The sequence below is a fragment of the Arthrobacter sp. TJ-58 genome (assembly GCF_058269295.1).
The window spans coordinates 1-112,504 of the sequence record NZ_JBZCNM010000004.1 but is presented as its reverse complement, the minus strand read 5'-3'; the positions used below and the strand labels follow the sequence as shown (position 1 = coordinate 112,504).

Sequence of the window (112,504 nt, the reverse complement as noted above, 5' to 3'; positions counted from 1 at the left end):
GCCGAGGTCAGCGAGAAGATGTCGGTGTCCTTGTTGAAGATGGCACCGCCGATCCAGCTACCCAGCAGGGCGCCGACGACGCCGAGAACCAGAGTGGCAACCCAGCCGCCGCCCTGGCGACCCGGAAGGATTGCCTTTGCGATTGCACCTGCGATAAGACCCAGAATAAGGAAAGCAATGAAACCCATGATGAATACTCCTTGCTGTGTAACGAGTGATTATTCTGAACGGCCTGTGGGCCGCGCTTTCCTCCAGTGTACTTCATAAGCATGCTTAGGTAGTAGTCGCCCGTGATTTTTCTTCCGGACTTTCAAATGTTAGGGAGCTTTGTTTTCCCCGTCGTCATGGGGTTGGGGCACTACATAACGTCGGAGGAAAAGCGCCAAGTCCCGCAGCTCGTCCACACCGATTCTGTGTCCCATGCCCGGATAAGTACGGGCGGTCAGAGCCGTATTTTCGGCCAGCCAATTCTCGGTGTAAACAATCGCGTCTTCGTTTATCACCCAGTCATTCCGATCCCGCCCCCAGAAAAAGGGGACCGGCTCCGGCAGAGGTTCCGCCATGGCCAGGAGCTCGTTCTCGGCGACAAACCCGGAGAGTCCGACTACCGCTGTGAACGCCTTTGGCCGCAGCCGGACCAGGGTCACTGCCATCGCCATTCCCTGGGAAAATCCCAGCAATGACACACCTGTGAAGGATCCCTCGGCCAGAGTCCGGTCCAACCAGGTAAAGATTCCCGTTGCAGCTTCCAGCACCTCAGTGGTGCCGGACTGCAGATACGGGTCCAGCAGGAACCATCCGCGGGAGTCCCCCACCGGGAAGGTTCCCCGAAGCGCCGCACCGGTGATTCCTTCCGGCAGTGACGGAAACAGGCCGGCCATGCTCTGTTCATCCGACCCATAGCCATGAAACATCACCAGGAGGTGGGTACCTGGACGGTCATCGGGCAACGCGGACCACAGGACGTTATGCATTCACCCACCCTAGTTCGCGTGATCCGTTTGGCCTTCCGGAGGGCGCTGGAAACGCCGCCCATTGCAATCACCCTGCAACCTAAATACCGTTGGTTCAGCGCACCGGACGTGGCATCTGCCACATTTTGAGGTGCCGCGGATTGCGGGTATTGATGCGGAGAATTCAGCGCCCCGTAAAGGGACGCCGGCGTCGCTGTTGTTCGGAACCGTGTCCGGCCCAGGCCTTCCCCGTTTTTCCCGCCCCGTCGCCGGCGGGCGCACCGGCAACCTTATGCAGACTGCATGCAGCCCCTTCAGGAGTCCGAACATGGTGGTTCAATGATTGTCACCCTCACCGTCAACCCCAGTCTGGACCGAACCATTGAGCTGCCCGGGGTGCTCGTCCGCGGAGCTGTGCAGCGTGCAGCAGCCATCAGCGAGGAGCCCGGGGGCAAGGGCGTCAACGTCTGCCGCGCATTGACCGCATCCGGCGTGGAGTCGGTTGCCGTCCTGCCCGGACGCGACGAGGATCCCGTGATGGCGGGGCTGCGCGCTGCCGGCATCCGCTACGTGAATCTGCCCCTTGAATCGGCAGTCCGGAGCAACATCACGCTTACCGAGCCGGACGGCACCACAACCAAGATCAATATGCCCGGCCCGCCCCTCAGTGCTGCAGAACAGGAAGACCTGATTGCCCTGCTGGTCAGCGCCTGCGCCTCGGACGAGGACGGCATGCCGGCTTCGTGGCTGGTTCTGGCCGGTTCCCTCCCGCCCGGAGCTGCTCCGGATCTCTACGCCCTGGTGGCCCATGCCGTCCGCCAGCGCTTCGGCGGCTCCGCTCCGCACATTGCGATCGATTCCTCAGGGGCTCCGCTGCTGGGAGCCCTTCTGCACAACGCCGCCCCCGATCTGCTCAAACCGAACGCGGAGGAGCTTGCCGAGGTAACCGGGGTGGGCAGCGAAGACGCACTTGAAGCGGATCCGCTGCTGGCAGTCGAGGCGGCACGGACCCTCATCGCCAAGGGCGTCGGGGCAGTCCTGGCCACCCTCGGCCCCAAGGGCGCGCTGCTGGTGACAGCAGAAGGCGCCTGGCAGGCAACCCGTCCCCCGGTGGAAGCCCGCTCAACCGTTGGCGCCGGTGATTCGTCGCTGGCGGGATACCTGCTGGCGGACGTCGCCGGCGCTCCGCCCGGTGACTGCCTGCGCCAGGCAGTGGCGCACGGCGCAGCCGCTGCGTCCCTGCCGGGAAGCACCGTTCCAACGTTGGCGCAAACGGACCCCGGAGCCGTAACGGTGACGGAGATCGCAGGGTACGCAGCCGTTTCAGACAGGGCACCCGCTCAGACCGCATCCACAAAGGAGGACGACTGATGTCTGATCTCATTACCCCGGAACTGGTCACACTGGACCAAAACCTGGGCAGCGAACGGTCCGAGGTGATCCGTCACCTGGTCCAGAACGTGGTCTCACTTGGCCGCGCAACCAGCTTCGACTCGTTGTACGCGGACGCCATGGCCCGGGAATCCAAGACAGCCACGGGCGTTCCCGGCGGCATTGCCATTCCCCACTGCCGGTCCTCAGCCGTAACCCAGGCCACCCTGGCCATGGCCCGCATTACTCCTCCGGTGGACTGGGGCGCCAAGGACGGACCGGCGGACATCGTCTTCTTCATAGCCGCACCGGAAGGCGCGGATCAGGAACACCTGCAGCTGCTGTCCAAACTCGCCCGCTCGCTGATTAAGAAGAACTTCACGGGCGCCCTGCGAACGGCGCAGTCCCCGCAGGAGATTGTTGAACTGGTGGACGGCGCGCTGGGACTGGGTCCGGTGCCGGAGTCCCAAACAGGCGGAACGGTGCCGGGTGCCGCCACTGCAGCTCCGGCGACGGGAGCCAGCGCCGCGGGTACCGGTACAACGGCGGGCGCCGGTGCAGCTGCGGCGGGAAGCACCGGCGACGGAAGCACGGAGACCGGTTCCGGCAGTTCCGGCGGTGCCCACACCGCCGGTGCGCGGGCATCCGGGGTAACGGCCGACGTCGGGAGCGGGACAAACACCGGCGACGGCGGGAAGGTTCAGCACCTGGTTGCTGTCACCGCCTGCCCCACCGGCATTGCCCACACCTATATGGCGGCAGATTCGCTGGCTGCGGTGGCCGCGGAGCGGGGCATTGACCTTCAGGTGGAAACTCAGGGGTCTGCCGGCTCCACCCCTCTGGATCCCTCGGTCATCCGCAACGCGGACGCCGTCATCTTCGCCACTGATGTGGACGTTCGGGACAAGGGCCGGTTCGCCGGGCTCCCCGTCGTCGCCGGTCCGGTGAAGCGGGGCATTGATGAACCCGGAGTCATGATTGACGAGGCCCTTGCTGCGGCCAAGGATCCCAATGCCCGGCGTGTGGCCGGAGGCGGCGGCGGCGGCGAGGAGCGCGATCCGCAAAGCAGCGGCGGCGGTGAAGGATTCGGCGGGCAGCTCAAGCGGGCGCTGCTCACGGGCGTCAGCTACATGATTCCGTTTGTGGCGGGCGGCGGTTTGCTCATCGCCCTCGGATTCCTGCTGGGAGGATATGAGCTCTCACTGTCCGACGATGACGGCAACCTTACCGGCGACATTATTTTGGACGGCGGAACACTTTTTAACCCGGGCGACCAGGGCCTGCTCACGTATCTGGGCGCCGTTTTCTGGAAGATCGGCAACCTGTCCCTGGGCTTCCTGGTTCCGGCGCTCGCCGGGTACATTGCCTATGCCCTGGCTGACCGCCCGGGCATAGCTCCCGGCTTTACCGCCGGCGCAGTGGCCCTGTTCATGGATGCGGGCTTCATCGGCGGACTGATCGGCGGCCTGCTCGCCGGTTACGTGGCCCGGTGGGTGGGCAGCTGGACCGTTCCGTCCTGGCTGCGCGGACTGATGCCGGTGGTGATCATTCCACTTATCACGTCGCTGATAGCCTCCGGACTGATGATCCTCGTACTTGGCGGGCCGATTGCCGCCCTGACCCTGGGACTGAACAACTGGCTGTCCGGCCTGACCGGAGCGGCCGCCATCGTCCTGGGCATTGTGCTGGGTCTGATGATGGGATCGGACCTGGGCGGGCCCATTAACAAGGTCGCCTACGCGTTTGCCGTGGCCGGCCTCAGCGAAGGCAGCGTCCAAAACCAGGCACCCTGGGAGATCATGGCCGCGGTCATGGCCGCCGGCATGGTTCCGCCGCTGGGCATGGCCCTGGCAACCGTGGTGGACAAGCAGCAGTTCACCATGGCGCTGCGCGAGAACGGCAAGGCCGCCTGGCTGCTGGGCGCCGCCTTCATCTCCGAAGGGGCCATTCCCTTCGCCGCGGCGGATCCCCTGCGCGTCATTCCGTCGTGCATGATCGGAGGGGCGCTTACCGGCGCCATCTGCATGGGCACCGGTGTTACTTCGCAGGCTCCGCACGGCGGGATCTTCGTGTTCTTCGCAATCGGCAACCTGTTGATGTTCATTGTGGCTATCCTCGCGGGAATGGTGGCCTCAGGATTGATCTATGTTGCGCTCAAGCGGTGGACGGCTCCCAAACGCGCAGAGGAACCGGTCATTGCCTAGCCAAACCCCTACCGACAGAGAGGCACACTGATGCGGACCATCAAGGGAATCGGAGTCAGCGCCGGGCGGGTCCTGGGCCCCTCACTGCGGATGCCGCCGCCGGTGCCCGAGCCCGCCGCTGACGCCGCCTTTGGCGCGGAAAGCACGGTGGACGGCGAGAAGGCCCGACTGAAGGACGCAGCGGAGGAAGTCCGTGCAGATCTGCGCCACCGTGCCGAGACCGCGAGCGGGGATGCCAAGGCAGTACTGGATGCAACGGCCATGATGGCCACCGACCCCATGCTGCTCAAGGCGGCCGGAAAGCACATCAATGCCGGCATGGCCGCGGACCGGGCGGTCTGGGAGGCCGGCCTGGAGGTTGCCGCCATGCTGCAGAGCCTTGGCGGTTATATGGCTGAACGGACCCAGGATGTCCTCGATGTCCGGGCTCGCATCGTAGCCCAGCTCGACGGATTGCCCGCGCCGGGAATCCCGGCTTCCGACGTGCCGTTCATCCTGGCTGCCGAGGAACTGGCGCCCGCGGACACAGCCACCCTGGACCCGGGCAAAGTGATCGGCCTGGTCACTTCCGGCGGCGGGCCGCAGTCCCACACGGCCATTCTGGCCCGATCCCTCGGCCTGCCCGCCGTCGTTGGCGCCGTGGGCTCTGAATCCATTAGCGACGGCGCTGAAGTTTATCTTGACGGTGCTGCCGGCACGGTCGTGGTGGACCCCGGATCCACGGAACGGGAAGCGGCACAGAAGTACGCCTCCCGCGGTTCGCTGCCGGCTTTCGGAGGCACGGGTACGACGTCGGACGGTTACCGGGTTCCACTGCTCGCCAATGTTGGCTCCGGCAAGGACGCCCGTGCGGCCGCGGAGGCCGGAGCCGAAGGCATCGGCCTGCTGCGCACCGAATTCTGTTTCCTCGGACGCGATTCCGAACCCACCATGGAGGAACAGGTTGCCGCTTACGGGGCCGTGTTTGAGGCGTTCCCCGGGCGGAAAGTGGTGGTTCGCACCCTGGATGCCGGGGCGGACAAGCCGCTGCCCTTCCTGACGGATACAACCGAACCCAATCCCGCCCTCGGCGTTCGCGGATACCGCACCGATCGTTCCTCCCCGGGCGTGCTCGGCCGCCAGCTGGAGGCGATTGCGGCCGCCGCCGGCGCCCATGAGGCCGATGTGTGGGTCATGGCCCCCATGATTTCAACCGCTGAGGAAGCCGCCGATTTTGCCGTCAAGTGCACGGGCGCCGGGCTGGCAATCCCCGGGGTGATGATTGAGGTCCCCGCAGCTGCGGTCCTGGCGCAGGCAATCCTGTCAAAGGTTCGCTTCGCTTCCCTGGGAACCAATGACCTCACGCAGTACACCATGGCCGCCGACCGTCAGCTGGGCTCTCTGGCTTCACTGAACGACCCCTGGCAGCCGGCAGTCCTGCAATTGATCAAGCGGACCGTTGACGGTGCCCGGGCCGCCGAAGCCGCAGCGGAGCCGGGTGCATCGGCATCCGCACCCAAGAACGTGGGCGTGTGCGGCGAGTCGGCCGCAGACCCTGCCCTCGCCGTCGTGCTGGCCGGGATGGGAGTGAACACCCTGTCCATGACGCCCCGCGCGCTCGCGACGGTGGGTGCAGTTCTGGCCTCCGTGAGCCTTGCCGAAGCGCAGGACCTGGCAGCGCTCGCCCTGGAAGCCGCCACCGCAGCGGAGGCACGGACAGCGGTCCGCAGCCGTCTCACCATCCTCGAGGAGCTGGGCCTGTGACCCGGCTCCCCCACACCTCAGCATCCTGAGTACAACCGGAAGGAATCACCATGCCAGAACGCAAAGCGACAATTGCCAGCCGAGTAGGCCTGCACGCACGCCCCGCCTCGATCTTTGCGGAGGCTGCAGCCGAACAACCGGTGGACGTCACGATTGCCATGGAGGGGGAACCCGCTGATGAGGCCATGGATGCCTCCAGCATGCTCTCTCTGATGAGCCTCGGCGCCTCCAACGGCGACGTGGTGGTGCTTCGCGCTGACGGCGACGGCGCCGACGAAGCCCTCGATGCCCTGGTTAAGATCCTTGAAACGGACCTCGACGCGCAATAGCCGCGGCGTCCTGCGGATGGAGGCGGACACAGCGAAGCCAGCGGAGGTAATCCGCTGGCTTCGGTCGTAACGTCACGCTGACCCCCCACAGGCAGCGGATGTTACATAATCATTATTCTGACACAGGATGATGAAATTGTGAACGAGCGATGCCAATTCTTTATCTGACGCCGTAGACCTGGGCCAGTGAACCGGATTGCGGCACTCTTTTAGCGACCCGTTTGGAGTTCCAGATAAGCGCCAGTCCGATTGAAAAGGCGATGACTGCGGAATAAGGAAGCATCCGGTCCCAAAGCACGAACCGCATATCCCAAAGAGAAGCCGTCAGCACTGTGTGGACCACGATCGCAATGCAGCCCAAAGACATCAGGCCGGCACTGATGCGGATATCCGCCCTGCGCTGCCGGTCCGCGGAACACAGAACCAGGGCCGGGGCCAGGCAGGCGGCCACGTAGGCCTGGTAGACCCGCGAGGTGTCACCGTAGGCACCCACCGTGGCCTGATCCCAGTAGGCCCGCAGAGCCGGAGATGACTCCGGCAGGTCGCTCGCCGCAAAGAGCACCGCCACCGCTGCTGACACCAGGCCCAGGACGGCCAGGCCGCAAGGGCCGGCAATCAGCCGCTGGGCCCGCGGTGCATTGAAGGCACCGGCAAGTTTGGACCCCGTGATCAGAAGAACGGCAAAAACGCTGTATCTAATGACCAAATTCGCAACATTGGCGCCGCCAAGAACAGAATCCACCGCAAGGTAAATGGGGCCAATACTCAGCGCCATGGCTAAGGCAAGAAGAACCAGGGCGCAAAACATTCCCCGGTTCTCACCCCTGACGGCGGCTGGAAACCGCAACAGTGCAAAAAAGATGCTTAGCCCAAAGGCGACCAACTGCAATGTCATCCCAATAGCTCCAATAGCGCCGAGTTGTCCTTTTCATCAGATTCAAGCTTCTTAAGCACTTTCCCCAGGGTGTCCAGCCGGTCCCGGGCCAGAAGCACCAGGTCCGCATCCGACAGGTCCGCAAGGGCCCGCTCGCGGCCCCCCAGCGGCCATCCGCATTCGTCAGGAGTCAGCAGCCCCGTGGCAACCAGTCCGCCGGTCAGCGAAACGCCCGCCAGCCGGGCCGCTTCAACAGCTAATTCAGGGGCGAGCCGTCCGGCCGTGAGCTGCGCGGACAGGTTTTGCGGCGCCACGCCGCTCTTGGCACTGAGCCGATGCCGCAGATCCCCTTGATCCACGGCGTCGAACCAGGCACGGACGGAGTTGCGGTGCGGGAAGGTGCACAAGCCCGGGGCGTCGGTCTTCCCGGAGTCGGCATCCAGGCTTCGCATCACCAGGAGCTGGAGGATGCAGACATAGGAGACCTGACTGATCAGTTCCCGGGCGGAGGGCGGGCGGGAGCCTGCCTGGAGATCGCGGTATTCATCGAAGTAGGAGAGCGCGGCCACCGGATCCTGGTCACATGCCCTCGCCACGCTGACAACGGTGCTCTCAGGCACCTTTCCACGCACCAGCTGCTGCGCCAGGGTTGACCGTTTGATGCCGGCCAAGCGGCATAGATCAGCAGTTGACTCGCGCGGGGCCGCCAGGGAGCGCCACCTTTGAAAAGCTTTGGCGGACACAGCCAACGGCGGCTCCCCCCAATTGGTTTTATCCGGACGGTTGCCACTATACTATTTCCACTGGCTCCCCCTTCTGCGTTCCCCCCATATGCAGAGCGGGGAGCCAGCTCCAATTTAAGGGTCAGCTCCAATTCAGCAACCGGCCGGAATATTGCCGGGGCGTTTAGCGCGTCTCCTGCGGCCAGGATACGTGGTGGCTCAGTTCCCGGTGCTTGCCGAGGTAAAACGCCGCGTAGGAACAGTACGGCTTGATCCGCCGTCCGGACGCAATAATGTCTTCCGCCGCAAACTTCACCAGCATCGATGAATATCCCTGGTGCCGGAACTGTTCCAAGACCACCGTGTGGGTCAGGGCCACCGAGTCCGTTCCTTCCTCGTACTCCGCCGTGCCGGCCAACTCACCGCCCACGCGGAGCTCGTATCGGTTGTGGTCACGATTGTGGGAGACCTCAATGTCATCCCTGCTGTTCCCGGTCATGCCCCGAGCCTGACATTGAAGCCGCGTTTCGTCCAGACCGAAGCAATTACGCGGCCCGGCCTCCGCCCGCCGAGTTTTCCGCGTCCTCCCAGGCCTCTTCCAGTCCGGCGACGGCGGATTCGTAGTCCGCCATCTCCTTCTCGTTCAGGTCTGCGGACTCCTCCCCGTGAGGGCGCAAGGCCGCAGCGGTTTTCATGGCACGCATCAGGGCTTTGCTTTCCACCCGGTCCACGTTCCCTATCCCCGGCTTCTCCAGGGCCTTCCAGGCGTCCAGCTCATAGGAACTCCAGCTCACCAGCACTGAGTCGTGCCTGCGCGTGGCGGCAGCAATCCGGCGCCGCCGATCCTCCCGCTTCCGGGCGGTCACACGCCGCCGCTGGCGGACCCGGATCCACCAAAGGGCTCCTGCTGCACCAACCATGGAGGCCAGCCCAACCCACGGCCCGCTTTGGGGACTTCCGGCAACCGCCCAGACGATGGCCAGCAGGGCCGTGAGGAGGCCTGTCAGTCCAACCCAGAAGAGTTTTTCACCGTCTCCGCGCTCCAGTGCCGCGTCCACCCTGGCAGCAGTGACAATCAGGGCTGCAGCCAGCAATATCAGAGCAGGAACCAGCGCGGTTGTTCCTGCTTCCACCAGCGGCATGGGTTTCCCTCTTTCCGCGTTGCCTTCTCGCCTTCCCTCCATCTCACGCCGGATAGACGAAAAGGTCAATGTCTTCGGGCCGACGCCGCCGGCATCCCCGGCCCCCCAATTGAGGTCCGGGCAGAGGTACCAAGTATGCTGATGTCCTTGATTCATCGTCCCGCCGCCGGCTTCCGCCCGGCCCCCTCCACCGGAGTACAAAGGATAAGAATGAGAATCCCCGCACCGCGCGGACCTGTCAGTGCCGCCCTCTTTGAGCTGCTCACCGCTCCTGTTGCTCCGGACGCATCCGCGCTTGCCGCAGCCACCGAGGCCGCGTGCCTTGCCGCCGCCGAGACTGCGGATATCCTGCGCGACGAAGACCTCCAGCTGGCCCTCTTCTGCCTGTACGAACTGCACTACAGCGGATTGGAGTCGGTGCCCGACGCGCTGGAATGGCATCCGGGACTCGTGGGCCTTCGGCTGAACCTGGAGGAGGCTTTTGAGGCTGCCCTGCGGCGGGTTGTTCCCGTGCCTGCGCTTCCGCAGCCCACGTCCGAGGCAGTTGCCGCTGCGCTGTTCCGGATGGCCGCCGACGACGACGGACCCAGCGTTTCGCGCTACGTCGCCTCCAAGGCAACCCGCGAACAGCTGCAGGAGTTCCTGATCCTGCGCTCCGTTTATCAGCTGAAGGAGGCCGATCCCCACAGCTGGGCCATTCCCCGGCTGCCGGTGGGCCGGGCCAAGGCTGCCCTGATTGAGATCCAGGCCGACGAGTACGGCGGAGGCCGGCCCGAGCGCATGCACTCCCATCTTTTTGGGGTGACCATGAAGGGCCTGGACCTGGAAACCGAGTACGGCTGGTACCTGGACTTTGTGCCCGCGCTGACGCTGGCTTCCTCCAACGCCATGTCCCTGTTCGGTTTGAACCGGCGGCTGCGCGGCGCCATTGCCGGACATCTGGCTGCCTTTGAGATGACCTCCTCCATCCCCAATTCCTTCTATGCCCGTGGATTCCGCCGGCTGGGCTTTGACGACATCGTCACCTATTACTTTGACGAGCATGTGGAGGCCGACGCCGTGCATGAACAGATAGCCGCGCGCGACCTCGCCGGCGGACTCGTGGAGTCGGAGCCGGACCTTTTGGGCGATGTGATGTTCGGTGCGGCCACAGTACTGACGCTGGACGCGATGATGGGCGGCGACCAGTTGACGGCCTGGCAGGATGACCGCAGCGCCCTCCGGCAGGCGGTTTCTGCGGGTACTGCAGCAACGGCTCTGGAGGGTGCTGCCCTGGCTGCGGGGGTTACTCCGTGACCGGCGGCGCTGAGCCGCCGCAGTGCCGGGGATGCCCGGCAGCGGATGACGCAGAGCCGGTATCAACGGCATCGGAAGAACGCCCCGCAGCGTCAGTTGTCGCCTACCCCAACGGCCCGCTGCTGGTGCGCGGGGACTTCGAAATAGTCACTCCGGACGGTGAGCTCATTCCCCGCGACCGGGAAACGGTGGCCCTGTGCCGGTGCGGCGGTTCCGCCATCAAGCCCTATTGCGACGGCACCCACAAACTGATGAAATTCGACACCACCCGGCGCAGGCCGGTGCCTCCCGCCGTCGTCGACGGAACAGGTTCCTGAAACCCACAGCGAGACAAAAACCAGACCAAAAAGAGAAGCACCCCGGTCCGAAGACCGGGGTGCTTCTTTGAAGGTGGGCCCTGTGGGGCTCGAACCCACGACCCACGGATTAAAAGTCCGATGCTCTACCAACTGAGCTAAAGGCCCCCCGCCGTTCCGGGACGGCCGTTTTTGCCGGAGATTTCCCCTGCAGAAGAGCCGTCGACGAATCGACTTCTTCACTTTATCGCACGGGGGACGCATCTCACGAAACAAGGGTGCCGGTCTTTGCTGTTTCTTTGCGGCAATACCCGTAATGACCCGCCGGGCAGCAGCCGCCGCTGTCCTCGACGCCCGTTCCTGCAGCGGAGTATTCTCAGATTATGAGTGAGTCCAATGAAATGCCCCCGCGGCATCACAAGCCCAAGCTGTACGCTCCGCTGGACTTCGCCAACTTCCCCGGAGGCGCGGATCCGGCCCGAGTATCCGAAGCGGCCCACCTGGCCGCCCAAGCGCTGGTCCATCACGGCCGGGAAAGTTCGGATCCCGAGATCACCCGCCGGCTGGTGAAGCTCGCGGACCGGCAGGGCCTGGAATCCATCGCTGAAATGTGGGCGGAAAGCCCGGCCCGCTCCCTTCCGGGAGCCCTCTGGCGCCTTTATGCCCTCCGTTCCGCCGCTCAGCAGGATCCGGAGCGCGTGGCGGCCTACTACGCCGCCGGCAAGGACGTGGCCCAGGTGTCCAAGGTGGTCGCCGGAGTTGCCGAGCCGCTTGGCGCCGAGGAAGTCAAAGCCATGGCAGACACCATCCTCTCCGGAGCCTTCGAAGGAGAGTTTGATGTGGCACTGGAGCGCTTCGCCGCATTCTGCCGGGTGGTGGCCCTGGGCCAGACCCACCACGCCGACGCTGTGGAGGCCAGCAGCGCCGAGTCAGCCACGCATCTGACCCGCAGCGCACGCCGGCTGGTCAGGACGGCCGAGGACCTGGAACATTCAGCGGCAGCGTGGCGCCGGGGGGAACTGGATTAGCAGCCCGCCGGAGCTCATGTTGACATCCTCGGCGAAGAGTAGAAAACTGAAATTGGTGTCGGACTGCGGAACCCCCGGGCTTCAACTTAGAGCCGCTTCGAGCGGCCTTCCGCCGAGAGGCGCTCCCGGTCCGGCACCGCTTTTGTGTCCTCCTGCACAGCCGATAATCTTAGGCTCGTGACCTATTCAGTGCAGGGCCCCAACAGTTCCGCCCCGCAATTCCGGTGGATGCGCCCGTGAGGCTGCGGCTCTTTCCCCAGGAAAATGCCGGGCTTGAACTCCTTTCCCGGATGGCAAGCGTAGTGGTGCGCGGCTCGGGCACCCTCTCCGAGGTGTTAGGCGCTGAACCGGGCGACTATGAGCGTCTTGCAGAGCGCATGCATCAGCTGGATGCCGAATCGACAGACCTGCATTTTGCACTCATGACGCAGATGCGGTCCAGTTTCATCAATCCCCTCCCCCGCGAGGACCTCTACGGACTCTCCCTCACGCTGATGTCGGCGATGGAGAACCTGGACGCAGCGGCTGAAGTCACCTTCCTGTACCGCCTGACCGGCATTTCCGGACGGGCCGCCGAGCAGCTGGAAGTCATTGGCAGGCAGGCAGAGCTGACGGTGGGCGCCATGCGCCGCCTCGCTTCGCTGGAGGACCTGGATGAGTACTGGATTGAAATGCTCAGGCTGGCCAAGCGTTCCGAGCGCACGCACCGGATTTGGATGTCCGAGCTGCTGCGCGACCACAAGCCCCTCACCTACGCACGGCACCGCGACCTTGCCGATCAGCTGGCCGGCACCACTGCTGCCCTGCGCAGCTGCGCGACCGCGGTGGGCGGCATCCTGGTCCGGGAATCCTAGGTGGAGCCGGTACTGCTGGCCGCCGTCGTCCTCTTCGCCGGGGCATATGCCTTCATCAACGGCTTCCACGACGTCTCCAACTCAGTGGCCACGTCCGTGCGCACCCGGGCACTGACGCCGACCGTCGCCGTCGTTCTCGCATCCATTTTCAACCTGACCGGAGCCCTGCTGAGCACGGCCCTGGCCCTGGTGCTCGCTGACCGGTTCATCCAGCTGCCCGAAGGAACTTCGGGCCTCGGGATCCTGATTGCGGGCCTGCTCGCTGCGTGCGGCTGGGGACTGTGGACCTGGTGGCGGCGCATGCCCTCCTCCTCCACCCACGCCCTCGTGGGCGGCATCGTCGGCTCCGGTGCAGCATCTACATTGGTGGGCGGGCCAAACATCGCCGAGTCCTACCAGTTGCTTCTGGGTCAGATCGTCCTGCCGCTGCTGCTCTCCCCCGCCATTGCCTTCGCGCTGGCCTACCTGCTGGTCTTTCCCACCACCTGGCTGATGCGCTACAGCGCGCCTCGGCGCGGAGACGCCGGAAACCGGATTGCCCAGTCAGTGTTCACCTCGGCATTTTCCCTGGGCCACGGAATGCAGGACGGCCAGCGGACCATGGCAGTCATCGTCCTGGGCCTGGCGGCCGCCGGCTACTCCGCTCAGGACGGCGGCATACCCCTCTGGGTTCAGGTCTTCTCCGGCGCCGCGCTGGCCGTGGGCAGCCTGTACGGGGGCTGGCGCATCAGCCACACCCTGGGCAGCCGGTTGGTGCGGATTGATCCGCTGCGCGGCATGAGCGCGACGGCGGCCAGTTCCTCCCTGCTGTTCATGGGCGCCCTGTGGCTGCAGATCCCACTGTCCAGCACGCAGACCATGACCTCGGCCATTGTGGGCGCCGGCGTCAACCAGCGCTTCTCCACCCTGCGGTTCATTCCGCTGCGGGAAATCCTGGTCACCTGGCTTACCACGGCTCCGGTCACCGCGCTGCTGGGCGGCATCCTCTTCCTGGCGCTGAGCCCGCTGCTCTGACTGCCCGGCGCTCCCGGCGGTCCGGGCGTTCGGGAGTTCCCGGGTTCCCGGGTTCCCGGAGCGCGGTTATCCGAAGCGCCCGGAAACGTAATCCTCAGTGGCCTTCTGGGACGGGTTGCTGAAGATGACCGGAGTATCCGCATACTCGATCAGCTTTCCGGGCTTTCCGGTACCGGCAATGTTGAAGAACGCCGTCTTGTCCGAAACCCGTGCCGCCTGCTGCATGTTGTGGGTCACGATCACCACGGTGTAGTCGCTCTTGAGTTCCTCAATCAGATCCTCGATCGCGAGGGTGGAGATGGGGTCAAGCGCGGAACAGGGTTCGTCCATGAGGATCACCTCGGGTGACACCGCAATGGCACGGGCAATGCACAGCCGCTGCTGCTGGCCGCCCGAAAGGCCCGAGCCGGGCTTGTCCAGGCGGTCCCGGACTTCCTTCCACAGGTTGGCGCCGGTGAGGGACTTCTCCACCAGGGCGTCGGCGTCGGACTTGGAAATGCGCTTGTTGTTCAGCTTCACCCCGGCCAGCACGTTGTCCCGGATGGACATGGTGGGGAACGGGTTGGGGCGCTGGAAGACCATGCCGATGTGGCTGCGCACGGTGACGGGATCCACGCCGGGTCCGTAGAGGTTCTCGCCGTCCAGCAGGACTTCGCCCTCCACCCGGGCTCCGGGCAGGACTTCGTGCATCCGGTTCAGCGTCCGCAGGAAGGTGGACTTTCCGCAGCCGGAGGGACCGATGAAGGCCGTAACGGAGCGGGCCTCAATGTTGATGTTGACGTTTTCTACGGCCAGGAAGTCGCCGTAGTAGACGTTGAGGTCCTTGACGTCGATTCGCTTGGACATGTGGTTCCTTTGGTTGGGGAGTTTCGGGGCTGCAGGCGGCGTTGTCCTGCGGCGGAGGGGTGGGCCGGTCAGCGTCCGGTCTTCGGGGCGAACAGGCGGGCAATCAGGCGGGCGCCCAGGTTCAGCAGCATCACCATGATGATCAGCAGCAGCGCCGCGGCCCAGGCCCGCTGGGTGCTCGGGTCGGTGTTGGTGGGCGAGGTGGGGCTCATCAGCTGCCGGTAAATGTACGTGGGCAGCGTGGTCATCCAGCCGGCAAACACATTCGTGTTGATGGTGTTCACGAAGCCTGCGGTAACCAGCAGCGGCGCCGTCTCGCCGATCACGCGGGCAATGGCCAGGGTGACGCCGGAGGCAATGCCGGAGATCGCCGTCGGCACCACCACCTTGAGGATGGTGCGCCACTTTCGCACGCCCAGCGCGTAGGCGGCTTCACGGAGTTCGTTCGGCACGATTTTAAGCATTTCCTCGGTGGAGCGCACCACCACGGGGATCATCAGGACCGAGAGGGCGACGGCGGCCACAAAGCCGGTGCGCACCCCCGGTCCAAAGACGAGGCCGAAGAAGGCGGCGGCAAAGAGGCCGGCAACGATGGACGGAATACCGGTCATGACGTCCACGAAGAACGTGATGGCCCGCGACAGCGGTCCGCCGTGGCTGTATTCGACCAGGTAGACGGCGGTGAGCAGGCCGATTGGCACTGAAATAAGGGTGGCCCACAGTGTGATCAGCAGGGTGCCCACAATGCCGTGGTACGCCCCGCCCAGCACCGGGCCGCCGGTTTGCGCGCTGTTGTTGTCCACGGCGCCCGTCATGCCGCCCATGGAAGTGAACAGGAAATCCGGGCTTAGGCCGGGAAGTCCCTTGGCCAGGACCGTGTAGATCACCGAGACCAGGGGAACCAGCGCGAGGAGGAAGGCACCGTAGACCAGGTACATGGCCAGGCGGTCCACTGCCCGCCGCCGGCCTTCCACGACGCCGGTGAGGACGGTGGCCGCAAGCACGAAAACCAGCGCGGTGAAAATGGTGAAGCTGGCGATGCCGAAGCCGGTCAGGGCGGAGAGGGCCGCACCCAGGATCAGTGCCGCACCCAGGACCACCCACACCGCGTAGCGCGGGAGGCGGTTCTTCGTCAGTGTGGCCGGTTGGCGGCTGAGGGTTTGTGTCTGCATCAGTTGGCTCCGGAGAATTCTTTATGGCGGCTGATGATCCAGCGCGCAATCACGTTCACGGCCAGGGTGATCAGGAACAGCACCAGACCCGCTGCAATCAGCTCCGACAGGCGCAAGCCGTAAGCTTCGGGGAAGTTCAGGGCGATTTCCGCGGCGATGGTCTGGTTCCCCGGCCGGATCAGGCTGGCAATCAGCCCGCCGGAGGAAAGAACCAGGGCCACGGCCATCGTCTCGCCCAGGGCCCGGCCCAGGCCCAGCATGATGGCGCTGATGACACCCGGACGGGCGAAGGGGAAGACTGCCATCCGGATCATTTCCCAGCGGGTGGCACCCATCGCCAGGGCGGCTTCCTCATGCAGCTTTGGCGTCTGCAGGAAGATCTCCCGGGTCAGGGACGTGATGATCGGCAGCACCATAACGGACAGGACAATTCCCGCCGTCAGCATGGTCTTGCCGGTCTGGCTGGCGGGGCCGGAAAAAATCGGAATCCAGCCGGCGTACTCGGCGAGCCAGGTGTACGGACCCACCAGGGCCGGCGCGAGCACCATCATGCCCCAGGCGCCGTAGACCACCGACGGAATGGCGGCCAGCAGGTCAACAAGGTAGCCCAGGCCCTGGGCCATTCGCCGGGGCGCGTAATGCGAAATGAATAGTGCGACGCCGATTCCCACCGGGGTGGCGATCAGCAGGGCTATGGCTGCGGCGATGACGGTGCCGATGACCAGCGGCCAGATGTAGGTGAAGAAACCCTCGCCTCCGCTGATCTCCGCGGAGCCTGCAGTGAACGTGGGCAGGGCCTGCCAGAGCAGGAACACCGCCACGGAAAACAGGACAAGCAGGATGAGGCAGCCGGCCAGGAGCGTAATTCCGGAGAAAACTTTGTCCCCTGCACGGCCCGCGCCGCCGGTGCCTTCTATGGACTTGCTGGACACTGCACAACCCTTCGGTTCTTCACTGGCAACTACATAAACACTTTACTGACCTGTAATACCGGACCCTGCGGGGTGCGCCGGTCCGCGTGCGGTTCCCGTTTCACTGTCCCATGACCGCCGGGAACTGCGAACCCACGCACCCCCGCAACTACTTTGCGACGGTGATACCGGCCAGTGCGTCCTTTGCCTTTGTGCGCAGGGTCTCAGAGAGGGGTGCGTTTCCGGCCGCCTCCGCCGCGGCTGCCTGGCCTTCTTCGCTGACCACGTAGCTGCCGAAGGCCCGCACCAGATCAACGGTTTCCTGGTCTTCATAGGTGGTGCAGTAAATGTGGTAGCTCACCAGCACCACCGGGTAGACACCGGCTTCCTCGGTGTCACGGTTCAGCTTCATGGCCATATCCCCGGCCGGGCGGCCTGCACCGGTGACCGGTGAGGAGGTTTCCACGGCCTTGGAAGCGGCTTCTGCGCTGATAGGTACATACGTGTCCCCCACCAGGACGCTGGCCTCGCCGAGATCTCCCGCTGCGGAGGCGTCGGCATACGTGATGGCTCCTTCCGTGGAGGAGACCAGCGAGATGACACCGCCGGTGCCGGAGGCATTCTCGCCGTTGCCGATCGCCGCCGGCCAGTCACCCGACGCTTTGTCCGTCCAGACCTCCGGCGCTGCGGCAGCGAGGTACTCGGTGAAGTTCTTGGTGGTTCCGGACTCGTCGCCGCGGTGCACGGCAGTGATCGGGGTTGAGGGCAGGTCCACGCCGGTGTTTGCGGCAGCGATGGCCGGGTCATTCCAGGTGGTGATCTCGCCGCGGAAGATTTTCGCGATGGTGGCCGCGTCCAGGTTCAGCTCGGAAATTCCCGCCAGGTTGAACGCCACGGCAATCGGAGACACATACACGGGCAGGTGCAGGGCTCCGTCCGGGCCGCACTTTTCGACGGCTGCTGCCGCTTCTTCGTCGTCGAGATAGGCGTCAGAGCCCGCGAACTGGACACCCCCGGCCAGCAGGGCCTTGCGTCCGGCTCCGGATCCATCCGGGGAATACTGCACCGACGCCTTGGGGTTGGCGGCCGCGAAATCTGCAATCCAGGCCTGCATGGCCGAGTCCTGGGAGGAAGCCCCCGAACCGGAGAGCGTTCCCGTCAGCGTGCTCTCCGACGCCGAGGGCGCACTGCCTTCGGCCGGAGCGGTTGCGCTGTCGCTGCCGCAGGCCGATAAGGCGAGCGCGGCAACCGACAACAGAGCGGCTGAACGGATAATACGAGTTACCGACACGTCTTGCCCCTTTCAAGGGCTCGATTTGCATGGAGCAGGCGCACCGGCACACGCTTCCGGTTCACCGGGACGTCTTGGCGTCCTTCATTGATCGTGGACCGGGAAGGTTAACGAAAGGTGAACGGTGCCAAGCGGCGGAGAAAACTTATCCGCAACCGCCACGGGGCGAGGGCAAACGGGCTTGCGCAGCGTCACACTGGCCCTTCGGATGGAGGGGCGGGGCGGGCGGCCCTAGACTAATGGCATGCCCGCACGCGACCGCCTTGCCCAAAGCCGGGGATTTGTGCGGAACCGTGTCCTCGTGGGGCTCCGGCGCAGCCGGGATTCCATCTACCCCGCCCTGCAGATGACGGTCTGCGCCGTGGGCGCCTACGGCTTTGCCGAATACATCCTCGGGCATCAGGGCCCGCTTTTCGCCGCCACTGCCGCCCTGATCTCACTGGGGTTTTCGCGGGAACCGCGGACCCGCCGGGTCTTGGAGGTGGGCATCGGCTGCACCCTGGGCATCACCATTGGTGAACTGCTGCTGCATGTGCTGGGCACCGGCCTGTGGCAGGCCGCCGTCGTGCTCTTCATCTCCGTGATGCTGGCCCGGTTCCTGGACCGCGGCGTCATCTTCACCACCCAGCTCGGTCTGCAGTCGCTGCTGGTGGTCCTGCTTCCGGCACCCGAGGGCGGGGCCTTCACCCGCAGCCTCGACGCGATTGTGGGCGGGACGTTTGCCCTTCTGATCACCATGCTGGCTCCGCGGGACCCCCGGAGGGAGCCCAAATCCAACGTCCGGGACCTCTTGCACGAGCTCTCCGCCGTCCTGCGCCAATGCGCCGATGCCTTGGCCAAAAGTGATTCCACCCTGGCCTGGCACGCGCTGGTCCGTGCCCGCAATACCCAGCCGCAGCTTGATTCGCTGACCCGCAGTGTGCGGGACGCGCGCGAGGTTGCCCGCATCTCCCCGGCCTACCGCCGCCATCTGGCCGAGCTGGGTGACCTGCGCGGATCCATCGGTTATCTGGACCTCGCCGTGCGCAACAGCCGGGTTTTTGCCCGCCGCACAACATCGGTGATTAACCACGCGGCACTGGATGACACTGCCATTGAGCGAGTGTCTGAGGCAGTGAACGACACCGCCGACGCCGTGGACATCCTTGCCCGCGCCCTGGCCGGCGCGGAGTCCGCAGGTACCCGGGAAAAGCACCTGCGCCAGGCCCGCAACGAGCTGGCCCTGGTGGGCGCCCAGCTTAATCCCGAACAACTGGGCATCACGGACATTCAGGGGGACGCCCTGGTGATGCTGTTCCGGCCCCTGGTGGTTGACCTGCTCGAGTCCACCGGCCTCAGCCACGAGGAAGCGGTGAGCTACCTCTCCCAGGTCTGACCCCCCGGTCTACAGCGGGCCGGGAGTGTCAGTGCGGCGGGATAGCCTGTTTTTATGGCCACCAAGACTACCCGTGCAAAAACCGCCAACTACCGCTGCGCCGAGTGCGGCTGGACCACGGCCAAATGGGTGGGCCGCTGCGGCGAGTGCCAGGCCTGGGGGACAGTGGAGGAAGCGGGCGAGGTGCTGGCCCGCACCACGGCCGCTGCCACGGTGGCGCGTCCTGCCCAGCGCATCGCCGACGTCGATGCCACCACGGCGGCTTACCAGCCCACCGGCGTCAATGAGCTGGACCGCGTCCTGGGCGGCGGCCTGGTTCCGGGGGCCGTCATCCTGCTCGCCGGCGAACCCGGCGTCGGCAAGTCCACCCTGCTGCTGGACGTGGCCGCCAAGGTCGCAAACCTCGGGCGGAACGTCCTGTATGTCACCGGCGAGGAATCCACTGCGCAGGTGAAACTGCGCGCAGAGCGCATCGGAGCGGTGTCCGACTTCCTGTACCTCGGCGCGGAAACCGACCTTGGCCAGGCCCTGGGCCAGGTGGAGCAGGTTGAACCCGGCCTGCTGATTGTCGACTCGGTGCAAACGCTGAGCAGCACGGCTGTGGACGGAAGCGCCGGCGGGGTCAGCCAGGTGCGGGAGGTAGCCGCGTCCCTCATCAACGCCGCCAAAACCCGGAACATGACCACGCTGCTGGTGGGACATGTCACCAAGGACGGGTCCATCGCCGGCCCGCGGCTGCTGGAACACCTCGTGGATGTGGTGTGCCAGTTTGACGGCGACCGCCATTCCCGGCTGCGGCTGCTGCGGGCGGTGAAGAACCGTTACGGCCCCACGGACGAGGTGGGTTGCTTTGACCTGACCGAAGACGGGATCGAGGGCCTCGCGGACCCGTCCGGGCTGTTCGTTTCGCGGACCAAGGAACCGGTCTCCGGCACCTGCATCACCGTGACGCTGGAAGGGAAAAGGCCACTGGTCGCCGAGGTCCAGGCACTGCTGGCCGAAACCAGCAACTCGCAGGCCCGCCGCGCCACCAGCGGGCTGGATTCATCCCGTGTTGCCATGCTCCTGGCGGTGCTGCAGCAGCGCGCGTCCATGAACCTGGCCAAGGATGACAGCTATGTGGCCACGGTGGGCGGGGTCAAGCTCAGCGAACCTGCAACGGATTTGGCCGTGGCGCTGGCCGTGGCCTCCGCCAAAATGAACAAGCCCCTGCCCGCCCAGCTCATAGCCTTTGGCGAGGTTGGCCTGGCCGGAGAGGTTCGACCGATTCCCGGCATTGCCCGGCGGATCCAAGAAGCTGAACGCCTCGGTTTCACCCATGCGGTGGTGCCGGCCTCCCCCAACGGTCCGGTGGCGGTTCCTGCCGGGTTCAAGGTCCGGGAAGTGTCCACCCTCACGGAGGCCCTGGAACTGTTGTTCTAGATCCTTGCGTGCGGCGCCACGCGGCCGGGCCCGGAGGGCACAAAAGTGGCCATTGTCCCCTGCAGGACCACTACTATAGGGAAGTGTCTGTGCATTGTCCGCCCAGAACGTTCGTGGGCCCGACGGCCGGAAGGAAGTGACCATGGCGCGCACACCCGAAGATGCACTGAAGGCCACTTTGGCGCGGGTAGCACCCGGAACAGATCTGCGCGATGGCTTGGAACGCATCCTGCGCGGCCGCACCGGCGCCCTGATCGTTTTGGGGTTTGACCGCACCGTTGATTCCATCTGCTCCGGCGGCTTCGATATCGGCATTGACTTTTCCCCAACGCGGCTTCGTGAACTGGCCAAAATGGACGGCGCGATTGTTTGCGACAAGGATGCCAAGTCCATTCTCCGGGCGGCGGTCCAGCTGGTTCCCGACCACAAAATCGAGACGCATGAATCCGGCACCCGGCACCGTACCGCGGAGCGCGTGGCCATTGAAACCGGTTTTCCGGTCATCTCGGTCAGCCAGTCCATGCAGATCATCCAGCTGTACGTAGGCGGACTGCGCCACGTCCTGGAAGGGTCCGAGCCCGTGCTGGCGCGGGCCAATCAGGCACTGGCCACCCTGGAGCGCTACCGCGCCCGGCTGGACCAGGTCACCAACTCCCTCTCCGCCCTGGAAATCGAAGCGATGGTCACTGTCCGTGATGTGGCTGTCACCCTGCAGCGCCAGGAAATGGTCCGCCGGATTTCCGAGGAAATCTCCCAGTACGTCCTGGAACTCGGCGTGGACGGCCGCCTGCTCTCACTGCAGCTCGAAGAACTCACCGCCGGACTGGGCCCGGGCAGCGAGATGATCGTCCGGGACTACGCAGATTTGCAGGACGGCAGCCAGCGGCCCGAGGAACAGGTGGCCACGCTGCAGAACCTCAGCTCCTCCGACATGGTCGACCTGAGCAAGATCGCCGCCGTCGTGGGCTTCCAGCCCGGCCAGGACTCCCTCGAAGCTGTGGTCCAGCCGCGCGGCTACCGCTTGCTCAGCAACATCAAGTCCGTGCCGCCGGCCGTCTCCAACCGTCTCGTGGACCACTTTGGCGGGCTGCAGAACCTGATGGCCGCCAACATTGAAGACCTGATGACGGTGGACGGCATTGGTGAACAGCGGGCGCGGACGGTGCGCGAAGGCCTTTCCCGCATTGCGGAGACCAGCCTTCTTGACCGGTTTATGTAACTGAAGGCTTTGTCTAACTGCCCGGGTTGTCTATCTGCCCGGGTTATCCAGCTGACGGGCGGGTAGCCCGAGGCTCTATCCGGCTGTCGGCAGCGCACTGCCCCATACTGCCGCAGTCAGCCACCGGCAGCGCAGAGCGGCTCCCGGGAAGCGGCTATTCCAGCTCGAAGGTGGTTCGTTCGCTGCTGATCTCGCCCAGGCGTGCCGTAAACGCGTAGGTTCCCGGACCGGGCTTGCTGGACACATCCGTGCAGCCCTCGGTTGACCGCTGGCGGTCCCAGGTGAACTTGGCCGTTTCCACGCTGTTGGGCTTTACCGTCTTCAGCAGGTCCTCGCCGCGCTGCTGGCAATCTGCCGAGGAGAAAATCCGGTCAGGACCGCTGGTGACAATGAATTCCATCTGGCTGGTTCCCAGGTTGACCTGGCACGGCTCGGTTCCGGTGTTGGTAACAGTCAGGGTCAGCACGGGGCTGACCTGCGACGAGTAGCTCAGCGCGTCCGTGGTGGCGCTGACGCCCACGGATGCAGCCGGGCACAGTGCTGCCGCGGAGGCCGTTTCCGTCGGTTTCGCCGACTTTGAAGGCGTTGCTGCAGGAGCCGGGGTCGCCGCCGGCGTTTTTTCGGCACCGGGATCAGTGCTGGCAGGTACGGGGGCAGCAGACTCTGTGCCGGTGGTGTCCGAGGCAACGGCGTCGTCCCCCCGCAGCGCATTCACCACGGTGACGATGCCCGTGACAATGCCAATGACAACCAGCAGCGCAAGTACTCCGGCGACGATTCTGCGGCGCCGGTAAACAGCCGGACTAGGGCGTCCGGGTGCCTGATGTGATGATCCATTCCCAACCATGCCTTAAGGCTAGGTAACCGGCTCCGGATTACCTGCCGCACCACGCCGGTTAGTAGAGTATTGGTGGTCATAACCGAGGGAGATTGCATGGAACCGGGCCTGCAGACGGCACCGCAGCTGCATACGGAGATCATTAGCTGGTTCACCGCCAATGCACGCGATCTTCCCTGGCGGCGCCGGGAGTGCACTCCCTGGGGTGTTTTCGTCAGTGAAATCATGTTGCAGCAGACGCCGGTGGTCCGGGTTCTCCCGGTATGGGAACAGTGGATGCAGCGCTGGCCCACCCCTGCCGCGCTGGCTGCAGAGGCCAGCGGAGAGGCGGTCCGTGCTTGGGGTCGACTGGGGTATCCCCGCCGGGCCCTGCGGCTTCACGCCGCAGCTTCGGCCATGACAGAACGCTTTGCCGGCGCGGTTCCGGATACCCATGCTGAACTCCTGACCCTGCCCGGCGTCGGCAATTACACCGCAGCCGCCGTCGCCGCCTTTGCTTTCGGCCGCCGGGAAGCGGTGGTGGACACCAATATTCGCCGGGTCCATGCCCGCGCGCTCGCCGGCAAGGCCCTCCCCTCGCCGGCGCTCACCGCTGCAGAGATGCGGCTGGCCGTTGAGCTGCTGCCCGCCGATGAGACCGCATCAGTTGCCTGGAACGCCTCCGTCATGGAACTCGGCGCCCTGGTCTGCACGGCAAGGTCTCCCAAGTGCGAAGTCTGCCCCGTGCGCCGGCACTGCGCCTGGGTGGCCGCCGGACAGCCCGCTCCGGAACACGTGCCCAAGGGGCAGGCGTGGGCCGGCACGGACCGCCAGGTGCGCGGCGCCGTCATGGCCGTGTTGCGCTCAGCCCGCAGCCCGGTGCTTCGGAGCCTGCTGCTGGGTCCGGTGGATCTGGCGGCGGCCGAAGCGGACGCGGACCCCGATCTGGCGGCACTGGCGAAGCTCCACGCACTGCAGGCTCCCGCAGCGCAGCTGGAACGCGCAGTTGCCGGTCTCCTGGCGGACAAGCTCGCCGAAGAGATCGACGGCGGCCTCCAGCTTCCCGCCTGACCCGGCAGGACCTGCGCGAGCGGCTAAATCTCCCCGAAACCGTTGCGCACTTCCAGGGCCATGATGTCCACCGCGCGGGCGGCGTCGGGACCGCGTGCGGTCAGGGTCAGGGTTTGACCCTGGCCCAGGCCCAGCGTCATCAGCATCATCACGGACTTAGCGTCCACGCCGTTGATGCGGACTTCGGCGTCCAGATCGGACATTGCCTGCGCGACGGCGGCGGCCGGGCGCGCGTGCAGGCCCGCCGGGTTGATGAGCTCCCAGGAGCCGGTGTGGACCCCCGCATCGGCGGGATCCAGGTCATCCTCCATCGCATCGGCTTCGTCGGATGCATCCGTCGTCTGCACGCCGGGTGCGTTTGCGGTGCTGTTCGCGGCTCCCGCGGACGGTGGAAGGTGTCCGGCAGCCTCAGCTTCCTGAAGGACGGCCATGAGGGCCCTGCCGCTCTGTGCAGCCACGGCGGCTGCCACTGTCCCCTCCACCAGAGGTGCATCCGCGAGCCGGACGCGGGCGCGCTGGTCGTCGTCGAGGAATTCCACTGCCGTTTCAGCGGTCATCACGGCGGACCCAAGGTCGGCCAGCAACAGGACGCCTTCGCCTGTGTCCGCGGCGGCAATTGCAGTCTGAATCTTCTCCAGGCTGGTGCCAATACCGCCGTCATCGGTGCCGCCGGCCGGTTCAAGCCTCACATCCCGCGCCATCTGTGCCGCCAGCTCACGGACACCCTCCGCCAGCTTGGCGCTGTGGGAAACAATCACCAGTCCAACACTCATGCGTCCTCTTCCGCCGTTTCCGCCGCTGCCTGCAGGATCAGCACAGTGGATGCGGCGCCCGGATCCAGGTGCCCGGCACTGCGTTCTCCGAGGTAGCTGGCCCGTCCTTTGCGGGCAATGAGCGGTTCCGTCCCGGTTAGTCCTGCATCAGCAGCATTGGCGGCGGCTGCCAGCACTTCCTTAGGTCCGGCGTGGGCATCCGCGGCTGTCCCGGCCGCCTCAACTGCAGGGGTCCAGGCGTCCACCATGGTCTTGTCTCCGGGCTCCGCTTTACCCCGGGCCACAATGCCGTCCCGTGCTGCCGTCAGGACGGCGACGACGGCGGCGGGGTCAAGTTCAGTGGCCGATCCCGCGGCGGTGGAGGCCCGCAGGAAGGCTGTCCCGTACAGCGGACCGGCCGCCCCGCCCACTTTTGACATCAGGGTCATTGCGGCCAGTTTCAGGACTTGGCCCGGAGTTTCCGGAATTCCGTCCGCCTCCAGCTTCTCCACCACCGCAGAGAAGCCCCGGTCCATGTTTTCTCCGTGGTCCGCATCGCCTATGTCCCGGTCAAGATTGATCAGGCGCTGCCGGTTTTCCGCCATCGCAGCGGCGCTGGCCCGCATCCAATCTGCTGCCCACTGCGCATCAAGTGCCATGGTCAAACCCCCCACCGCATGGCCGGAGTATTCACCGGCGAGTCCCAAAGTTCCATCATTTCCTCATCCAGCCGCAGCACCGTCACGGAAGCTCCCTGCATGTCCAGGGCCGTGATGTAGTTGCCCACCAGCGATCGTTCAACGCGGATGCCGCGCTCGGCCAGCACTTCCGCTGCGCGGCGGTACACGATGTAAAGCTCGCTGAGCGGAGTGCCGCCCATGCCGTTGACGAAGAGGAGCACCGGTTCGCCCTCCAGTGCGCCCAGATCCTGCAGGACGGGTTCCAGCAGCTGGTCCGTGATGGTGTCCGCTTCTGCCATGGGCATCCGCCGCCGTCCGGGTTCGCCGTGGATTCCGACCCCCAGCTCGATTTCATTGTCCTCGAGGGTAAAGCTGGGCTCACCGGCGTGGGGAACCGTGCACGGTGCCAGCGCCACTCCCATGGACCGGACGTTCGCATTGACGCGTTCGGCCACTGCGGTCACCTGCTCCAGGGAATCGCCCCGCTCAGCTGCGCCGCCGGCGATCCGTTCCACCAGCACGGTTCCCGCCACCCCGCGGCGGCCTGCCGTGTACAGCGAGTCTTCCACCGCGACGTCGTCGTTCACCACCACAGTGGCTACCGTGACGCCCTCCGCCTGCGCGAGTTCCGCAGCGGTTTCAAAGTTCAGGATGTCCCCGGTGTAATTCTTCACGATCAGCAGGACCCCGGCTCCGGTATCCGTTTCCGTGATGGCCGGGAGAATTTGGTCCGGCGTGGGTGAGGTGAACACCGCGCCGGGCACCGCGGCGTCCAGCATGCCCCGGCCCACGTAACCGCTGTGCAGGGGTTCATGGCCGCTGCCCCCGCCGGAGACCAGGGACACCTTGCCCTGAGACGGTTCCCGGCGCAGAACGAGGTCCGGATCCTGATGCACCCGGACCAGATGGGGATGAGCCAGTCCGAATCCGGCGAGGGATTCGGAGACGACTCTGCGCGGATCATTGATCAGCTTCTTCATTCGTGAGCAGCTCCTTCGGCGCAGCGCCCGTGCGGTGCAGCGCACCGGCCCGGGTCAGACATGGATCAGGGCATGTTTTGCGAGTGCTTCCGACCCTACCCCCGACCGGAGTTGCTGGACAGGCTGCCCGCAAGCTCGGGTTAAACAGGTGTGGGAGAGGCATTACGCCTCTCCCACACCTGTTCAGGACGCTGTTGTCCTGCGGGTCCTACTTACCCTTGAAAGCATCCTTGATGTTTTCGCCGGCCTGCTTGGCACTGCCCTTGGCCTGGTCGCCGTGTCCTTCGGCTTCCATGCTCTCGTTGCCGGTGGCCTTTCCAAGACCTTCCTTGACCTTGCCGCCAAGCTTCTCGGCTGAATTCTGCACCTTGTCATCTGCGCCCATAATAGGATCCCGCTTTCTGATCGTGGTCCCTCCGCCGGAAAAACTGCCGGAATCAGAACCTTGTGTGATGCTCAGTACCCTGAGCTTATCCGCGCCAAAGCGCAAAAGACCAGCCGGAGTCCATCGGTTTCCCTTATTGCGAACACGCACTTTAGGCCTGCCGGCCGAAAAACAGTTATAGGCTGCGGATCATTCGGGTGTTGCCGAGCGTATTTGGCTTAACCCGGGCGAGGTCCAGGAATTCCGCAACTCCCTCGTCATGGGAGCGCAGCAGTTCCGAATAAACCTCCGGATCGACTGCAGACTGATTGGCCATCACCTCAAAGCCGTGGCGGCGGAAAAAATCCACTTCAAAAGTCAGGCAGAACACCCGGTCCACACCAATTTCAGAAGCTTCGGCCAGCAGGGCTTCAAGCAGGACGTGGCCGACCCCGCGGCCCCGCCACCGGGCGTCCGTCGCCAGGGTCCGGACCTCTGCAAGGTCTTCCCACATCACATGCAGCGCACCGCAGCCAATCACTGCACCGTCGGGCCCAACAGCCACCCGAAACTCCTGCAGCCCCTCGTAATAGGCCACTGCTTCCTTTGCGACCAGGATCCGGTCAGCGGCCAGCGGCGCCACGAGGGAGCGGATCAGGGGAACATCTGAGGTACGGGCACGCCGAACTGTGATGGTAGTCGCGGAAGTCACCGGCCCAGTCTAGGACTGTGCGGGACACAGACGAAAAAATGCTTCGCTGGCGACGCAACAGAAGGGGCCGGCAGATGCGGAAGGACCCGGCGGGCTGAGTGCCCGCCGGGTCCTTCCGGATTAGTTCAAGCGCTGCGCGGCTTAGTCGCCGACGCCGGCCTCAATCGCCGAGGGTGCTTCCTCGATGGCCTTAGGCGCACCGTGTCCCACGAACGTGAAGGTGGCGTCGTCTCCTTCGCCCTCCACGTCCACGGATACCAGTTCGCCGGGCTTGAGATCCCCGAACAGGATCTTCTCGGAGAGCTGGTCCTCGATCTCGCGCTGGATGGTCCGGCGCAGCGGCCGGGCACCCATGGCGGGATCGTAGCCGCGCGTGGCCAGCAGTTCCTTGGCCGCGGGGGTCAGCTCGATGGTCATTCCCTTGTCCGCCAGGCGCTTGCCGAGGCGTTCCAGGAACAGGTCCACGATCTGAACGATCTCGTCCTGCGTGAGCTGCGGGAACACCACCGTGTCATCGACACGGTTGAGGAATTCGGGGCGGAAGTGCTGACGAAGCTCTTCCGTGACCCGGGCCCGCATCCGGTCGTAACCGGTCTTGGTGTCCGTGCCGGACTGGAAACCGGTGGAGACGCTCTTGGAGATGTCCCGGGTTCCCAGGTTGGTGGTCATGATGATGATGGTGTTCTTGAAGTCCACCACCCGGCCCTGGCTGTCAGTCAGGCGGCCGTCTTCGAGGATCTGCAGCAGCGAGTTGAACAGGTCAGCGTGGGCCTTCTCAACTTCGTCGAACAGCACCACGGAGAACGGACGGCGGCGGACCTTTTCGGTCAGCTGCCCGCCTTCTTCGTAGCCGACGTAGCCCGGAGGGGCACCGAAGAGCCGGGAAACTGTGTGCTTCTCGGAGTATTCGGACATGTCCAGGGTGATCAGCGCGTCTTCGTCCCCGAAGAGGAATTCCGCCAGCGCCTTGGCAAGCTCCGTCTTACCCACACCGGTGGGACCGGCGAAGATGAAGGAACCGCCCGGACGCTTGGGGTCCTTAAGTCCGGCCCGCGTACGGCGCATGGCCTGCGAGATGGACTTGATGGCCTGGTCCTGACCGATGACGCGCTTGTGCAGCTCGTCTTCCATCTTGAGCAGGCGCGTGGATTCTTCTTCGTTGAGCTTGACCACGGGGATGCCGGTGGAATTGGCGAGCACCTCGGCGATGAGTTCTTCATCCACCTCGGCAATGTCATCCAGTCCCCCGGACTTCCACTGGCGCTCCTTTTCCGCCCGCTGGTCATGGAGCTTCTGCTCCTTGTCCCGCAGGGAGGCGGCGCCTTCGAAGTCCTGGGAATCGATGGCCGATTCCTTCTCCAGCTTCAGCGCGGAAATACGCTCGTCGATCTCCTTGAGCTCCGGCGGAGCGGTCATGCGGCGGATGCGCAGCCGGGCACCGGCTTCGTCAATCAGGTCGATGGCCTTGTCCGGAAGGAAGCGGTCGCTGATGTACCGCTCTGCCAGGGTGGCCGCCGATGTCAGCGCAGCATCCGTGATGGACACGCGGTGGTGCGCTTCGTAGCGGTCCCGCAGGCCCTTCAGGATCTCGATGGAGTGGGCAACGGAAGGCTCGTTGACCTGGATCGGCTGGAAACGCCGTTCGAGGGCTGCGTCCTTCTCAATGTGCTTGCGGTACTCATCAAGCGTGGTTGCACCAATGGTCTGCAGCTCGCCTCGGGCCAGCATCGGCTTCAGGATGGATGCTGCGTCGATGGCGCCTTCGGCGGCACCGGCACCCACAAGGGTGTGGATCTCATCGATGAAGAGGATGATGTCGCCGCGGGTGCGGATTTCCTTGAGGACCTTCTTCAGGCGTTCCTCAAAGTCACCGCGGTAGCGGGAACCGGCAACGAGTGAACCCAGGTCAAGGGTGTACAGCTGCTTGTCACGGATGGTCTCCGGAACATCGCCGCGCACGATCGCCTGGGCCAGGCCCTCGACAACCGCGGTCTTGCCGACGCCGGGCTCACCAATCAGAACAGGGTTGTTCTTGGTACGGCGGGACAGGACCTGCATGACACGTTCCATCTCATGCTCGCGCCCGATGACGGGATCAAGCTTGGATTCGCGTGCAGCCTGTGTCAGGTTGCGGCCGAACTGGTCCAGCACCACCGAACCGGCGGGCTGGCCTTCCTGCTGCTGGCCGCCCGAGCTGACAGGCTCCTTGCCCTGGTAACCGGAGAGCAGCTGGATAACCTGCTGGCGCACCCGGTTCAGGTCCGCTCCCAGCTTGACGAGGACCTGTGCGGCCACGCCTTCGCCTTCGCGGATCAGGCCGAGCAGGATGTGCTCGGTTCCAATGTAGTTGTGGCCAAGCTGCAGGGCTTCCCGGAGGGAAAGCTCCAGCACCTTCTTGGCACGGGGGGTGAAGGGGATGTGGCCGGACGGGGCCTGCTGGCCCTGACCGATGATCTCCTGCACCTGCTCACGCACGGCACCCAGTGAAATACCCAGGGATTCAAGGGCCTTAGCTGCGACACCTTCGCCCTCATGAATGAGCCCGAGCAGGATGTGCTCGGTGCCGATGTAGTTGTGGTTGAGCATGCGAGCCTCTTCTTGGGCAAGCACGACAACGCGACGGGCACGGTCGGTAAATCTTTCAAACATGAGGCACACTCCTAGCTAACGCGTAATTCGATGCTACGTGTCCTGCGCGTGCTTAAGGAGCGTGTTCGCCCAAGGCGTGACCAAGGTGCTCCAACTGGGGGCCCCCAGACCCCCAGCCCGGGGTGTTAGCCCTGGGCTGCGCGGTAAGCCTCGATGATTTCGCTGTTCACGCGGCCGCGTTCGGACACGGTGTACCCGTTGTTGCGGGCCCACTCGCGGATCTGGGCTGCTTCATTACTCCGCGCAGCACCTGCAGCACGGGGACGGCCCGTGCGGCCGCCCACCTTGCGGCCGGCATCAACGTAGGGCTTCAGGGCTGCACGAAGATTCTTTGCATTGTCTTTTGACAGGTCGATCTCGTACTGGGATCCGTCAAGACCAAACCGTACGGTCTCATCCGCACTTCCAGCATCGAGGTCATCGACCAGAATGATATTTACCTTTTGCGCCACGACAGGCTCCTAAGCAGTTTAAACCGGGAAAACGAGAATGAGACCACTTAGAGTATGGCGCAAATTCGAATGCCTCGTCAAAGCGTAGGAGCCAAATTTAATTACTTTTCTTTTTCCGGGGCGCCACTACTTGTATCGCGGTCAGCGGCAAGGTCGGCCTCCCGTTCCGCTTCAGCCAGCGCCTTTCGCTCTGACCGGTCCACATTGAGCAGCGCCTTCATCACAAAATAGAAAAGTGCTGCAACACACACTGAAGGCAGTAGGACTTCCACGTATTCCATAGTCTCTAACCCATTTCCGGCTTCAGGAGAGGGAACAGAATTGTTTCCCGGATTCCTGTATTCGTGAAAAGCATCACTAAACGGTCAATTCCCAGACCGATGCCGCCCATGGGCGGTGCTCCGTATTCAAGGGCCCGCAGGAAGTCTTCATCCAGCGCCATGGCTTCTTCATCGCCGCCGGCGGCCCGGAGGGACTGCTCGGTGAGCCGCTCACGCTGGATTACCGGGTCAATGAGCTCCGAGAATGCCGTGCCGCGTTCCATGCCGCCGATGATGAGGTCCCAGGCCTCGATCAGGCGGGGATCGTCGCGGTTGGGCCGCGCCAGGGGCTGGGCGGAGGGCGGGTAGTCATAGACGAACGTCGGCTGGATCAGCGTGGGCTCAACGATTTCACCGAAGAGTTCAACCACGAGCTTCTCGGCATCCCACTTGGGATCCACCTTGACGGAGTGCTTTTCCGCAATGCCGCGCAGCGTCTCAACATCGGTTTCAGGGGTGACTTCCACACCCACGGCCTCGGAAAGGCCCGGATAGACGGACAGCCACTTCCATTCACCGTCCAGGTCAATGGTGCCGGCCTCGGTTTCAATTTGCCGGCTGCCCACCAGATCGGCGCAGTGCAGGATGATTTCCTTGATGCGGTCCGCCATCACATACTGGTCCGCATACGCTTCATAGCATTCCAGCGTGGTGAATTCGGGGCTGTGGGTGGAATCCACTCCCTCATTGCGGAAAATGCGGCCGAGCTCGAAAACCCGCTCAATGCCGCCGACCACCGCACGCTTGAGGTACAGCTCAGTGGCGATCCGCAGGGTCATCTTCTGATCAAAGGCATTCAAATGCGTTTCGAACGGACGCGCTGCGGCACCGCCGTGAACCAGCTGCAGCATGGGGGTTTCCACTTCCACGTAACCGTGGCCGTGGAGAGTGTCCCGGACACCGCGGATAATGGCTGCCCGCTTGTAAACCATATCCCGGGCTTCCTCGCGGACCATGAGATCCACATATCGCTGACGGACGCGGGTTTCTTCGTTCAAGCCGGCGTGCAGCACGGGCAGGGGACGCAGCGCCTTGGAGGCCATGGACCAGGAGTCGGCCATGATGGAGAGCTCGCCGCGGCGGGAGGAAATCACTTCACCCCGGACAAAGACATGGTCACCGAGGTCAACCAGCGCCTTCCAGTCAGCAAGTGCCTCTTCTCCAATAACGGCCAGGCTCAGCATGGCCTGGACGCGGGTTCCGTTGCCCTCCTGAAGGGTCGCGAAGCATAGCTTGCCGGTGTTGCGGACAAAGACGACGCGGCCGGTAACGCCTACGGTTTCACCGCTCGTTTCATCGGCGGCCAGGTGTCCGAACTTCTCCCGTATTTCTTTAAGGGAATGCGTGCGTTCCACGCCCACCGGATAGGCTTCATCGCCCCGGGCGATGAGACGAGCCCGTTTTTCGGCGCGGATGCGCATCTGCTCGGAGGTGTCGGCTGCTTCGGGAACGGGATTAGGTGTGGTCACACCCTTAAGTTTACAGAGCTGCGCGAAGGGGGTTTACGGCCGGCGCCCAGCTTGCTCCCGGCTGGCGCACAGACCGCTGGGTCAGCTGGTTTCCGTGCCGGGCTGCAGCGGCAGGTTGTCGATCAGGCGCACCGGCCCCACGCGTGCGGCCAGGAGTGCCAGTGCCGGTTGTTCCAGCGGGCGGTTTCCGTCCGCCAGCGGCTGCAGCGTTTGCGGGTCCACGATGTCGAAGTAGTCCAGTTCCACCAGCGGTTCTGCCGCCACCAGGGCGACGGCGGCGGCCAGGTCTGCGGGCCGGCCGGCGGAAACCCGCTGCTGCAGGGAGAACAGGGCGCGGGAGAGCACCGTTGCTGCCCTGCGCTGTGCCGGGTCCAGGAAGACATTGCGGCTGGATTCAGCCAAACCGTCAGCGGCGCGGACCACGGGAACACCAATAATTTCAGCATCGAAGTTCAGGTCCGCGGCCATCCGGCGGATCAAGGCCAGCTGCTGGGCGTCCTTCTGCCCGAAGTAGGCCCGGAACCGGACGTTCGGGGCAGCGGGAGATGCGGTGGGGGATGCGGTGGGGGATGCATAGTGGAGCAGCTTGGCCACCACGGTCAGTACGCCGTCAAAATGCCCCGGCCTCGAGGCTCCCTCGTAACGGGCACCCAGCTCTCCCGAGCTGATCCGCACCAGCGGTTCTCCGTCCGGATAGACCTCCGCCTCAGCGGGGGCAAACACCAGGTCCACGCCGGCCGCACCCAGCAGTTCAAGGTCGGCCGCGAGGTTACGGGGGTAACGGCGCAGGTCTTCCGGATCGTTGAACTGCAGGGGGTTAACGAACACGGAAGCAACAACTACGTCGTTCTCCGCCCGGGCGGCGTCCATCAGGGAGCGGTGCCCCGAATGGAGGGCGCCCATGGTGGGGACCAGGCCAAGGCTTTGCACCGCCTTCCCGCCGGACTCCTTGCCGGCGCCAAGGGATTCATCGATGGCGCTTTTCAGTTCAGCTGCGGTGCGCAGCACGCGGGGAGCATTCACCGCGGTCCTTCCGCGTCGAGGGTCAGGGCATCAATGACGGCCTGACCGCGCGCCTCGCTGAGCAGTCCCCGGTCAATGGCGCGCCGAGCAGTGGCCAGTGACAGGGCGCGGTAGGTGTCCTGCAGATCGGCGCTGTCCTGGCGGCTCAGCTCCTGCAGGTGCGCCGCCACGGTGCCGGCGTCGCCGCGGGCCACCGGACCGGTCAGTGCGTGTTCGCCGGAGGCCAGGGCGTTTTCCAGCGAGGCCCGCATCAGGGGCCCCAGCAGCCGGTCGGGGTTTTCCACTCCGATGTCCTTGAGCAATTGGACTGACTGGGCGGTGATGGTGACGAGGTGGTTGGATGCGTGGGCCAGTGCCAGGTGGTAATTGACCCGGTCCGCCTCGTCGATGACCACCGGCTCGGCGCCCATTTCCACCACCAGCGCCTGGGCAATGGGCAGCACGGCGGTGGGGGCGGTTACCCCGAACGAGCAGTCGGCCAGCCGGGTCAGGTCAAGGCTCATCCCGGTGAAGGTCATGGCCGGATGAAGTGCCAGCGGGATGGCGCCGGCGCGGCGGGCGGGTTCGAGGATGTCCGTGCCGAACCGTCCCGAGGTGTGGGCCACCAGCTGGCCTGCCTGCCAGGCGTTGGTTTTCGCCAGCCCCGCCACCAGCGGCCCCAGGGCGTCGTCGGGCACGGCCAGCAGCACCAGCTCCGAGCGCTCCACAATTTCCGGAATGTCCAGGACCGGTACGCCGGGCAGCAGGTTCGCTGCGCGCTCACGGCTTTCCTCGCTGACTGCAGAGACGCCGACGACGGCGTGTTCAGCGGCCCGCAGGGCCGCACCCAGTACGGCGCCCACCCGGCCGGCACCAATGACGCCAATTCCCAGCCGGCCGCGCCTTCGCTTGTCGGCCGTGCTCGTCTCAGCGCTGTTCATGGGGAATCTCCTTGGAAAACGGATCGGTGGAGGTGGTTGGAGCGGGCGAGTTCCAGGAGCCGGTACGGTCCCGGCGCCGGGCCTCGCGCGCACGGGTCGCCTGTTCCCGGAAGAGCCGGCGGGCGGCGTCGTCGTCCATTTTGCGGATCTGCGGCCGGACCGGGCCGGGCGTTGAGTGCAGGACCAGGTCGCTGGTGGCAAAACGCCGGCGCAGCGGGCCCTGCTCCAGGGCCATCGACTGGGTGCGTTCATGCGGCACCACGGACAGCACCCGCCAGAGCGCGCCGCTGCGGATCAGCAGGGCTGTGTCGGTGAGGACGAATCCGTTCCGGCGCCAGGCCAGCGGTGCGATCCAGCGGGCCCGGCGGGGGGTGGTCGTGAAGCCGGCCGCGTTGTCCCGCCCGGTAATGCCGGCCGTGAACACGTCAATCGGACGGTCGGTGCCCGGTTCCGGCAGGACCAGGGCGAGGATATCAAAGACTTCGGAAAGGGTTCCGGCCGGCAGGAGCTTGGTGCGGGCCTGCCCTGCGTTGTTGCTGCCGGTTCCGTAACCGGCCACGTTCACGGAGATCCGGTACCAGCCCGTGAGCCGCCACAGGGGCGGCTGCGTCACGGACACTGCCTGGATCCGGCCCGGGGGGACCGTCTGCGTGCGGGTGTCCAACAGTCCGTACCGGACCCGGATTCCGTCCCGGGACACCGAGGCGCGGAAGTTGAAGGAGGTGGAGAACTCCGTCCAGAAGCCGCCCGCCGCACCGAACAGGAGGGGCAGCAGGATGGCCAGGCTGAGGGGCGCGCCGGTGAGGGCGGTGAGGATAATAACGGCGGCAATTCCGGCAATCAGGAACAAGCTGGTTCCGGAAAGCAGCGTAGCGGCAATGACTCTTCCGGGGGTCAGCGCCAGGATGGGCTGCTCGGGGGCTTCGGCGACGCCCGGAGCTGTTCCGGCTTCAACGACGGCGCTGTCGTCGCCGGTAACAACTGTTCCGGCAGCCGCTGTCCCGGGATCTGCCGTCGCCGTCTCCGCTGTGGGATTCGCCGCGGGGGCGAGGGCGCCGGAAGCACGGCCCAGGATAAGGGCCCGCAGGGTCCTGGCGTCGTCGACTTTTAGATACGCCAAATGGACGGCGGATTCGCCGGCGTCGGCAACTTCGAACCGCAACTCAGCCAGCCCGAAGAGCCGCGCCAGCAGCGGCTGGACAATGTCAATGGCCTGGACCCGGTCCAGACGGGCCTGGCGCTGCTGGCGGAAGACCACTCCGGAGTGGACCCGGACGTGATCATCGGTGACCTGATAGCGGGTGAACCACCAGGACAGGAAGAACAGCCCGGCAAGGATCAGCAGGATTCCGGCGAGGACGGCCGCGGCGATCAGCAAGGTGGTGCCGTCCGGCGGGCGGGCGGGGGCGCCGCCGTCGTCGTGGCCGGCAAAATCCTCCACCCAGTTCCGGCCGAGGATGAAGGCGAACGCGGCGAGGGCAATCCAGCCGCGTACCAGGGGTGAAACGGGGTGGACGCGGGTCCATTCCCCGCTGTGCGGGGTGCTCACAACCCTGCCAGCTGCGCTTCGCCGCGTTCGGAGAGGTGCTCCCTCAGCCGGGCGCCCTCTGATGCGGGCAGGCCGGGCAGTGATGCGTTGGTGCCGGGGGCGGCGGTGTGGAGTTTGAGGGAGCACAGGCCAAAGGCCCGCTCCAGGGGCCCAACGGTGACATCCACGTACTGCATCCGGCCGTAGGGCACCACCAGGGTGCGCTGGAAAAAGATGCCGCGGCGCAGCAGGAAGTCCTCGTTGCGTTCGGCATAGCAGACGGCGCGCACCTGGCGCGGCAGCAGCACTCCCCGCCACAGATAAGCGGCCGCTACGACGGCGGGCAGTCCCCAGGCCAGCCATGAGGGGATCCAGGCCCAGTCCGCGGCCGCGAGCATGATCAGGGGGAGGCAGCAGAGGGCCACCATCAGCACGGCTTCCACCGCCCAGCCGATAAGGCGGACCGTGAGGTATTTGGGCGAGACGTGCTCCCAGGACAGACCGTCCGGGTCGATCGCTTGACTAGGCATATTCTCCGTCTCCCGGTTCTTCCCTGGCGTCCGGACGGGCTGCCGTTCCGCCGTGTCCGTTGGAGTCGTCCGGCGGCAGGCGGCAAAAACGTTCCACCAGGAGGCCGACGGAGATCATGAGGACTCCTCCGGCGATCATAGCCACTGATCCCCAGGTGGCGGCATGCCCGGGACGCAGCGACCACAGCGGCAGCAGGTCGATGAAAATCCCGGCGTGCCAGCCGAGCAGCAGGGAGCCGGCATAAGCGGCGGCCTGGGCCAGGACCAGGGTGCGTGCCGCGGCGATCGGGTCCAGCTCGCGGGTTCGGTTGCCCTGCTGCCAGCGCCGCACGCGCAGGCCGAGGATCAGGGTGGCCCCGGATATCAGCAGCACAGTCAGCAGGCCAACGATGCTCAGGACGGGAGTAGGCAGGGAATTGCGGGCGGCCCAGTTGTTGACCAGCCAGCCGGCCACACCGGATCCGACGGCGATGAGGGCCAGCCAGCGGTAGCGGATGTTCCCCATGGCGGGTTAGTCCCCCTCGAAGATTTCCAGGCCGGGAAGGTCCTCTGCCCGGGCGGCGAGCTCGGCAACGGGAGTTCCCGAAAGTACGGCGTCCGGGTCCATCCATGCCCAGGGCTGCAGCACAAAGGCCCGGGTGTGCGCCCGCGGATGCGGCAGGGTGAGGGTTTCGTCCGCCATCTCGGTGTCCCCGTAGGTGATGATGTCGACGTCGAGCGTCCGCGGCCCCCAGCGCACCTCACGCGTGCGGTGGTGGAGGGTTTCCACCGCCTGGCAGTGCGCCAGCAGCTCATGCGGAGCAAGGTCCGTCTCCACCGAAATCACCAGGTTCAGGTAGTCGGGCTGCTCCGGACCGCCCACCGGCCGGGTCCGCACCACGGGGGAAACCGCCTGCAGCCGCACGCCGGGATGGTCCGCCAGCTCAGCCACGGCACGCGAAAGGGTGTCGCGGCTTTCCCCGAGGTTGCTGCCCAGGGCCAGGACAGCGGTCACCGCGCCCGGCGCGGTCATGAGCGGTCCCGGCGGATGGTGACTGACACGTCGCCGAACGGCACCGTGATGGGCGCCTGCGGCTTGTGCACGGTGACCTCCACCGCATCAACGCCGGCATAGCCAGCGAGGACGGCACCGGCAATGCGTTCTGCCAGGGCCTCGATCAGGTTCAGCGGTTCCCCCGCAATGATCGCAGCCACCTGCTCGGCAAGTTCACCGTAGTGGGCGGTCTGCGTCAGGTCGTCACTGATTCCGGCGGGACGCAGGTCAGCATGCAGCACAACGTCCACCACGAACGGCTGGCCGTTGCGCCGCTCATCTTCAAATACGCCGTGAAATCCCTGCGCGGTGATGCCGGTAAGGGTAATGGTGTCGCGCAGGGGGCTGCGGGCGGGAGCCTCAGTGTTCAGGGTGTTCGCCCTTCCGGATGTGGTCATGGGTTAGCCCTTCCAGGCAGCAGTGGTTTTGACGGCAGCCGCGCTGGGGCTGACGTTGTGTACGCGAACGCACCAGGCATTGGAGAACGCGGCCAGGGCCGTGACCGCCGTGGTGGCGTCATCACGTTCCCGGGGCGGAACCGGGCGGCCTCCCGTGGCCAGCAGGGTGCCAAGGAAACGCTTCCGGGAGGCGCCGATCAATACCCGGTGGCCCAGGCCGTTGAGTTGATCCAGGGACCGCAGCAGCTCCCAGTTGGATTCCCCGTCCTTGGAAAACCCCAGACCGGGATCAATGATGATCTGCTCGGGCGAGACTCCGGCGGCGTAGAACCGCTCCCGGATCTGGCTCAGTTCGGCGATGACCTCGTCCACCACCGATGTGTAGGACGCGTTCGGGTCCTTGCTGCGGACTGCGCCGCGGCTGTGCATGAGCACGTAGCGGACCCCCGTGCGGGCTATCAGCTCCGGCATCTGGGGATCCACGTCCATGCCGGACACATCGTTGATCAGGACGGCCCCGGCGTCAATGGCTTTTTCCGCCGTGGAGGCATTCATGGTGTCCACGCTGACCAGGATGCCGGCCTTCACCAGCGCCCGGACTACGGGCAGTATTCGGTCCTGTTCCTCTGCGGGGCTCACCCGGACGGAGTCGGGCCGGGTGGATTCGCCGCCCACATCAATGATGTCGGCGCCTTCGTAATGCATCTTCAGCCCGGCGTCGACGGCGGCTCCGGATTCCTCGAAGCTGCCGCCGTCACTGAAGGAATCGGGTGTCACGTTGAGGATTCCCATCACGAGCGTGCGGCCGTCCGGGAGTTCCTCGAACCGGCGGGGCGCCCGGACGGACCGCACCAGCCGAAGCGGCGAGGTGGCGGGGCCGGTTCCGGGAGCGGCGGCGAGTGAATCCATGGTGGTCAGGCTTCCTAACGTCCGAGTATCAGGCTCATTGCTTCCGCGCGGGTGGCCGTCTCACGGAGCTGTCCGCGGACCGCCGAGGTAACGGTTTTGGCTCCGGGCTTGCGCACGCCGCGCATGGACATGCACAGGTGTTCGCACTCAAGAACAACTATGGCACCGCGCGGATCCAGGTTCTCCATGAGCGCTTCAACAATCTGGGTTGTCAGCCGCTCCTGAACCTGGGGGCGCCGGGCGTAGACCTCCACCAGCCGGGCCAGCTTGCTCAGGCCGGTGACCTTGCCGTCCTTGGAGGGAATGTAGCCAATGTGGGCGGTGCCGTGGAACGGAACCAGGTGGTGTTCACAGGTGGAGAAGAACGCAATGTCCTTCACCAGCACCATTTCTTCATGCTCAATGGCAAAGGTGGTGGCCAGCAGGTCCGCCGGGTCCTGATGGAGGCCGGCAAAGATCTCGGCATAGGACTTCGCCACCCGTTTGGGCGTGTCCTGCAGCCCTTCCCTCTCCGGGTCCTCCCCGATGGCCAGGAGGATCTCGCGGACCGCCTTTTCGATTCGGGGCTGGTCCACGGGAGCCAGGGATGCGGAGAGATCCTCCGCGGTCAATTCATCGTCGAAATCCGTCACTGGTTGATCCTACCGTGGCTGGCCCCAACGACGGCGGCCCGGCACTTTCGTGCCGGGCCGCCGTTTGCGGTTACAGGTTGTTTTGTTCCGGGTTCTCCGTGCCGCCGGCCCGGTTGGCGGTTCCGCCGGAACCGGGGTGCGACGGCCCGCTGCCTTCTGCCTGCGGGAGCCCGTTGCTGGACACATCGAAGTCCTGCGGCAGGTCAGCGTCCGCAATCTGGTCCTGCGGGGACACAGTGTCCGGATCAGGCTGGCCGCTGGCCACTGCTTCCCGGCGTTCCTTGGCGGAAACCACGGGCGGCAGGCTGTGCACCGGGCGGGTGGGCTTGGAGAGCCACACTTCGCGGACATCGCGCTTGCGGACGTCAGCAAACACCTCGGCGATTTCGGCCTGGTTAAGCGTCTCGCGTTCGAGCAGCTCCAGGGCCAGCCGGTCCAGGACGTCCCGGTTTTCGGTCAGGATCTGGTAGGCCTCGTCATGGGCGTTGTCCAGCAGGCGCCGGACTTCCTCATCCACCACGTAGGCAACCTGGTCGGAGTAGTTCCGTTCCTGGCTCATGTCCCGGCCGAGGAACGGCTCGCCGCCGCCGGAGCCGAGCTTCACGGAACCAATCCGCTCGCTCATGCCGTACTGGGTGACCATCTTCCGGGCCGTGGAGGTGGCCTTTTCGATGTCATTGGAGGCGCCGGTTGAGGGATCGTGGAACACGATTTCCTCAGCCACGCGTCCGCCCATGGCGTAGGCCAACTGGTCCAGCAGCTCATTGCGCGTGATGGAGTACTTGTCATCCTGCGGCAGCACCATGGTGTAACCCAGGGCACGGCCGCGCGGCAGGATGGTCACCTTGGTCACCGGATCGGTATTGCGCAGTGCAGCCGCCACCAGGGCGTGGCCGCCCTCGTGGTACGCGGTGATCTTGCGCTCGAGCTCCTTCATGACGCGGCTGCGCTTCTGCGGACCGGCGATGACGCGGTCGATGGCTTCGTCCAGGGCCCGGTCGTCAATGAGCTGGGCGTTGGAGCGCGCGGTCAGCAGAGCTGCCTCGTTCAGGACGTTGGCCAGATCCGCACCGGTGAAGCCGGGGGTCTTGCGGGCCACGGTTTCGAGGTCGACGCCTTCGGCCATTGGCTTGCCCTTGGCATGAACCTTCAGGATCTGCAGGCGTCCCTGCATGTCCGGAGCCTCAACGCCGATCTGGCGGTCGAAGCGGCCCGGGCGCAGCAGCGCGGGGTCCAGTACGTCGGGGCGGTTGGTGGCGGCGATCAGGATGACATTGGTGTTGCCGTCAAAGCCGTCCATCTCCACCAGCAGCTGGTTCAGCGTCTGCTCGCGTTCGTCGTTTCCGCCGCCGACACCGGCACCGCGGTGGCGTCCGACGGCGTCGATCTCGTCCACGAAGATGATGGCCGGGGAATTGGCCTTCGCCTGCTCGAACAGGTCACGGACGCGGGAGGCACCCACGCCAACGAACATTTCCACGAAGTCGGAACCGGAGATGGAGTAGAACGGCACTCCGGCCTCGCCCGCAACGGCACGGGCCAGCAGGGTCTTACCGGTGCCGGGAGGGCCGTAGAGCAGCACGCCCTTGGGGATCTTGGCCCCAACGGCCTGGAACTTGGCCGGGTCCTGCAGGAACTCCTTGATTTCGTGGAGTTCCTCCACCGCTTCGTCAGCTCCGGCTACGTCGGCGAAGGTTACCTGCGGCATGTCCTTGTTGGTCAGCTTGGCCTTGGACTTGCCGAACTTCATGACCTGGGATCCGCCGCCCTGCATGCGGGAGAGCAGGAACCAGAAGATCACGCCAAGAATGATGAAGGGCAGGAACAGTCCGAGGAAGCTGGTAAACCAGTTGGTCTGCACCGGCTGATCGGTGAATCCGTTTGCGCCTGAATCATTAACGGCGTCAACAATGTCCTCGCCGCGGGCAGCGCCGAAGTAGAACTCGACATTCTTGGCCGGCTGCGGGTCGTCGCCGCGCAGCGTCAGGTCAACACGCTGTTCACCGTCGTAAATCTTGGCCTGTTCCACCTGGCCGGATTTGAGCAGGTTCAGGCCTTCGCTCGTGTCCACCTTTGTTGCCCCGCTGGGGGAAAGGGTGGGAAGAATGAGCACAAGAAGGGCCAGTGCCAGGATTATCCAAATGCCCGGGCCCTTGAAGAAGTTCTTAGATTTCATTCGTCGTCAGGGCTGACGCCCCGTCCCTCCTGATCAACAACGCTGATAATGCGCGGAAATATACTCGAACAAGCTATACACCGTCCTCCGAAGGAACACGTCCGGAATACCGGGAAAGTTCCCTCAGGGCGTAGCAGCCGGCGTGATGCTGATCGCAGATGCGGCACCGGACGGCAGCCCGCTGGCCGCCGTCCGGTGCCGCATGGTGCAGTGGTGCCTACTCGTAGACGTGCGGCGCCAGGGTTCCGATGAAGTCCAGGTTGCGGTACTTCTCCGCGAAGTCCAGGCCGTAGCCGACGACAAACTCATTGGGGATCTCGTAGCCGACGTACTTGACGTCGATTTCAACCTTCGCCGCGGTGGGCTTGCGCAGCAGGGTGCAGATCTCGACGCTTGCCGGTCCGCGGGACTGCAGGTTGGTGCGCAGCCAGGACAGGGTCAGGCCCGAGTCGATGATGTCTTCGACGATCAGCACGTGCTTGCCCAGGAGATCGGTTTCGAGGTCCTTCAGGATGCGCACCACGCCGGAGGACTGCGTGCCGGAGCCGTAGGAGGAAACAGCCATCCAGTCCATGGTGACGTGGCTGTGCAGGGCGCGGGAAAGATCGGCCATGACCATCACAGCACCCTTGAGTACACCTACCAGCAGGACATCACGCCCTGCGTAGTCGCGGTCAATCTCGGCTGCGAGTTCGGCAACCCGTGTTTGGATCTGCTCTTTGGTATAGAGAACGTGCTTGAGGTCTGACTGGACGTCGTGTGAATCCACGAATGGCTCCCGGGTGCGAGATGTTGCAGCTGGATTTTAGGTGCTGCTCTTTTTCCTAAACACAAGATTGCCATAGCCGGAGGGGCCTTGGGGAACGGGATGACCGCGCACCTGCCGGTACACGCTGACTTTTCCGACCAGTTCCACCGGCCCGGCCGAGCCGGTGCGGCGCAGCAGGGCTTCCACTGAACGAAGCCGTTCATAGCTGGGCTGGGCTCCGCCGAGTTCTACGGCGGCGAGTGCCAGAACGCGCTGGCGCACGGCGGGAGCCAGCTCACGCAGCGGCGCTTCCGGCAGCAAAATTGTGTCCGCTTCCGCAGCGGATGCGTTCTCTGCGGATGCCGGAGCGGTGCGCAGCCGGGCAAAGGTCTCCGCGCTGACGGTGTCCAGATAATCGGCGTCGTTGGCGAGGATACGTGAGGAACGGAACAACGCCTCGGCAATGCCCGGGCCCAGTTTTTCCTCCAGGAAAGGCAGGACCTCGGCTCGGACCCGTGAACGGGCAAAGGCCGGATCCGTGTTGCTGGGGTCGTGCCACGGGTCCAGGCCAAGGCTCTCGCAGATTTCCTCGGTCTCGCTCCGGCGCAGTCCCAGCAGTGGACGCAGGTACGCTCCGCGAACCGGACGCATGCCGGCCAGGGACCGGGTTCCGGATCCGCGGGCGAGCCCGAGGAGCACCTGTTCAGCCTGGTCGTCGAGGGTGTGGCCCAGCAGGACGGCGTCGGCTCCGGTCTCCGCCACGGCAGCGTCCAGCGCCGCATAACGCACGGTCCGTGCTGCTGCCTCGGGCCCCATTCCGGAGGCCGGCACCGACACGGCGCGGACCTGGACCGGTTCCAGTCCCATGCGGATGAGTTTGGCCGCCGCTTCGGCGGCAACTTCGGCAGAGCCGGCCTGCAGGCCATGGTCCACGACGACGGCGCCCACCCGGTAGTCTCCGCGGCGGGCGAAGAAGGACGCCGCTTCGGCCAGCGCCAGGGAATCGGGTCCGCCGCTGCAGGCCACCAGCAGCAGGGGCGGCGGTGAAGACGCAGTGCCGCGGGGTTCCAGGCCGGCATCCCGGAGGGCGTCGCGCAGCATGTTGCGGGCCTTGCCCAGAGTCGGGTTCAGGCGTTTACGCAGCCGACCTGCCGGAGCGGGCTCGGGGTGTGGAACAGACATATTCGAATCAGTTTGCTGAGGCACGTGCGGTTAGAGTCCCATCCGGGTCATCCACAGGGATGGATTATGAATTTCAGCTTCAGTGGGCAGGTTGTCCGGACCCTCCCAGACCCGGTTGAACCCTTCCATTCCGGCCCGGTCAACTACGGAACGGACAAATTTCGAACCGTCCTTGTACTGGCGCATCTTTGCGTCCAGGCCCAGGATCTGCCGGAAGAAGCGGTCCAGCCAGCCGTGGCTCTTGCCGCGGGCATTGAACCGCTGGCGGATGGTCTTGACGCTGGGAACAATACTGGCGTCCACGGCATCCATCACCACGTTGGCGTGTCCTTCCAGCAGCGACATCACCGCTGTCAGGTGGGACATCCGGGCCTTGTCTTCGGGGTCCTGCAGCAGGGACATGAGGTCCAGCGGGCGCCGCGGCACGCCGTCGTCGTTATTCCCACCGGTCAGGGCCTCGCGCCCCTGAGGGGAAGCAAGGGTTTTGGCGGCCGAGCTCAGGCGCTCTGACAGCGTTTGGGCCTTGTCCATCAGACCGTTCGTCAGCTGGCCCATCTGCTCCACCATGTGTCCGCGCAGCCAGGGGGCGGCAGCGAACTGCACACGGTGGGTCTGCTCGTGCAGGCATACCCAGAGCCGGAAATCAGCCGGATCCACATTCAGCTCACGTTCCAGGGTGATGATGTTCGGTGCCACCAGCAGCAGGCGGCCGCCGGAGGGACCGCCGGGGGTTTGGGCAGCGAAGGGATCATACTGTCCCAGCACCTTGGAGGAGAGGAAGGCCAGGACCGCACCGAGCTGGGCACCGGTCAGGGTGCCGCTGATGGCGGCGTTGGCGCCTTTCAGCTCGTCCGGATGCGTGCGGGCAAGGGTTTCCAGGGCCGGGTTCATCAGCGCGGCGAAGCTGCGCGAATTGGCTTTGGCCCACGACGCACGGTCCACCACGAGCACCTCGGAGTCACGCAGGTCCCGGGCTGCTTCCAGTCCGGTGATCCGATGCACGTGGGTGACGGCTTCGTCAGCGCGGGCCCGCAGGTCAGCCACTGCTGCGCGGATTTCACGGGCCGGCATCTTGGGTCCCGGCGACACCAGGGTTGCAGCCGTCCCGGCGGCCAGATCCCAATTCACCAAGTCGGCGGCGGCCGGGGGACGGTGCTGCTGATAGCTCTCCATTGGTCCATCAGACCACACAGGTCCCCCATTTTCAGGAGGGTTCGCTGTACGCCGAACGCGTTTAGCTGCACCCGCATCCGGCCAGGGCCGCCGCAGCTGCATCCACTGCGGCACGTGCTTCACCGGTGTTGGCCTCCAGCCCGTTGGCCACAAAGGCGAAGGCCAGGAGCCTGCCGTCCGCGTCGGTCATGAAGCCGCTCAGGGAAGTGGCGGCAAACAGGGTTCCGGTTTTCGCGCGGATCAGTCCCGCGGGCGGTGCCTGGCCTGCGGTTTCGGTTCCGGCCGCGGACCCGGCGCCGGTGAACCGGGACGCGAGGGTTCCGCTGAGCCCGGCGACAGGCAGCGAATAGGGCAGGTCCCGGAGGCTTTGGTCAGAAGAGGTCAGTGCAGCCTGGACGGTTCCGGCCAGCTGCCGGGCGCTGATGGCTGTTCCGACGCCCAGCCCGGACACATCGGCCAGGTCCAGGCCCGCGCTGTCCACTCCCAGTTCGGAGACGGAAGAAACGACGGCGTCTGCCGCACCGTCAAAGGAGGCCTCGCCGCCGCGGGCGAGGGCGGTCATCCGGCCCAGTGCTTCAGCCAGATAGTTGTCCGAGGTCAGAAGCATCTGCTGCACCTGTTCCGACACTGCGGCTGAGGACGCGGACGCCAGGAGGGCGGCGTCGTCGTCGGCCGTTCCGCGCCGCACCCCGGGATCCACGTCAAAGCCGTATTTCACCGAGGCGGCTGCCAGATGCCGGGCGAACGCTTCCCCGGCGGCAAGCGCCGCGTCACCAACCCGGGGACCGGACTGCTGCCCCTCAACGGCCCACGCCGAATTAAGGGCCAGCGGATACAGGGGTGCGGCTTCTCCTGCTGCCACATCCTCGGAATTCCAGGACGGGGAGAGGGAAGGGCCGGTGAACAGCGTGTCATCGACGCGGACACTGACCGTGGTGCCGCGGCTGTTTGGAGCCAGGGCTGCGGCGGTTTCTTCGGCCAGCGTCTGCAGCCCCGCACGCCCCACCGTGGAATCCGGATCCGACGCCCCCGAGCCCAGGAGGACATCTCCGCCGCCGGCCAGCACAACGGTGCCCGGTTCGGCGCCTTCATACACGGCGGTTTGGAACCGGGTGTCCGAGCCGAGGACGGAGAGCGCGGCCGCGGCAGTGAGAATTTTCAGGCTGGACGCGGGGGTCACGGGGGCACCGCCGTCGAGGTCATAGAGGACGTCGCCGGTCAGCCCGTCCAGAACGACGCCGGAGAACGTTCCGCTGCCGGAAAGCACCAGTTTGGCGTCCAGCAGCTCTGCCAGCTTGGCCGGATCCGGCGGAACCGTGCCCGGGCCGGCCGGGACGGGAAACTCAGTGCCGTCCGAGGTGAGGCGGGCCGGGGCCTGCTGATGCGCGGGAACCACCACCTGCCGGCGGGGCTGCTCGTTCCCCAGAGCTGCCAGCACCGGAGGTCCCGCATAAAAGCACAGGGGGACCACCAGAACCGCCAGTACCAGGGTCAGCAGGAGGCCGAAGAATGTCCGACCCATGGCCTCACCAATGCTTTCCACTAACCGCTTTTCACTGCGGCAAAACAGTGATTACGGACCAAGACATATATGTTTAAGACTAGACCGGCGCCGCTGCCCGCACTGACGCGGACAAAGATGCGGCTGTTGGCGCTTTATCAGCCTAGGTTTGCGGCACCGTTTTTGAAGACACCGCCGCGGCCTGTTCCGTTTTGTGGTGCCCTGCACCACACCCCAGAGGAGTATCCATGAAGCTCGACGTCACCATCGAGATCCCCAAGGGATCCCGGGTCAAGTACGAAATTGACCACGAAACCCATCGCCTGCGCCTGGACCGCATTCTTTTCACGTCCATGGCCTACCCCACCCACTACGGTTACTTCGAGAACACCCTGGGTGAAGACGGCGATCCCCTGGACGCCCTGGTGATGCTGCAGGACTTCGACCTGATGCCGGGCGTGCTGGTTGAGTCCCGCCCCATCGGCGTCTTCAACATGGTTGACGACGGCGGCGGAGACGCCAAGGTCCTCTGCGTGCCGGTCGATCCGCGCTTTGACCACATTCAGGACATCTCGGACGTTTCCGACTTCCTGCTGGATGAAATCAAGCACTTCTTCACCAAGTACAAGGACCTGGAGCCGGGCAAGTGGGTTGAAGCTGCAGACTGGGCCGGCCGTGAAGCAGCCGAGACCGAGGTTGAAGCCTCCCTGGAGCGCTTCAAGGCACACGGCGAAGGCCACGAGGACGACGAGCCCCAGGGCCGCGACGTGGACGCCGACCCCAAGAACAACTAGCAGCACCGCGGACTCCCTGCGGGTCCTGCTTGTGCAGCGCGCGACGGCGGCTGTCCCCTGGGAGGGGACAGCCGCCGTCGTCGTTTGCTCAGCGCGCCGCAACCGGAATTGGTTGTTTTGGTGCGCCGGTCTGGCATGCTGATGCCATGCATTTTGTGCTGACCATCAACCAGCGGGATTCCCGCGAATCGGGGGACCTGGTTCCGGAGCTCATCCGTTCGCTCCGCCATCTGCCCGCCGCCGTTCCCTTTCAGCGCTCGGTGGGTGATGAAGCGCAGGGCGTGCTGGCCGACGCGTCCGCCGCAGTGGACGCCGCGCTGGCCGCCGTCCGGCAGCGGCGCTGGAATGTGGGGATCGGCGTCGGCGAACTGCGCCTGCCGCTGCGGCAGGGCGTCTTGGACAATGACGGTTACGGACTGGTGTATGCCCGCCGCGCCGTGGAGCGGGCACGGAAAGCCGGTGAACGCATTCCGCTGGCCGTGGACGGCCCGGACCCGGGCATTGCTGCGGAAGCGCAGGCCGTACTGCGGCTGCTGGGACAAATTGTGGCCAGCCGCACCGACGCCGAATGGAAGGTCCTGGACCTGATGACGCCGGGCGCCCGCGGGCAGCAGAAGTATGTTGCGGAGATTCTGGGCATCACGTCCCAGGCCGTCAGCAAGGCGGTGGTGCGATCCCATTGGCAGGAGGAATGGGCCACCCGGCCGGCCGCGGCACGCCTGCTGTCCCTGTGTGCCGGCCCCGCGGCACTTGCGCCCGCTGTCCCGGTGCGCGCATCTGTTCAGGCCGCCGAACCGGCCCTGCAGGATGCCTGAGGGCTATCCGGCGGCGAGGCTGCGCAGCACCGTGGCGGCACCGTCTTCGTAGACGGTTCCCGTCACTTCGGTGGCGGCTTCCAGCACTTCCTGCGGAGCCTGCCCCATGGCTACCCCGCGGGCGGCCCAGCCGAGCATTTCAATGTCATTGCGGCCGTCACCCATGGCAACCGTGTACTTGCGGTCAATGCCGAGGCTGCTGCGCACCTTTTCCAGGGCGCTGGCCTTGGTGACGCCCTCGGCGGCGATGTCCAGCCAGGCCGTCCATCCTACGGAGTAGGTCACGCCGTGCAGGCCGATGGCCCGGACGGCCTCGCCGAATTCTTCGGCCGTGGAGTCGACGCTGAAGACCACCACGCGCACCGCTTCGGCGCTGCGCAGCCGTTCAAAGTCCACTGCCTGAGCCTCCACACCGAAGCTGGCGTCCTGGAAGCGCTCGGTGGAAAGGAAGTTGCCGGAGGAATCTTCGAGCGCGAACTTGGCGGTGGGCAGCGTGATCCGCAGTGCGTCCAGTGCCGGTTTGGGATCAAAAACCACGCGGTCGATCACTTCGTAACCGTCCGGCAGGGAGGTGTCCACACGCAGGGTGACGCCGCCGTTGGAGGCGACGCAGTACCCCTTGGTGATGCCCAGGCGCTCCAGGACGGGAAGTGCCGCGCCGTAGGACCGGCCGGTGGCAATCACCAGCTGGTGGCCGGCGGCAATTGCCGCCTCTGCGGATTCGCGGACACCCGGGGACATATGTCCGTCGTGGTCCACTAGGGTGCCGTCCACATCCAGTGCCACGAGGTGAACAAAACGGTCAGGATTCTGCCGGTCTTCGGTGCCGGTGCTCGTCAAAATAGTCATCGCCTCATTTAAACAGATGACCGCAGATCCGGAAAGGACGCGGCTCACATATGTGTGCAGGTGAGGTCAAAGCAGGCCCTGTTCCGGCTTTGGCGAAACAGGGCCTGCTCAGCACCGGCGGCCTACAGGACGGGAAGTACTTCCAGACCGCCGAGGTAGGGCCGCAGCGCAGCCGGAACGTTGACGGAGCCGTCCGGGTTCTGGTGGTGCTCAAGGATGGCCACGATCCACCGGGTGGTGGCCAGGGTGCCGTTGAGGGTGGCGACGGCACGGGTGCCCTTGCCCTCCCCCTCCTGGCGTTCACGGATGTTCAGGCGCCGGGCCTGGAACGTGGTGCAGTTGGAGGTGGAAGTGAGCTCGCGGTAGGCGTTCTGGGTGGGAACCCAGGCTTCGCAGTCAAACTTGCGGGCGGCGGACATTCCAAGATCTCCGGCAGCGGTGTCAATCACCCGGTAGGGCAGCTCCACCTTGGCCAGCATCTCCTCTTCCCAGGCCAGCAGGCGCTGGTGCTCGGCAGCGGCGTCTTCGGGCTTGGTGTAGATGAACATTTCCACTTTGTTGAACTGGTGGACGCGGATGATTCCGCGGGTGTCCTTACCGTGTGATCCGGCTTCACGGCGGTAGCAGGATGACCAGCCGGCGTAGCGGACCGGACCGCCGTTCAGGTCCAGGATTTCATCGGCATGGTAGCCGGCCAGCGGCACCTCGGAGGTGCCCACCAAGTACAGGTCGTCTTCGGCGAGACGGTAGATCTCGGCGTCGTGCGCCACGTCAAAGCCGGTGCCCTGCATGGTTTCGGGGCGGACCAGGGTGGGAGTAATCATGGGCACAAAACCGGCCTGGACGGCCTGATCCATCGCCATGTTCAGCAGGGCCAGCTCCAGGCGGGCACCCACGCCGCGCAGGAAGTAGAACCGTGAGCCGGAAACCTTGGCGCCGCGTTCCATGTCGATGGCACCGAGGAGCTCACCGATTTCCAGGTGGTCGCGGGGCGTGAAGCCTTCGGCCTCGAAGTTCCGCGGCGTGCCGACTGTCTTGACGACCTCGAAGTCATCCTCCCCGCCGGCGGGAACACCGTCGGAAATCAGGTTGGGGATCCGGCGCAGCAGCGCATCGGATTCGGCCTGGGCGGCATCGGCCTCAGCACCGGCTGCCTTCACGGCACCGGCAAGTTCCTTGACCTCGGCCAGGAGTGCCTGCTTTTCCTCACCCTTGGCTTTGGCGACGCGCTTGCCGAAGGCGTTCTGCTCGGCGCGCAGGTTTTCAAACCTGGTGCGTGCATCACGGCGCGCGGCGTCGGCAGCGATGATCGCATCCACCAGGGACTCGTCCGCCTGGCGGGCGCGCTGGGAGGCTCGGAATTTATTCGGGTTTTCGCGGAGCTCATTTACATCGATCACGATTCAAGAGTACCCAAAAGCCGGACAGGGGCAGGCACCGGCCGGGGTTAGGCTGGGAACCACTATGTCTACGCCCCTGATCGTCCTTCTGGCACTGCTGGCCGCTGCCCTGGTTGCCCTGTCAGTTTGGGCCGGGCTGCAGCGGCGCCGGCGTCTTGCCGCCGGGCGGGTCATCGTCAAGACACTTGCCCCCGGCCACCAGCGGGTGGCCATGGTGCTCAACCCCGTCAAGGTGCAGGCGCCGGCGGCGCGCGCGCTGCTCGCCCAGGCGTGTGAGCTGGCGGGGTGGGACCCGCCCCTGATCCTGGAGACCACCCGCCAGTCCCCCGGGTACGAACAGGCGCGGCTGGCAGTGGAGCAGGGAGCCGACGTCGTAGTTGCCGGCGGCGGCGACGGAACCGTCCGCGAGGTGGCACGCGCCCTGGCCAACACTGAGGCGGCGCTCGGACTGCTGCCGCTGGGAACGGGAAACCTCCTGGCGCGCAATCTGGGGCTGCCGGTGGCTGATCTTCCGGCGTCAATCCGCACGGCGCTGCACGGAGATCAGCGGCGCATCGACATGGGCACCATCAGCTTTGAAAACTCGGACAACGGCGACCACAGCAGCAGCGCGTTCCTGGTGATGGGCGGAATCGGCCTTGATGCCGAGGTTATTGCGGCCACCCGGGATGATTTGAAGAAGCGGGTGGGCTGGCTGGCCTACAGCGAAGCGGGCGTGCGGCTGTTGCCCGGGCGCCGGACCCGCATGAGTATTTCGGTGGACGGCGAACCGCCGGTGGCCCGCAAGGTCCGCAGCGTCCTCTTCGCGAATCTTGGCCGGCTGCCCGCCGGGATCGATTTCATTCCGGAAGCCAGGATGGACGACGGACTGCTGGACGTTGTGGTCATGTCACCGCGCAGCCTGGCCGGATGGCTCTGGGTTGCGGGCAAGGTGGTCACAAAGAATCCCCGGAAGATCCCGGTGATCGATTACCGCCGGGCGAAGACGGTGGAGATCCGCGTGGCGCAGCCTACGCAGACCCAGCTGGACGGAGACCTGACCGGAGCCGCCACCACTGTTCGGGTCCAGGTGGATCCCCTGGCGCTGCTGGTCCGGGCACCTTCACCGGACCAGCAGCCGCTCCGGCCGCAGTTGGCGCACAGCGGTGCGCGTTCCCCGGGCCGGGCAGGCGGACGAAACTAGTCCTGGGTGCCCTCGGCGTCCGTGTAGCCGCCCTCGCTCTGGGCGGGCTTGGCGCCGTCGGCGTCGTCGCGGTCCGTGTACTCACCTTCAGGCTGGGAGGACTTCGCGAGGTCGGCGTCATCACGGTCCGTGTACTCGCCCTCAGGCTGGGAAGCCTGAGCACTTTCGGCGTCGTCACGGTCCGTGTACTCGCCGTCATTGTTGTGCTCCAGCGAGGCGGGGGAAGCCTGTTCGCGGATCAAAGCCTCTTCTTCGGCAAACCGGATGTCGTTGCCCTGGTCGCCGGCATCACCGCGCAGGTTGTCATCGCCGGTGGACTGGCCGCTGGGCTTCGGGTCGGTCAGCTGTTCTTCCTCATTAGGGTATTCAGACATTCGCTTAGCCTTCCTGAACGTTGAGACAGGACCAGCTTTCAGTCCTGCACCTTGTGTACGGAGAATCGCCGCACCTCTTCCATCAGCATACTGATGAACGCGGGAACGGGAAAAGCGTCGCCGGGCGGAGAAAAAGCCGGGACAGGGCGCAGCTCATTCCGTGAGCATGAGCCGGACAGCGGTCTCCGAGGCTGAAAACCCCGCCACATCAATGACTTCCCCGTCAAAAAACCGATCCACCACCCGGGGGTCGACATAGGACTTGCGGGCAATGGCCGGCGTGTTTCCCAGATGGTCGGCGACCTTGCGGGCGGTTGCCGACGCGGCTTTCACCTTCTCCCGCTTCGTGGACGCCAGGGGAAAGGCCCGGGCCAGATGCATGGCTGCCACCACTGTGGCCTGCCACGTCCGGAAATCCTTGGCTGAAAACTCCCCGCCGGTAAGCTCCCGGAGAAAGGCGTTCAGGGGGGACGCGGAAATACTGTGCCACTTTCCGTCCGTTCCCTCATATGCCAGCGCAGTGTCGGGGTTGGAGCGGGCAAGCATGGGCGCCAGCGCCGCCACCAGGTCGGGGTCCCTAATCAGGGTGTGCCATTCCTGCCCGCTCTTGCCGGGGAAATCGAACCGCACTTCGTCGCCCTGCACCGTGACGTGCTCAACGCGCAGGGTGGTGGTGCCGTAGGATCCGTTGGCTTCCGCATAGCGCTCTCCCCCGATCCTCAGCGCACCGGCGTCCACAATGCGCAGGGCGGCCGCGTAGGCGCGCTGCGGGCCGGAGCCGTCCGAGCGCAGGTGCTTTGTGATCAGCCGCCTGGCCGCCGGCAGGGACTGGGCGAAGGCGAGGGAACGGTCAAACTTCTCCCGGTCCTTCAACTCCCGCCAGTGCGGATGGTAGATGTACTGCCGCCTGCCGGCCCCGTCCGTTCCCGTGGCCTGGATGTGGCCGTTGGCGTAGGGGCTGATCCACACATTGGTCCACGCCGGAGGAATGGCCAGCGAACGGATCCGGTCCAGCGTCTGCCGGTCTGTCAGGATGTCCCCGTGCAGCCCGCGGTAACTGAATCCGCGGCCCCATCTGCGCCGGGAGTACCCGGGGTGCTCACAGTTAGTCCGCCGCAGCCGCACCGTGAACCTCTCTTTCCGGGGATGCCCCTTTGGGTGATTCTTCCTGCGGAGAGATTAGTCCTTGAGGAGCCCCGCCAGCCAGCGGTCCGCGGACCGGAACGCTTCATCGGTGTTGTGTTTGGGGATTTCCGGTTCCCGGCGGTCAGCCCGGGGGTAGGAGCCAAGGAACCGCAGCTTGGGACTGATCCGGTGCAGGCCCTTGAGCGCGTCCGCGATCCGGGCATCGGCGATATGCCCCTCGGCGTCGATGCTGAAGAAGTAATCCCCGAGAAACAATCCGGTAGGCCGGGATTCAATCCGGCTGAGGTTTACCCCCCGCGCGGAAAACTGGTCCAGGATCTCCATCAGGGCACCCGGGTGGTCCTCCGGCAGGGGAACCACCAGCGTGGTCTTGTCCGCACCGGTGGGTGCCGGCAGCGAAGTCGGCAGGCTCACGAGCACAAAGCGGGTTACGGCGTCGGCAATATCGCCGATATCCGTGGCCACGACGTTCAGGCCCAGCCGCTGCGCCACCAGGGGTGAGCAAATGGCAGCATCAAAGGCCTGATCCACGGCTTTCAGGCCCACGGCCGCGGCGGCAGTGGAGGGTGCGGGGATATATTCAGCCTGCGGAATATTCTTATTCGCCCACTCCCGGCACTGCGCCCAGGCGTGCGAATGGGTGGAGACCGTACCGATATCAGCCAGCCCGCTGCCCGGCCGGGCCGCCAGGACAAAGGTGATCGGAACCAGGATTTCCCGCAGGATCCGCAGCGGCTCACCGGCGGAGACGGCATCCAGGGTGGCGCTGACGCCACCCTCCACCGAGTTCTCAATGGGCACGACGGCGGCATCCGCGCGTCCGGTGCGCACCATCTCCAGCGCGGCGGTCACACTCGTAGCCGGAATCCGTACGGACGCCTCAGCACCGGGGACCTGCAGAAGCGCGGCCTCCGTGAAGGTGCCTTCCGGCCCCAGATAGGTGTAGGTCATCTCTGAGGCTGTTGGATCCGCCGGTGAGCGCAGCGATGAACTCATACGACGGTGGGGTCCTGGCCGTTGTCGGAGACCATGGGCTTCCCGGCTTCCAGCCAGGCTCCCATGCCGCCGTTCACATTGACGGCGGTGTAGCCGTGGGATTCCAGCCAGGCAGTTGCCTTCGCGCTGCGTCCTCCGCTGCGGCAGATAACAGCCAGGTCCTGATCGGGATCCAGGTCATCCAGGCGGTCGGGAAGGGTGCCCAGCGGAATGTGGAGGGCGCCGTCAATATGGCCGGCTTCCCATTCGTAGTCTTCACGCACATCCAGGATCTTGGCATCCTTGCTGATGGCGTCTACCGATACGCTTTCCATTTTCCGGTTCCTGTCCTTTCGTCCGGGGCATCCGAGAGAACGCCCCGTGGTGAACTTTCTCCCAGCCTATAGTGGGAGCCCTGCCCGGAAAATAAACGCCCGTCCCGGAGGTCACATGTCCGCCCAGCCCCATCCCGCGCCACCTCTGGACCTGCAGGAAAACACGGCACTGCAGCTGCGGAACCGGCTCGCCTTCGGAGAGATCAGCGCACGGGAAGTCACCGGGCATTTCCTCCGGCGCATCGAGGAGCTGAATCCTGCCCTGGGTGCGTTCCTGCTTGTCACACCGGAAACTGCTCTGGCCGAAGCCGCAGCGGCCGATGAGCGCTTTGCCCGCGGCGAACCGCTGGGACTGCTCCACGGAATGCCGCTGGCGCACAAGGACCTGACCGACGTCGCCGGCATACCAACCACTTTGGGAACCGCCGCGCTGCCGCCGTATACGCCGGAGGCGGACAGTCCCCTTCCCTCCGTCCTGCGCCGGGCTGGCGCCATCAGCCTGGGCAAGACCCAGGTCCCGGAGTTCGGGCTCAGCAGCTACAGCGAAAATCTGGTGGGACCGCCCGCCCGGAATCCGCTGAACCGAGATCTCAGTCCGGGCGGCTCAAGCGGGGGCAGTGCCGCCGCGGTGGCGGCAGGAATGCTGCCCTTCGCACCGGGTACCGACGGCGGCGGTTCAGTACGCATTCCGGCGGCAGCCACCGGCCTTGTCGGTCTCAAGCCCAACCGGGGCCGGGTGCCTTCCGGATCAGGGCAGACCGATCTGGGCCAGTTTGTGGTGGCCGGCCCCCTGGCCCGCACAGCTGCGGACGCGGCCCTGCTGCTGGACGCCATGGTGGCCGAGCCCAACTGGCACGCAACCTCCGCAGCGCCGGCGGACACAACCTTCCTGTCCGCCGCAGAACGCGCCGACGGCCGCTTCCGGATTGGCGTCAGCACACTCTCGCCGTTTTCGTCCCGGCTCGAAATCACCCTGGCACCCGAGGCCGTCCAGGCGCTGGATGCCGGAGTGGAAGCCCTCCTCGGCGCCGGCCACGACGTCGTGCCGGCCCGCCTGAGTTACGACGAGCGTTATCCCGAAGCCTTTCAGGCCGTCTGGACGGCCGGCCTGTCCACCCTGGAACTGCCGGACGGCGGCGAACAGCGCCTTCTGCCCCTTACGGCCGCTGTCCGCAGGCGTGCGCAGCAGCGCACCGCAGCCGACCTGGTCACGGCAATGGAGATTCTCCGCCGATTCGAGGAAGACACCATCCGCGCCTACAGCGCCTATGACATGATCCTGACGCCGGCGCTGGGCATGACGCCTCGCCCCATCGGGTGGTACTGGGATGAGAGCCTGGATGAAGATGCCCGCGGGATCGAAGATTATGAACGGCAGTGCCGGTACTCGCCCTTCACTTCCATGGTGAATGTGTGCGGGCTTCCCGCCATCACCTTTCCCACTGCCCGCACCGAAGGCGGACTGTCCATGGGAATCCAGCTGATCGGGCGCCCCGGGGCGGAAGCAGAACTGCTCGCCGTCGCCGCCCAGCTGGGAAAGTAAACAGGACACTATAGCGCACCTTTTCCCGATGTTTCCCGCCCAGGTCCGTAACAGAGCGGCAAGGCGCGCAACGAGAGTGACATTTCACACGGTTCCTCCAGTGCGTTCCGCCAAATTGCGCGAAAACTAACCTGCTCCCACTTCAACCCACACATATTCCGGTGGGAACATGCAATTGTGAGTTCTAATCCCAGCACCTCAGCCGCCACGCCGGCCCGCAAGTCCTTCTTTGGCCATCCGCGCATGCTCGCGAACCTCTTCAGCGTCGAGCTGTGGGAACGGTTCTCCTTCTACGGCATGCAGGGCATCCTGCTGTACTACATGTACTACTCGGTCACCGACGGCGGCCTCGGCATCGATATTGCCGTTGCTACGTCGCTGGTTGGTGCGTACGGCGGTGGCGTGTACCTGTCCACAATCATTGGTGCATGGCTCGCGGACCGCGTCCTCGGATCCGAGCGGGTGCTCTTCTACTCGGCAGCCCTCGTTATGCTCGGCCACATTTCCCTGGCCGTCCTCCCGGGCGCCGCGGGACTGGCCGCCGGCCTCATCCTGATTGCCCTCGGCTCCGGCGGCGTCAAGGCCAATGCCACCTCCCTGGTGGGAACCCTGTATGACCAGAAGGACGAACGCCGCGACGCCGGCTTCTCCATCTTCTACATGGGCATCAACCTGGGCGCCCTGGTGGGCCCGCTGCTTACCGGCCTGGCCCAGGTGAAGCTCGGCTTCCACTACGGCTTCGGCCTGGCTGCCCTGGGCATGGCCATCGGCCTGGTCCAGTACGGCCTGACCCGCAAGTACCTGCCCGAGTCTGCGCACCAGGTGACCAACCCGCTGCCGCGCAGCAAGTTCGGCACCATGGCCGGCATTGCCGTTGGCGCAATCGTCATCATTGCCCTGGCCGTGGTCTTTGGCCTGCTCAAGGCGGAGAACCTTGCAGTGGTTATGGCAGTTGTAGCCATCCTTGCTTCCATCGCTTACTTCGTGATCATCCTGCGCAGCCCGAAGGTGGACCGCGTCGAGCGCCGCCGCGTGTACTCCTTCATGCCGCTGTTCATCGCCAGTGCCGCTTTCTGGGCCCTCTTCCAGCAGCAGTTCACGGTGGTTGCCCTTTACGCTGACACGTCCCTGGACCGCCGCATCTTCGGCTGGGAAATGCCGCCGAGCTGGGTACAGTCGATCAACCCGATCTTCATCATCATCTTCGCGGCTGTATTCGCCACCGTCTGGACCAAGCTGGGCGACCGCCAGCCTTCCTCCCCGCTGAAGTTCGCCATGGGACTGGCCGTAATGGGCCTGGCATTCCTGGCCTTCATTCCGTTCTCCGGCGGCGGACCCAGCAGCACCCCGCTGCTGGCCCTGGTTGTCATCCTGCTGCTGTTCACCTTTGCCGAACTGTTCATCTCCCCGATCGGCCTGTCCGTGGCGACCAAACTGGCTCCGGAGATCTTCCGGACCCAGATGGTGGCACTGTTCTTCCTGTCGGTCTCGCTGGGCACCACCCTGGCCGGCTGGCTGGCACAGTTCTACGACCCCGAAACCGAGGTCAGCTACTTCCTGTTCAGCGGCATCACCGCGATTGTCATCGGCGTTGCGCTGGCCGCGGGCACCCCGGCCATCAAGAAGCTCATGGGCGGCGTGCGCTAAGCACCCTCACCCCTCACGGGGATACGACGACGACGGCGGGTTTTCCGCCGTCGTCGTCGTTTAAGGCCGCTGCGGCACCTGAATTCGGGGCCTTCCGCCGCCCCTTCTGCCGCCGAACGCATTTATTTGGCATGCTTAGGGGTATGTCTAACCGTGCCGGCACAGTTGCCGAACCCTCCGACCTTGTTGATCTGACCGCCCTCCTGGATGCCTATTACGACATCTCGCCGGACATGAACAACCCTGCCCAGCGCGTGGTTTTCGGCACATCGGGGCACCGCGGCTCCTCGCTCAACGGCGCCTTCAACGAGCCCCACATCGCCGCAATCACCCAGGCGATCGTGGAATACCGGAACGGCCAGGGCATCACCGGACCGCTGTTCATGGGCAAGGACACCCACGCACTGTCCGAGCCCGCACAGAACACCGCTCTTGAAGTGCTCGCCGGCAACGGGGTCAACGTGCTCATCGACGCACGCAACGGCTTTACCCCCACCCCGGCCCTGAGCCACGCCATCCTGAAGTACAACTCCGGCCGCACCGAGGAGGCCGACGGCATCATCATCACGCCCTCGCACAATCCCCCGGCCGACGGCGGCTTCAAGTACAACCCGCCCACCGGCGGACCCGCCGGTTCCGAGGCGACGAACTGGATTGCCAACCGTGCCAATGAACTGCTGGAAAACGGCCTGCGGGGCGTAAAGCGCATTCCGCTCGGCGAGGCCCGGCTGGCCGACTCCGTGGGAACCTACGACTTCCTGCAGAAATATGTGGAGGACCTTCCCTCGGTCCTGAACCTGGATGCCATCCGCGAATCCGGGCTGCACATCGGCGCCGACCCGCTGGGCGGAGCCTCGGTGGATTACTGGGGCGCCATCGCCGAGCGGCACCAGCTGAACCTGACCGTGGTCAACCCCAACGTTGATCCGCAGTGGGCCTTCATGACGCTGGACTGGGATGAGAAGATCCGCATGGACTGCTCCTCCCCGTACGCCATGGCCTCGCTGATCGCGCGCGCCAACGAATATGACATTGCCACCGGCAACGATGCCGACGCCGACCGTCACGGGATTGTCACGCCCGACGCCGGCCTGATGAACCCGAACCACTACCTCGCCGTCGCCATCGACTACCTGTACCGGAACCGGTCGGGCTGGCCGAAGGATGCCATGGTGGGCAAGACCCTGGTCTCCTCTTCCATGATCGACCGGGTCACCGGGGAACTGGGCCGCACCCTGATGGAGGTCCCGGTGGGCTTCAAGTGGTTTGTTCCGGGACTGCTCTCCGGCGACGCGGCTTTTGGCGGAGAAGAATCCGCCGGTGCGTCCTTCCTGCGCCTGGACGGCAAGCCCTGGACCACGGACAAGGACGGCATCCTGCTGGCCCTGCTGGCAACGGAGATCACCGCCGTGACGGGCAAGACTCCGTCGCAGCGCTACCGCGAACTGACCTCCCAGTTCGGCGATCCGGAATACGCCCGCGTGGACGCCCCCGCCAGCCGGGAGCAGAAGGCGGCGCTGGCCAAGCTCTCGCCGTCGGACGTCACTGCCACCACCCTGGCCGGCGAGGACATCACGGCCCGGCTGACTGAAGCTCCGGGCAACGGTGCACCCATCGGCGGGCTGAAGGTGACCACGGAGAACGCCTGGTTTGCCGCCCGGCCTTCCGGCACCGAGGACGTGTACAAGATCTACGCGGAGTCCTTCAAGGGCCTGGAGCACCTGAAGCAGGTACAGGCCGAGGCCAAGGCCATTGTGGACGGCGTCATTTCCTAGCCTCCGCGCCCCCGCGAAATAGCAGAAGCGGCAGTTCCCAGGGCCGGGAAGTGCCGCTTCTGCTATTTCGTTCAGTCAGTCGGCGACGGGGTCAGAGCAGGCGGCGCAGCAGCCGGCGCTTGAGACCGTTGTACGGCGGGTAGGCCACCTTCAGGGTGTCCAGGGCAGTGCTCTTGGTGAACACCGGCCGCAGCTGGCTGAACGTGTCGAACGTGTATTTGCCGTGATAGGCGCCGGTCCCGCTGGCTCCGGCCCCGCCGAACGGAAGGCCCGGAACGGCCAGCTGCACGGTGCTCACATTGTGGTTTACGCTGCCGGCCCGGACGCTGCGTTCAAAGGTCTTCCGGGCAGCAGCGGACTGAGTGTAGAGGTAGGACGCCAGCGGCACCGGCCGGACGTTAATGAAGGAAATGGCCTCGTCCAGGTCCTTCACGGTCAGCACCGGCAGGATCGGACCGAAGATTTCCTCCTGCATCACGGGTGAATCCGGAGATACATCGGTCAGGATGGTCGGCTCCAGATAGAGCGAGTTCCGGTCCCCGCGGCCGCCGGCCAGCACGGTTCCGCTGTCCAGCAGGCCGTGCAGGCGGTCCCAGTGCTGTGCATTGATGATCCGGCCCAGGTCCGCGCTCTTCGCGGGGTCCTTGCCGAACAACTCAGCCACGGCCCGCACCAGGTGCTTGCGCAGCTTCGGTGCCGCCTCCTCGGTGACCAGGACGTAGTCCGGCGCCACGCAGGTTTGGCCGGCATTGAGCAGCTTGCCGTACACCAGGCGGCGGGCAACGGCCCGGAAATTGCCGTCCAGGACAACGGCCGGCGATTTCCCGCCCAGTTCCAGCGTGACCGGCGTCAGGTGCTTTGCGGCCGCCTCCAGGACAATCCGGCCCACCCGCTCTCCGCCGGTAAAGAAAATGGAGTCGAAGCGCTCGGCCAGCAGCGCCGTGCTGGCCTCCTGCCCGCCTTCCACGACGACGACGGCGTCCGGGTCCAGATACTGCGGCAGCAGCTCGGCCATGGCCCGGGACGTGGCCGGAGCCAGCTCTGAAGGCTTGAGCACCGCTGCGTTGCCTGCGGCGAGCGCCCCGATGAGCGGAGCCAGCAGCAGCTGCACCGGATAGTTCCACGGCGCAATGATCAGCACCACGCCCAGCGGCTGCGGCTCGGTCTTGGCGGACGCAGGCATCAGCCCCAGCGGCACCGGAACACGGGCGCTGCGGGTCCACTGTGCCAGGTGCTTGAGCGCATACTCCGCCTCTGCCCGGGTGATCGACAGCTCGGTCAGGTAACCCTCCAGCGGGTTCTTGCCCAAGTCCTGTGCCAGGGCGGCGTTGAGCTCGGCCTCTCGTTCGGTCAGCAGGCGGATCAGGCCGCGCAGTTGGTTCCGGCGCCACTCCAGGGGGCGGGTCCGGGCGGAGTCGTACGTCCGCCGCACCGCTGCCACCACTGCGGCAACGGAGGAGCCGGGGAAGTGTCCCGGGGTCTGCTCCACGGCTGCGGCGCTCATCGGGTGCCTTCCCGGACCGACGCACCAGTTTCGGGGGTGTCCGCGGCGGGACGGCCGGTGAAGTGGTCCATGGACTGGTAGACCTTGAACACGCGTCCGGCCACCACGTCCCACAGCGGCTGCGGCAGGAGTCCGCGCAGTGCACTGCCCAGAGGCACGGTCCAGGGCAGCTGGATCCGCGCTTTGCCGTCCATCAGGGCGGACCAGGCACGGTCCACCACGTACTGCGGTTCCATCAGCGGCGTCATCAGGGGACCGCGGGCCCCGGCAAACATGCCGGTCTTGATGTAGCTCGGAATCAGGGTGGTCACCTGCACGTGTCCGTTGCCGGCTTCATTCAGCTCCAGGCGCAGCGAGTCGCTCCACCCGATGACCGCCCATTTGGAGGCGGTGTACACGCTCATCTTGGGCACGGAAAGGGTGCCGGAGGCGGACGCGACGTTCAGGATCCGCGCCGGCGTCCGGCGGGCGATCATGTCCGGCAGGAAGGCACGGGTGATCTGCATCGGCGCCAGCGTGTTCACGTCCATGACGGCGTCGATATCCGCAGGTGTGTGCTCCCAAAAGTACTTTCCGCGCACAATTCCGGCATTGTTGATCAGCACGTCGGGGATTCCTGCTTCCGCCCGGACACGCTCGGCCGCCGCTGTCACCTCCGCCAGGGAGCTGACGTCCAGGGCATGGGGATGGACTGCGCCGCTGCCCAGGGTCCGCAGGTCCGCAGCCGTTGCCTCCAGGGCTTCAGCGTTGCGGTCCCACAGGATTACGTGGGCGGCGCCTTCCCGCACGGCACGTTCGGCGTAGAGCCGGCCCATGCCCATGGCAGCGCCGGTGACAAGGACCGTGCGCCCTGCTGCTGATATGCCCATGCTGTTCCGTCCGTTCGCGGTGGAACCGGGGAACGGCTGTGTCCGCCCGATTTGTCTACGGTAAAATTTCTGCGGTGCATCATAACGTCCGGCACGCTTTTGCCCGGTACTATTCTGCACGAACCATCCCCGGGTCCTCGAAAGGCACACCCATGAGCAAATTTGGTACCGCCTGGACGATTCACGGCGACGGCAAGACCATCAAACCCGGAGAATATGTCGCCCCGGATGAGCGGCTGAGCTGGCCGCGAACCATTGGGATTGGCTCCCAGCACGTGGTGGCCATGTTCGGCGCAACCTTTCTGGTTCCCCTGCTGACCGGCTTCCCGCCGGCCACCACCCTGCTGTTCTCCGGCCTCGGAACGATTCTGTTCCTGATTATCACCGCAGGCCGCGTTCCGAGCTACCTCGGATCCAGCTTCGCGTTCATTGCCCCCATTATGGCCGCCACCAGCCAGCACGGCCCCGGCGGCGCGCTTGGCGGCATCATCATGGCGGGCGCCGCCCTGTTCCTGATCGGGCTGGCTGCCCAGCTCGCCGGCACCAGGTGGATTCAAATCCTGATGCCGCCCGTAGTCACCGGCACCATCGTGGCACTCATCGGACTGAACCTGGCCGGCTCCGCCCGGGACAACTTTGAGAAAGGCCCGCTCACCGCCACCGTCACCGTGGTGGTCATCCTGCTGGCCACAGTCCTCTTCAAGGGCTTCCTGGGCCGCCTGTCCATCCTGATCGGCGTGGTTGCGGGCTACATTGCCGCAGTTCTCCAGAACGAGGTGGACTTCCAGGCCATCCGGGACGCCGCCTGGTTCGGGCTGCCCGAATTCCACTCCCCGACCTTCCACTTCTCCGTCATCGGACTCTTTGTGCCCGTGGTCCTGGTGCTCGTAGCCGAGAACGTCGGGCATGTGAAGTCCGTGGCCGCCATGACCGGACGGGATCTGGACCCCTACGCGGGCCGCGCCCTGATGGCCGACGGCCTGGCAACGATCCTGGCCGGTTCCGGCGGCGGTTCCGCCACCACAACGTACGCCGAGAACATCGGGGTCATGGCGGCATCGCGCGTCTACTCCACCGCCGCATACTGGGTGGCCGGCATCGTGGCGGTGCTGCTGAGCCTGTTCCCCAAGTTCGGTGCCATGATCGCCACCGTTCCCGGCGGCGTGCTGGGCGGAGCCGGGGTCATCCTGTACGGCATGATCGGCATTCTGGGCGTCCGGATCTGGGTGGACAACCGGGTGAACTTCTCCAATCCGATCAACCTTTCCACTGCTGGCCTGGGACTGATCATCGCCATCGCCAACTTCACCTGGGTTGTTGCCGGGCTGGAGTTCGGCGGCATTGCCCTGGGTACCGGCGTCACGCTCATTGCCTTCCACGGCATGAGTGCAATCGCCCGGTGGCGCGGTACCGACCCCGACGGCACGGCGACGGAAGCGAATCCGGTTTCCGCCCCCGGCTCCAACCCCTAGGCCGGGCTAGGCTCCTTCAAGCGCCTGAACGGTGGCCCGGGTCAGCCAACGCCCGGCCCGGGCCATCGCGTCCGCCGGATCCTGCACCAGGTCCAGAATGCTGACAGCCGATACGATTCCGTACTCGGCCAGGATGTGCGGCGGCAGGGTAATGCGGCCGGCAAGGGCCACCACCGGAATGCCGGCGCTGCGGGCACGTTCCGCCACTGCCAGCGGCGCCTTGCCGTAGCGGGACTGTTCATCGAGGGAACCTTCGCCGGTCAGGACCAGGTCCGCCGCGGCCAGGGCCTCGTCCAGTCCGGTGAGCCGGGAGATCACTTCAAAGCCACCCTCCAGTGAAGCGTCGGTGAAGGCCAGGAACGCGGACGGAAAGCCGCCGGCCGCACCGGCGCCTGCGATATCGACGTCGACGCCGGTGGTTTCGCGCAGCAGCGCCGCCCACCGCACCAGTGCCTCGTCCAGCAGCAGCCGCGCAGTTGAATCCGCGCCCTTCTGCTCGCCGAACACATGCGCTGCTCCCTCCCGCCCGGTGAGCGGGTTGGTGACGTCCGCGGCAATACGGACACGCACGCCGGCGAGCCGGGGGTCCAGGCCGGATACGTCAATGGCAGCGGCGAGCGACAAACCGGCTCCTCCCGGGGGCACCGGGGTCCCCGCGGCGTCGAGGATCCGCAGCCCCAGCGCCGCCAGGGCGCCGGAGCCGCCGTCGGTCATTGCGGAGCCGCCGATGCCGAGCACAATTTCCGTGGCTCCCGCGTCCAGAGCTTCCCGGATCAGCTCTCCGCTGCCGTAGCTGGTTGCCGCCAGGGAGGACTGTACCGAGGGTTCCACCAGCATCAGCCCGGAGGCGCGGGCGGTTTCGATCACGGCCGTGCTGCCGTTCAGGGCCCACAGTGCGGTGACGTTTCCGCCCAGCGGTCCGCGCACACTGGCGGTACGCTCCTGCGCACCGGCGGCCAGCGCCGCTTCCAGGGTGCCCTCGCCGCCGTCGGCCACGGGAACAAGCGTCACGTCAGCCTCCGGATAGACGGCGAGCACGCCTTCTGCCATGGCGGCGGCGGCTTCCCCTGCGGAAAGTGAGCCTTTGAACTTGTCCGGAGCTATGAGAACGCGCATGTCCCCCATACTGCCATCCCTCCGGACGCGGGGTTGGGGACTCCCTGGCAGGCGGGGATTGCCCTCCGGTCCGGTTCGGGACCACTCAGCCCTCCGTTGCCTGCGGGTCCTGCTGCGGCCACACACCCCGCGGCTCCAGGATCCCGGCGAGCAGGTCGGCCCGGTCCGAGACCAGCCCGTCCACGCCCATGTCCAGCAGCCGCACCATGTCAGCGGGCTCATTCACGGTCCAGACATGCACCTGCAGTCCGGCACGGTGGCAGCGGCGCAGGAACGACGGCGTGACCACCGCCAGCGGCCCCTGCCGTTCGGGGACCTGCAGGCACTGGTAGCGTCCCAGCCGTGCCAGCACTCCGGCCAGGCCCAACGGCGCCAGCAGTACCGTCAGGGCGGTGAAAACGGCGCCGGCTGAACTGGCGACGGGCCGGGAGAGCCGCCGCAGGGCAGCGAGCCTCCTCCGGTCGGAAAAGGAGGTCACCAGCACGCGGTCATGCGCCTGATGCTTCTCCAGCAGCCGGGCGAGTTCCGCGGATCCGGCCGCGTCCTTGACGTCCACGTTCAGGCGCGCCCCGGGAAGCTGTGTCAGCAGTTCCTCGAAGGTGGGAACCGGTTCGCTGCCGCCAACCCGGGCTTCACGGATCTGCCGGCTGCTGCGGCTGCCCACCGGGCCCCCGGAACCGGCAACCCGGTCCAGCGACGCGTCATGAAGAGCCAGGAGCACGCCGTCGCGGGTGGTGCGCACGTCCGTTTCCAGATATCCGAATCCCAGCGCTGCGGCGGCACGGAAAGCTTTCATGGTGTTCTCGAAACCGTCGAGGGAAAAGCCGCGGTGGGCAAATCCCAGCGGGCCCGGCGTCTCAAAGTAGGGATATCGCATCTGCGTACTTTATCCACACCGGTGTCATGCCCGGCCCGGTGCATCCTCTTCGTGCGTACCGCGCCCTAGACTGGCACCACCCAGGCTGCGCAAAATTGCCGCGGCGGGACAGCCGAAGTGGTGCGGAGGTAACCGGGTTTGGCGACTTTGTCCACGACATCGAAACGGTCCAGATTGGGCAGAAGCCTGCGCTGGCCGGCCGAATGGCTGCGCGGCAGTGTGCAGCGGGCGCCGGTGACCGTGGCTTTTACTGCAGTCTTTTGGCTTGCAGGAGCGCTTACCGGCAGTTTGGGTACCGGCCCCGCAGGGCCGCTGGCCAACTGGGTGGTATTGTCAGCCAATTCCCTTCCCGCTTATTGGCCGGCGCTTGTCCTCTCCGGTGTCTGGGCCTCCGGTCTGCCCGGTTATCTTTCCGGAACCCTCCTGATCCTGCTGGTTGGCCTGCCCTGCGAACGGCTGATCGGCTCCGGGCGGTTCACTGCAGCAGCCCTGTTCTCCCAGGTTCTCGGCGCTCTGCTGGCCATCGGGTTTGCCCACGCCGCCAACGCCGTGACCGGTGACTGGTCGCGGGCGCTGGAATCGGAATCTTTTGTCGGGCCGGTGGCCCTGGTGTGCGGTGCTGCCGCTGCCACGAGTGCCCGGTTGTCCACCCTCTGGCGGCGCCGGGTTCGGGTGGGAATGTTCACCCTGCTGGTCCTGCTGGCGCTGTACGGGGGTTCCTTCCACAGCGTGACTGCCCTGGCCGCGGCAACCGTGGGCGTCTTCACCGGTCCCTTCCTTTTTGGGCGGCGGCCGGCATGGCCCGGGCGGCTCGTCACCAGCCGCCGCGAAGCCCGCGTCCTGGTGGGCCTGGTGGTAGCAGCCTCCGCACTGGGCCCGGTTCTTTCCGCGTTGAGTTCGCAGGCGGTGGGCCCCCTGGCCGTGCTGCGCTTCCTGAGCACCTCGGTTCAGGCCACCGATCCCCAGTCCCTTGCGGAGATGTGTGCCGATCCGGCGCGGGCCGTCGAGTGCGGGGCCGCCCGGTTGGAGCTGCGGGCCGGACCTGCCGGATTCTTCCTGGCCACCCTGCCGCAGGTGCTGCTGGTGGTCTTTGCAGACGGATTACGGCGGGGCCGCCGCTTCGCCTGGGCCGGCGCCCTGTTGCTGCAGGCCGTGATGACGGTCCTGGCTGCCGTCCGGGCGCTGCGGTACCTCTCGGATACCAGCCCGGATGCCCGCTATGACCTCGGTGCGGCCCAGGATGCCCTGTCGGTGACCCTGCCCATCCTGGTCCCTCTGGCCGTGCTGGTAATGCTGGCCGCCACCCGCGGCCTGTTCACGGTCGCGGCTCCCCCGGGAACTTACCGGCAGGCGGCAGTCTGGGTGGCGGGAGCCGGCGTCCTGCTCAGCGCTTTGTATGTGGTCGGCGGGATGCTGGATCCGGGCGGATTCACTCCGCGGGCTTCCACCGGCTCTCTTTTGGCCGACCTGCCCGAACGTTTCCTCCCGGTGCTGGAGATTGGCGCCTCGACGCCCCGGCTGCTCCCGGTGACAATGACTGCGAGCGTGCTGTACGAGGGCGTGGGGGTTCTCTTCTGGGTTTTTACCTGCCTGGTACTGCTGCGTTCCTTTGTACAGCCGCCGCACAGCCGTTCCGTCACAGACGAGGACCGGGCACGGGAGCTGCTCAAGGCGCATGGCGGGGGGACCATGGCGTGGATGACACTCTGGCCCGGAAACACCTACTGGTTTGCGCCCAGCGGCAACTCTTTCGTAGCTTTCCGCCCGGATTTCGGTGTGGCGCTGACCGTGGGCCAGCCGGTAGGGCCGCAGGAAGAACTGGCGCAAACCGTTGAAGGATTTTACGCGTTCTGCACTGCCAGCGGCCTCACGCCCTGCTTCTACTCGGTGAACAGCGAGGTGGAAACCCTAACGACCCAGATGGGCTTCGCCCGGCTCCAGGTCGCTGAGGAGACAGTTCTTCCGCTGGGGTCACTGGAGTTCAAGGGCAAAAAGTTCCAGGACATCCGCACCGCACTGAACCACGCACGCAAAGCCGGCATCGAAGCGCACTGGATCGACTATGCGTCAGCTCCGCTGGCGTTGCTGGACCAGCTGCATGCCATCTCCGAAGAATGGGTTGCGGATAAGAACATGCCGGAGATGGGGTTTACCCTCGGAAGCCTGGAGGAGGTCAATGACCCGGAGGTGCGCTGCCTGGTGGCCGTTGACCACGACGGCACGGTCCATGCTGTGACGTCCTGGCTGCCAATCTACCGGGACGGCCGGGTGGTTGGCTGGACACTGGACTTCATGCGCCGGCGCGGTGCGGGATTCCGTCCCGGAATGGATTTCCTCATTGCCTCAGCCGCTGTCCTGCTGCAGGACGAGGGCTACGAAATCCTGAGTCTGTCCGGCGCCCCCCTGGCCCGCGCCTCCCGGCTCGGCAGCGCGCACGGCACCGGGAACGGCACGGGAAACGGAAACAGCGGAACGGGGACACCAGCGGAGTCTGCATCCGGAGATTCCAGGCTCCTCGATTCCGTTCTAGACGTGCTGGGAGCCACCTTGGAACCGGTGTACGGCTTTCGTTCACTGCTGGCGTTCAAGGCGAAGTTTCAGCCCAGCTATGTTCCCCTGTACATGGCGTATCCGGATCCGGCCGCCCTTCCGGCCATCGGCAACGCAGTTGCCCGGGCCTACCTGCCGCACATGTCCCTCACCCAGGGGCTGGCGCTGGTGCGGCGTATTGTGGACGGCGCCCGTTGAACGAGGTTTCCCTGACGGACGGAGCCCTGCCGGCAGTGCTTTTGGGGCTGGGTGCGCTGTCCCTGATCTGGCTCATCTGGGGCCGCAAGCGCCATCTGCGGGTCGTGGCCCCGGCGGCAGCCGCCGCAGCCGGTGTCCTGACACTGCTGCTCTTTGTCCTGGCCGAGGTTGTTCTGGACTGGTGGGACGCCTCTTTTCCGCGCTACCTGTATGTATATGCCTGGCTGGGCATATGGGCGCTAATCCTTGCTGTGCCGCGCATGCTGCGGGCATCCTCCACGTGGGGACGGCTCCTGACCGTGGCGGCCACGGCGCTGGCGGTCATTGCCGTGGCAGGTTCCGTGAATGCCGCTTACAGCCAATATCCGACCCTGCAGTCCCTGCTTGATCCTCCCGAACCGCAGTCCGGCGTCCTGCCAACGCGCAGCCCGGAGACAGTTGCCGGCAGGCCTGCCTCCACTTCTGCCAACTGGACCGCCCCGCCGGGCATGCCCTCCGGCGGCAGCGTCTATCCGGTGCAGATACCGGGCACCGTCTCGGGATACGCCTCCAATCCGGCGCTGGTGTACCTGCCGCCGGCCTATCTGGCGACTCCGGCAGCGGTGAATCTCCCGGTTTTGGTACTGATACACGGTCAGCCCGGCACCCCCGAGGACTGGCTGGTGGGCGGGGAGCTCGTCCAGATGATGGACTCCTTTGCCGCACAGCACGGGGGACTGGCGCCCGTGGTTGTCATGCCCGACGCATCCAACGCAAACAACGAGAACTGGCCGCTGTGCCTGGATTCGCAGGTGAGTGATTCGGCGACCTATCTGGCGGTGGATGTACCGGCGTGGGTGCGGCAGAATCTGGCCTCGGGCCTGAACGGCGGAACCCAGTGGGCCGTAGCAGGGTATTCCTACGGGGGAACCTGCTCGCTGCAGCTGGCCGTGAACTATCCGGAAACGTATCCCACGTTCATCGATATTTCGGGCGAAAGCGAGCCCAGCATCCCCGACGGGCGTGACGCCCTGATCCAGACCTATTTCAACGGGAACGCCTCCGCATTCACGGACCAGAACGCCGTGGATGTACTGGCCGGGAAGTCCTTCCCGGATTCGGCCGGAATAATGGTGGTGGGGGCGGACGATTCCGTATACGCCCCGCAGGGACAAACAGTGTTCGAAGCGGTAAAGAAGGCGGGAATGGACGTCACCTTCCAGAGGTTGCCCGGAGGCCATTCCTGGGAAGTCTGGAAAGCCGGGCTGGAAAACAATTTGGAATGGCTCTGCCGGCGGTTGGGAATACTGGCTCCATGACCCGGAACAACTCAGCTCCCCCACCGCCCGGCAACACCTCCCCTGCGCACCTCCCCGGATGGCTGGCCGGGGCCTTCCGCCGGCTGGCCCGCTGGACCTCCCCTTACGCCGCAGTGCTGATGACTCTCGTGCTTGGCTTGGTCCCGGCCATCCTCCTCACCCTGGGATCAGCAGAGGTGTACGAGTCAGTCGCCGAATCCGACGGCGTCGCGAATCTGGACCAGCCGCTGCTGGACGTGGCACTCGCCCTGCGCTCCCCGGGCCTGGACGGCGCGGTCACGGCGTTCACCCATCTGGCGGGAACCGTGGGCATGCCCCTCCTGGCCGCAGCGGCCCTCATGATCATGGTGCTGCGCTGGCGTTCCTGGACGCCGGTGCTGATGATGGTCCCGGCAGCCGCCGGATCGCTGCTGATGACTGTGGCCGGCAAGGACCTGGTCGGAAGGCTCCGGCCTGATCTGGCAGATGCGGTGCCGCCGTACGAGCACTCACCCTCCTTTCCGAGCGGCCACTCCCTCAACGCCGTGGTGATTGCAGGGGTGGTCGCCTACCTGGTCGTTCTGCACCTGCACAGCAGGGGCAAAAAGATCCTCACCGTGGCCATCGCGGGCGCGTTCGCTTTCGCGGTGGGCCTGAGCCGGGTTTATCTGGGCCACCACTGGTTCACCGACGTCCTGGTGGCCTGGACGCTGGGGCTGGCTTGGCTGGCCGTGGTTATTACCGCTCACCGGCTGCTGCAGTCACGTCACCGGCAGATGGAACCCTGAGCCGGTCACTGCCCGCGCAGGAGCGCTTCCAGGACCTGCGCAACGCCGTCGTCCGCAAACGCCGGAGCCACCCTGTCCGCTGCGGCCCGCGCCTCGGGGTGGCCGGAGGCCATCGCGTAGCCGCAGCCGGCCCACTGCAGCATCTGCACGTCATTGGGCATGTCGCCGAAGGCCACCACATCTGCGGAATCAATGTCCCGGGACGCAGCGTAGTCTGCCAGCGTGACCGCCTTGTTCAGGCCGTGCAGGGACATTTCCAGCAGTGCGACGGCGGGGGCGGAGTGTGTGGTGGACACCAGGTGTGCCACCGCGGGCCGGACCCGCTGCAGGAAATCATCCGGTGAAGTGCCGTCCACCCGGGCCAGGAATTTCACCACGGTGTCCGCTTCGGTGAGGCTGGATTCCAGCGGAGCGGGGATGGCAGCTCCCGGCAGTTCTTCGGAACCGGCTTCCACGAAGCCCGGGCCAAGATGGAAGCCGTCCACGGTCTCGGCGGCGAACCGGACCGCCGGATACAGTTCCCGGATGATGTCAGCCGCGGAAAAGAGGTCCGGCAGGGACATGGCCTGAGCTTTGATCAGCCGCTCGGCGCCCAGGTCATAGGTAATGGCTCCGTTGGAGCAGATGACGGTGCCCGCGTGGCCCAGGGCCTCCGAGAGCGGTTTCAACCAGCGCGGCGGCCGTCCAGTGACAAAAACGATGTCGATTCCCGCGTCCGCGCAGTCCCGGAAGGCACGCACGGTCCGGTCACTGATCCTGTTGTCCGGACCCACGATGGTCCCGTCCAGGTCACTTGCCACCAGACGCACCCGGCACCTCGTTCATTCGCTGTGGTTTCGCGCAGTTGCGCAGGCTTCCAGCCTATCCGCACCGGAAGACCGGTTGCGGCGTCGGCTCAGGCCGCGGCCACCTCGGCCAGGCCCACAATGCGGGCCCGCGCCAGGGTGTGGGTGAACAGGTTGAAGCCCAGGTAGGCGGGGGCGGCGTCGGCGGGGACGTCGAGGGTCTCCACGTCGACGGCGTGCACCACCACAATGTAACGGTGCGGGCCGTGGCCGGGGGGCGGTGCCGCGCCCACAAAACCGGCAAACCCGGCGTCGTTCCGCAGCTGCACGGTGCCCCGGGGCAGTTCATCCGCGTTGGCGGCATTGCCGGGCAGCGACGTGGTGGAAGCCGGAATGTTGAAGGCGGCCCAGTGCCAGAAACCGCTGGCCGTGGGCGCGTCCGGATCAAACATGGTCACGGCGAAGCTCTTGGTCCCCTCCGGAGCGCCGGACCAGCTCAGCTGAGGAGAGGCGTCTTGTCCACCGGGAATGCCCATTTTGCCGCTGTACTGCGCCGCGGCAAACGGTTCCATGTTGCCAAAGTCCTCACTGGTTACTGTGAAGGCCGGCACGGAAGGAAGTGCTTCGTACGGATCGTAATCCTGCATGATGATCTCCTTTGAAGTGGAAAGGCGCCCGGAATCAGGAAAGTTCGGCGCGTGAGGGAGGGTTGGCCCCGGCCCGGGAAACCGTGACGGCGGAGGCCCGGACAGCGAAATTCAGCACGGCGTCCAGATCTGCGGCACCAATCCGGGCCAGCTCGGGACGGCGGGCACCGCCGTCGAGTTCCAGATCCATCAGCGAAACGAGCATGGCGGACATAAACGAATCCCCGGCTCCCACGGTATCCACGACGGTAACCGGCGGAACGGACGCGGAGGATTCTCCGGCGGCGGTCACAGCCCAGGCTCCCTTGGAGCCGCTGGTGACGGCAACAATTGCCGGGCCCATGGTCAGCCAGCGCCGCGCGGCGTCCTGCGGGCTGTCCTGGGGATACAGCCAGGCGAGGTCCTCGTCGGAGGCTTTGACGACGTCCGCCAGGGCAACAAATTTCTCCGCCTGTTCCCTGGCATAGGCCACATCGGTGATGATCGAGGGCCGGCAGTTGGGGTCGTAGGTAATGGTGGCCGTGGGCCGCGCCCGTTCCACCGCGTGCAGCACGGCGTCCGCGCCGGGGCTGAGCATGGCGGCAATGGAGCCGGTGTGCAGCAGAGTGGTGCCGTCCAGCAGCTGCGGGAGCGCTTCGGCCAGGGAGGGCAGCTGCCACTGAAGGTCAAAGGTGTAGCGGGCACCCCCGGCAGGATCCAGGACGGCGGTGGCCACGCTGGTGGGCAGGTCATCCTGCGGCAGCGGGGTCAGCACGGAGTTGGCGCGCAGGTGTTCCTGGATCAGCAGTCCGTACTCGTCGGTGCCGTAGCGGCCCACAAACTGGACCGGACGGCCCAGCCGGGCAACGCCTACTGCCACGTTGAGCGGGCTGCCGCCGGGATGGGATCGTTTGGGGGTGGTATCGCTGAGAACCTCGTCCACGAGGGCTTCGCCAATTACTGTGAGCACAGGCTCAACCTAACAGAGCAGCCGCCGGGTTTCCTTAAAACAGGGGCACTTCAGCCGCCTCAGTCACCGCTTCGACGACGGCGGCCCAGGCCGGGGTGCCCGGCGTGATCAGGGCAAAGTGGTCGCCGGAAACCATCCGCAGCTCGGCCGGCGAACCGCTGTCCTTCGCGGCCTGCACGAACCCGGCGGATTGGCTCAGCGGAACGTGGGCGTCGGCGTCGCCGTGCAGGGCGATGACGGGCACCGGCAGCGGAAGCCGGCACATCGGATCCGCGCTGCGGTACCGGTGCGGGTCTTCGTCCGGGGAGGACCCGAGGAAGTTCCGCACCGCGCCGTCGCTGAGGAACAGATCCCGTGCTTCGGCCAGGTTCAGCACGCCGGCCTGGCTGACGACGGCGGTGACGGGGACCGCGGCGCCGCTGCGGCCCGCGGCCCAGACGGCCAGGTGCCCGCCGGCGGAATGCCCGAGCACGGTGACGCGGGAAAGGTCCAGCCCGTGCTCCCGGGCTGCGGGTTCCAGCGCATCGATACCGGCGCTGATGTCCTCGAAGGTCTCCGGCCATCCGCCGCCGTTGCCGGCCCGCCGGTATTCCAGGTTCCAGCAGGCGAAGCCGCGGGCTGCGAGGTCCTCTGCTTCGGGCCGGCCCAGCTCCGCGGTGTACCGAGCGCGCCAGTAGCCGCCGTGGATGATGACCACCACGCCGTCGTGCCCGGGCTCCTGCGGCAGCGTGAGTTCGGCGTACTGTTCCGGGTCCGGGCCGTACGGAATGCGAAGCGTATTACACGGCATCGGTTGCTCTCCTTGATCTGGCCTAATGTGGTAGTGAGCCTAGCGTCCGGCGCACCGGACGCGGGCGCGGCACATCCAAACGTTGGGGAATGGGGTTTTTTGTATGGGCGCGTGGGACAGCCTTGATGACCGGCTGCGTCCGGTGGTCCAGGCGAGCACGGATGAATTTGCACGGGTCCGCCCTGCCTTGGAACAGCTCACCCGGGAGATGGAGGAGAGCCTGCGGCACATCTTCACGGACAGTCCCGTGCGTCCGCTGTTTGTGGCCTCGCGGACTAAAACCGTGGACTCCTTCCGGGACAAGGCCTCCCGCACCCTGCCCTCCGAAAACCCCGAGGATCTGCCCACGCTGCTGTTCCCCGATCCGCTGCGCAACCTGATCGATTTGGTGGGCCTGCGCGTGATCGTGACGCTGCCGCATGAGGTCGATGAAGCTGCCAACCTGATCAAGCGCCAGCGGGCCGAGTTTGACTGCCGCGGAGACCGGGAGAAGGATATCGGCTCCATTGAATCCGGGACTTACGGTTACTCGAGCCGGCATCTGGTCCTGCGCACCATCCAGAATGAGACCGTTCGGGAGTACCACAAGCTGCTGGACCCGGATCAGCGTCCCAACGGAAGCTACCAGTTTGAAGTGCAGATCCGCACGGTCCTCGCTCATGCCTGGTCGGAAATTGAGCATGACATCCGCTTCAAGGCCGGAGATCCGCGGGCCTGGAGCCCGTACTTTGACCGCCAGTTCACTGCCACGGCGGCCATGCTGGAAACCGTGGAGACCGCGTTTGCCGAACTGCATGAGCGCTATGAAACCGTCACCGGGTTCTGGGACGAGGACGGGGAGGGCAGCGCGCCGCTGACACCGAACCGGATCCGGGACGTGTGGATGACCCTGCTGCCCCATGTGAACCGGAAGACCGGGGATGACTGGGGCTGGGCCAGCGAGCTCCTGGCCGCGCACGGCATGAAGACCACCATGGACCTGGCCGGACTGCTGCAGGCCGACGCCGTCACCAAGGTCCGCAAGGCCCTGGACCACCGGTACTCCCCCGGACCCGACCGGCTGCTCGATGACCTGCTGCTGTGGCGCTTCGGCAAGAAACACATCGATCTGACGGCGGAGCCCGAGGACGCCCCGGTCAAACCCCGGCGGGAATCCCTGGGCCGGCGCTACCGGCAGATGCAGCTTTTCCGGGCACGGGAAGAGAACGCCTAAAGCTGGTTTGGGGAATCCCGGTCGTTTCGGGAAACCCCGGACGGGGCGGACCGGCCGGAATTTCCCAAAGCGGCCGGAAATCCCATGGCGAAGGGTTTCCCGCAATCCTTGCCGTGGCGCGCGGTCCCGCTTACGGTGACGGAATGGTTCTCCAACTCAGCGCCGAGGAAGCACGGCGGATGCGGTGGCACTCCCAGCTGCTGGGCGGCTCCGATCTGCCGCCCGCCGACGTCGTGGACCGCACCGTCGCCCTGCAGGGGCAGGATCTGCCGGCGGTCCTGCGTGCCGTCGCGATTCGATCGGCTCCGGGAACCACGGTTCAGGACGTCCGTGCTGCGTTCGACGACGGCGCCCTGGTACGGGGGTGGCCCATGCGGGGCACCCTGTTTGCCACGACGCCGGAGCATCTGGCCTCGCTTCTGTACTTCACCGCGGCGCGCATCCACCGGGCGACGGCCCGGCGCCGGGAAGGACTCGGGCTGGATGACCGCACGATCGCCCGTGCCCGGGACGTGCTGCTGGCCGCCCTGGAGGAACGTCCGCTGCGCAGGTCCGAGGCTCTTGCCCTGTGGGACGCCGCCGGCATCCCCACCGCGGGCGGGCCGGGGTACCACCTGCTCATGCATTTCTCGGTGGCCGGAGACGCCCACTGGGGTTCGTTCGCACCGGAGGGCACCGAACAGCTCCTCACCCTCTCCCCGCTGCTGCCGCCCGCGGATCCCGAGGCTGCCCTGACGGAGATCGTGCGGAGCTTTGTCAGAACCCGGGGGCCGGTGACCGAGGCGGACCTGGCTTGGTGGACCAAGCTCCCCCTGGCAGTGCTGCGGCCTGCAGCCTCCGCGGTGGAGGACCTCATGGATGTGGAGGTGGAGGGCCGGCCCGCCTGGATTATCGGCGAACCGCCGGAAGCGCAGGACGGGCAAGGAACCGGTGTGGTGCTCGTTCCGGGCTTCGACGAGTGGATCCTCGGCTATGCGGACCGGTCCCTGGTGGCCAGTGACGCGATGCTCGATGCGCTGGTGCCCGGCCGGAACGGCGTCTTCCGCCCCGCGGTGCTGGTGGACGGCGTGGTGGTGGGAAGCTGGCGGCTTTCCCGGACTTCCGGCACCCGCACGGAACCGGTGCTCGAGCTGGTGGAACGGGTGCCGGCAGCAACCCGGCGTGCCATCGAGCAGGCGGTTGCGGCCTGGCCCCACGCATAGGTGTGGGGATACCTGTTGGAGTGAGAAGACGATAAGCAGCCGGGAAAACCCCTCCGGTAGGCTGATCTCGCAACCCGCGGCCGCAGCAGTGGCCGCCCCCGCAACGAAAGGACCGGTCCATGGCCAACCAGCCAATCACCGCCCAGAACACCGTCCAGCAGTGGCTCGACCACCCCGAAGGCGGCCCCGCCCTCCGCGGCATGCTGGCGCAGGCCGGCAGTGACGAGTCCACATTGGGCCCGGCGCTGACCCTGAAGCTGCAGCAGCTCGTGGACCTGAGCCAGGGCCAGTTCCCGCAGGCCGCAGTGGACGAACTCGTGAAGGCCGCCAACGGCGGGGTAATGCCGGAAACCGAAGCCGCCGTGCTCCCCACCGTTCCGGGCCGCTTTGAAGGCCGCACCGTGATCGTCACGGGCGCGGGTTCGGGCATTGGCCGTGCCACCGCCGGCCGGATCGTCCGCGAAGGCGGACGGGTCATCGCCGTCGACATCGCCGAGGACCGGATCACCAACCTGGCCGAAGAACTTGGCGAGTCAGTGGTTCCCGTGGCAGCCGACCTCACCGATCTCTCCGCCGTGGACCGCATTGTGGCCGCCGCGGGCGAGAGCGTCCACGGCCTGGCCAACGTGGCCGGCATCAACGATGACTTCTCCCCGCTGCATGAGGTCACCGACGCCATGTGGCAGAAGATCTTCGCGGTCAACGTGGACGGCCTGGTGCGCCTGACCCGCGCCGTGCTGCCGGGCATGCTGGCCGCCGGCAAGGGCTCCATTGTGAACGTCACTTCCGAGGCGGGCCTGCGCGGCTCAGCGTCCGGCGTTGCCTACACCGCCTCCAAGCACGCCGTTGTGGGCATTACCCGCAGCACCGCGTTCATGTATGCCCGTGAAGGCATACGAGTAAACGCTGTGGCTCCGGGCGGTGTGGCCACCGGCATTCCGATGGGCGGCAAGACCAGCGAGTACGGCGAGGCCCGCCTGGCCCCGGCGCGCGTGAACATTCCGGGCCTGGCCTCGGCGGAGGACCTCGCAGCCTCCATCACGTTCCTGCTCAGCGACGACGGCGTGAACATCAACGGCGCCATCCTGCCCTCCGACGGCGGCTGGTCCGCGGTCTAAGCAGCTCGCAGGACAGAACGACGGCGGCCGGTTCCCTTCTCCGTGAAGGGAACCGGCCGCCGTCGTTATGCGGTGAAACGAGCTAGGCTCCGGAAACTCCGGCAGCCAGCATGTTCAGGGACTGCTCCAGCTCGTCCTTGGACACCATCGGGAAGGACACCTGCTTGAGGGTCTCCTTGTCGGTGACGTGGGACCAGTCGTAGGTCAGCGTGACCTCGGTGGAATCCGCGCCCTGCGGCTCGAGTTCCCAGACCCACTGCCAGCCCTTGGGCTCGGTGCCGGCCGGAGCCGTCTGCCAGGCAAGGAGCTTGTTGTGGTCATACCCGGTGACGTGGTTTTCCGTCTGGTAGTCGCCCATTTTTTCATTGTTCATGTTCATGGTGAAAACCTGGCCGGAGGCGGTGATGCGGTCGGTCTTCTCGTCCGAAACCACCATGCCCGAGCCGTCCAGCTCGTGGTGGCGCTGGGGGTTGGACAGCAGGTTGAAGATGTCTGCGGCTGAAGCGTCGATGATTCGCGAGACAACAATGCTCGTCTGATCAGTGGTCAATGAACTCTCCTTCGATAGATGGATCGTACGTACCCGCAGGCTCAGTCCGCGGTGTGTTCGGAAGCTTCCTGCAGTTCCCAGCCCGTAATATACGGCGGATCCTGCCCTTCGTCCCGCGTGTATTGCCGGCAGCGGGCCCGTTCGTCCTGGAGCCACTGCCGGAAACCGGCCTGCGTTGATCCCAGTGACGCTACCCGGTCCAGCACGTCCATGGCCAACTGGAAACGGTCGATCTGGTTGAGCATCGCCATGTCGAACGGCGTGGTGGTGGTGCCCTCTTCCTTGTATCCGCGCACGTGCAGGTTGGCGTGGTTGTTCCGCCGGTAGGTGAGCCGGTGAATCAGCCACGGATAGCCGTGATAGGCGAAAATCACGGGGCGGTCTTTGGTGAACAGGGTGTCAAAATCCCTGTCAGAGAGCCCGTGCGGGTGCTCTCCGGGGTCCTGGAGCCGCATCAGGTCCACCACGTTCACCACCCGGATTTTCAGGTCCGGCAGCTGCTTCTTCAGCAGTCCGGCCGCGGCCACGGTTTCCAGAGTGGGCACGTCGCCGGCGCAGGCCAGCACGACGTCGGGATCGGACTTTTCGCCCGGTCCCCCGGTTTCGCTGCCGGCGAAGTCCCAGATGCCGACACCCCGCTCCACATGCAGCCGGGCGTCCTGCGGATTCAACCAGGCCGGGGTGGGCTGTTTGCCGGACACCACCACGTTCACCCGGTCCCGGGTGCCCAGAATGTGTTCGGTGACGGCCAGCATGGTGTTGACGTCCGGCGGCAGGTACACGCGGATGACTTCGGCCTTCTTGTTCACCACGTGGTCAATGAAACCGGGATCCTGGTGCGAGAAGCCGTTGTGGTCCTGCTGCCAGACGTGGCTGGAGAGCAGGTAGTTCAGCGAGGCGACGGGCTGCCGCCAGGACAGGCTGCGGCTGACCTTGAGCCATTTGGCGTGCTGGTTGAACATGGAATCGACAATGTGGACAAAGGCTTCGTAGCAGTTGAAGACGCCGTGCCGGCCGGTGAGCAGGTAGCCCTCCAGCCAGCCTTCGCACAGGTGCTCGGAGAGGACTTCGGCCACCCGGCCGCTGCGGGCCAGATGCTCGTCAATCTCGTCGATGCGCTGCTGCCAGGCTTTGTCCGTGACCTCGTAGACGGCCTGCAGCCGGTTGGATGCTGTCTCATCCGGGCCGAAAATGCGGAAGTTGGACGGGTTCAGTGAAATGACGTCGCGCAGGTATTCACCGGCGGTGATCATGGGTGAGATCCGCTTGGTACCGGGGTTCTCCACGTCCACGGCGTGCTCCGCGTAGGCCGGAAGTTTGAGGTCCTGCAGCAGCCGGCCGCCGTTGGCGTACGGAGTGGCACTCATCCGGGCGTTGCCTTCCGGGGCCAGTGCGGCAAGTTCGGGCCGCAGCCGGCCGGCGTCGTCGAACAGTTCTTCGGGGCGGTAGGACCGCATCCACTCTTCCAGCTGCGCCAGGTGCTCGGGGTTTTCATGGATGCCGGACAGCGGCACCTGGTGGGCGCGCCAGGTGCCCTCCACCTGCAATCCGTCCACCACGGCCGGTCCGGTCCACCCCTTGGGCGAGCGCAAGATGATCATGGGCCAGCGTGGCGCGTGTTCATTCCGCGTTTCACGGGAAGCGGCGGCATCCGGGGCGTCGGCAGGCACGGCCACCCGCTCACCGTTTCGGTACGGGGCCTGGATCTCGTCGATTTCGGCCAGGCAGGCGGCCAGCGCTTCGGCAAAATCGGCGTGTGCCTGCGCCGTCGACGCCGGATCCTCCACGGTCACCAGGTGGGGGTGGTAGCCGTAGCCTTCCATCAGCTTCACCAGCTGCTCCTCGGGCATGCGCGAGAGGATGGTGGGGTTGGCGATTTTGTAGCCGTTCAGGTGCAGGATCGGCAGCACCGCACCGTCCACGGCCGGATCCAGGAAACTGTTGGAATGCCAGCTGGCGGCCAGCGGCCCGGTTTCGGCCTCGCCGTCGCCGATCACCGTGGCCGCAATCAGGTTCGGGTTGTCGAACACGGCGCCGTAGGCGTGGGCCAGCGAATACCCCAGCTCGCCGCCCTCGTGGATGGAACCGGGAGTCTCGGGTGCCGCATGGCTGGGAATGCCGCCGGGGTAGGAGAACTGCTTGAACAGGGCCGCCAGGCCGTCGCCGTCCTGGCCAACGTGGCTGTAAATCTCCGAATAGGTTCCTTCCAGCCAGGCGTTGGCAACGTTGGCGGGACCGCCGTGGCCGGGTCCGGTAATGAAGATGACCTCGCGCTGTTGTTCCTTGATGAACCGGTTCAGGTGCGCGTAGATGAAGTTCAATCCGGGGGTTGTGCCCCAGTGGCCCAGCAGCCGCGCCTTGACGTCCTTATTCTCCAGCGGGCGGCGCAGCAGCGGATTGTCCCGCAGGTAGATCTGCCCGGCGGAAAGATAATTGGCGGCTCGCCACCAGGTGTCCACGTCCCGCAGGGTGTCGCTGAGCGGTTGGTCCGGTGCAACGGGTACAGCAGTCATGCGGTGCCTCCTGGGCTTGGAACGGCTGAGGGTGGTCGGGGTTGAGGGGTGCGGGTCAGGGGGTTTCGACGACGACGTCGGAGGGCTTCTTGTCCGGGCGCAGTCCGCGCCAGGCCGGGTGGCGCAGCTTGCCGGTGGCTGTCCGCTCCGAGTAGGTCACTTCGCCCACCAGAACGGGCCGAACCCACTGCGCATCGGAGGCGTCGGCCGCCGGAACCCCCTCCAGCGGAGGGGTCTTGCGGGCCAGTTTCTTGAGTCTTCCACCCACCAGGGCCAGGTCTTTTTCGCTCAGCCCGGAGCCCACCCGGCCAATGTAGGACAGGTCATGCCCATCCGGAACAGCCACCAGCAGGGAGCCGATTTTGGAAGCCCGGTTTCCTTTGCCGGGGCGCCAGCCCACAATGACCACTTCCTGGGTGAAGGAGTTCTTGAGCTTAATCCAGCTCCGCGAGCGCCGTCCGGGGGAATAGGTTCCGGTTCGGCGTTTGGCCATCACTCCCTCCAGGCCGAGTTCCTTGCTCGCTTCCACTGCCTGGTCCATGGACATCTCCAGCGCCGGCGGCACCTGGACGTGGCCGTCGTCCCCGCCGGGCTCGACTGCGGATTCCAGGATTTCCCGCCGCTGCGTGTAGGGCAGGTCCATCAGTGAGTTTCCGTCCAGCCAGAGCAGATCAAAAATCATCAGGTGCACCGGTGTGCGGGCCGCGGCGGCTTCAATGTCCCGCCTCTTCGTCAGGTGCATGCGCGGCTGGAGCAGCCCAAAGTCCGGCCGGCCGGCCTTGTTGATCGCCACGATTTCCCCGTCCAGGACGGCACGTTCGCCGTTGAGGTGCCGCCCCAGTTCCTGAAGTTCGGGATAGGCAGCTGTCATGTCGTTGCCGTTGCGGCTGATCAGCCGGGTTCCCTCCGGCGTCACGTCCGCTATCGCGCGGACGCCGTCCCATTTCATCTCGAAGGCCCATTCATCGTCGTCGTTCACGTCAGCCCGGGTGCCGGGCGTGGCGAGCATCGGTTCCACCGCCGGCATGCCGTGTTGCCCGGCGTCCGCCGCTACGGCTTGGGAAACGCCGGCAGTTTCCGGCAGTGCCTTGGCCGCGGGAGCAGGTGCTGCGGCCGCGGCTGCCACAGTGTCAGCAGGCGACTGCGCCTCCTCCGCAGCGTCGGTCTTCTTCGCCGATTGGTCAGCCTTGGCCTCAGCGGTGCCCGATCCCTCTGTCGTTTCCGTCTTGTCGACTTTGTCCGCGGGCGCGGGCTGGTGCTTCATCAAATGGATCAGCCAGTTGCTGTCGCCGCCTTTGCCGCCCTTGCCTCCGGTGTGGATCAGGGCAAAGCGGCGGTCCGCGCTGCCCTCGGAGGCCAGTCCGCCGTCGGGCTGGCCGTGCAGCACGGCAATGACCTCCTTGCCGTCGCGCCATTTTTCCCGCTCGTAGGTTCCGTGGTCCCAGATCCGCACCTCGCCGGCGCCGTATTCGCCTTTGGGGATGGTCCCCGCAAAGGTGCCGTAATCCAGCGGATGATCCTCGGTCTGCACCGCCAGATGATTCTGGTTGGGGGAATCCGGAGGCCCCTTGGGCAGCGCCCAGGAGACCAGGACGCCGTCGTGCTCCAGCCGAAAGTCCCAGTGCAGCCGCCGGGCATGGTGTTCCTGGATCACAAAGCTGTTGCCCTCGGACGGCACTGCCGGTTCCGCCGGAACGGGCTCCGGCGTTTTGGCGGCGTCGCGCATGCTGCGGTATTTGCTGAGCCGGTCCGCTGTCCCGCCAGCGGTTCCGGCGCTGTCCGCAGCTTCCTCGAGTGCCTCCGCATCGAGCTCGCCGCCGCCCGCCTTCAGTCCAGCCAGCGGATCCCCGTCCCCGGCCAGCCGCTGCATCACCTGTTCATAGTCCAGCTGCGCGAGATCCGGATCCTCCAGTTCCTCCCACGTGCGCGGGGCCGCCACCGTGGGCATGAACCTGCCGCGCAGCGAGTAGGGGCAGATGGTGGTTTTATTGCCGTTGTTCTGGCTCCAGTCCAACAGGACCTTGCCGGTGCGCAGGGATTTCTTCATGTCGGACACGATCAGGTCCCGGTGGTCGGCTTCCAGCGCCCGGGCCAGTTCATGCGCGACGGCGCTGACCTCGTCCGAGGTCTGTTTCCCGTCCAGCGCTGCGTACAGGTGGATGCCCTTGGATCCGCTGGTGACCGGGCGCGCGTCCAGGCCCATGTCCGCCAGGATGTCCCGGGCCAGACGGGCCACCTCGGCGCACTGCGCCAGGTCCACCCCCTCCCCCGGATCCAGATCCAGGACCAGCCGGTCCGGGTTGTTGATCTTGCCGCGCGGGCCAAAGCGCCACTGCGGCACATGGATTTCCAGGGCCGCGCTCTGCGCCAGCCAGGTCAGGGTCGCCAGGTCGTTGACCAGCGGATAAATGTTGGTGCCGCTCTTGTGCTCAATGGGAAACCGCTTCACCCAGGTGGGAGCCGAAGTCTCGATGTTCTTCTGGAAAAACACCTGCCCGGGATCCCCGGGGACCCCGACGCCGTGGACCCAGCGTTTGCGGGTGGCCGGACGGTCGCGGGAGTGCGGCAGCAAAGCCTCGGCGACGGCGGCGTAGTAGGACAGGACGTCGGCCTTGGTGGTGCCGGTTTCCGGATACAGGACCTTGTCCAGGTTCGTCAGGCGCAGGCGGTGGCCGTCCACGTTCACGGTTTCCTGCTGTTTCAGACCCGCTCCGCTGCTCGCCATGGTCCCTAGTCTTACCGGGAGCGGCAGTCTAATTCCAGTATTTTTCGGCCCGGTGTGCAGATTACGCCAAGGGCGTTCCGGCGCCCCTGCTCAGCGGCCGAAGAACTGTGTAAGTTGGAAAAATGACTGAGTCACAGCGGGTTTTGGTAACGGGCGCCACGGGTTACATTGGCGGGCGGCTGGTTCCGCTGCTGCTGCAGGACGGCCACAAGGTCCGCGTCCTGGTGCGCTCCCCGGAAAAACTGCACGATGTGCCGTGGCACGACGACGTCGAGATCGTGCAGGGCGACCTGACGGACAAGGATTCTGTAGCCGGGGCCATGCAGGGCATGGACACCGTGTACTTCCTGGTGCATTCCATGGCCTCGGGCAAGGGATTTGCGGACCAGGAGCAGCAGATCGCCCATCTGGTGGCGGACGCCGCAGCGGAGTCCGGCGTGCAGCGGATCGTGTATCTGGGCGGCCTGCATCCGGAGGGCGAATTGTCCCCCCACATGCGTTCGCGCACGGAGGTGGGGCGGATTCTCCTGGAGGGCAAGGTTCCCGCCGTCGTCTACCAGGCAGGCGTGGTGATCGGATCCGGATCGGCGTCGTTCGAGATGATCCGCCACCTGACCGAAACCCTGCCGGTTATGCCGGCGCCGAGCTGGGTGCGCCGCCGGATCGAACCCATCGCCATCCGGGACGTCCTGCACTATCTGGTCCGCGCCGTCGACCTCCCCGCGGACGTGAACCGCACCTTCGACATTGGCTCGCGCGAGGTTTTGACCTACGCGGAGATCATGAACGGCTATGCCGAGGAGGCCGGGCTGCCGCGGCGGCGGATCTACGCGCTGCCGCTGCCCGCGCCCCGGCTGGCGGGCATGTGGGTGGCGCTGGTGACTCCGATTCCGCGGTCCATGTCGCTGCCGCTGGTGGAATCGCTGCAGCATGACGCCGTGTCCAAGGAACACGACATTGACCAGTATCTGCCGGAGCCCGACGGCGGCCTCACCGGCTACCACGCGGCCGTCAAGCGCGCGCTGGGCAAGGAAAAGCGCGGCGAAGTGGAAACCACCTGGGCAAGCGCGTCGCCGTCGGCGGACGAGGCCTCGTCGCCGCTGCCCAGTGACCCGGACTGGGCCGGTCAGACTGTCTACGTGGATTCCCGCCAGCGCCGTTCCTCCGTTGCTCCCGAATATGTCTGGAAGGTGATCGAGGGGATCGGCGGAAAGAACGGCTGGTATTCGCTGCCGATGGCCTGGGCCATCCGCGGCGTGCTGGACAAGACCGTGGGCGGAGCCGGACTGACCCGCGGCCGCCGCAACCCCACCACCCTGTTCACCGGTGACGTGGTGGACTGGTGGCGGGTGGAAGTGCTGGAGCGCGGCAGCCTGCTGCGGCTGCGGGCGGAAATGCGGGTGCCGGGCAAGGCCTGGCTGGAGCTGCGGGTGGATCCCGACGGCGACGGCAGCCTGTACCGGCAACGCGCCATCTACTTCCCCAAGGGCCTGGGCGGGAAGCTGTACTGGTGGCTGATTGCCCCGTTCCACGGCCTGATCTTCCCGTCCATGGCCAAGAACATCATCAAGAACGCCGCGAAACTGGCCGAGGAGAACTGACTCAGCCCTCCACGCGCAGGCCGAGGTTGGCCGCCAGCAGCGGCGCCAGCATCATCAGCTGCCCGTCATCCACGGTGGCTCCGCTCAGGCCCGGCAGGTGCGTGACGGACCGGAACTCGGTACTGCGCAGATCGACGTCCTGCAGCACTGCGCCGGAGAGGTTCAGGGCGCCGATGCGGCAGTCGCGGAACGCAACGCGGACGGCATGGACGCCGTCCAGGTCCAGTTCCTCGATGGTGCAGCCGGTGAAGAGGACGTCCGTGAGCCGGGAGCTGCGCAGGTTCACGTAGTCCAGCTTCCCGCCGTCCACATGGACCGAGTTCCAGCCGTTGTCATACAGCTCTGCGGAGCCGAGCCGGCTGCCTTCCAGGACCACGTCACGGAACGTCGCCCGCGGCGCGCGGAACACCGGTGCGTAGAGGCCGGCGGACCTGCACTCCAGGAACCGGGCGCCGCGCAGTCCGGTGTCCGTCATGGAGACCGCGCTGAACTCACATTCCAGGAAAGTGCTGCCCTGCAGATCGGTGCCGTCAAAGGAGACCCCGTCAAAGTGCAGCCCTTCAAAGGTGCCGGGGCTGTCCGGTGCCTGCGCCTCTTCCAGCCCGTCCAGGCGGACCGGGTCCAGTGCGGGGGCCCGGGTCTTTCCGGTGCTGGTCTTACCGGTTCCGGCCTTGCGGCGGGGTGCTGCTGCCACGCCTACTTGCGCCGGCCGAAGATGAAGTAGGACAGCGGGCCAATGAAGTTCACGGCGCAGGCAGCGGACCAGAGTGCGCGGGAGCCGCGGACCTCAGACGCGGGACGGCGCCAAATATCGGCCAGGGCCAGGCCGGCGAGTGCAAACTGCACGGTCGCGGAAACACCCACCATCTTCTTCTGCTGCGCGGTGAGGTCAGTGATTTTCTTGGCCATGGTGCTCTCGTTTCTGTTGTGATGCCGGTTTGGGGTGCCGCTTTGGGGTGCCGGGCGAAAGGTTTTTTGCGGGTACCCGGCGGAGACGTCCGCCTTCGCCCGCTCCGATGCCGTGGTTACGATTCTGCCGTGCCGGCGGCGAAAAACTCATACTCCCGGCGGGTTGATTCCCTGAACGCCTCGCAGATGACCGTCCGGGCGTCGGCCGCGCTGCGTTCAAGCAGGGTTTCCAGGATCCGCACCGCGGAAACCGTGGACTCCCTAAAGGCTTGGTCGTTGTAGGTGGCCAGCCACCGGGCGTACGGGTGGCCGGAATGACCGGCCTCCGAAAGTCGGGCGCCCACGTCCGCATAGATCCAAAAACACGGGAGGACGGCACCGACCAGCCGTTCGTATTCAAAGTTCCCGCGGCTGCGACCGGCACCGGCACCGCTCAGGCTCCCGAGCAGGTGCTCCACATATCCGCTCGTCACGGGTCCCGGCGGGATGACCTGCCCCGCCGTTCCCGTTTCGGGAAGCCACGAGGTGTGCAGGTCCATTTCCGTTGCCAGCGCATCGTGGGCCGCCTTGGCCCAGAAAATCTGTTCCGCGAGGTTGGGGGCCAGTTCGCTGGCCCGCGCGAGCGCCCGGGCGTAGCCGCGGAGGTACAGCGCGTCTTGGGTGAGGTAGGAATCGAAAAGACTCCGGTCCAGATCCCCGCTTCCCAGGTCCCGCACGAAATCCAGCCCGTCGATTTCCGCCCGTGCCGCAGCGGTTTGCTCCCACAGCGCGGCTGTGTGCGGCCCGGCCGGTTCCACCCCCGGCACCGGTTCCTGTACGGGTTCCTGCGGCCCGGCGGGCTCCAGTCCCCGCGCCCACATCCCGTGGAAGTGGTGCACCGGGCCGTGGCCGGCACCGACGTCGAGCTCATCCGCATACGCCAGGGCTTCCTGCAGCCAGTCCTTGGTCGCCGTCAACGCCAGGTCCCACCGGCCCGTCCGGGCGTAATACGTGGCCAGGGCCGCCGACATCGAACAGCCGGTGCCGTGCGTGTTGACGGTGTCCACCCGGGGTGCCCGCACCTGCAGCACCAGGGGATGTGCAGCCGCGGCATCCACCAGGGCATCGGGACAGCTGTCCCCCGCCAGGTGACCGCCCTTGACCAGGGCTTTGACTGCGTAGGCGGCGGAAAGCTGCTCTCCCTGTGCGAGTGCCCGCTCCCATGACTCAGCGACGGGCTCCTGCACGAGCACCGCCAGTTCGGGAAGATTCGGCGTCACCAGGTCCACCCGGTGCAACAGCTGCCGCAGTGCGGCCTCGGCTCCGGGATCCAGCAGCCGGTCACCGCTGGTGGCGATCATGACCGGATCCAGCACCACCGCAGGAACCTCCAGTGCCGCCAGCCAGTCGTCCACCGTCTGAATCACGTCCGCGCTTCCGAGCATGCCGATCTTTACGGCGTCGATGCCGACGTCGTCGCTCACGGCCTCCAGCTGTTCGCGCAGGAAGGCAGCGGGCGGGGTGTGCACGGACCGCACGCCCCGGGTGTTCTGGGCAACCAGGGCGGTCACTGCCGCCATGCCGTATCCACCCGTGGCCGCAATGGATTTCAGATCCGCCTGGATACCTGCACCGCCGGTGGGATCCGTTCCGGCGATGCTCAGGATCCGCGGAATCCGGGCCCTCATGCCGGGGCCCCCGCACGCCAGGCACGGACGAGTTCCGCTGCCGCCTGCCGCGGATCGGCTGCCCCGCAGATCGCCGAAACCACTGCCGCGCCCGTGGCACCGGCGGCCCGCAGCGCGCCGAGGTCTTCGCGGACAATCCCGCCGATGGCCACGACCGGCAGCGGGGTCCGGGCGGCAAAGTCGGCAAATCCGGCAACCCCCAGCGGCTCGGGGTGGTCCGGTTTGGTGCGGGTGGGGCGGATGACGCCGGCCCCGAGGTAATCCACGGTTCCCGGCGGCAGCGCCCGGAGGGCGTCCAGATGGCCGGGAGTGTTGGCGGTCAGCCCGACGACGGCGTCCGGGCCCACGAGGGTGCGCGCCAGCTCGGCGGGGAGGTCCGTTTGGCCCACGTGGACTCCGTGCACGCGTGCGCCGGCGGCCCGGGCCGCCAAATAGATGTCCACCCGGTCATCCACCAGCACGGTGGCGCGGTCTCCTGCGGCTTCGGCGACGGCGAGGACCAAAGCGTAGAACTCCGCCGCCGGAGCGTCCTTTTCCCGTACCTGGATCGTTTCCACCCCGCCGGCCACCGCGGCCCGGACGGTGTCGACGACGCCGCGCGGCCCGCACAGGGCGGTGTCCGTCACCAGGTAAATGCCGCTGGTGCGGATGCGCTCCCGGGACCGGGACATGTCAGCCGCGCCGGCGTTCATGCGCTTACCAGCCGCTGCATCAGGTCCTGCTCGTTAAGGGCGGCCAGGGCATCAAGGAATCCGACGGCGAAGCTTCCGGGTCCGGCCGAGGCCTCGGCGGCGGGTTCCGCAGCCACTGTGTACGCGGCGGTGGCAGCGGCAACCGCCGCCAGCGCTCCGCGGTCGTCAGCCACGGCGAGGAAGGCGGCCGTGACCGCCCCCAGCGCGCAGCCTCCGCCGGTCACCCGGGTCAGCAGGGCATCTCCGTTGCTGATCCGCAGCGTGCCGGTGCCGTCCGTGATTAGGTCCGTGGGTCCCGATACGGCGACCACGGAACCGTGTTTTTCCGCCAAGAGAACTGCTGCGGGCAGGGCGCTCTCGGGATCGTCGGTGGCGTCGACGCCGCGGCCGCCGGAGCCCAGTCCCGCCAGCGCAATGATCTCGGAGGCGTTGCCGCGGATAGCCGTTGGCCGCAGGGCCAGCAGTTCCGCCGCCAAAGCGGTGCGCACCGGAAGGCTGCCCACGGCCACCGGGTCCAGCACCCAGGGCGTGCCGGCGTCATTCGCGGCCGCGGCGGCCTCCAGCATCGCCCGGCGCTGTTCCTCGTGCGGAGTGCCCAGGTTGATCAGCACGCCGGAGGCCACCCGGGCGAACGGTCCTGCCTCTCCCGGAATGTCAGTCATGGCCGGCGCGGCACCCAGGGCCAGCAGAACGTTGGCGGTGAAGTTTGTTACCACGGCGTTGGTCAGGCACTGCACCAGCGGCGGTTCGGCGCGCAGGCGCGCCAGGAGCGTTGAAACGGTTAACGGTGTCAGGCGAATAGTCATCCGCGACATCCCTTCGCTAGTTCGAACTAGATCAGGTTCAACGGGTTTCATCTCAGCCTGTCGGCACCCCGTGTCACTGCAGAAGACTCTATGCCAGCCGGCCGGTGGAAGCACACCCCGCTGCGCTCCGCGTGCCGGAGGGGCCGGCCGGGTCCGGCGTGCAGCGGCTCAGACGCCGGTCAGGAAGTCCTGAAGGATCTGCTGGCCTCCCTGCACGGCGGCAACCGGAACCCGTTCATCCACTCCGTGGACGCCCTGGATGCTGCGCCCTTCCGGATCCGTGGCCAGGGGCGCAAACCCGTAGCAGTCGATTCCCAGCGGAGCAAAGGCCTTGGCATCCGTTCCGCCGCCCATGCACATGGGCACCACAACGGCCTTCGGATCGTGGCGGAGCAGTGCCCCGCGCATTGCCTCGAACCACGGGGAGTCGACCGGCGACTGCACCGGCGGCTGGTGCGAGAGGAAAGTGGTGGTAACTGCGTCCCCCAGCAGCTCCCGAACGGTGGCCAAGGTTTCCTCCTCGGTGCCGGGAAGGCAGCGGATGTCGACGTCGGCTTCCGCCACCCCGGGGATCACGTTCACCTTGTAGCCGGCCCGCAGCACCGTGGGGGTGGAGGAGCAGCGGACCGTCACGCCGGCCACCGTTCCGGCTTCGCCCATGGCGGCGATGGCAGCTTCCACGCCGGCATCCGAGCCCAGGTCGGCGGAGAATCCCAGTGCCGCCGTCGTCTCCTCGATGTACCGGCGGACCACCGGGGTGAGGACCAACGGCCAGGAATAGCTGCCCACGCGGTGGAGGGCATTGATGAGGTTCTGTACGGCGTTGACCGGAACGGGCCGGGATCCGTGGCCCGAAATGCCCTCCGCCCGGACCCTGATGTGGAGCGTGCCCCGCTCGCCTGCGGCAATGGGATAGAGCCGGACCTCAGAACCGTCCGCTGCCTCCAGAAGGGTGGCATGGCCTCCGGATTCCCCGATTGCGGCTTCCACCCCCGCGAAGAGTTCCGGATGCTCCGCGGCCAGCCAGAGAGCGCCGTAGTCGCCTTTGTCTTCCTCATCCGCCACAAAAGCCACCACGATGTCCCGCCTCGGACGGACCCCCTCCTCTGCCCAGTTCAGCAGCGTGGCCAGGGTCATGGCCACCATGTCCTTCATGTCTGCGGCGCCGCGGCCGTATATGTAACCGTCCCGGATAGTGCCGGCAAAAGGGTCCATGCTCCACTGCTCGGGCTCGGCCGGCACCACGTCCAGATGAGCGTGGACCAGCAGCCCGGGCAGGGAAGAATCCGTGCCCGGAACCCGCACCACCACCGAGCTGCGGTCCGGTTCCGGCCCCAGCAGCACGGCGTCGTAACCCGCCGTGGTCAGCAGGTTCAGGACGTATTCCGCCGCGCCCCGCTCCCCGTTGCTCTTGCCCTCGCCGAAGTTTGAGGTGTCGAAACGAATCAGTTCTGCACAGAGCCGGGCGGGGTCAACGGGCACGGACGCTCCTTTAGTTTTGGAGAAACGATAACGGTGACGCAGCTCTTTCCGAAAGTGTTTTGCAACAGTTGGTATATCCCTGTTAGTTACTTACACTGTCCCCACAGGGTGCACCAATGTGGTGCTGCTCACAGGGCGCAGGCCGTTTCGTCCGCAGTTTTTGCCGCCGGATCCCGCTATCGGTACAGGGCAGCGGGAAGCGCTTTGGGTACCTGTCACTCCACAGCTGGATGAAGGGGACGCTATGCAGTTCAGACAGAAAAACCCTGCCGCCGGGGGGCGCCCCCGGGGTTCCGGCCCTCTGCTGCGCCGCGCGGCAGCTGCCGGAATCCTCTGCGCCGCCATGACCGGTTCATTTGCCCTGACCACGGGTCCGGCCGCCGCGCCGGCAGCCTATGCGGCGGATGAATCCAGCGGTTCCACGCTGAAACTGGCCCTGACCGGCGACATCGACACGCTCAACCCGTTCCTCGCCATCCTCGCGACCAGTTCCAACATCCTGGCCCTGCAGTACCAGAACCTGGTGGCTTACGGCCCGGACCAGAACGAAGAGATTCCGGGCATGGCCGAAAGCTGGGAGACCTCCGAAGACGGCACCGTCTGGACGTTCAAGATCCCCGCGGACCGCAAATGGTCCGACGGCGAACCCATCACCGCCAATGACGCCGCCTGGACCTTCAGCGCCATCCAGAACAACGATGAGCTCAAGCAGGCCAACGGCGCCCTCCTGACCAGCGTGTCCCAGGTGGTGGCCGAGGATGACGAAACCCTGGTCATCACCCTCAGCGCGCCGCAGGCCTCCAACCCCGGCACCCAGCTGCCGATCATGCCTGAGCACATCTGGTCCGAGGTGGGCGATCCGGCTGCCTTCGAGAATGACAAGGATGCCGTTGGCTCCGGCCCGTTCACAGTGGTCAGTTATGACAAAGCCGCAGGGGTCACCATGAAGGCCAACCCCAACTACTGGCAGGGCAAGGCCAAAGTGGACGGCATCACCTGGGTCCCTTACAAGAACAGCGACGCCGCCGTGCAGGCCCTGAAGACCGGGGAAATCGACGTTGTCAGCGGACTGACCCCGGTCCAGTACAAGGCGCTGGAGAACCAGCCGGGCATCACCACCAACGCCGGAACCGGCCGCCGCTACCAGGCCATCGCCATCAACCCCGGCACCACCACGGTGGACAACGAAGTGCTCGGGGACGGTAATCCGGCGCTGCAGGATCCGGAACTGCGCCGGGCCATTGCCATGGGCATTGACAGCAACACCCTGCTGGAAAAGGTCCTGCAGGGCCTGGGCCAGGAGGCCACGGGCGAGATTCCCATGACCTATCCGCTCTATCACTGGGACACGGACGAGCTGCCCCTGGCCTACAACCCCGAGGAAGCCAACAAGGTCCTGGACGAGGCCGGTTACGCCATGGGCCCCGACGGCATCCGCCTGGACAAGGAGGGCAAGCCCCTCAAGCTCCGCCTGATGGGGCGCAACTCTGATCCCACGCACCAGCAGATGGCTGATTACATCGGTCCGTGGATGAAGGCCATCGGCATTGAGATCAACACCGAAATGAAGGCTCCGGCCCAGGTCAATGATGATTCGACCTTCGGCAACTTCGACATGTACTTCACCGGCTGGGGCATTGGCCCGGATCCGGACTATCAGCTGTCCATCAACCAGTGCAGCTCCCGTCCCAACGCGGACGGCACCGGCGCCACATCGGAGAACAGTCTCTGCGATCCGGAATTCGACAAGCTCTACCTCGCCCAGCACGCCGAACTGGACCAGGACAAGCGCAGCGAACTGGTCCAGCAGGCCCAGGAAATCATCTACAACTCCGCCGTCAACAAGGTGCTCTTCTACGCCAACAGCCTTGAGGCCTACCGCTCGGACAAGTGGGAACCGTTCACCACGCAGCCGTCGGAGGGCGGCGTGATCACCTCCCAGAACGGGCCGTGGGGCTACTACAGCGCCACCCCCATCGGTGCCGATGTTGCCGAAGCCGGCACCAGCGAGGAGAGCGGAACCAACACCGCCCTCATCGTCTCGATCGCCGTCGTCGTCATCCTGGGAATCGCCGTGATCGTCTTTATCCGCCGCCGCGGCAGCAGCGCGGAAGACCGCGCCTAGCCATGGCTGAAGCGCTCAGCGAGAGCGACGTCGTTCCCGCCCGCCTGGATATCGATGAACCGCGCCGGGGCTCCTCCTGGCTCTACTACATCGGTATGAAGGCGGGCGGGTCCGCCGTTTCCCTGATCATGGTCATTGTCCTGGGGTTCTTCGCCTTCCGGATCCTGCCCGGGGATCCGGTGCGTTCCCTGGCTGACGGACGCCAGGTGACTGCCGAACAGATGGACATCCTGCGCCGCCAGTACGGGCTGGACCAGCCGTTGCTGGGACAGTTCTGGCGTTACCTGACCGACCTGTTCCAGGGGAAGCTGGGTGATTCCTACACGTACAACCGGCCGGTCATGGAGCTCATCGGAGACCGCATCGGCCCCACCCTGCTCCTGACCGGCACCGCCGCCCTGCTGTCCGTTGTCCTGGGCCTGTGGCTGGGCCAGCGGGCGGCATGGCGGCGGGGATCGGCCTTCGACAAGACCCAAACCGGGCTGGCCCTGTTTTTCTGGTCCGTGCCCACCTTCTGGCTAGGGCTGCTGATGCTGCTGGTGTTCGCCGGCGGACTGCGCTGGTTCCCCACCGGCGGCATGGTCACGGCCGGCAGCACGGATACCGGCCTGGCAATGATCGTGGATGTGGGCCGGCACATGGTGCTTCCCGTGCTGACCATGGTTGCCGTGGTCTACGCCCAGTACCTGATGGTGATGCGGGCGTCGCTGCTCGAGGAAATGTCCGCTGACTACCTCGTCACAGCCAGGGCCAAGGGCCTGCGGGAAGACGACGTGCGGCGCCGGCATGCGGTCCCCAACGCCATGCTGCCCACCGTGACCCTGATCTTCCTGACGCTGGGCGGGCTGGTGGGCGGAGCAGTCACGGTCGAAACCGTGTTTTCCTGGCCGGGGCTGGGCTACCTCACCTTCCAGGCGCTGTCCGCCCCGGACTTCCCGCTGCTGCAGGGCACCTTCGTGGTCTTCTCCTCGATCGTGATCATCATGAACTTCTTTGCGGACATCGTGTACCGCATCATCGATCCCAGGTTGCGTGCCTCATGAGTGTCAAGGATCCACAAACCGTTCCCGCTCCGGATTCCCCGGTCCCCGCTGCCGGACCGGCGCGGGGCGGCCGGCGGAACGTGGCCGCCGCCAGGCGGGCGGCCCAGGCCAGGGAGACCTGGAAGGAATTCAGCCGCAACAAGGCCGGCGTCACGGGTCTTGTGATCCTGCTGGCCGTGATTGCCCTGGCCCTGCTGGCGCCCGTCCTGGCTCCGGCGTCCACGCTGGACGTCACGCAGCTGACCTCGCCGCAGAATGATCCGCCTTCCGCCGCCAATCCGCTGGGCACCGATCCCTCCGGACGAAGCGTCCTCGCCCTGCTGATCTGGGGAGCGCGGGTGTCCCTGCTCGTCGGTTTCTCCGCCACGGCGGTGTCCATGGTGATCGGTACCCTGATGGGCATGGCTGCCGGCCACTTCACCGGAGCCACGCAGGCTGTCCTGATGCGCGTCATCGACTTCTTCCTGGTGGTTCCCGGGCTCGTCCTGGCGATTGTCCTGTCCAGCATCATCGGCGCCGGCGTCGCCACCATTGTGGTGGCCATCGGGATTACTTCCTGGGCCAGCACGGCCCGCGTGGTGCGGGCGCAGACCCTGACCGTGGAATCCCGTCCCTACATTGAACGGTCGTGGGCCCTGGGCGCGTCGGACGCGCACATCATCAGCAAGCATGTCTTGCCGGCCGTGATGCCGCTGGTGCTGGCGAATACCACGCTGACCGTCGGATCCGCCATCATCGCCGAGTCCACCCTGTCCTTCCTGGGCCTGGGCGATCCCAGCAGCATCTCCTGGGGTTCCATGCTCAAGACTGCCCTGGACACCGGCGCCGCCACGGGCGGTTTCTGGTGGTACGTGCTGCCCCCGGGGCTGGCCATTGTGGTGGTGGTACTGTCCTTCACCCTGGTGGGACGCGCCGTCGAATCAGTCATCAATCCCACCCTGCGAGGACGCTAATGCCCAGGCTCGAATTCTCCGATGTACGGGTCACCTACACCACGCAGACGGACGAGGGCCCCAAGCCCATGGTCGCCGTCGACGGCGTGAATCTCACGGTGGAACCCGGTTCAACGGTGGGCCTGGCCGGAGAATCAGGCTGCGGCAAGTCCACCCTGGCCATGTCCGTCCTGCGCCTGCTGCCCTCCAACGCGAAAGTGGAGGGCAAGGTCCTGCTCGGCGGCCAGAGCGTTGCCGACCTCAGCTGGGGACGCCTGCGCGCGGTCCGCTGGACGGAGGCCTCCATTGTTTTCCAGGGCGCCATGCACTCCCTGAACCCGGTCCGCCGGGTTCAGGACCAGATTGCGGAGGCACTGATGATCCACGCCAAGGAGCTGAAGGGTTCCTACGGCACGGAGAAGCAGCGGCTGGCCCGGGTTGCCGAACTGCTTGAACTGGTGGACCTGCCTGCGGCAAAAGGTGCCTCCTACCCGCATGAACTTTCCGGCGGACAAAAGCAGCGGGTCATGATCGCGATGGCCCTGGCCTGCGAACCCGAACTGATTATTGCCGATGAGCCCACCACCGCGCTGGACGTGGTGGTGCAGGCGCAGGTCCTGAACGTGCTGACCGGACTGGTCCGCTCCCGCGGGCTCTCCCTGGTGATGATCAGCCACGATCTGTCCGTCCTGGCCGCCACCTGCGAGCGCATTGTGGTGATGCAGCGCGGAAAGATCGTGGAAGACGGTCCTTCCGCGGAGGTGATGCGCAATCCCCGGCACCCCCACACCCGGGCCCTGGCGGCAGCGTTTCCCCTGATTGGCGATCTGTCCTCGCGGCTGCGGCTGCCCAAGTACACCGCTCCGGATGCTCCCTCGGCCACGCAGGAGCAGCGGGCTGCCGGCGGAGCGGTGCGGGACCCGGAGGACGTGGTGCTGGAGGCCCGCAATCTGTCCGTCAGCTTTGCCGGCCGCGGCGCCGGCGCGGTCAGGGCCGTGGACAGCGTGAACCTGCGCTGCGGGCGGGGCGAGATCGTGGCCCTGGTGGGCCAGTCCGGTTCCGGCAAAACCACTCTGGCCCGGACCCTGCTGGGCCTGCAGAAACCCACGTCCGGCGAGGTACTGTTCGAAGGCAAACCGCTGGCCCACAACCGCAAGGCACTCAAGGCCTACCGGCGGTGCGTCCAATTCGTCCTGCAGGATCCCACCGCCGCACTGAACCCCAAGCACAGCGTCTACGAAGCGGTCGCCGAAGGACCCCGCCTGCACAAGATGCCCGGCGACGAGCGTGAACTCGTGGTGGAAGCCCTGCGGCGGGCCGAACTGTCCCCGCCTGATCGCTACCTCTCGGCCATCCCGCAGGAACTCTCCGGCGGCCAGCGCCAGCGCGTCGTCATCGCCGGAGCTTTGGCCCTGGATCCGGAGTTCCTGGTAGCCGATGAGCCCGTGGCCAGCCTGGACGCCTCCGTCCGGGCGGAAATCCTGGCCCTGCTCCTGCGCCTGCGCTGTGAACTCGGGCTCGGCGCCCTGGTCATCACCCACGATCTGGGCCTGGCCTGGAACATTGCCGACCGCGTGGTGGTCATGTACCAGGGCAAAATCGTGGAGGAGGGCCCCGTGGAACAGGTGCTGCTCCACCCGCGGCACGAATACACCCGCCGGCTGCTCAGCGTGGTCCCCACCAACAACGTGCCGGTTGATGCCGCAGAGCCGGAGGCACCGATCGGCAGCACCGCATGAACAGCGCAGCGGACTTCCCCGAACTCACCCCGCTGAAGCCCGGGGACCGCGTGGGTCTGGTGGCTGTCTCCGGGCCTCCCCTGCCGGACTCCCTGGCTGAGGCAATCACCGTCCTGCAGGGTTGGGGCCTGGTCCCGGTTCCCGGCAAGCATCTGCGGGACCGGCATCCCCGGGCTGAGTACCTGGCCGGAACGGATGCCAGCCGCGCCGCCGATCTGCAGGACGCATGGTGTGATGACTCGCTGGCCGCCGTCTTCGTGGTCCGCGGCGGCTACGGCGCCGTGCGCGTCCTGGACCTGCTCGACCCGGCGGCGCTGGCGGCCGCCCGGCCCAAAGCCCTGATTGGTTCCTCCGATGTGACGGCGCTGCACGAATACTGGGCCGAGCAGCTGGGACTTGCCACCTGGTTTACTCCCATGATTGCCACCAATGCCTTCCTTCGGGATGAACCTGCCCGCACCGGAGTGCACGAGGCACTCTTCACGTCCTTCTCCGGCCGCGTTTACACGTCGCCGTCGGCGGCAGCGCTGGTGCCGGGCACCGCCACCGGACGCCTGGTGGGCGGAAACCTCTCCCTGCTGGCCATGACCATGGGCGCCCGGGGGCAGGCCAAACCATCCAACGCCGGCTGCATCGGCCTGCTGGAGGACGTCACCGAAGAGGTCTTCAGGATTGACGGCATGCTGCAGACCCTCCTGCGGGCCGGCTGGTTTGAGGGTATGGCCGGGATTGCCCTGGGCTCCTGGAAGGACTGCGGCGACTATGCCCCCATCCGCGATCTCTGCCTTGAAGTCCTCGCTCCGCTGAATATCCCCCTGGTGGAGGAACTGGGTTTTGGGCACGGCGACGCCGCAGCCAGCCTGCCGCTGGGCGTCACCGCCACCCTGGAGGCGGGACCTGCCCCGCGGCTGGTCCTGAACTGACATGCCCCTTTCACCGGCGCAGGAGAGCGGCCTGCTTCACCGGCTCCGGCAACTGCTGGAGTCTGCCGCGGCAAACGGTGACACCCCCTCCGCTGTCTGCGCCGTCGCCGTCGACGGCAAGGCTCTGGCACCGGTGGCGGCGGGAGACAGCGTGCGGTACGGGAACGACGGCGGCCTGCTGGCTCCGCCAGCGCGCGTCGCCGCGGCGGCGGAAACCGTGTACGACCTCGCGTCCATTACCAAGATTTTCACCGCTCTGACCTGCCTGGTGCTGGTTCAGGAGGGTCTGCTGGACCTTGATGCCCCGGTTTCCCGCACGCTGGAGGCATACCGGGGGAACCCGGACCGGGAGGCACTCACACTCAGGCACCTGCTCACCCACACGTCCGGCCTGCCGCCCACCTGGTCCGGATGGCGCGGACGGCCCTTCCCCCAGGCTCCGCCCGGCGTCCGCAGTCCGCAACGCCGCGAGCTCCTCGATGATCTGCTGAACACCGGGCTTCTCCACCGCCCCGGCCGGTCCTTTGCTTATTCCTGCGTGGGATACAACACCGCCATGGCGGTGGCTGAAACCGCTGCCGGCACGCCCTGGCCGGACCTTCTCACTTCCAGGGTGCTGGATCCGCTGGGAATTCCGGACCTGACCTTCGCCCCCGATCCAGACCGCTGCGCCGCCACCGAATTCTGCCCGGAGCTGGGACGCGGCACCGTCCGCGGCCAGGTCCATGATGAAAGTGCCTTTGTTGTGGGCGGCGCCGCCGGAAACGCCGGCCTGTTCGGCACGGCGTCCGCACTGCTGGCCTTTGGAGAACGGCTGCGTGCGGGATTCCCGGAGCTGCTGCCTGAGGCGGCCGCGCAGGAGATGTGGACCAACCAGCTGCCGGCGCTTATGGGCCCGGCAGCTGCCGGTGCTGCTCAGGAGGCCAGCGGCTACGGACAGGGGCTGGGACTGCGGATAGGGCAGACCGGCTGGATGGGCCTGCCCGCCGCCCAGGCTCGGGGCCACAACGGGTTTACCGGCACGAGTCTGCTCACGGACCGGGACCGGCGGGTCACAGTGGTTCTCCTGACGAACCGGGTGCACCCAAGCCGGACGTCCTCGGACATCAGCCGCCTGCGCCCGTCGGTCAACGAAACCGTTTACGCGGCCCTTCCCTGCGATCCCTGAAGCACCCGACTTTTGAAACCTGAAGCCCGAAGCCTGGAAGGAAGACAGATGCCTGTTGTCTCGGATTACAGTGACGGGGTTCCCTCCGTCTCATATGCCCTCAGCAGCATGGAAGGGAACCAGCTTGCGGGATACCGCGAAGACGTGCGGTATTACTCGGCCAGTACCATCAAACTTCCGGTCCTGATTGCGGTTCTGCGCGCGGTGGACTCCGGGGACCTTTCCCTGGACATGACACTGACCAGCCGCACGACCTTTACCAGTTCCGTGCCCGGCGCCGGCGAATTCGGTTTCGAGCCCGACGAAGTGGATCCCGGCATGCCCGCCCCGGGGGAGGCAACAACGCTGCGCCGCGTCCTGGAACGGATGATCGTTGTCAGCTCGAACGAAGCCACCAATCTGGCGGTGGAGCTGGTGGGGTTCGATGCCGTCAACGCGGTGCTCGCCGATCTGGGCGCCGGGTCGTCCAAAATGGAACGTCTGATCGGCGACCTGGCTGCCTTGGAGGCGGGCCGGACCCAGGAAATCACTGCCACTGACCTGGTCCGGGTACTCCACGCCGTGGTGACGGGGAAAGCTGCCGGCCCCGAATCAACCGCGCTCATGCTGGATTTTCTGCAGGCCCAGGAATTCGGCAGGATTGGCCCCGCACTCGAAGCCGCCGGCTTTCGCCCGGTGTGGGGCAGCAAGTCGGGGTGGGTCACCGGCATCACCCACGACGCCGCTTTTCTGGCGCCTTTCGGCACAGCGGTTGTTGCTCCGCTGCGCAGCGGGATCCTCCTGGCAGTGTGCACCCGCGGTTATGAACCGGACGCGGCGGCCGAGGTGATTGCCGCCGTCTCCACCCTCGCGTGGTCGCTGACCGCCGGCGAGCACGTTTAGGACCGCTGGCTCAGCTCTGGCTGGCGACCTGGGCGGCAAGTCCCCGGATTCCCAGTCCGGGGAGGTCGGGCAGGAGTATTTCCGCGCCGGCGTAGGCCGGACCTCCGGTAACCGCCGGCTCCCGCAGCCACAGGCCGCCGTCAAGATCCTGTCCGCTGCTGCCCGGAAAGGTGCCGTGCAAACCGGCGGCCGCTGCCAGAGCCGCCGCGGAACCGATGCCCACGGTACTCTCCAGCATGCAGCCCACCAGCACTCCCAGTCCGGCTGCCCTGGCCCGCAGCACCAGCTCAACGGCCGGGTAGATCCCGCCCGCCTTGGCCAGTTTCACGTTGACCAGGTCTGCACTGCCGCAGGCCAGCAGGGCTTCCAGATCGGAGCGGTCCCATACGGCTTCATCGGCCATAATCGGCGTCTTTACCCGGGAGCGAACCTCGGCCAATGCGGCCAGATCACCGGCGGGTACGGGCTGCTCCACCAGTTCCAGCCCCACGCCGGCGGCTTCCATCCCCCGGATCGCCGCAATGGCTTCCGCCGCCGTGTAGGCCTGGTTGGCATCCACCCGAAGCGCAATGCCGGGGCCAACGGCGTTGCGCACGGCCAGCAGCCGGCCGACGGGATCACCGTCTGCGTTGAGTTTCACCTTGAGGCACCGGAAACCATCGTCCGCGTAGCCGCGTGCTGCCGCAGCCAGCGCGGGTGCCTCGTCAACGGAAAGTGTCATGTCAGTGAGCAGGCGTCCGGAGATGACTTGCTGCTCGGTTCCGCCGGAGAGCCCCGGATAAAAGTCCAGCAGGAATTGTGCCAGGGGCAGTTCCGCCGCAGCCGCGGCCAGGTCGTGCAGCGCACAGTCCGCGGCCATGCGGGCCGCGGCCGGGGCAGTACTTGCGGCTATGTCCCGGGCGGTCTCCCGAAAGGCGCGGGTTTGCGTTCCCAGCACCAGGGGCGCGAGAGTCTCTTCCGCCGCGGCCAGCACCTGCGCGGTGCTGACTCCGGTAACCCGGCTGATCGGCGCCTCGCCCCAGCCGGTGTGTCCGCCGTCGTCAACCAGCTCCAGCAGGACCGTTTCCAGCGTGTCCGCGCTGCGCACCGCCGTCGTAAACGGGCGCAGGAGCGGAACTTTAACGGGGTGGACGCGGAACTGGACAACTGAGGCCACGGCGATCCTTCGAGCGGGCGGGAGGATGGTGCCCCAAGCCTAGCCAGCAGGTCCTGCGCTGGCCGTGTTATGAAATGGCCGAGTCTCCGTTGAGGCGGTGATAGGTGCGGTTGTGATAAACCAGCGGCTCGGACGCGCTGCTGTCCCCTACGATCTCCAGCACGGAAGCGGCAATCAGCACTGAGCTGCCCACCGGCGTGCGGGAGAGGATGCGGCACCGCAGGGCCCGGGGAATGCCGGCGAGCAGCGGCTCGCCGGTGCGCAGACGGCTCCACTGCAGATCCTCCGTGAAGCGCTCCTGGCCCGGACGGGCAAACCGGGAGGCCAGATCCGTGTGTCCGGCGTCCAGCAGATGGACCACCAGGGTCTCGGCGTTCGCCACCACGCCTGCGGATCCGTTCTCGGACGCCAGGGAAAAGGCCAGGATGGGCGGCTGCGCGGAGACTGAGGAGACCGACGACGCCGTGAGGCCCGCGGGCGCGCCGCCGCCGTCGCCGTCAGCGGCAGTAATGATGGCCACTCCGGCAGGGTGCGCGCGGAAGACGTTCTTGAACTGTTCCACAACGTCGTTTGTGGCAGGGAAAGTCATGGTCAAGGCACTGCTTCCTGTGCTGCGGCGTCTGCCGCCTCTGTCAGATCCGGGGTGAATCCATTCCACGGTAAAACCTCAACATTGGTTGAGGTCAAATCCGTCGGGGTTCGAGGACCTTGGCGCCGGTGCCGCCGGCTGCCGACGCGTCATCAGGGTTCACAAAGCGGCAGTCGGCCAGAGAGAGGCAGCCACAGCCGATGCAGCCGCCCAGCCGGTCCCGCAGAGCCGTGAGCTGGTGGATCCTGCGGTCCAGATCCTGGCGCCAGGCCCCCGAGAGCCGCTGCCAGTCGACCTGGTCCGGCACCCCGTCCCTGGGCAGTTCCTCAAAAGCCTGGGCAATGGTGGCCAGCGGAATCCCCGCATGCTGGGCCGCCCGGATCACGGCCACGCGGCGGAGCACCGAGCGGTCAAACCGCCGCTGGTTTCCGGCAGTGCGCCGGCTGGAAATTAGCCCCTGCCGCTCGTAGAAGTGCAGGGCGGAAACACTCACGCCGCTGCGCTCGGCCACCTGGCCCACTGTCAGTTCGGGACCGCCCGGAAGGTCCTCGCCCGTTGAATCTGCCCTGTCCAGAGTCCTGTCCTTCGTCACCGGTTCCATTATCCGCTTGCCGGGTCCGCCGCTCACCACCTGCCTCCGGAGCCCGCCAGCTGCCCCTGGAGGTTGACCCGAACCTCGGCATGAGCCGGCGGACTGTTCCGCCTTTCGGCTCTGGCGGTCCGGGCCCAAAGATGTGAGAGTAGCGCCCTGACTATGCTTCAACTCCGCCCGGGTGTCGGGATTATGACCGAGAGTCCCGCCGAGTGTCGAGCTCACGCCCGAATTCGGCGGGCAGAGTGGCCTTGTCTCCACAATCGAGGCGGACAGCCCCAAAGCCCGACACCCGATTGCACCAGGAAGGCCCTCATGTCCCCCGCAAATCCCGACGGCACCGGAACCCTGGTTTTCCTGCAGGGCACCGGCGATCCGGACCCCGTGCCGGCGGAAACCATCCGTTCCATGCTGGCTCAGGATCCGGTGCTCTCGCGCTATACGGTCCTGAATGTGGCCTGGGAAGCCGGCGGTGCCCCGGACGTCAGCGTGGTTCCGGCGCTGCCTCCCCGGTACCGGCAGGAAACAGCGGCAGCACCGCCGGCATCGGACACCGGGCGGGCGCTGGCGCTGGCCGGACTGGAGGTGCACTCCGCTCCGCCCCTGTATCTCCCCGCCGTGCCCGTGTCCGCGGCTGAAACCGGGCCCGCCCCCGCGTCGGAAACCCCCGCCAACCCGCAGCCCGGAGACACTGCTCCAGCGGAGAACACTCCGTCCCCGGACGCCATGGAGACTCTGCTGGGCAGCACCGTGGAGCGTCTGACCTTGAACCTAGTCACCGACGTCGCGGTGCGCCGCCGGGTTCCGCTCATGGTGGCAGCCTCGGATTTCTCCCGCAGCATCGTCTTCTACCTGCGCCGCGGAGCTGCGGCCCGCGCCGCCGTCACTCAGGCAATGAGCATGGTGGACCAAAATGCCCCGGTGATTCTCTTCGGCCACAGCCTGGGTTCTGTAGCCGCCGTCGATCTTGTGAGCAGCCCCGAATGGCAGGCCGAGGGGCCCCGGGTGGACCTGCTTGTCACTGCCGGCTCCCAAAGTCCCTGGCTCTGTCTGCTCGGCGGGCTCACGTATCTGGGGCCGGACGGGCAGGGAATCGTTCCGGTGCCCTGGCTGAACTTCTGGGATGAGCGGGATCTTTTGTCTTTTTGCGCAGAGCAGGTGTTCGCCGGGCGCGGCGCTCGGATTGCAGACCGGGAAGTGGTGTCGGGGGAACCTTTTCCGGCCTCACACAGCGCTTATTTTTCCAACCCGGAGGTTTACGGCGCAATCCGTGAAGAACTGGCTGCACTGAGCGGTTAGCGGCACTCTGGCCGGGGCGCCCGGGTTTAGTGTTCACTGGACTACATGAGAGCCATCTGGAAGGGAGCCATAGCATTTGGGCTGGTCAATGTGCCGGTCAAGGTCTATGCCGCCACAGAGGACCACGACGTCAGCCTGCATCAGGTCCATGAGAAGGACGGCGGGCGCATCCGCTACCAGCGCCGCTGTGAAATCTGCGGCGAGGTGGTGGAGTACAAGGACATAGCCAAGGCGTACGACGACGGCGAGCAGACCGTTGTCCTCACGGACGAGGATCTGGCATCCCTGCCGGTGGAGAAAAGCCGCGAAATCGACGTCGTTGAATTCGTCCCCAGCGATCAGGTGGATCCCATCCTGTTTGACCGGACCTATTACCTGGAACCTGACTCAAAATCGACCAAATCCTATGTGCTGCTTCGCCGTACCCTGGAGGACACCGACCGCACGGCCATTGTGCAGTTTTCGCTGCGGCAGAAGAGCAGGCTGGGTGCCCTGCGGGTCCGCGGCGATGTTTTGACCCTTCAAACCCTGTTGTGGGAGGACGAAGTCCGGGAAGCGGCCTTCCCGTCGCTGGACGAAAAGGTGCGCATCAGCGCCAAGGAACTGGAAATGTCCTCGACTCTCGTGGAATCCTTCAGCTCCGACTTCAACCCGGCAGAGTTCACCGACGACTATCAGGAGCAGTTGAAAACGCTGATCGAGGCAAAGCTGGAAAAGGGCGAAGCCGTGGATACCGACGAGACTTTCGGTGCCGAAGATGAAGAGGAGGGCGGGAAGGTCCTGGACCTCATGGAAGCCCTCCGCCGCAGCGTGGAAAAGAACCGCGACAAGAAATCGGGCGGCTCAAAGTCCTCCGGTTCCGGAACACGGTCGTCGTCGGGCACTAAGAGCGAAGAGGACAAGCCTGCGGAAAAGAAGCCCGCGGCGCGCAAGACCGCAACCAAAACCAGGAAGGGTGCCTAGACCATGGCGTTGACCAATTTTTTCCGGGACCGCAACGGACGCATCCGCATCGCCGAAGTCCCCAACCTGCCCATCCTCGCCTGGGCCGGGTTCGGCGCTGCCTCCATGATGGCGCTGACGCCGAAATACCGGGAGGTCATGGGCACCCTGAGCAAGGGTTCCCTGCTGGTGTGGGCACTGCTGGAAGCGGTGCGGGGAAACAGTCCCTTCCGGCGCGTCCTGGGCATGTCCACGCTTGCCCGCGAGGTCCTCCCCCGCAGCTAGGGCGGCTGTGCCTACTGTCGGTAGCCTTCGACTTCACCCACCGGCCGGATGCTCACGTCGTCGGGATTTTCACCGGCATCGATCCGGGCCCGCCGCTGCCGCAGCAGGTCCCAGCACTGGTCCAACTGTTCTTCCACCCGTTTCAGCTGCTCCAGCCGGTCTTCGGGGTGGTCCGTGGCTGAGGAGTCACGGAGGGCCTGTTCCTTCTCCACGAGTTCTGAGATGCGGTGCTGAATTTCGGTAGCGTCCATTCCCCTACGCTAACCATCCCTCTCACCGGTGACCAGAACCCGCAGCAGGAAGTTGCGTTGCGGGAAGCCCCGGATCATGTGCCGAGCAACTGGCGCAGGAAGAGGGAAAAACCATCAGGTGCCCGTCCGTCCCGGCGTCCGGACGTGGTCACCCGGATGTTGTCCGTGGCGATCCACGGCGTCCCGCACGCCTTCAGCCGGGCGACCAGGTCCACATCCTCATGGGCAGACAGCGGCGCAAAGCCTCCGGCCCGGTTGTACGCTTCCGCGGTGAAACCCAGATTCGCACCGTGCACATGGGCGTGGCCCTCCTCCAGGGCATGGAGGCTCTGCCACCGCGAGAGTTCCTCCGCGGTCAGATCTTCCGGATCCGGAACTGCAGTGCCCAAAACCAGGCCGTAGCCTGCGGCGGCAAGACGGTACTGGCCCAGGAGCCAGTCCCGGGGGACCACTGTGTCCGCGTCCGTGGTGGAAATCCAAAGCCCGGGAAGCAGCGGCAGGGAGGCGATTCCCGCGGCGCGCGCCGCGCCCACTGTGCCGAAGGCCCCGTCCACTGCCTGCAGCTGCAGCTCGGGCGCCCAGCGGGCCTGCAGATCGGCCACCGCCTCTGCGGTTCCGTCGGTGCAGGAATCCAGCACCACGGTTATCCCGGCGCGGACACCGCAGGCTTCGGCGAGGAACCTGACGGCAGCGGCAACCGAGGACAGAGCAGCGGGCAGCAGCTGTTCTTCGTTGCGGGCCGGAATGACCACGGCCAGATATTCAGGCGCAGGCATGAGTCACGGTGCTGCCGTCCGGGCCAGGACATCAATCCGGAAATCTTCCTCGCAGTATTCAGCAACCACGCGCAGTCCGCTTTGTGCCCGGAAGGCTTCATGGACCTGGTCCCCGGTCAGCTCCCAGCCCTCGTTGGGATGACGCCAGTGGCACAGCAGCACCACGCCGTCTTCCGTCAGCGACGCTTCGGTCCGCTGGACAAGTTCCTCCAGCTCACTGTGCTGGAGGAAATAGCCGATCTCCGACACCACCACCAGGTCAAAGCGACCCGCCGGCCAGTCCCGGGGCACGGCACCCTGCATCAGGCGCACCTGGTCCAGCCCCGACAGCCGGGTCCGGGCCAGCTCCAGCGCCCGCTCGCTGATGTCCGTTGCGGTCAGGGCATCGGCGCGGCCGGCCAGCTCCCGGGTGAACACGCCAATGGAACAGCCGGGTTCAAACACGGATGCGAACCGCGGGCGCGGAAGCATGGCCAGGCTCAGGGCACGCTTGCGGTGCTCGTAGAAGCTGTCCTCAAAGTCCCAGGGGTCCGGCGAACTTCGGTAGAGGTCCTCGAACACCTCGCGGGGCGGACGCGGGCGGGTCAGCACAAAGGACTCAAAGTTTCGCTCAAAATGCGCCAGCACACCCGGGCTCAGCAGTGCTTCATCGCCCGGCGCCGACGACAGCGGTTTCACCTGGCTGACATGCGCCGCCATGGCGCGGGCCTTGGCGGGCGCGGCATCGCCGAGGGAAAGCAGCATCAGGTCCGCCGGGACATCCGCGGGCTTTCCCCAGTGCCACAGCCAGATCGGATATTCCAGGAGCGGCAGCCCCAGGGTCCGGGCGAGTCCTGCGGCAGCCCGGCCGGCCGCATCATGGTCGGTATGCCCGTCGGTCCGCCAGGGGGCAACCAGCACAGTGTGTTCGGTGTCGGTGCCCACGGCGGCGGCCAGGGCCGCGTCGAGTTCGCTCCGGTGCTCCGCAAGCGCGCCGTCGGGCAGATTCAGGAAATGAACGGCCGCTCCGGGCGCCAGTTCCGCCACGGCAGCGGCCAGCTCTCCCCGGCGTACACGGGCCAGTTCCTGAGGCGTGTTGGTGGGCGAATCAGGATGGGACGCCTCGCCAGCCGTCGCCACCACAACGTCGACGGCAGCGCCGCGGGACGCGAGGGTCGCGATGAGCCCGCCGGCACCAAGCGTCTCGTCATCGGGATGCGCGGCCAGGACCACCAGCCGGGAGGATGCCCCCGGAAACAACCGGTCCAGGTCCAGGGAGCTGCAGCTGTCCAAAACCCGGATCCACTCTTCTTCCGGCACGGACTGGTCCAGGTGGCTGAAGGTCACCACGGGGCATCCCCGCCCTGCAGCACGGCCCGGCCCAGGGCCGCAGAGTCACGCTCAGCATGATGCTGGCGCAGATAGATCCGCAGGTCCGCCGTGCGTCGGGCGTGGTCCTCTTCAAGCGCCAGCGGGCCCGGACCCAGTCCGTGATCCGTGAGGGCAAGAATGTCTTCGGCCGCATCTGCCACAACACTGCGCACCCGGTGGGCCAATACGGCTCCGTCAACGCCTTCCGCCCGCCCGGCGTCGACCTCCCCGGCAGCGAACTCCAGCACCGCGCGGGCACCCTGGAGCCGGGTGTCCGCCTTGCCCAGCAGCATCAGGGCAATCTGGTCCGGTTCCCGATCCGCAGCGGAAGCGTAGAGGCGGCGTGCCACCCCTGCTGCCCCGCCGTACCAGCAGGCGGCAACCCCCATTCCTCCCCAGGCAAAACCGGGGCGATCCAGGTACCAGTTGTCCGCTCCGACCGGGCGGGCCGCAGCTCCGTGGAAATCCACGGGTCCGCTGTCCACGTTGGCCAGCCCGCGGCTGACCCAGCGTCCCGGCAGCGGTTCCACTGCAGGCTGGCGCAGGTTTACGGCAAAGGCACGACGGCGGCCGTCGCCGGTGTGCGCGGTCACCACTGCATGGTCGAGGCCGGCCGCCAGCGAACACCAGGGCTTCCGTCCGGTGAGCTCCCAGCCGCCGGCCGACTGGACGGCGTTCAGGGCCATGCCGGGACCCTCCGCGGCGAAGACCCCCCAAGTTCCGGGTGACGCGGCGATGCCGGCCTGGTTGAGAATGGCAAGGGCGTCCAGATGCGGTTCAACGGCTCGGGCGGCAGTCAGGTCGGCGGCGGCAACAGTGGCCAGAATGGACCACAGCTGCCCGGTCCGCCCCTGTCCGGGGAACGGAGCTTCCTGCGAAAGTTCCTGCGCGAGTGCCAGCGAGTCCGCGGCGCTGCCCGCTGCCGCCGCCGCTTTCCGGTGCACGTCGGGCAGTCCCGGCGCGCCCCGCGCGCCGAACCGCCGGTCCGCGGAGGAAATAGTTGTGCTGTCCACCGTGTCCTGTCCTCACTCCAGGATCGGTGCTGCCCGCCCGTGGTGCTGTGTTGGGAATCTCTGCCCCAAGTTTGCCAGCACCGCGGCCCGGATTCCTATTCGCAGCGCGTGGACGCCATTCTCCGGCAGAGCGGCCCTGCCGCCGGGGACAAAGGTAAAGGACCGGAAGATCCCGGTCCTTTACCTTCCACCTCGACACCCAGACAGCCCGGTGCCGGCGGCCGGCGCCGTGCTGCCGGCTGGTCAGGCGGGAGAGGTGCGCCCTGTCGTCGCTGAACGTGTGCCGAACAGCAGGCCCAGCCCCACCATGACGACGCCCAGGATCAGGTGCAGCCAGTTGTCCGCAGTATTGAGGGGGACGAAGTTCCCTGCTGAGTCATGGGGAACAACAAGGCCAAAGATGAACAGCAGCAGATAAACGATGCCGCCGCCGATGAGGTAGATCCTGGCCGCACTGTGGGTCCGGGCCATGAGAAGCCCCAGGAAGCCGAACAGCAGATGAACGATGTTGTGCAGGATGGAAACCTGGAAGACGCCGAGCAGGACTGCCTCGGACGTATGGCCGGAAAAATACAGGGCTTCATAGTTCCCCGTGATTCCCGGGACAAAACCCAGGACCCCGATCAGGAGAAAGACGAAACCGAAATACCAGGAAGCTTTCTGGGCGTTGGTGCGGCGAAGAGACCTGCCGCTGATGGGATAGGACATTGGAAACTCCTTTGCCTGACCGGCTGCGGCCGCTGATACTCACGACATATTCCCCGCGGCGAATGGTTCTTCAACTCTTGCACAACCCCCTGAACATGGGAAGCATGCTTAGCATCATCGTTTGACCGGACTCTGAAAGGGAATACAGCCATGGTTTTTACTCCCCGCACAGCAATAGTTACCGGCTCTGACTCCGGCATCGGCAAGGCCGCGGCAGTTGCCCTGGCTGCAGCCGGAATGGACGTGGGCATCACCTGGCACACCGATGAAGCAGGGGCTAAAGACACTGCGGCGGAGGTCCGGGCGCAGGGCCGCAAGAGTTTTACCGCTCACCTGGACACTACCGACCTTCCCGGCTGCGGAGAGGTCATCGACCGGCTGGCGGCAGAGCTGGGTGGATTGGATGTCTTCGTCAACAACTCTGGAACCGGAGACGGAAAACCTTTCCTGGACCTGGACTTCAGCACTTGGAAGCAGACTCTGGACACCAATCTCAACGGAGCATTTGTGTGCCTCCAGCACGCTGCCAAAATCATGGTCGATGCCGGCAGGGAAGGCCGGCTCATTGCCGTCACCAGCGTTCATGAAACCCAGCCTCGGGTTGGTTCGGCGGCCTATACCACCTCTAAGCACGGCCTGGGCGGCCTGATGAAAGTCATGGCCCTGGAATTGGGCCGCTACGGCATTACGGTGAACTCCGTGGCACCCGGGGAGATTGCGACCCCGATGACGGACCAGGCTGACGAGGATCCGCATCAGGCGCACCGCCCGGGCATCCCCCTGGGACGGCCGGGAGACGCCCGGGAAATTGCGGCGGTTGTTGCGTTCCTTGCCTCCCCGGCGGCCAGTTACGTGACCGGTGCCTCCTGGCCCGTGGACGGCGGGATGCTGCAGATGGGGCCGCAGGGCGGTTCCCACATTGTCTCCACCGACTGGTTGGAGGCGTGACAGATGAAATCTCTCCGGCTCGCCGCTGCTCCGCCCATCACCCAGTCCTCGTAGGACTGTCCGCTGCACGGGTCACGTTTTGCGGCGGACGGAACACTGCCGGAAGGACCGGCCGTTCGGGGGCGGGAGTCGGCCTGACACACCTGCCGCTCCAGCCCCCGCCGGTTCTCCGGCGCGGTGAGGGCTAGAACCCCGCCCGCGGTCCGCCCGATTCGGGGTCATCCATTGCCGGATCCGCTTCCGGCGCAGCTGCCAGCCCCGAGGTGGAAGTGGAGGTGGTGGGCGCAGGCGCCGCGTCCGCCGCCGTCGGCGGTGCATCGACATTGCCCCGCCAGGAGCCCGTGGCGCTCCCCTTGCCCTCAATGAATTCCTTGAACCGTTTGAGGTCGGACTTGACCTGACGGTCATCCGCGCCCACCACGGAACCCACTTTTTCAATAAAGGTTTCCGGATCCCAGTCCAGCTGCACGCTCACGCGGGTTTCCGCGTCGCCAAGCCGGTGGAAGGTCACCACTCCGGCGTGGGAGGTTCCGTCGGTGCTCTTCCAGGCAACCCGCTCGTCCGGATGCTGTTCGGTGATTTCCGTGTCGAAAACGCGCTGGACTCCGCCAATATTGGTGACCCAGTGGTTCTGAGTTTCCGAAGCCTGTGTGATGGAGACAACTCCGCCCATAAACTGGGGAAATGATTCAAACTGTGTCCACTGGTTGTAAGCGGTGGATACCGGAACTGCAACGTCTATGGATTCTTCTACGGTGGTCATGAAGGTCCCTCCGGTAGTTTGATCGTGCCTGGCGGAAGCCCTTGCTCTGCCTCCGGGCCCCTCACGCTACCCAACGGACCTGCGGACTTCAACCAGAAGGTAAGGTTGCTTAGGTTGGCGGCTGCGGCGGCTCCGGAAACGGAAATCCGCAAAATGCAGGCGTCTTGCGTCAACATATTTCGTCACTATTGGAGGAAACGTGAAGGCATCTAAAGAACTGACCACCAATCTTCAGGCCGTCCTGGTGGACCTCATTGAGCTGCATCTGCAGGGCAAGCAGGCACATTGGAACGTTGTGGGCAAGAACTTCCGCGACCTTCACCTGCAGCTGGATGAAATCATCGAGGACGCCCGCGCGTTCGCCGATGAGCTGGCCGAGCGCATGCGCGCCCTGCAGGCCGTCCCCGACGGCCGCAGCATTGCAGTGGCCGAGGGCACCTCGCTGGCGCCGTTCCCTGCCGGACTGGTGGACACCAAGGACACCGTGACCCTGACAGTGGCCATGCTGAACGCAGCGGTGGGCACCATGCGCAAGGTTCACGATCAGGTGGATGAAGAAGACCCCACCACCGCGGATATCCTGCACGGCTTCATCAGCAAGCTGGAGCAGTACGCCTGGATGGTGGATGCCGAGAACGTCAAGGCCACGGCAGTTGTGGTCACCCCGGAGGACGCCAACACCGGGGCAACGGTCTAGCATCGCGGCTCCGCGGCCGGCCCCTCCTTGAGGAGGAGCCGGCCGCAGCTGTGTCCGGACGTATTAAACGTGTCCGGTCGCTAAACCATGGCCGCCCGGACTTCCTCCATCAGGACAGCCATCTCTTCCATGGCCGCTTCGCCGTTGCCCTCGGCCACTGCCTGCGCAACGCGCTCGTGGCCCTGCAGCGCCACTTCGCGCGGATGATCGGGCATCCTGCCCTGCCTGGTGCGTCCCGTGAGCACTGCCGCCACCACCTCGTCGAGGGAAGCAAACATTTCATTGCCGCTGGAGCGCAGCAGAAGCTTGTGGAAGGCAATGTCTGCGGCGAGGAAGTCATCGAGGCTGCCCTGTTCACCCAGTATCCGCATCCGTCCGGCCAATTCCACCAGTGTTTTGCGGTCCTGGGCCCCGGCGTAGCGGGCAGCTCCTGCCGCCGCCATGGGCTCCACCGCCACCCGCAGCTCGGTCAGCGTCCTGAACTGGCTGTCGCGGCCCGGACCGTCCAGCCGCCAGCGGATAATGCGGGAATCAAAAACACTCCACAGTGACGGGTCCTGCACCACTATTCCAACGCGCCGTTTGGAGTAGACCAGGTTCATGGATTCCAGGATCCGCATGCAGTCCCGGACCACGGTCCGGGACACACCGAATTCCTCCTGCAGGCCCTCCAGCGTCAGCCGGTCCCCGGGAAGCAGCTCACCGGCCACGATATCGGCCCCGATGGCGTCAATGATGGCCCCGTTCATGACGGTTGCTGCCGGTCTGACCCCGTTGCTGTCCACGCTGTTCCTCTGACTTTCCCAAACGTGCAGTCCGCACCCGGCTGATGAAGACCGTCTTCCGCATCGGTGATGACCGAAATCTACAATCGACAAGCCTAACGCGGCAATGGTGTTATCAATCACCTGTATGGTGATACCTTTGTGCAGCAAGATCACTTCGGAGGAGGCTCGACCGCTTCCGGCGACAACGGCGTCCCAAGGAGAAACATGAGCCCCGTCCCCCAGCACCTCGTCATCATGGGTGTGTCCGGTTCCGGCAAAACCACCATCTCCACACTGCTCTCCAAGCACTTGGGTTGGATAGCCGCCGAAGCCGATGAGTTCCATCCGGCAGCCAACATTGCCAAAATGTCCTCCGGCACACCGCTGACGGATGATGACCGGTGGCCGTGGCTGGACTCGATCCGGAACTGGATGGACACGCAGGCCGAAAACGGGCGGTCAACCATCGTCACGTGTTCCGCGCTGAAGCGGGCGTACCGGGATGTCCTGGCTACAGCTGCCGGCCAAGTGCACTTTGTCCATCTCAACGGCAGCGCAGATGTGCTTCGTGAACGCATGAAGACCCGAAGCGGCCACTTCATGCCGCCGTCGCTGCTGCCCTCCCAGATCAACACCCTGGAACCGCTGGCAGACGACGAACCGGGCATCGTCGTCGACATCCTCCACTCCCCCGCGGAACTTGCCGATGAAATTTTGAACCGGCTTCATCTGCCCGCCAACTAGCCCCTCTTCCGGCACCCCGTGCCGCAGCCAGACATCTCAGTCACTCATTTAGTAACGGAGCTAAACCCATGACAATTGAAGGCTGGTCCCAAACCCTTGGTGCGGGTCCCCTCCTCCTGATCGCGGCAGGAGCCATTGCGCTGCTGCTGTTCCTGATCCTGAAACTGCGCCTGCACGCGTTTGTCTCGCTGATCCTGGTCAGCCTGCTGACCGCTTTCGCCACCGGCATTCCCACCGCCAGCGTGGTGACCGTGCTGACCACCAGCTTCGGCAACACGCTGGCAACGGTCGCCCTGCTCGTGGGTCTGGGTGCCATGCTCGGCCGCCTGGTGGAAACCAGCGGCGGCGCCAAGGTGCTGGCTGAAACCCTCATCCGGGTCTTCGGTGAAAAACGCGCTCCCTTCGCCCTCGGCGTGGCATCCCTGATCTTCGGCTTCCCCATCTTCTTTGACGCCGGCCTCGTGGTCATGCTTCCGGTGGTCTTCTCCGTGGCCCGGAGGCTCGGCGGGGGCGTGCTTCGTTACGGCCTTCCCGCCGCGGGTGCCTTCTCGGTCATGCACGTCTTTGTTCCGCCGCATCCGGGTCCGGTCACCGCTTCCGGGTTCTTTGAAGCCAACATCGGCGTGGTCCTGATCCTGGGCCTCATCATTGCCCTGCCCACCTGGTATGTCACGTCCTACCTGTTTGGTCTCTGGACCGGAAAACGCTTTGTGCTGCCGGTTCCGGCCATTCTGGGGGAAATCAATGAAGACGATGTAAAGAACCCGCCGAAGTTCGGCACCGTCGTTGCCGTCCTGCTGCTGCCCCTGGTCCTCATCTTCCTGAACACCGGACTGAACACGCTCTCTTCGGCCGGCGTTGTTTCCGAGCAGGCCGCCGAACAGCCCTGGTATGCCCTGCTGCGCACCCTGGGTGAAACACCGGTGGCGCTACTGATCTCCCTGCTCGTGGCTGCGGTGGTTCTGGGCACCCGGCGCGGAGAGTCCAAGACCGCCATCGAGAAAGTCCTGGAGTCCGCCCTGGGCCCGGTATGTTCGGTCATCCTGATCACCGGCGCCGGCGGCATGTTCGGCGGCGTCCTGCGCACCTCGGGAATCGGCGACGCCCTCGGCGACGTGCTCAGCGATCTGGGCGTTCCCCTGATCCTGGCCGGCTTCCTGATCGCCGCCATTCTGCGCATCGCCCAGGGGTCGGCAACCGTTGCACTGACCACGGCCGCGGCCCTGATTGCTCCCGGGGTACTGGAGTCGGGGTACAACACGGTGCAGATTGCCGCCATGGTGGTGGCTGTCGCCGCCGGTTCAGTGGTGGTCAGCCATGTGAACGACTCCGGTTTCTGGCTGGTGGGCCGTTTCATGGGCATGGACGTCAAAACCACCCTGAAAACGTGGACCGTGCTGGAAACGCTGATCGGTGTCATGGGCTTCGCCCTGGCGGCAGCGGCCTTCGGTTTGGCTTCGCTGGCCTAGCTGTAACTCTTACGGTGGTTGTGAACGGCGTGGCAAGAGTTAAATAGGCGAGGGTCTCCGGTTCGATATGGGTTACCACACTCGTATCGGCCAACGGAGACCCTCGTGACCCACGCTAACGCACCC

108 protein-coding genes, 1 tRNA gene and 1 riboswitch (1 of these 110 cut by a window edge) are annotated in these 112,504 nt (G+C 65.9%); of the genes, 41 read left to right on the top strand and 68 right to left on the bottom strand.

What is annotated here, in order from left to right:
- Nucleotides 1-188, bottom strand: the 5' portion of a protein-coding gene (locus tag AC4D2W_RS14080; RefSeq protein ID WP_490927552.1) for a GlsB/YeaQ/YmgE family stress response membrane protein. Its footprint begins 85 nt before the window's first position; 188 of the gene's 273 nt are visible here — the first part of the coding sequence; the start codon lies at nt 186-188; its stop codon lies beyond the left edge, outside the window.
- A gap of 129 nt (nt 189-317) precedes the next feature.
- Nucleotides 318-974, bottom strand: a complete 657-nt coding sequence (locus tag AC4D2W_RS14075; RefSeq protein WP_490927551.1) for an alpha/beta hydrolase — start codon at nt 972-974, stop codon at nt 318-320.
- A gap of 318 nt (nt 975-1,292) precedes the next feature.
- Here AC4D2W_RS14075 and AC4D2W_RS14070 point away from each other — a divergent pair, with 318 nt between their 5' ends.
- The 4 genes from AC4D2W_RS14070 to AC4D2W_RS14055 are packed head-to-tail and all read left to right on the top strand — an operon-like array spanning nt 1,293 to nt 6,600.
- Nucleotides 1,293-2,324, top strand: coding sequence for a 1-phosphofructokinase family hexose kinase (locus AC4D2W_RS14070; RefSeq protein ID WP_490927625.1), 1,032 nt, complete (start codon nt 1,293-1,295; stop codon nt 2,322-2,324).
- Nucleotides 2,324-4,528 (top strand): PTS fructose transporter subunit IIABC, encoded by a 2,205-nt coding sequence (locus AC4D2W_RS14065; protein WP_490927550.1) that lies wholly within the window; start codon nt 2,324-2,326, stop codon nt 4,526-4,528. The genes AC4D2W_RS14070 and AC4D2W_RS14065 overlap by 1 nt, the downstream gene beginning before the upstream one ends.
- Before the next feature lie 30 nt (nt 4,529-4,558).
- Entirely contained in the window at nt 4,559-6,271 is a 1,713-nt protein-coding gene (gene ptsP, locus AC4D2W_RS14060) for a phosphoenolpyruvate--protein phosphotransferase (protein ID WP_490927549.1), read from the top strand.
- 50 nt (nt 6,272-6,321) lie between these two features.
- On the top strand, nt 6,322-6,600 hold the full coding sequence (locus AC4D2W_RS14055) for an HPr family phosphocarrier protein (RefSeq protein ID WP_490927548.1): 279 nt from the start codon (nt 6,322-6,324) through the stop codon (nt 6,598-6,600).
- A 160-nt stretch (nt 6,601-6,760) separates the two neighbouring features.
- On the opposite strand, the gene AC4D2W_RS14050 is transcribed toward AC4D2W_RS14055, so the two are convergent.
- From AC4D2W_RS14050 to AC4D2W_RS14035, 4 genes are all read right to left on the bottom strand, one after another.
- Complete coding sequence (locus tag AC4D2W_RS14050) at nt 6,761-7,375, bottom strand: hypothetical protein (protein WP_490927547.1); 615 nt, start codon at nt 7,373-7,375, stop codon at nt 6,761-6,763.
- Nucleotides 7,376-7,491: 116 nt separating this feature from the next.
- Nucleotides 7,492-8,094, bottom strand: coding sequence for a hypothetical protein (locus AC4D2W_RS14045; protein WP_490927546.1), 603 nt, complete (start codon nt 8,092-8,094; stop codon nt 7,492-7,494).
- Nucleotides 8,095-8,380: 286 nt separating this feature from the next.
- Nucleotides 8,381-8,695, bottom strand: coding sequence for a GNAT family N-acetyltransferase (locus tag AC4D2W_RS14040; RefSeq protein WP_490927545.1), 315 nt, complete (start codon nt 8,693-8,695; stop codon nt 8,381-8,383).
- Between the two features lie 46 nt (nt 8,696-8,741).
- Nucleotides 8,742-9,338, bottom strand: coding sequence for a hypothetical protein (locus tag AC4D2W_RS14035; protein ID WP_490927544.1), 597 nt, complete (start codon nt 9,336-9,338; stop codon nt 8,742-8,744).
- Nucleotides 9,339-9,548: 210 nt separating this feature from the next.
- Here AC4D2W_RS14035 and AC4D2W_RS14030 point away from each other — a divergent pair, with 210 nt between their 5' ends.
- Together AC4D2W_RS14030 and AC4D2W_RS14025 are read left to right on the top strand one after the other, a co-directional pair.
- Nucleotides 9,549-10,634, top strand: a complete 1,086-nt coding sequence (locus AC4D2W_RS14030) for an iron-containing redox enzyme family protein (protein WP_490927543.1) — start codon at nt 9,549-9,551, stop codon at nt 10,632-10,634.
- Nucleotides 10,631-10,951, top strand: a complete 321-nt coding sequence (locus tag AC4D2W_RS14025; RefSeq protein WP_490927542.1) for a CDGSH iron-sulfur domain-containing protein — start codon at nt 10,631-10,633, stop codon at nt 10,949-10,951. The genes AC4D2W_RS14030 and AC4D2W_RS14025 overlap by 4 nt, the downstream gene beginning before the upstream one ends.
- Nucleotides 10,952-11,025: 74 nt before the next feature.
- Here the strand turns inward: AC4D2W_RS14025 and AC4D2W_RS14020 are convergent.
- Nucleotides 11,026-11,098 (bottom strand) — tRNA-Lys (locus AC4D2W_RS14020).
- Nucleotides 11,099-11,313: 215 nt separating this feature from the next.
- On the opposite strand from AC4D2W_RS14020, the gene AC4D2W_RS14015 reads away from it, so the two are divergent.
- From AC4D2W_RS14015 to AC4D2W_RS14005, 3 genes are all read left to right on the top strand, one after another.
- On the top strand, nt 11,314-11,958 hold the full coding sequence (locus tag AC4D2W_RS14015) for a hypothetical protein (protein WP_490927541.1): 645 nt from the start codon (nt 11,314-11,316) through the stop codon (nt 11,956-11,958).
- A 236-nt stretch (nt 11,959-12,194) separates the two neighbouring features.
- Entirely contained in the window at nt 12,195-12,812 is a 618-nt protein-coding gene (locus tag AC4D2W_RS14010) for a DUF47 domain-containing protein (RefSeq protein ID WP_490927540.1), read from the top strand.
- Nucleotides 12,813-13,826 (top strand): inorganic phosphate transporter, encoded by a 1,014-nt coding sequence (locus tag AC4D2W_RS14005; RefSeq protein ID WP_490927539.1) that lies wholly within the window; start codon nt 12,813-12,815, stop codon nt 13,824-13,826.
- 66 nt (nt 13,827-13,892) lie between these two features.
- Here AC4D2W_RS14005 and pstB read toward each other — a convergent pair whose 3' ends face one another.
- From pstB to pstS, 4 genes are all read right to left on the bottom strand, one after another.
- Nucleotides 13,893-14,672, bottom strand: a complete 780-nt coding sequence (gene pstB, locus AC4D2W_RS14000) for a phosphate ABC transporter ATP-binding protein PstB (RefSeq protein WP_490927538.1) — start codon at nt 14,670-14,672, stop codon at nt 13,893-13,895.
- Between the two features lie 68 nt (nt 14,673-14,740).
- Nucleotides 14,741-15,844, bottom strand: coding sequence for a phosphate ABC transporter permease PstA (pstA, locus tag AC4D2W_RS13995; RefSeq protein WP_490927537.1), 1,104 nt, complete (start codon nt 15,842-15,844; stop codon nt 14,741-14,743).
- On the bottom strand, nt 15,844-16,776 hold the full coding sequence (gene pstC, locus AC4D2W_RS13990) for a phosphate ABC transporter permease subunit PstC (protein ID WP_490927536.1): 933 nt from the start codon (nt 16,774-16,776) through the stop codon (nt 15,844-15,846). The genes pstA and pstC overlap by 1 nt, the downstream gene beginning before the upstream one ends.
- 148 nt (nt 16,777-16,924) lie before the next feature.
- Nucleotides 16,925-18,046, bottom strand: coding sequence for a phosphate ABC transporter substrate-binding protein PstS (gene pstS, locus AC4D2W_RS13985; protein ID WP_490927535.1), 1,122 nt, complete (start codon nt 18,044-18,046; stop codon nt 16,925-16,927).
- Nucleotides 18,047-18,290: 244 nt separating this feature from the next.
- Between pstS and AC4D2W_RS13980 the strand changes: the two genes are divergently transcribed.
- The 3 genes from AC4D2W_RS13980 (at nt 18,291) to disA (ending at nt 22,062) form a co-directional block, all read left to right on the top strand.
- The gene (locus AC4D2W_RS13980; RefSeq protein WP_490927534.1) at nt 18,291-19,421 is read left to right on the top strand and encodes an FUSC family protein; all 1,131 of its coding nucleotides are present in this window, start codon (nt 18,291-18,293) and stop codon (nt 19,419-19,421) included.
- Nucleotides 19,422-19,475: 54 nt separating this feature from the next.
- Nucleotides 19,476-20,843, top strand: coding sequence for a DNA repair protein RadA (gene radA, locus AC4D2W_RS13975; RefSeq protein ID WP_400929853.1), 1,368 nt, complete (start codon nt 19,476-19,478; stop codon nt 20,841-20,843).
- Nucleotides 20,844-20,985: 142 nt separating this feature from the next.
- Nucleotides 20,986-22,062, top strand: coding sequence for a DNA integrity scanning diadenylate cyclase DisA (disA, locus tag AC4D2W_RS13970; protein WP_400929856.1), 1,077 nt, complete (start codon nt 20,986-20,988; stop codon nt 22,060-22,062).
- Nucleotides 22,063-22,216: 154 nt separating this feature from the next.
- Here the strand turns inward: disA and AC4D2W_RS13965 are convergent, their stop codons facing one another.
- A complete protein-coding gene (locus tag AC4D2W_RS13965; RefSeq protein WP_490927533.1) occupies nt 22,217-22,909 on the bottom strand; it encodes a hypothetical protein in 693 nt (230 codons plus the stop codon).
- An 87-nt stretch (nt 22,910-22,996) separates the two neighbouring features.
- Here AC4D2W_RS13965 and AC4D2W_RS13960 point away from each other — a divergent pair, with 87 nt between their 5' ends.
- Nucleotides 22,997-23,950 (top strand): HhH-GPD family protein, encoded by a 954-nt coding sequence (locus AC4D2W_RS13960; protein WP_490927532.1) that lies wholly within the window; start codon nt 22,997-22,999, stop codon nt 23,948-23,950.
- 23 nt (nt 23,951-23,973) lie between these two features.
- On the opposite strand, the gene dhaM is transcribed toward AC4D2W_RS13960, so the two are convergent.
- From dhaM to dacB, 23 genes are all read right to left on the bottom strand, one after another.
- A complete protein-coding gene (gene dhaM, locus AC4D2W_RS13955) occupies nt 23,974-24,723 on the bottom strand; it encodes a dihydroxyacetone kinase phosphoryl donor subunit DhaM (RefSeq protein WP_490927531.1) in 750 nt (249 codons plus the stop codon).
- The gene (gene dhaL, locus AC4D2W_RS13950; protein WP_490927530.1) at nt 24,720-25,361 is read right to left on the bottom strand and encodes a dihydroxyacetone kinase subunit DhaL; all 642 of its coding nucleotides are present in this window, start codon (nt 25,359-25,361) and stop codon (nt 24,720-24,722) included. Before dhaL ends, dhaM begins: the two co-directional genes overlap by 4 nt.
- Nucleotides 25,362-25,363: 2 nt before the next feature.
- Nucleotides 25,364-26,362, bottom strand: coding sequence for a dihydroxyacetone kinase subunit DhaK (gene dhaK, locus AC4D2W_RS13945; RefSeq protein WP_490927529.1), 999 nt, complete (start codon nt 26,360-26,362; stop codon nt 25,364-25,366).
- A 208-nt stretch (nt 26,363-26,570) separates the two neighbouring features.
- Nucleotides 26,571-26,747, bottom strand: a complete 177-nt coding sequence (locus AC4D2W_RS13940; protein ID WP_104159952.1) for a CsbD family protein — start codon at nt 26,745-26,747, stop codon at nt 26,571-26,573.
- A gap of 175 nt (nt 26,748-26,922) precedes the next feature.
- Nucleotides 26,923-27,438, bottom strand: a complete 516-nt coding sequence (locus tag AC4D2W_RS13935) for an amino-acid N-acetyltransferase (protein WP_490927528.1) — start codon at nt 27,436-27,438, stop codon at nt 26,923-26,925.
- Between the two features lie 141 nt (nt 27,439-27,579).
- A complete protein-coding gene (locus tag AC4D2W_RS13930; RefSeq protein ID WP_490927527.1) occupies nt 27,580-30,087 on the bottom strand; it encodes an ATP-dependent Clp protease ATP-binding subunit in 2,508 nt (835 codons plus the stop codon).
- Nucleotides 30,088-30,212: 125 nt separating this feature from the next.
- Nucleotides 30,213-30,539: a histone-like nucleoid-structuring protein Lsr2 gene (locus AC4D2W_RS13925; protein WP_490927526.1), complete on the bottom strand. Its 327-nt coding sequence runs from the start codon at nt 30,537-30,539 to the stop codon at nt 30,213-30,215.
- 101 nt (nt 30,540-30,640) lie between these two features.
- Nucleotides 30,641-30,820: a hypothetical protein gene (locus AC4D2W_RS13920; RefSeq protein WP_490927525.1), complete on the bottom strand. Its 180-nt coding sequence runs from the start codon at nt 30,818-30,820 to the stop codon at nt 30,641-30,643.
- A gap of 5 nt (nt 30,821-30,825) precedes the next feature.
- Nucleotides 30,826-32,280, bottom strand: a complete 1,455-nt coding sequence (gene lysS / locus AC4D2W_RS13915) for a lysine--tRNA ligase (protein WP_490927624.1) — start codon at nt 32,278-32,280, stop codon at nt 30,826-30,828.
- A 129-nt stretch (nt 32,281-32,409) separates the two neighbouring features.
- Entirely contained in the window at nt 32,410-33,351 is a 942-nt protein-coding gene (gene panC / locus AC4D2W_RS13910; protein ID WP_490927524.1) for a pantoate--beta-alanine ligase, read from the bottom strand.
- Entirely contained in the window at nt 33,348-34,271 is a 924-nt protein-coding gene (locus AC4D2W_RS13905) for a Rossmann-like and DUF2520 domain-containing protein (protein ID WP_490927523.1), read from the bottom strand. The genes panC and AC4D2W_RS13905 overlap by 4 nt, the downstream gene beginning before the upstream one ends.
- Complete coding sequence (locus AC4D2W_RS13900; protein ID WP_490927522.1) at nt 34,258-35,820, bottom strand: PH domain-containing protein; 1,563 nt, start codon at nt 35,818-35,820, stop codon at nt 34,258-34,260. Before AC4D2W_RS13900 ends, AC4D2W_RS13905 begins: the two co-directional genes overlap by 14 nt.
- Nucleotides 35,817-36,329 carry a PH domain-containing protein gene (locus tag AC4D2W_RS13895; protein ID WP_490927521.1) on the bottom strand — a complete coding sequence of 171 codons (513 nt, stop codon included), beginning with the start codon at nt 36,327-36,329 and terminating at the stop codon, nt 35,817-35,819. Before AC4D2W_RS13895 ends, AC4D2W_RS13900 begins: the two co-directional genes overlap by 4 nt.
- A complete protein-coding gene (locus tag AC4D2W_RS13890; protein WP_490927520.1) occupies nt 36,322-36,834 on the bottom strand; it encodes a DUF3180 domain-containing protein in 513 nt (170 codons plus the stop codon). Before AC4D2W_RS13890 ends, AC4D2W_RS13895 begins: the two co-directional genes overlap by 8 nt.
- A 6-nt stretch (nt 36,835-36,840) precedes the next feature.
- A complete protein-coding gene (folK, locus tag AC4D2W_RS13885; protein ID WP_490927519.1) occupies nt 36,841-37,341 on the bottom strand; it encodes a 2-amino-4-hydroxy-6-hydroxymethyldihydropteridine diphosphokinase in 501 nt (166 codons plus the stop codon).
- Nucleotides 37,338-37,760 carry a dihydroneopterin aldolase gene (folB, locus tag AC4D2W_RS13880; RefSeq protein ID WP_490927518.1) on the bottom strand — a complete coding sequence of 141 codons (423 nt, stop codon included), beginning with the start codon at nt 37,758-37,760 and terminating at the stop codon, nt 37,338-37,340. The genes folK and folB overlap by 4 nt, the downstream gene beginning before the upstream one ends.
- Before the next feature lie 3 nt (nt 37,761-37,763).
- On the bottom strand, nt 37,764-38,669 hold the full coding sequence (gene folP / locus AC4D2W_RS13875) for a dihydropteroate synthase (RefSeq protein WP_490927517.1): 906 nt from the start codon (nt 38,667-38,669) through the stop codon (nt 37,764-37,766).
- Nucleotides 38,670-38,683: 14 nt separating this feature from the next.
- The gene (gene folE, locus AC4D2W_RS13870) at nt 38,684-39,301 is read right to left on the bottom strand and encodes a GTP cyclohydrolase I FolE (protein WP_490927516.1); all 618 of its coding nucleotides are present in this window, start codon (nt 39,299-39,301) and stop codon (nt 38,684-38,686) included.
- A gap of 70 nt (nt 39,302-39,371) precedes the next feature.
- The gene (gene ftsH / locus AC4D2W_RS13865) at nt 39,372-41,477 is read right to left on the bottom strand and encodes an ATP-dependent zinc metalloprotease FtsH (protein ID WP_490927515.1); all 2,106 of its coding nucleotides are present in this window, start codon (nt 41,475-41,477) and stop codon (nt 39,372-39,374) included.
- Between the two features lie 217 nt (nt 41,478-41,694).
- The gene (gene hpt / locus AC4D2W_RS13860; protein ID WP_490927514.1) at nt 41,695-42,246 is read right to left on the bottom strand and encodes a hypoxanthine phosphoribosyltransferase; all 552 of its coding nucleotides are present in this window, start codon (nt 42,244-42,246) and stop codon (nt 41,695-41,697) included.
- Nucleotides 42,247-42,282: 36 nt separating this feature from the next.
- Nucleotides 42,283-43,326: a tRNA lysidine(34) synthetase TilS gene (gene tilS / locus AC4D2W_RS13855; protein ID WP_490927623.1), complete on the bottom strand. Its 1,044-nt coding sequence runs from the start codon at nt 43,324-43,326 to the stop codon at nt 42,283-42,285.
- 111 nt (nt 43,327-43,437) lie between these two features.
- Nucleotides 43,438-44,580 (bottom strand): zinc-dependent metalloprotease, encoded by a 1,143-nt coding sequence (locus AC4D2W_RS13850; protein ID WP_490927513.1) that lies wholly within the window; start codon nt 44,578-44,580, stop codon nt 43,438-43,440.
- A gap of 61 nt (nt 44,581-44,641) precedes the next feature.
- Nucleotides 44,642-46,123: a D-alanyl-D-alanine carboxypeptidase/D-alanyl-D-alanine endopeptidase gene (gene dacB / locus AC4D2W_RS13845; RefSeq protein ID WP_490927512.1), complete on the bottom strand. Its 1,482-nt coding sequence runs from the start codon at nt 46,121-46,123 to the stop codon at nt 44,642-44,644.
- Nucleotides 46,124-46,329: 206 nt separating this feature from the next.
- On the opposite strand from dacB, the gene AC4D2W_RS13840 reads away from it, so the two are divergent.
- Together AC4D2W_RS13840 and AC4D2W_RS13835 are read left to right on the top strand one after the other, a co-directional pair.
- Complete coding sequence (locus AC4D2W_RS13840) at nt 46,330-46,875, top strand: inorganic diphosphatase (RefSeq protein ID WP_490927511.1); 546 nt, start codon at nt 46,330-46,332, stop codon at nt 46,873-46,875.
- Nucleotides 46,876-47,021: 146 nt separating this feature from the next.
- Complete coding sequence (locus AC4D2W_RS13835) at nt 47,022-47,690, top strand: hypothetical protein (RefSeq protein ID WP_490927510.1); 669 nt, start codon at nt 47,022-47,024, stop codon at nt 47,688-47,690.
- A gap of 3 nt (nt 47,691-47,693) precedes the next feature.
- Here AC4D2W_RS13835 and AC4D2W_RS13830 read toward each other — a convergent pair whose 3' ends face one another.
- Nucleotides 47,694-48,539 (bottom strand): HAD family hydrolase, encoded by an 846-nt coding sequence (locus tag AC4D2W_RS13830; RefSeq protein ID WP_490927509.1) that lies wholly within the window; start codon nt 48,537-48,539, stop codon nt 47,694-47,696.
- A 122-nt stretch (nt 48,540-48,661) separates the two neighbouring features.
- Nucleotides 48,662-49,939 carry a serine--tRNA ligase gene (serS, locus tag AC4D2W_RS13825; protein WP_400929929.1) on the bottom strand — a complete coding sequence of 426 codons (1,278 nt, stop codon included), beginning with the start codon at nt 49,937-49,939 and terminating at the stop codon, nt 48,662-48,664.
- A gap of 64 nt (nt 49,940-50,003) precedes the next feature.
- Here serS and AC4D2W_RS13820 point away from each other — a divergent pair, with 64 nt between their 5' ends.
- Nucleotides 50,004-51,122: a diacylglycerol/lipid kinase family protein gene (locus AC4D2W_RS13820; RefSeq protein ID WP_490927508.1), complete on the top strand. Its 1,119-nt coding sequence runs from the start codon at nt 50,004-50,006 to the stop codon at nt 51,120-51,122.
- Here AC4D2W_RS13820 and AC4D2W_RS13815 read toward each other — a convergent pair.
- The 4 genes from AC4D2W_RS13815 to AC4D2W_RS13800 form a co-directional block, all read right to left on the bottom strand.
- Nucleotides 51,119-51,496, bottom strand: coding sequence for a hypothetical protein (locus AC4D2W_RS13815; RefSeq protein ID WP_490927507.1), 378 nt, complete (start codon nt 51,494-51,496; stop codon nt 51,119-51,121). The genes AC4D2W_RS13820 and AC4D2W_RS13815 overlap by 4 nt on opposite strands.
- A gap of 153 nt (nt 51,497-51,649) precedes the next feature.
- Nucleotides 51,650-52,621 carry a DNA topoisomerase IB gene (locus AC4D2W_RS13810; protein WP_490927506.1) on the bottom strand — a complete coding sequence of 324 codons (972 nt, stop codon included), beginning with the start codon at nt 52,619-52,621 and terminating at the stop codon, nt 51,650-51,652.
- Between the two features lie 54 nt (nt 52,622-52,675).
- The gene (pheA, locus tag AC4D2W_RS13805) at nt 52,676-53,638 is read right to left on the bottom strand and encodes a prephenate dehydratase (protein WP_490927505.1); all 963 of its coding nucleotides are present in this window, start codon (nt 53,636-53,638) and stop codon (nt 52,676-52,678) included.
- The gene (locus AC4D2W_RS13800; RefSeq protein ID WP_490927504.1) at nt 53,635-53,952 is read right to left on the bottom strand and encodes a rhodanese-like domain-containing protein; all 318 of its coding nucleotides are present in this window, start codon (nt 53,950-53,952) and stop codon (nt 53,635-53,637) included. Before AC4D2W_RS13800 ends, pheA begins: the two co-directional genes overlap by 4 nt.
- Before the next feature lie 115 nt (nt 53,953-54,067).
- Between AC4D2W_RS13800 and AC4D2W_RS13795 the strand changes: the two genes are divergently transcribed.
- The 3 genes from AC4D2W_RS13795 (at nt 54,068) to pgm (ending at nt 58,917) form a co-directional block, all read left to right on the top strand.
- Nucleotides 54,068-55,495 (top strand): amidase, encoded by a 1,428-nt coding sequence (locus AC4D2W_RS13795; protein ID WP_490927503.1) that lies wholly within the window; start codon nt 54,068-54,070, stop codon nt 55,493-55,495.
- Between the two features lie 243 nt (nt 55,496-55,738).
- Entirely contained in the window at nt 55,739-57,142 is a 1,404-nt protein-coding gene (locus AC4D2W_RS13790) for a peptide MFS transporter (protein ID WP_490927622.1), read from the top strand.
- 143 nt (nt 57,143-57,285) lie between these two features.
- Nucleotides 57,286-58,917: a phosphoglucomutase (alpha-D-glucose-1,6-bisphosphate-dependent) gene (gene pgm, locus AC4D2W_RS13785; protein WP_490927502.1), complete on the top strand. Its 1,632-nt coding sequence runs from the start codon at nt 57,286-57,288 to the stop codon at nt 58,915-58,917.
- Between the two features lie 91 nt (nt 58,918-59,008).
- Here pgm and AC4D2W_RS13780 read toward each other — a convergent pair whose 3' ends face one another.
- Complete coding sequence (locus AC4D2W_RS13780; protein ID WP_490927501.1) at nt 59,009-60,421, bottom strand: aldehyde dehydrogenase family protein; 1,413 nt, start codon at nt 60,419-60,421, stop codon at nt 59,009-59,011.
- Nucleotides 60,418-61,290 carry an SDR family NAD(P)-dependent oxidoreductase gene (locus AC4D2W_RS13775; protein ID WP_490927500.1) on the bottom strand — a complete coding sequence of 291 codons (873 nt, stop codon included), beginning with the start codon at nt 61,288-61,290 and terminating at the stop codon, nt 60,418-60,420. The genes AC4D2W_RS13780 and AC4D2W_RS13775 overlap by 4 nt, the downstream gene beginning before the upstream one ends.
- A gap of 152 nt (nt 61,291-61,442) precedes the next feature.
- Between AC4D2W_RS13775 and AC4D2W_RS13770 the strand changes: the two genes are divergently transcribed.
- Nucleotides 61,443-62,762 (top strand): uracil-xanthine permease family protein, encoded by a 1,320-nt coding sequence (locus tag AC4D2W_RS13770; RefSeq protein WP_490927499.1) that lies wholly within the window; start codon nt 61,443-61,445, stop codon nt 62,760-62,762.
- A 6-nt stretch (nt 62,763-62,768) separates the two neighbouring features.
- On the opposite strand, the gene AC4D2W_RS13765 is transcribed toward AC4D2W_RS13770, so the two are convergent.
- Nucleotides 62,769-63,878, bottom strand: a complete 1,110-nt coding sequence (locus AC4D2W_RS13765) for a glycerate kinase (RefSeq protein ID WP_490927498.1) — start codon at nt 63,876-63,878, stop codon at nt 62,769-62,771.
- Between the two features lie 85 nt (nt 63,879-63,963).
- Entirely contained in the window at nt 63,964-64,755 is a 792-nt protein-coding gene (locus AC4D2W_RS13760) for a glycerophosphodiester phosphodiesterase family protein (protein ID WP_490927497.1), read from the bottom strand.
- A 288-nt stretch (nt 64,756-65,043) separates the two neighbouring features.
- Between AC4D2W_RS13760 and AC4D2W_RS13755 the strand changes: the two genes are divergently transcribed.
- The 3 genes from AC4D2W_RS13755 to AC4D2W_RS13745 are packed head-to-tail and all read left to right on the top strand — an operon-like array spanning nt 65,044 to nt 69,568.
- Complete coding sequence (locus AC4D2W_RS13755) at nt 65,044-67,503, top strand: bifunctional lysylphosphatidylglycerol flippase/synthetase MprF (RefSeq protein ID WP_490927496.1); 2,460 nt, start codon at nt 65,044-65,046, stop codon at nt 67,501-67,503.
- Nucleotides 67,500-68,801: an alpha/beta hydrolase gene (locus AC4D2W_RS13750; RefSeq protein WP_490927495.1), complete on the top strand. Its 1,302-nt coding sequence runs from the start codon at nt 67,500-67,502 to the stop codon at nt 68,799-68,801. Before AC4D2W_RS13755 ends, AC4D2W_RS13750 begins: the two co-directional genes overlap by 4 nt.
- The gene (locus tag AC4D2W_RS13745; RefSeq protein ID WP_490927494.1) at nt 68,798-69,568 is read left to right on the top strand and encodes a phosphatase PAP2 family protein; all 771 of its coding nucleotides are present in this window, start codon (nt 68,798-68,800) and stop codon (nt 69,566-69,568) included. The genes AC4D2W_RS13750 and AC4D2W_RS13745 overlap by 4 nt, the downstream gene beginning before the upstream one ends.
- Nucleotides 69,569-69,573: 5 nt before the next feature.
- Here the strand turns inward: AC4D2W_RS13745 and AC4D2W_RS13740 are convergent, their stop codons facing one another.
- From AC4D2W_RS13740 to AC4D2W_RS13725, 4 genes are all read right to left on the bottom strand, one after another.
- Nucleotides 69,574-70,377 (bottom strand): HAD family hydrolase, encoded by an 804-nt coding sequence (locus AC4D2W_RS13740; protein WP_490927493.1) that lies wholly within the window; start codon nt 70,375-70,377, stop codon nt 69,574-69,576.
- Nucleotides 70,378-70,463: 86 nt separating this feature from the next.
- Nucleotides 70,464-71,000, bottom strand: coding sequence for a YbhB/YbcL family Raf kinase inhibitor-like protein (locus AC4D2W_RS13735; protein WP_490927492.1), 537 nt, complete (start codon nt 70,998-71,000; stop codon nt 70,464-70,466).
- Nucleotides 71,001-71,034: 34 nt separating this feature from the next.
- Entirely contained in the window at nt 71,035-71,949 is a 915-nt protein-coding gene (locus tag AC4D2W_RS13730) for a carbohydrate kinase family protein (RefSeq protein ID WP_490927491.1), read from the bottom strand.
- Nucleotides 71,950-71,983: 34 nt separating this feature from the next.
- Nucleotides 71,984-72,739 carry an alpha/beta hydrolase family protein gene (locus AC4D2W_RS13725; protein WP_490927490.1) on the bottom strand — a complete coding sequence of 252 codons (756 nt, stop codon included), beginning with the start codon at nt 72,737-72,739 and terminating at the stop codon, nt 71,984-71,986.
- A 103-nt stretch (nt 72,740-72,842) separates the two neighbouring features.
- Here AC4D2W_RS13725 and AC4D2W_RS13720 point away from each other — a divergent pair, with 103 nt between their 5' ends.
- The 3 genes from AC4D2W_RS13720 to AC4D2W_RS13710 all read left to right on the top strand — a co-directional run bounded on the left by AC4D2W_RS13720 (nt 72,843) and on the right by AC4D2W_RS13710 (nt 76,272).
- Complete coding sequence (locus tag AC4D2W_RS13720; RefSeq protein WP_490927489.1) at nt 72,843-73,952, top strand: GTP pyrophosphokinase; 1,110 nt, start codon at nt 72,843-72,845, stop codon at nt 73,950-73,952.
- A 143-nt stretch (nt 73,953-74,095) separates the two neighbouring features.
- The gene (locus AC4D2W_RS13715; protein WP_490927488.1) at nt 74,096-75,154 is read left to right on the top strand and encodes a winged helix DNA-binding domain-containing protein; all 1,059 of its coding nucleotides are present in this window, start codon (nt 74,096-74,098) and stop codon (nt 75,152-75,154) included.
- A 119-nt stretch (nt 75,155-75,273) separates the two neighbouring features.
- Nucleotides 75,274-76,272: an SDR family NAD(P)-dependent oxidoreductase gene (locus AC4D2W_RS13710; protein WP_490927487.1), complete on the top strand. Its 999-nt coding sequence runs from the start codon at nt 75,274-75,276 to the stop codon at nt 76,270-76,272.
- A gap of 82 nt (nt 76,273-76,354) precedes the next feature.
- Here AC4D2W_RS13710 and AC4D2W_RS13705 read toward each other — a convergent pair whose 3' ends face one another.
- Genes AC4D2W_RS13705 through AC4D2W_RS13695 form a run of 3 tightly spaced genes read right to left on the bottom strand, consistent with a single transcriptional unit; the run spans nt 76,355 to nt 82,060 of the window.
- Entirely contained in the window at nt 76,355-76,822 is a 468-nt protein-coding gene (locus AC4D2W_RS13705) for an SRPBCC family protein (protein WP_490927486.1), read from the bottom strand.
- A 41-nt stretch (nt 76,823-76,863) separates the two neighbouring features.
- Nucleotides 76,864-79,335, bottom strand: a complete 2,472-nt coding sequence (locus tag AC4D2W_RS13700; RefSeq protein WP_490927485.1) for a phosphoketolase family protein — start codon at nt 79,333-79,335, stop codon at nt 76,864-76,866.
- A gap of 55 nt (nt 79,336-79,390) precedes the next feature.
- The gene (locus AC4D2W_RS13695; protein WP_490927484.1) at nt 79,391-82,060 is read right to left on the bottom strand and encodes an ATP-dependent DNA ligase; all 2,670 of its coding nucleotides are present in this window, start codon (nt 82,058-82,060) and stop codon (nt 79,391-79,393) included.
- Between the two features lie 122 nt (nt 82,061-82,182).
- On the opposite strand from AC4D2W_RS13695, the gene AC4D2W_RS13690 reads away from it, so the two are divergent.
- Entirely contained in the window at nt 82,183-83,661 is a 1,479-nt protein-coding gene (locus tag AC4D2W_RS13690; RefSeq protein WP_490927483.1) for an SDR family oxidoreductase, read from the top strand.
- Between the two features lies 1 nt (nt 83,662).
- Here AC4D2W_RS13690 and AC4D2W_RS13685 read toward each other — a convergent pair whose 3' ends face one another.
- The 6 genes from AC4D2W_RS13685 to AC4D2W_RS13660 all read right to left on the bottom strand — a co-directional run bounded on the left by AC4D2W_RS13685 (nt 83,663) and on the right by AC4D2W_RS13660 (nt 89,217).
- Nucleotides 83,663-84,355, bottom strand: a complete 693-nt coding sequence (locus AC4D2W_RS13685) for a pentapeptide repeat-containing protein (RefSeq protein ID WP_490927482.1) — start codon at nt 84,353-84,355, stop codon at nt 83,663-83,665.
- 2 nt (nt 84,356-84,357) lie between these two features.
- On the bottom strand, nt 84,358-84,570 hold the full coding sequence (locus tag AC4D2W_RS13680; protein ID WP_490927481.1) for a PLD nuclease N-terminal domain-containing protein: 213 nt from the start codon (nt 84,568-84,570) through the stop codon (nt 84,358-84,360).
- Nucleotides 84,571-84,686: 116 nt separating this feature from the next.
- Nucleotides 84,687-86,237 carry a bifunctional hydroxymethylpyrimidine kinase/phosphomethylpyrimidine kinase gene (locus AC4D2W_RS13675; protein WP_490927480.1) on the bottom strand — a complete coding sequence of 517 codons (1,551 nt, stop codon included), beginning with the start codon at nt 86,235-86,237 and terminating at the stop codon, nt 84,687-84,689.
- Entirely contained in the window at nt 86,234-86,929 is a 696-nt protein-coding gene (gene thiE, locus AC4D2W_RS13670; RefSeq protein WP_490927479.1) for a thiamine phosphate synthase, read from the bottom strand. The genes AC4D2W_RS13675 and thiE overlap by 4 nt, the downstream gene beginning before the upstream one ends.
- Nucleotides 86,926-87,744 (bottom strand): hydroxyethylthiazole kinase, encoded by an 819-nt coding sequence (gene thiM / locus AC4D2W_RS13665; RefSeq protein WP_490927478.1) that lies wholly within the window; start codon nt 87,742-87,744, stop codon nt 86,926-86,928. Before thiM ends, thiE begins: the two co-directional genes overlap by 4 nt.
- Nucleotides 87,727-87,816, bottom strand: a riboswitch (TPP riboswitch). (Overlaps the previous gene by 18 nt.)
- An 87-nt stretch (nt 87,817-87,903) precedes the next feature.
- Nucleotides 87,904-89,217 (bottom strand): M20/M25/M40 family metallo-hydrolase, encoded by a 1,314-nt coding sequence (locus AC4D2W_RS13660; RefSeq protein WP_490927477.1) that lies wholly within the window; start codon nt 89,215-89,217, stop codon nt 87,904-87,906.
- A gap of 343 nt (nt 89,218-89,560) precedes the next feature.
- On the opposite strand from AC4D2W_RS13660, the gene AC4D2W_RS13655 reads away from it, so the two are divergent.
- Genes AC4D2W_RS13655 through AC4D2W_RS13625 form a run of 7 tightly spaced genes read left to right on the top strand, consistent with a single transcriptional unit; the run spans nt 89,561 to nt 98,029 of the window.
- Entirely contained in the window at nt 89,561-91,342 is a 1,782-nt protein-coding gene (locus tag AC4D2W_RS13655) for an ABC transporter substrate-binding protein (protein WP_490927476.1), read from the top strand.
- A 2-nt stretch (nt 91,343-91,344) separates the two neighbouring features.
- On the top strand, nt 91,345-92,385 hold the full coding sequence (locus AC4D2W_RS13650) for an ABC transporter permease (RefSeq protein ID WP_490927475.1): 1,041 nt from the start codon (nt 91,345-91,347) through the stop codon (nt 92,383-92,385).
- The gene (locus tag AC4D2W_RS13645) at nt 92,382-93,338 is read left to right on the top strand and encodes an ABC transporter permease (RefSeq protein WP_490927474.1); all 957 of its coding nucleotides are present in this window, start codon (nt 92,382-92,384) and stop codon (nt 93,336-93,338) included. Before AC4D2W_RS13650 ends, AC4D2W_RS13645 begins: the two co-directional genes overlap by 4 nt.
- The gene (locus AC4D2W_RS13640) at nt 93,338-95,056 is read left to right on the top strand and encodes a dipeptide ABC transporter ATP-binding protein (RefSeq protein WP_490927473.1); all 1,719 of its coding nucleotides are present in this window, start codon (nt 93,338-93,340) and stop codon (nt 95,054-95,056) included. The genes AC4D2W_RS13645 and AC4D2W_RS13640 overlap by 1 nt, the downstream gene beginning before the upstream one ends.
- Nucleotides 95,053-95,979 (top strand): S66 peptidase family protein, encoded by a 927-nt coding sequence (locus AC4D2W_RS13635; protein ID WP_490927472.1) that lies wholly within the window; start codon nt 95,053-95,055, stop codon nt 95,977-95,979. Before AC4D2W_RS13640 ends, AC4D2W_RS13635 begins: the two co-directional genes overlap by 4 nt.
- Before the next feature lies 1 nt (nt 95,980).
- Nucleotides 95,981-97,147 (top strand): serine hydrolase domain-containing protein, encoded by a 1,167-nt coding sequence (locus AC4D2W_RS13630; RefSeq protein WP_490927471.1) that lies wholly within the window; start codon nt 95,981-95,983, stop codon nt 97,145-97,147.
- Between the two features lie 48 nt (nt 97,148-97,195).
- Entirely contained in the window at nt 97,196-98,029 is an 834-nt protein-coding gene (locus tag AC4D2W_RS13625; RefSeq protein WP_490927470.1) for a serine hydrolase, read from the top strand.
- Nucleotides 98,030-98,039: 10 nt separating this feature from the next.
- Here the strand turns inward: AC4D2W_RS13625 and AC4D2W_RS13620 are convergent, their stop codons facing one another.
- The 3 genes from AC4D2W_RS13620 to soxR form a co-directional block, all read right to left on the bottom strand.
- Entirely contained in the window at nt 98,040-99,185 is a 1,146-nt protein-coding gene (locus AC4D2W_RS13620) for a mandelate racemase/muconate lactonizing enzyme family protein (protein ID WP_490927469.1), read from the bottom strand.
- 67 nt (nt 99,186-99,252) lie between these two features.
- Nucleotides 99,253-99,774, bottom strand: a complete 522-nt coding sequence (locus tag AC4D2W_RS13615; RefSeq protein ID WP_490927468.1) for a flavin reductase family protein — start codon at nt 99,772-99,774, stop codon at nt 99,253-99,255.
- 94 nt (nt 99,775-99,868) lie between these two features.
- Complete coding sequence (gene soxR / locus AC4D2W_RS13610; protein WP_490927467.1) at nt 99,869-100,402, bottom strand: redox-sensitive transcriptional activator SoxR; 534 nt, start codon at nt 100,400-100,402, stop codon at nt 99,869-99,871.
- Nucleotides 100,403-100,681: 279 nt separating this feature from the next.
- On the opposite strand from soxR, the gene AC4D2W_RS13605 reads away from it, so the two are divergent.
- From AC4D2W_RS13605 to AC4D2W_RS13595, 3 genes are read left to right on the top strand one after another with little or no spacing between them, the layout of a single operon-like run.
- Nucleotides 100,682-101,665, top strand: coding sequence for a hypothetical protein (locus tag AC4D2W_RS13605; protein ID WP_490927466.1), 984 nt, complete (start codon nt 100,682-100,684; stop codon nt 101,663-101,665).
- A gap of 45 nt (nt 101,666-101,710) precedes the next feature.
- Nucleotides 101,711-102,628 carry a non-homologous end joining protein Ku gene (gene ku, locus AC4D2W_RS13600; RefSeq protein WP_490927465.1) on the top strand — a complete coding sequence of 306 codons (918 nt, stop codon included), beginning with the start codon at nt 101,711-101,713 and terminating at the stop codon, nt 102,626-102,628.
- A 9-nt stretch (nt 102,629-102,637) separates the two neighbouring features.
- The gene (locus tag AC4D2W_RS13595; RefSeq protein WP_490927464.1) at nt 102,638-102,892 is read left to right on the top strand and encodes a hypothetical protein; all 255 of its coding nucleotides are present in this window, start codon (nt 102,638-102,640) and stop codon (nt 102,890-102,892) included.
- An 11-nt stretch (nt 102,893-102,903) separates the two neighbouring features.
- Here AC4D2W_RS13595 and AC4D2W_RS13590 read toward each other — a convergent pair whose 3' ends face one another.
- The 5 genes from AC4D2W_RS13590 to AC4D2W_RS13570 all read right to left on the bottom strand — a co-directional run bounded on the left by AC4D2W_RS13590 (nt 102,904) and on the right by AC4D2W_RS13570 (nt 106,990).
- Complete coding sequence (locus AC4D2W_RS13590; RefSeq protein WP_490927463.1) at nt 102,904-103,143, bottom strand: DUF2630 family protein; 240 nt, start codon at nt 103,141-103,143, stop codon at nt 102,904-102,906.
- A gap of 74 nt (nt 103,144-103,217) precedes the next feature.
- Nucleotides 103,218-103,919, bottom strand: coding sequence for a glycosyltransferase family 2 protein (locus AC4D2W_RS13585; RefSeq protein ID WP_490927462.1), 702 nt, complete (start codon nt 103,917-103,919; stop codon nt 103,218-103,220).
- Nucleotides 103,920-103,922: 3 nt separating this feature from the next.
- Entirely contained in the window at nt 103,923-105,245 is a 1,323-nt protein-coding gene (locus AC4D2W_RS13580) for a PIG-L family deacetylase (protein WP_490927461.1), read from the bottom strand.
- Nucleotides 105,242-106,282, bottom strand: coding sequence for an acyl-CoA dehydrogenase family protein (locus AC4D2W_RS13575; protein WP_490927460.1), 1,041 nt, complete (start codon nt 106,280-106,282; stop codon nt 105,242-105,244). The genes AC4D2W_RS13580 and AC4D2W_RS13575 overlap by 4 nt, the downstream gene beginning before the upstream one ends.
- 243 nt (nt 106,283-106,525) lie before the next feature.
- Complete coding sequence (locus AC4D2W_RS13570) at nt 106,526-106,990, bottom strand: DUF4383 domain-containing protein (RefSeq protein WP_490927459.1); 465 nt, start codon at nt 106,988-106,990, stop codon at nt 106,526-106,528.
- A 150-nt stretch (nt 106,991-107,140) separates the two neighbouring features.
- Between AC4D2W_RS13570 and AC4D2W_RS13565 the strand changes: the two genes are divergently transcribed.
- Nucleotides 107,141-107,938, top strand: a complete 798-nt coding sequence (locus tag AC4D2W_RS13565; RefSeq protein WP_490927458.1) for an SDR family oxidoreductase — start codon at nt 107,141-107,143, stop codon at nt 107,936-107,938.
- 184 nt (nt 107,939-108,122) lie between these two features.
- On the opposite strand, the gene AC4D2W_RS13560 is transcribed toward AC4D2W_RS13565, so the two are convergent.
- A complete protein-coding gene (locus AC4D2W_RS13560; RefSeq protein WP_490927457.1) occupies nt 108,123-108,701 on the bottom strand; it encodes an SRPBCC family protein in 579 nt (192 codons plus the stop codon).
- 199 nt (nt 108,702-108,900) lie between these two features.
- Between AC4D2W_RS13560 and AC4D2W_RS13555 the strand changes: the two genes are divergently transcribed.
- Nucleotides 108,901-109,398: a Dps family protein gene (locus tag AC4D2W_RS13555; protein ID WP_490927456.1), complete on the top strand. Its 498-nt coding sequence runs from the start codon at nt 108,901-108,903 to the stop codon at nt 109,396-109,398.
- Between the two features lie 80 nt (nt 109,399-109,478).
- On the opposite strand, the gene AC4D2W_RS13550 is transcribed toward AC4D2W_RS13555, so the two are convergent.
- Nucleotides 109,479-110,183: a FadR/GntR family transcriptional regulator gene (locus AC4D2W_RS13550; RefSeq protein ID WP_490927455.1), complete on the bottom strand. Its 705-nt coding sequence runs from the start codon at nt 110,181-110,183 to the stop codon at nt 109,479-109,481.
- 207 nt (nt 110,184-110,390) lie between these two features.
- Between AC4D2W_RS13550 and AC4D2W_RS13545 the strand changes: the two genes are divergently transcribed.
- Nucleotides 110,391-110,909, top strand: a complete 519-nt coding sequence (locus AC4D2W_RS13545; protein ID WP_490927454.1) for a gluconokinase — start codon at nt 110,391-110,393, stop codon at nt 110,907-110,909.
- Between the two features lie 68 nt (nt 110,910-110,977).
- Nucleotides 110,978-112,378: a GntP family permease gene (locus AC4D2W_RS13540; RefSeq protein WP_490927453.1), complete on the top strand. Its 1,401-nt coding sequence runs from the start codon at nt 110,978-110,980 to the stop codon at nt 112,376-112,378.
- The last annotated feature ends 126 nt before the right edge of the window (nt 112,379-112,504 follow it).

Bases quoted from the DNA above. Each gene is read 5' to 3' on its own strand.
- AC4D2W_RS14075 (WP_490927551.1), bottom strand. From the start codon at position 974: ATGCATAACGTCCTGTGGTCCGCGTTGCCCGATGACCGTCCAGGTACC.
- AC4D2W_RS14070 (WP_490927625.1), top strand. From the start codon at position 1,293: ATGATTGTCACCCTCACCGTCAACCCCAGTCTGGACCGAACCATTGAG.
- AC4D2W_RS14065 (WP_490927550.1), top strand. From the start codon at position 2,324: ATGTCTGATCTCATTACCCCGGAACTGGTCACACTGGACCAAAACCTG.
- ptsP (WP_490927549.1), top strand. From the start codon at position 4,559: ATGCGGACCATCAAGGGAATCGGAGTCAGCGCCGGGCGGGTCCTGGGC.
- AC4D2W_RS14055 (WP_490927548.1), top strand. From the start codon at position 6,322: ATGCCAGAACGCAAAGCGACAATTGCCAGCCGAGTAGGCCTGCACGCA.
- AC4D2W_RS14050 (WP_490927547.1), bottom strand. From the start codon at position 7,375: ATGGCGCTGAGTATTGGCCCCATTTACCTTGCGGTGGATTCTGTTCTT.
- AC4D2W_RS14040 (WP_490927545.1), bottom strand. From the start codon at position 8,695: ATGACCGGGAACAGCAGGGATGACATTGAGGTCTCCCACAATCGTGAC.
- AC4D2W_RS14035 (WP_490927544.1), bottom strand. From the start codon at position 9,338: ATGCCGCTGGTGGAAGCAGGAACAACCGCGCTGGTTCCTGCTCTGATA.
- AC4D2W_RS14030 (WP_490927543.1), top strand. From the start codon at position 9,549: ATGAGAATCCCCGCACCGCGCGGACCTGTCAGTGCCGCCCTCTTTGAG.
- AC4D2W_RS14015 (WP_490927541.1), top strand. From the start codon at position 11,314: ATGAGTGAGTCCAATGAAATGCCCCCGCGGCATCACAAGCCCAAGCTG.
- pstB (WP_490927538.1), bottom strand. From the start codon at position 14,672: ATGTCCAAGCGAATCGACGTCAAGGACCTCAACGTCTACTACGGCGAC.
- pstA (WP_490927537.1), bottom strand. From the start codon at position 15,844: ATGCAGACACAAACCCTCAGCCGCCAACCGGCCACACTGACGAAGAAC.
- AC4D2W_RS13980 (WP_490927534.1), top strand. From the start codon at position 18,291: ATGCCCGCACGCGACCGCCTTGCCCAAAGCCGGGGATTTGTGCGGAAC.
- radA (WP_400929853.1), top strand. From the start codon at position 19,476: ATGGCCACCAAGACTACCCGTGCAAAAACCGCCAACTACCGCTGCGCC.
- disA (WP_400929856.1), top strand. From the start codon at position 20,986: ATGGCGCGCACACCCGAAGATGCACTGAAGGCCACTTTGGCGCGGGTA.
- AC4D2W_RS13965 (WP_490927533.1), bottom strand. From the start codon at position 22,909: ATGGTTGGGAATGGATCATCACATCAGGCACCCGGACGCCCTAGTCCG.
- AC4D2W_RS13960 (WP_490927532.1), top strand. From the start codon at position 22,997: ATGGAACCGGGCCTGCAGACGGCACCGCAGCTGCATACGGAGATCATT.
- dhaM (WP_490927531.1), bottom strand. From the start codon at position 24,723: ATGAGTGTTGGACTGGTGATTGTTTCCCACAGCGCCAAGCTGGCGGAG.
- dhaL (WP_490927530.1), bottom strand. From the start codon at position 25,361: ATGGCACTTGATGCGCAGTGGGCAGCAGATTGGATGCGGGCCAGCGCC.
- dhaK (WP_490927529.1), bottom strand. From the start codon at position 26,362: ATGAAGAAGCTGATCAATGATCCGCGCAGAGTCGTCTCCGAATCCCTC.
- AC4D2W_RS13940 (WP_104159952.1), bottom strand. From the start codon at position 26,747: ATGGGCGCAGATGACAAGGTGCAGAATTCAGCCGAGAAGCTTGGCGGC.
- AC4D2W_RS13930 (WP_490927527.1), bottom strand. From the start codon at position 30,087: ATGTTTGAAAGATTTACCGACCGTGCCCGTCGCGTTGTCGTGCTTGCC.
- AC4D2W_RS13920 (WP_490927525.1), bottom strand. From the start codon at position 30,820: ATGGAATACGTGGAAGTCCTACTGCCTTCAGTGTGTGTTGCAGCACTT.
- lysS (WP_490927624.1), bottom strand. From the start codon at position 32,280: ATGCGCATCCGCGCCGAAAAACGGGCTCGTCTCATCGCCCGGGGCGAT.
- AC4D2W_RS13905 (WP_490927523.1), bottom strand. From the start codon at position 34,271: ATGAACAGCGCTGAGACGAGCACGGCCGACAAGCGAAGGCGCGGCCGG.
- AC4D2W_RS13895 (WP_490927521.1), bottom strand. From the start codon at position 36,329: ATGCCTAGTCAAGCGATCGACCCGGACGGTCTGTCCTGGGAGCACGTC.
- AC4D2W_RS13890 (WP_490927520.1), bottom strand. From the start codon at position 36,834: ATGGGGAACATCCGCTACCGCTGGCTGGCCCTCATCGCCGTCGGATCC.
- folK (WP_490927519.1), bottom strand. From the start codon at position 37,341: ATGACCGCGCCGGGCGCGGTGACCGCTGTCCTGGCCCTGGGCAGCAAC.
- folB (WP_490927518.1), bottom strand. From the start codon at position 37,760: ATGACCACATCCGGAAGGGCGAACACCCTGAACACTGAGGCTCCCGCC.
- folP (WP_490927517.1), bottom strand. From the start codon at position 38,669: ATGGATTCACTCGCCGCCGCTCCCGGAACCGGCCCCGCCACCTCGCCG.
- ftsH (WP_490927515.1), bottom strand. From the start codon at position 41,477: ATGAAATCTAAGAACTTCTTCAAGGGCCCGGGCATTTGGATAATCCTG.
- tilS (WP_490927623.1), bottom strand. From the start codon at position 43,326: ATGCTGCGCGACGCCCTCCGGGATGCCGGCCTGGAACCCCGCGGCACT.
- AC4D2W_RS13850 (WP_490927513.1), bottom strand. From the start codon at position 44,580: ATGGAGAGCTATCAGCAGCACCGTCCCCCGGCCGCCGCCGACTTGGTG.
- AC4D2W_RS13840 (WP_490927511.1), top strand. From the start codon at position 46,330: ATGAAGCTCGACGTCACCATCGAGATCCCCAAGGGATCCCGGGTCAAG.
- AC4D2W_RS13835 (WP_490927510.1), top strand. From the start codon at position 47,022: ATGCATTTTGTGCTGACCATCAACCAGCGGGATTCCCGCGAATCGGGG.
- AC4D2W_RS13830 (WP_490927509.1), bottom strand. From the start codon at position 48,539: ATGACTATTTTGACGAGCACCGGCACCGAAGACCGGCAGAATCCTGAC.
- AC4D2W_RS13820 (WP_490927508.1), top strand. From the start codon at position 50,004: ATGTCTACGCCCCTGATCGTCCTTCTGGCACTGCTGGCCGCTGCCCTG.
- AC4D2W_RS13815 (WP_490927507.1), bottom strand. From the start codon at position 51,496: ATGTCTGAATACCCTAATGAGGAAGAACAGCTGACCGACCCGAAGCCC.
- pheA (WP_490927505.1), bottom strand. From the start codon at position 53,638: ATGAGTTCATCGCTGCGCTCACCGGCGGATCCAACAGCCTCAGAGATG.
- AC4D2W_RS13800 (WP_490927504.1), bottom strand. From the start codon at position 53,952: ATGGAAAGCGTATCGGTAGACGCCATCAGCAAGGATGCCAAGATCCTG.
- AC4D2W_RS13795 (WP_490927503.1), top strand. From the start codon at position 54,068: ATGTCCGCCCAGCCCCATCCCGCGCCACCTCTGGACCTGCAGGAAAAC.
- AC4D2W_RS13790 (WP_490927622.1), top strand. From the start codon at position 55,739: ATGCTCGCGAACCTCTTCAGCGTCGAGCTGTGGGAACGGTTCTCCTTC.
- pgm (WP_490927502.1), top strand. From the start codon at position 57,286: ATGTCTAACCGTGCCGGCACAGTTGCCGAACCCTCCGACCTTGTTGAT.
- AC4D2W_RS13780 (WP_490927501.1), bottom strand. From the start codon at position 60,421: ATGAGCGCCGCAGCCGTGGAGCAGACCCCGGGACACTTCCCCGGCTCC.
- AC4D2W_RS13775 (WP_490927500.1), bottom strand. From the start codon at position 61,290: ATGGGCATATCAGCAGCAGGGCGCACGGTCCTTGTCACCGGCGCTGCC.
- AC4D2W_RS13770 (WP_490927499.1), top strand. From the start codon at position 61,443: ATGAGCAAATTTGGTACCGCCTGGACGATTCACGGCGACGGCAAGACC.
- AC4D2W_RS13765 (WP_490927498.1), bottom strand. From the start codon at position 63,878: ATGCGCGTTCTCATAGCTCCGGACAAGTTCAAAGGCTCACTTTCCGCA.
- AC4D2W_RS13760 (WP_490927497.1), bottom strand. From the start codon at position 64,755: ATGCGATATCCCTACTTTGAGACGCCGGGCCCGCTGGGATTTGCCCAC.
- AC4D2W_RS13745 (WP_490927494.1), top strand. From the start codon at position 68,798: ATGACCCGGAACAACTCAGCTCCCCCACCGCCCGGCAACACCTCCCCT.
- AC4D2W_RS13735 (WP_490927492.1), bottom strand. From the start codon at position 71,000: ATGCAGGATTACGATCCGTACGAAGCACTTCCTTCCGTGCCGGCCTTC.
- AC4D2W_RS13725 (WP_490927490.1), bottom strand. From the start codon at position 72,739: ATGCCGTGTAATACGCTTCGCATTCCGTACGGCCCGGACCCGGAACAG.
- AC4D2W_RS13720 (WP_490927489.1), top strand. From the start codon at position 72,843: ATGGGCGCGTGGGACAGCCTTGATGACCGGCTGCGTCCGGTGGTCCAG.
- AC4D2W_RS13715 (WP_490927488.1), top strand. From the start codon at position 74,096: ATGGTTCTCCAACTCAGCGCCGAGGAAGCACGGCGGATGCGGTGGCAC.
- AC4D2W_RS13710 (WP_490927487.1), top strand. From the start codon at position 75,274: ATGGCCAACCAGCCAATCACCGCCCAGAACACCGTCCAGCAGTGGCTC.
- AC4D2W_RS13700 (WP_490927485.1), bottom strand. From the start codon at position 79,335: ATGACTGCTGTACCCGTTGCACCGGACCAACCGCTCAGCGACACCCTG.
- AC4D2W_RS13695 (WP_490927484.1), bottom strand. From the start codon at position 82,060: ATGGCGAGCAGCGGAGCGGGTCTGAAACAGCAGGAAACCGTGAACGTG.
- AC4D2W_RS13690 (WP_490927483.1), top strand. From the start codon at position 82,183: ATGACTGAGTCACAGCGGGTTTTGGTAACGGGCGCCACGGGTTACATT.
- AC4D2W_RS13680 (WP_490927481.1), bottom strand. From the start codon at position 84,570: ATGGCCAAGAAAATCACTGACCTCACCGCGCAGCAGAAGAAGATGGTG.
- AC4D2W_RS13675 (WP_490927480.1), bottom strand. From the start codon at position 86,237: ATGAGGGCCCGGATTCCGCGGATCCTGAGCATCGCCGGAACGGATCCC.
- thiE (WP_490927479.1), bottom strand. From the start codon at position 86,929: ATGAACGCCGGCGCGGCTGACATGTCCCGGTCCCGGGAGCGCATCCGC.
- thiM (WP_490927478.1), bottom strand. From the start codon at position 87,744: ATGTCGCGGATGACTATTCGCCTGACACCGTTAACCGTTTCAACGCTC.
- AC4D2W_RS13655 (WP_490927476.1), top strand. From the start codon at position 89,561: ATGACCGGTTCATTTGCCCTGACCACGGGTCCGGCCGCCGCGCCGGCA.
- AC4D2W_RS13650 (WP_490927475.1), top strand. From the start codon at position 91,345: ATGGCTGAAGCGCTCAGCGAGAGCGACGTCGTTCCCGCCCGCCTGGAT.
- AC4D2W_RS13645 (WP_490927474.1), top strand. From the start codon at position 92,382: ATGAGTGTCAAGGATCCACAAACCGTTCCCGCTCCGGATTCCCCGGTC.
- AC4D2W_RS13640 (WP_490927473.1), top strand. From the start codon at position 93,338: ATGCCCAGGCTCGAATTCTCCGATGTACGGGTCACCTACACCACGCAG.
- AC4D2W_RS13635 (WP_490927472.1), top strand. From the start codon at position 95,053: ATGAACAGCGCAGCGGACTTCCCCGAACTCACCCCGCTGAAGCCCGGG.
- AC4D2W_RS13630 (WP_490927471.1), top strand. From the start codon at position 95,981: ATGCCCCTTTCACCGGCGCAGGAGAGCGGCCTGCTTCACCGGCTCCGG.
- AC4D2W_RS13625 (WP_490927470.1), top strand. From the start codon at position 97,196: ATGCCTGTTGTCTCGGATTACAGTGACGGGGTTCCCTCCGTCTCATAT.
- AC4D2W_RS13615 (WP_490927468.1), bottom strand. From the start codon at position 99,774: ATGACTTTCCCTGCCACAAACGACGTTGTGGAACAGTTCAAGAACGTC.
- AC4D2W_RS13605 (WP_490927466.1), top strand. From the start codon at position 100,682: ATGTCCCCCGCAAATCCCGACGGCACCGGAACCCTGGTTTTCCTGCAG.
- ku (WP_490927465.1), top strand. From the start codon at position 101,711: ATGAGAGCCATCTGGAAGGGAGCCATAGCATTTGGGCTGGTCAATGTG.
- AC4D2W_RS13590 (WP_490927463.1), bottom strand. From the start codon at position 103,143: ATGGACGCTACCGAAATTCAGCACCGCATCTCAGAACTCGTGGAGAAG.
- AC4D2W_RS13585 (WP_490927462.1), bottom strand. From the start codon at position 103,919: ATGCCTGCGCCTGAATATCTGGCCGTGGTCATTCCGGCCCGCAACGAA.
- AC4D2W_RS13570 (WP_490927459.1), bottom strand. From the start codon at position 106,990: ATGTCCTATCCCATCAGCGGCAGGTCTCTTCGCCGCACCAACGCCCAG.
- AC4D2W_RS13565 (WP_490927458.1), top strand. From the start codon at position 107,141: ATGGTTTTTACTCCCCGCACAGCAATAGTTACCGGCTCTGACTCCGGC.
- AC4D2W_RS13560 (WP_490927457.1), bottom strand. From the start codon at position 108,701: ATGACCACCGTAGAAGAATCCATAGACGTTGCAGTTCCGGTATCCACC.
- AC4D2W_RS13545 (WP_490927454.1), top strand. From the start codon at position 110,391: ATGAGCCCCGTCCCCCAGCACCTCGTCATCATGGGTGTGTCCGGTTCC.
- AC4D2W_RS13540 (WP_490927453.1), top strand. From the start codon at position 110,978: ATGACAATTGAAGGCTGGTCCCAAACCCTTGGTGCGGGTCCCCTCCTC.